This is a genomic window from Falsibacillus pallidus (assembly GCF_003350505.1).
Classification (GTDB): Bacteria; Bacillota; Bacilli; order Bacillales; family DSM-25281; genus Falsibacillus; species Falsibacillus pallidus.
Window position 1 is genome coordinate 55,203 of sequence record NZ_QQAY01000005.1, and the last position, 115,343, is coordinate 170,545.

The following is a 115,343-nucleotide window of genomic DNA, read 5'->3' on the forward strand; positions in this document are numbered from 1 at the left end:
GAATGATAGGAGCCCCCCGCTGCGATTATTCATGATATCTGTCAAATTCCCCTCAATCAATTTCATCGTCTCTCCCGGAGCGTAGTCACTTATGAAATTCAAAATGTCTTCCTGCGAAATTGGCAAGTAAGGAAGCAGAGTGAAAAGGAAAATGAGCAGCGGAAACAAAGATAAGAGGAAAAAGTACGATAGCTCAGCCGCCAATCCTGTTACGTCATCTTCTTTAATATTAGCGAACAGGGATTTGAAAAAAGACTTGTTGAACCGTTCTCTTTTTTTCATCCCGTTCACGATCCTGTATATTCGTTGTTGTTTTCCACATGGTCTTCAACCAGCACTTCTTTATATTTTTCTGCGGAATGTTCAAATGTATCCTTCGTTTCGGTCACCATTCTTTTGATTCTAGGCGTCAGTTTTTTTACTTCCTCTACGGTTTCATTAATATATTGAAGATCATCTTTCATTTGTTGAAGGGCTGCAGAAGACTTGGTGTAAATCTCCTTTGATTGTGCAAGCAGTTCCTGCGGGTTGCTCACTGAATCCCACACCTTTTGGCCTCCGTTTTTAAGCGAGGTAGATACGGACTCCCTCGTAGAGCGATCAAACAAAGTGACAAGACCTCCTGCCACTGCACCAACCAGCATTCCAGTAAAAAACTTATTTTTTCCCATAGGACAATCCTCCAATTAAAAAAGTTCTCTATACAAGTTATTTCTTTACTTTACCTTTTATCTTGATTTTAAAACCTTCTAAAGTAATTTCCACCATATCTCCTTCCGTCATTCACCTGTTTAAAATTGGGACAAGGAACCTGTCCCCACTGTCCCGCTGATTGACAATCTTCGGGAATCGTGGAAAGATAAAAGAATCAGTTAGAGAGCGAAAGGATGGAGTATATGGATCTTTCAGTGAAGTCTGCAGAGAATATTGAGTATATGGTTGATGTCATTAAGACAAAGCTGCGCATGGTCAATGTGGGTGCGATCAAACCCGGTCATGTTGATGAGGAAATGTATGAAGATCTTCACGACTTGTACACAATGGTTTCTAGAAAAGACAATTTCAGCCCAAGCGAAATGCAGGCCATTGCAGAAGAGCTTGGTAATCTCCGCAAAAAATAATAAGACATGAAGAGGAGCCGGTTATTATAAGGCTTCTTTTTTTTATTGAAATTTTTTCCTTTATTCGGTACTATTTAGATAATCACCTAATTAGATGATTGGCTAATTAGTTATCCAGGACAAAAGGAGAAAAATAATGGAACCTTTCACGCAGGCTGTAAAAATACAACAAAATCTTTTTCGGAATGCAAAGTTTTTGCTGATTTGGATCACGAGCATCTTTTCCGGTTTGTCCATTTCAATATATATTCTTTGTGAACAGTGGTACGTGGTGAAATCACTGAATGCCCCTGCCTCCCTTGGCTATATCCTCACCGCTACGACTGTTCCGAGGGTTCTGTTTATGGCATTAGGAGGTGTTCTTGCTGATTATGCCAACCGGGCGAAAGTCGTTTTCGTTTCACTTTTTGTTCGGGCGTTGATTCTTATTTTGATGGCATACCTCGTTTGGCAGCACTCCCTAACTTTTTGGGCACTGCTTGCCTGTGCTTTTACATTTGGCTCCATTGACGCATTCTTTTGGCCATCAAGGGATTCCATTCTCCCAAGCATCGTTCATCAACAACACCTTACACGTGCCAACTCCATTATACAAACGACCAATCAAATTTCTACATTATTGGGGCCGATGGCAGGTGCTTTGTTGTTGACAGCGTTCTCTTTCAAATGGGTATTCTTGATTCTGGCTGCCTCACTTGCAGTGGGAAGCATGATTATTCGGAAATTGAAAGACACAAGGTCTCATGAGGTAAAGTCGCAGAACAATGTACTCAGAAACCTAAAGGAAGGATTGGTTTACGTCAAAGCCTCTCCCTTGCTTTTGACATTCATGATAACGTTCATAATCGTAAATTTATTCTTTATCGGACCTCTCATGCTCAGCATTCCGATCTTGGTTGATGAGCGATTTGGCGGTAAAGCTGTCGAACTGAGCATCATTCAAAGTGGATTTGCAGCAGGGATGCTGGCTGGAGCGTTATTGATGGGGCTGCTTAATGTACGGCGGGCTAGAGGGAAATTAGTTATATGCCTAATCTTACTTGAAGGAGCAGGAATGCTATCCGTCAATGTTTCGAGCCGCCTTTGGGTTGCAGCTGTAGTGATGTTTCTGATCGGCATTTGCATTGCAGGCATCAACATTATGGTCGCCAGCATGATACAGGAGCAGACTGATCCTTCTAAAATGGGTCGGGTAATGAGCCTTACAAGCACCGTTTCAATGGGATTCATCCCCCTATCCTATGCAGGTGTTTCTGCCTTTCTTTCAGCAGGCATTCAGATCGAAAAACTGCTGGTTGTTGGCGGATTCGTGCTCGCTGCCTTTAGCTTGCTTCTTATATGGAAAGGAAGAGCTCTGCGGGAGTTTTGAAATTATGCGTTTTCCCGAGGGAACTTGCAAATAAGTGCAACTCGCTGAAAAACCAGGCACGCGTCATATATCATCACACCAAAAAAGCAGGCACATCCCATAGGGATCGTGCCTGCTCTTCTCATTGCGTATTATTCGCTAAGCAATTTAAGTGCTTCTCGGTTGAATGCAGGGATATCGTCTGGTGTACGGCTTGTCACGAGCTGGTTCTGGCAGACAACGACTTCTTTGTCTGCATATTTCGCTCCTGCATACTCCATGTCCACTTTGATGGAATTATAGCCTGTTGCGTCGCGGCCTTCCAGTGTTTTCGATGTGATTAGAAGCTGTGGTCCGTGGCAGATTGCGAATACCGGCTTCTTATCATCCATGAAGGATTTTGCGAATTTGACAAAGCGCTCGTCGTCGCGAAGCTGATCAGGTGAAAATCCTCCTGGAATCAATAATGCATCAAAATCTGAAGCTTTCGCGTCGTCAATGGAAAGGTCGATGGAAACCTCCGCATCTCCTTGCTTTCCTTTTACCGTCTTGCCTTTTTCCTTTTCAATATTTACGACTTCATGCCCCGCTTCTTTGAAGGCATCCGCCGGTCCAGTATATTCTGAGTCCTCAAACATATCCGTTACTACAACTGCAATTTTCTTACTCAATTCGTCCAACTCCTTTTTGAATTTGAAATGTAGTTAATGTAGCACATATGTTAGATGTTTCCCTCTAAGAAAAATTTAAAACTTACTTTTGCACATTCATGGAGAACTGAGAAAATACAGTATCCTGATGATTTTTGTAAATTTCTTTTCCGGCAATCGCATTAATGATGTTGATATTGCGCTCGACAGACAATCCAAGATGTGTGGCCGCAGACCCGTGGGAATGCTCCAAATTGGTCAAGGTAAAGAAGAGATTTTCCCGGTCTTCTTTAAAAACAAGCCGGTAGTCCCTTGTTACTTTAAACTTGGTTTTCTCTTCATCCTCCCAGACGATCTGCTTCTTAAAATGGTCATTGAACCAGGCTGGGATATTCGGTTTATAGCCCGTTGCCATCACGACTTTTTCGGAAGGGTATTTAAACTCATAACCATCGCGCTTCTGCTCACAGGTCAACGAATACGCACCGTCTGATTCTTCGATGCTTTTCACCTCTGTGGCAGGCTGGATGATGATATCATTCTTTTCTTCATCAGAAGAATAATGATAAAGCGTATCGTAGATTTCACCCAATGTTGCAGGCTCCACCCCATTTCGAAGATACTTTAACGTCGTGAGTGCTTCCATGCGCTGATCCAGGGGCAATTCATGAAAGAAATCGATGTAGTCAGGTGAAAACAACTCCTGTCCTAACTTCGATGATTCCAGCTGCAGCATCCCATCCGACCTTGTAAACCATGTTAAATGATAATCATGATCCTCTTGCTCTTTTAAAAGAGTGAGGAAGATTTCAGCTGCACTTTGGCCCGAGCCAATGACTGTAATGGATCCTGCTTTTTGCGTCTCGGCTTTCCGATAGAGGAATTGGCTCGAATGAAAAACGTCTTCTTCCGGCATCCCTGTCAATCCTTCCGGCACAAGCGGCGTACTTCCTGTACCAAGAACGATATGCTTCGCTTTCCATTTTTCCCTTTCACCGCTTTCACAATTCTCAATGATTACCTCATAATGCGGCATAGTGCTGTCTTTTCGATCCATGACGTCGATGACCCGCTTCCCGAAGTGGCAGAAATCCAACTGGCTGACCACCCATCTTGCATAGGCATTGTATTCCTTGCGGGGAATTTCCATTTGATTAAAAAAGAAAAATTTATATAACCTGTTTTTTGTATGAAGGTAATTTAAAAATGTGAACTTGCTTTGTGGATTGGCAAATGTGACTAGATCCGCTATGATCGGCACTTGTAAATCAGTGCCGTCAATCAACATTCCGGGATGCCATTTAAACTCCGGAGATTGATCAAAGAATTCTGCTTTTATTTCTGTATCTTCCAATAAAGCAGCAAGCCCCAGATTGAAAGGCCCAATCCCTATCCCGATAATATCTATTATTTCTTTTCTCTCCATCAAACTGAACGCTCCTTTTTAGTAAGAAAAATTGAATTCATTTCCCCAAATATACCCCAAAGCTTCTCTCCTTAAGCATGGACGAAAAGGAGAATATGAACGAACCTTGTCAAATAAACGTTCATCAAACGTTTGATTAAACACACCTTTTTCTATCATTTCCCGAGAAATGATAAGGATTTCCCGTTTAGGGCATAAAAAAAGAATGTCGAATATTTTTTCGACATTCCTGCTTAAACCAGGGGCAATTCCAGGATGACAGACGTTCCTTCTCCTTCAATGCTTTCAATAACAAAATTCCCTTTATGTTCCTTGATGATTTTATTTGAAATCATCAGTCCAAGTCCAGTTCCTTTTTCTTTTGTACTATAAAACGGCTCGCCTAGATGCTTTAATCGATGCTCTGGAATGCCGATGCCGGAGTCTTTCACTTGGATGATGGCCATCTGTTCATACCTTTTGAGATGAATGTTCAGTTCTCCACCTTTTGGCATCGCTTCAAGTGCATTTTTCATGATGTTGAGGAGCACCTGCTTCAACTGGTGAATGTCGCACATCACTTCCATAAATTCATGAACATGCACCTCGAGGGTGACATTATTTTTTAAACATTCGATGTTGATGAATTCCGCTACCTCAAATAATAGTTTATTTATGGAGCATTGTTTGAAGTGAATGGAATGGGGCTTGGCAAGAGAAAGAAATTCACCTGTAATCAATTCGATTCTCTGCAATTCATCCAGAATGACGTCAAAATATGCCCGCTGCGTCATTTCTTCACGTAGGAGCTGCATAAACCCTTTCAAAGTAGTCAAAGGATTTCTAATTTCATGCGCCACACCTGCGGCGAGCTGCCCAATCAGTGCCAGCTGTTCGGATTTTTTCAAGAGATCCTCTGTCTGCTTTTCAGATGTGATATCTTCAAGTCCCACCAGCATCCCGATCACTCTGCCTTTTTTGCCGAGCATAGGACTGAAAGACATAGAAATAATTTTTTTATTTCCCTGTTTATCATATACGTTTGTTTCAAATCCAGTAATATACTCCCGATCTCTCACACGGTACAGTTGGGAGTTAAAATCCAGGCAATCCCCGCATCTTTGAATATGACTTAAGGAATAGCCGATCAATTCGTTTTTTGTCCTGCCGACCATTTGTTCAAATGCCGTATTCGCTTTAAGGATATAGCCATTTTCATCAAGGATGCAGCTGCTCTTCTCCGCATTCTGAAAGTATGATTCCAGCAGGACTCTTACTTCTTTCAACTCATCCTCTATCAACAGGCGCTGCGTCTTATCCTGGCCGATGACATAAACCCCTGCATACTGATCGTTTTCAATACGCGGAATATAGCTCACTTCAAGAAGGTGAATCTCGTTTTCGCTGTCTCTCATCCTTAGAAGAACCGGCATACGATTCAAACTGAATGTTTGCTTCATCATTCGATTATGTATTTCATGATCCTCTTCAAGGATGAATTTGGTTAATGGGACGTTTACTTCCCGTTCTTTTCCAAAACTATGGGTAAATCTTTTAGCAGATAGATTCTGTCTGGTGATTTCACCTTCCAGATTCAGATAAAAAATAGCATCAGGATAGTGTTGGATGAACATTGAAAACTTACTTTCTCCAGCGCTGCGGCTAAGAGAATGCATGATGAATTTTCCAAAGAAACTATCTTCTGCTGCATTTTTTTCAATGATTAATGTAGTCCGGAGGCTGATTAAGGAGATGGAAAACTCGGATTTTGCAGATGATAACGATTCTTCGATGTATTTTTTCAAGTCCTTCGATGATATTGCTCCATGTCCAATCAATTCCTTAAAAATTTGATTGGAAGCGGTAATGGTCCCATCCTTCTTCATCAAAATCGCTGGATGCGGGATATGATTGAGCAATACATCAGTCATATCACTTCGCACAGTTTTCTGCATTTCCCTTCACCTCTTTTCTTTATTATCTAAATTCGACAGGAATACCATTAATCCTTTTCAATTTTCCGTAATATTTCGACAATCCAAATAAAAGAACCGAGCACTCTAAGAAAGGCTCGGTCCAATGATGTATTAAGAAATTTCATTTAATTGTACTGCGATTCCTGCCCCGACTTTCGCATTGTTTTTCACCAAGGCGATATTAGCCGTCAAGCTCTTGCCGTCTGTCAATTCTTTCACTTTCCCTAAAAGGAATGGGGTGACAGCTTTCCCGGCAATTCCTTGCTGCTTCGCTTCTGCCAATGCCGCTTCAATCACAGAAGTAATGAAGCTTTCTTCAAGTGCATCTTCTTCCGGAATCGGGTTTGCAATGACGACTCCCCCATCAAGCTGCAAGTCGCGCTTGGCAGCAATCATAGCCGCCATTTCCTCTGTGCTGTCCACTTTGAAATTCACGCTGAACGGACTTGTTCTTGTATAAAAAGCAGGAAGGGTATCCGTTTCAAATCCAACCACTGGTACACCATGCGTCTCCAGATACTCAAGCGTCAATCCGATATCAAGGATTGATTTCGCCCCCGCACAGACGACAGCGACATTTGTCTGCGCAAGCTCTTGAAGGTCTGCTGAGATATCCATTGTCGTTTCTGCTTCACGATGGACCCCGCCAATTCCTCCTGTGACAAACACATCGATGCCGGCAAGATTGGCACAAATCATTGTAGCAGCAACTGTTGTGGCCCCATGCTTCTTGGATGCAAGCAAATATGGAAGATCCCGGCGGCTCGCTTTTTCCACTTCATTGCTTTGTGCCAGAAATTCGATTTCATCTTCTGTCAGACCGATTTTGATTTTCCCGTTAATGATGGCAATGGTCGCTGGCACCGCACCTTGACTGCGGATGATCTCTTCTACCTCTTTCGTCGTCTCGACGTTCTGCGGATATGGCATCCCATGGGAGATAATCGTTGATTCAAGTGCTACAATCGCTTTTCCGCTTTCTTTTGCCTGCATTACTTCTTCTGAGTATTCGAGCCATTTTTCAAAATTCATGATGTTTCCTCTCCTCTAAAAATACTTTTTATATGTCTCTTGAAGTTTTTGTTTATTTAATGCCGGTGAAACGGTCTCTTCCGATTGAAGGGCGATGACGGATGCTGCCATCCCGATTTTGCATGCATCTTCTATTCTTAAGTGGTTGGTGCACCCATAAAGAATACCTGCAACAAGCGCATCCCCTGCACCCGTCACTTCCTCTACATCAATTTCAGGTGCAAGCAGAACGCCAGCCTCCCCTGACTTCGAGTAATATACAAGGCCTTCTTCGCCTCTTGTAATGACCGCTATTTCCGCACCTTTTCGGATAATTTTTTCCGCAGCTTTGAAGTAATCCCCATCAGTGGTGATTTTCATCCCTGTAAGTTCCTCTGCTTCATCACGGTTTGAAATATACCAGGCCACTCCCTCAAGTGATGCCGGGAGCTTCTTCACTTTTGGAGAAGAAACCGGAGCGATCGCAAGCTTGATTCCTTCCTGCTTGCATCTTCTGACAATATAGGCGATGACATCCTCTGTGAAATTAGTATCGACAAGCACCATGTCAGCTGCCGAAATCTGAGCCCATCTTTTTTCAATGAAGCCGGTGTCGACTCGATCATTGATATTCATATCGGCAAGCGCTACTGCCATCTCGCCTTTTTCGGTCAGAACAGCTGAATACGTACCCGTCGTTTCATTCGGAACCATCATCGCAGATGTCATCTCGACATAAGGCTTCGTCTGTTCCAAAAGCCACTGTCCTTCATGATCGTCCCCGATAATGGTCATGAGGGATGTCGGAACACCCATCCTGCCAAGGTTTTCTGCGATATTCCTCGCTACCCCTCCGCATGAGAAGCTCGTAGCAACAGGATTCGATGTGCCGAATACCAGATTCGATTCCACTTTCATTTTTCTGTCTACAATAGCTCCGCCGATGCAGACGACCCCTGATTTCTTTGGAAGTATGTAGGCTCTCCCCAATATTTTCCCCGATTTAACCAATGAAGATATATAGCCAGCAACAGCTGATCGGGATAACTGTGCTTTCTCTGCAAGCTCTGCCTGGCTGATGAACGGATTGTTCTCAATCATCTCCAGCAGAAGCTTTTCTTTTTCATTCATTTTTTCTCCCCATCCCCTTAACGCCAAATCAACACTTGTCTATATCATAAACATTTGTTTAAGCGCTTACAATACTTTCTTTTCTAAAATTTCATTTAAGTGAGAATTCAATGAGGTTAATAAACCGAAAAATAGTTGGACACGACGCAGTTTTTGGGATATAGTTACCTAGGTAACTAATTAACCAAAGGAGTCTTTTCATGACAGATCAGCATGCCTTTTTCCATCAACTACATCAGTTGACGCGTTATTTATCGAAAGCATTGAATGATAAATTGGCCGTTCATGGCATCTACAGCAGCCAATGGACGATTCTATACCGCTTGAAGCAAATCGACCGCTGCACCCAGGCGGAATTGGCCCACTATCTAGGAGTTGAGGCTCCAACCATCACCCGGACGCTTGCCCGTCTGGAATCGTTCGGGTGGATTGAGCGCAGTCCTGGCAAGGATAAAAGAGAAAAAGTCGTTTCTCTTACAGATAAAGCTTTGCAGGCGTTTCCTGAATGGGTTCAATCGGTCAGGGAATTTGAAGCCGAAATGCTGAAGGACGTATCAGAAGATCAGCAGAAATCCACACTTGAAACGGTACATATCATCATGAACCGCTTAAACAACTAGGAGGAATATTCGAATGAACACACAAAAACTCTGGACGAAGGAATTCCTCGGAATCTCTTTTTCTAGCTTCTTTTTATTTTTGACCTTTTATATCCTGCTTGTCACCCTGCCGATCTACACGTTGGACGAGCTTCACGGCAATGAACAGGAAATCGGGCTCATCGTCGCCATCTTCCTCGTTTCTGCCGTCCTTTGCCGACCATTTTCAGGCAGGTGGATCGAAAGCCTTGGCCGAAAGAAAATCCTGTTGATTTCCATGATTCTCTTTTTCGTCGCTACCCCTTTTTACTTTCTGGCAAAAAGCTTCGTTGTTTTATTGGCGCTGCGCTTTTTCCATGGAATCGGCTTTGGAATGGCAACGACCGTGACAGGGACGATTGCAGCAGATATCGTTCCAAATGAACGCCGCGGGGAAGGAATGGGATACTTCGCTACGTTTATGAACTTGGCCATGGTTATCGGTCCGTTCCTTGGTTTGACGGTCATTCACTACAGCAGCTTTCATGTCTTGTTTTTACTTTGTGCCATATTCGCTGCATTAGCTCTTGGATGCGCACTTCTAGTAAAATTACCGGCAGGCGCAAAAAAACACTCTTCTGTCCAGCGGCCGAAACTGAGCATCCATGACTTTTTCGAAAAAAGAGCCCTGCCGATTTCGTTATCGGCCGGCTCATTGTCATTTGCCTATTCTTCCATCCTTTCCTTCATTTCTGTTTATGCGAAAGGATTGGGACTTGTCGAAGCCGCGAGCTTCTTCTTCGTTGTGTACGCGGCGGCCATCATCTTATCCAGACCTTTCACGGGAAAATGGTTTGACCGCTACGGGGAAAATTTCATCATCTACCCGTCCATTTTGTTTTTTGCCATCGGAATGTTTGTCTTGAGCATCGTCCATTCCGCACCGCTGCTCTTGGTTGCAGGCGCGTTGATCGGACTTGGCTACGGCACACTGGTTCCAGGACTTCAAACTGTGGCTTTGAATTCAGCACCGCCCCATCGGAGAGGCATAGCCACTGCGACGTTCTTCACCGTCTTTGACTCCGGAATCGGATCAGGGTCCTTCCTTCTAGGACTCCTCGCAGCCGCGGCCGGATATAGCAAGCTATACCTTTACCTGTCCATTTACATCCTGATTATGGGAGTAGGCTACCACCTGCTTCATGGCAGGAAAAAGCGGGGGGCAGCTGTGGAAGAAGAGAAATTATCTGCTTAATAGGAAGAGCCCGCCACTGAGTACACAGTGGCGGGCTTTTTGTGGCGGATATGTTTATGCGTTTATTCAGGCAGACTGTGCCTTGGCAAAACAAGGACTTCTACCCTTCTATTCTTTGATCGGCCTTCTGGAGTTGCGTTTGAGGCAATCGGCTTGAATTCGCCAAAGCCTTTGGCGCTGAACCAGCGGGCATCAAGTTTGTCATTATGCAGCATGATTTTCATGAAGTTGACAGCGCGCATGACACTTAGTTCCCAGTTCGATTCGAACTTCGAAGTGTGGATTGGCACATTATCCGTATGGCCGCTGATAATCACGTTCCGAGGTGGATCCATGACCAGCAGGTCGGAGACTTCTTTGGCGACGTCAATATCGTTGCTCCTGATTTCTGCCTGTCCCGAGTTGAACAGGACGTTGTCGCGGATTGTCAGGAGAAGCCCTTCATCTGTCAGGGATGTATCGAATTTCTCCTTCAGCCCTTTTTGCTGGATATACTGATTGATCTTCACTTGGATCTGTTTGAGTTCTTCCTGATCGAGCTTGTGCAGCTGTTCTTTCTTTTGCAAATCCGTCTGTGTCTGCTGTTCAACAGGATCGGCCTGCTTCAGCCCATGTGTTTTTGCTGTATCATCTTCCGGGGATGGCTGCGGGTAATCCATGACCCCTTCTCCCCCGATGAAAATGTCATTAAACACGTTGGAGAGCAACTGAAATTTCTGGGCGTCGACTGAACTTGCCGCAAACAAAACAATAAATAAAGCAAGTACCAGTGTCAAAAGATCCGCATACGGGATAAGCCAGGATTCATCGATATGGGAGTCATCATGCTTCTTTTTCTTACGCCTGCTCATCCTGCTTTACACCGCTTTCGTCTAGGATTTTATTCCGCTCACCTGCTGGCAGGTAGGAAGCAAGCTTTTGTTCGATGACCCTTGGCGCCTCTCCTTCCAAAATGGAAAGGATGCCCTCTACCATCATCAGCTTAATGTTGACTTCTTCCTTCGACTTTCTGCGTAGCTTATTGGCAAATGGATGCCAAAGGACATATCCGGTGAAAATCCCGAGCATCGTGGCAACGAATGCTGCTGCAATGGCTTTTCCAAGCTCTGCCTGATCGTCCATGTGGCTCAATGCCGCAATCAGACCAAGTACAGCTCCGAGCACCCCCAGTGTCGGTGCGTAGGTGCCTGCCTGTGAAAATATTGCAGCTCCGGAATTATGGCGGTCTTCCATCGCTTCAATTTCTTCATTTAAAACATCACGGATATAATCCGCGCTTTGTCCATCTACGGCAAGGCTTAAACCGTTGCGCAAGAACGTATCTTCCACGTCGGCAGTTTTAGCTTCAAGTGCAAGAAGGCCTTCTTTTCGCGCCAGCTGTGCCCAATCCGAAAATAATAAAATGACGTCTTTTGGATTCAGCTGTTTTTTATCCTTAAATAAAATACCGAATAGTTTAGGAACTTTCTTGAGGTCTGTTGCCGGAAACGCGATGGTTACGGCGGCAATCGTTCCAAGAATGATGATGGAAATCGCTGCTGGATTGATGATGATCATCGGGCTCAGCCCTTTAAAAAACATACCCACTCCGATTGCAACAATCCCCAATATGATGCCAATGACTGATGTTTTATCCATATGTACTTCACCCTAAATCGTTATTTCCAGACTGCTTGGACTTATTGCTGCAGCCCTGGCTCTCTGAACTATGTCTATCCTTTATATCGGCCCAAATCGAAACTATTGAACACTTCTTTAAAAAAAGTGTTGAGTTTCCTAAAGGTGCCCAAAAGGTCACGCCCCGGTTTTTGTCGAATGCTGCTGGTTTTTCTGCACTTGATTTAGCATATGTAATGCTAAAATGGCCGCTGGCGCATAAGAAAGGGGATTTGGCGCATAGACTGTGTTGGCCGGCGCATAGCGGTCCGGTTCTCGCGCATTGGCAAGAATTTTTCGCGCATAGAGCTTGTGGGAAAGCAGTAACCCCATTGATTCCTGCTGTAAATCCAACAAAAAAGAGCCCACTCAGAGGCTCCCTACAGTATTTATAATAATTTCTTTTCAATTTTACTTTCGTAGTTCTTGAAAATCGATGAATTGGTGTCTTTCTTACGCTTGGACATGAATTGATTGAACTTCACGTATTTTTCGTTGAGTTCTTTTTTCAAGCCTTCTTTTTCTTCTTCGTCTTCACACATGGAAATCAGCTTTTCGATTGACATCATTTCTTTGCGAATTTCAGCTTCTTCCATGGAGTATCCCGCATTTTTCATTATACGGTAAGCCATGCGCATATCGGGTGGAACATGTTCAAATTCGTCTTTCGGCAAAGGTTTTCCGTAGCCGGGCAGATTATCAAATTCACCGTTTCGTTGTGCTTCTTTAATTCTCTGTTCGGAAATGATACTGAAAAAATCCATATTGCCAGCACCCTTCTATCATATATTTACTACTATTATTATATCTTAACAGCCGGTTAAGAAAACGCTTACATGCTCTTGAATCGTGTCAAAATTGCAACATTTTTACAATTTCATAAGTGAAGGCGTTCTGGAAAAGCTATAAGTATCCAATCAGGAAGGAGTGAACGAATTGGCAAGAGGCACAGGCTTCAACCACAAAGAAAAAGGAAATCCTGGCGATTTCCCTAAAAACAGCCAGGCGAAGAAGCATACGAAGGAACGAATCGAAGACGAAGAATTCATCACAACGCAAGAAGCATTCAAGAACCGCGTTGAAGAAAGCGAGTAAACAAAAAGGCGTGCTTCTTCAGCACGCCTTCATTCATTAGTTTTTGGCTTCTGTTTCTACTGGTTCTGTGTTGAGTGTCATTGCCGGTCCGAAGAATTCGTAGCGGATGCGGTCTTCCTGAATGCCGATTTCTTTGAGTTGGCGGATGATGGATTCCATGAATCTAGCTGGTCCGCAGACATAGCAGATAGAATCTGATGATGGAACAGCTTGTCTGAGGAAGCTCTTTTCAATATATCCTTGGAAGTGGCCCGCAGAGCTGTCTGCATCATATCCGAAATATGCAGTGGCATTATCTAGCTTGTCGCAAGCTTCGTTCACTTCATCCAAGAATGCATGCATTTGGTTGTTGCGAGCTGCCTGGATGAATGTAATGGTGTTTTCTGCTTTTTGATCTGCCAATGTTTTCAGCATGCTGATCATCGGAGTCACCCCGACTCCCCCTGCAATCAATGTGATTGGAGCATGTGGATTGCTTTCCAATACGAAGTCTCCAGCTGGTGCACTGACTTTGATCGTATCGCCGACATTTACGCCATCATGAAGGAAGTTTGATACTTTTCCTTTTGGATTGCATTCTGCTTCGCGCTTTACGGAAATGCGGTAGTAGTCTTTTCCCGGCGCATCAGAAAGGCTGTATTGGCGGTTCATGATATATTTTTCACCTGGGATGGATACTTGGATTGTGATATATTGTCCAGGAGTGAAGCTCGCTACTTTTCCACCATCTTTTGGTTTCAAATAGAATGATGTGATAACAGAGCTTTCTTCTTTTTTGTCAGCCACGACGAATTCCTTGAAATCGATCCAGCCGCCTTCTTGTTCTTGGGCTTCTGTGTACATCGCTCTTTCCACGCTGATGAAGACATTGGCGATTTCCCCGTAAGCTTCTGCCCAGGCATTGATGATTTCATCCGTTGCTGCCTCGCCCAGCACTTCTTTGATCGCTTCCAATAAATATTTTCCGACGATTGGATAGTGTTCCGGTTTGATCGCAAGACTTCTGTGTTTATGGGCGATCTGCTTTACCGCAGGAACTAAAACTTCCAGCTGATCGATGTATTTTGCTGCAGCATATACAGTGTTTGCCAAAGCTGTTTGCTGGCGTCCCTGTGATTGATTTGCATGGTTAAAGATATTTAACAATTCCGGATGGTTGGAGAATAATAATTTATAAAAAGCCGTTGTAATTTCTTGACCTTTAACTTCTAATACAGGTGCAGTGGATTTCACAATCTCGATAGTTTTTTGGGATAGCATGTAAACCGCTCCTCTTAAAGTAGTATTTTTAATACATCTTTAAGATACTCCTCGGCAATCCTTAAAGCAATATTTTAAATACATCTTTAAAATTTCTGTCACAAATTTAGACAATGATTTGTCACAATGAGTATAATAGGTGCAGGTGATGAACAATGAGACTGACAAATTATACAGATTACTCCTTGCGGGTGCTTATATATTTAGCTACGCTGAAAAACAATGAATTGGCCAACATCAAGCAGATTGCAGATGCCTATTCCATTTCAAAAAACCATTTAATGAAGGTCACATATGAGCTTGGGAAAATGGGCCTGGTTGAAACCATCCGAGGCCGAAACGGCGGAATCAGGCTGGCAAAAACACCTGAGGATATCAATATCGGAAAAATCGTAAGGAAGACAGAAGAAGATTTTCATATGGTCGAATGCTTTGACGGCAAAAACAATCAATGCGTGATCACGCCTGTCTGCGGCCTGAAGCATGCGCTTTGGAAAGCCCTTCAAGCCTACATGACCGTACTCGACGGATATACACTTGCCGACCTCGTCGGAGATCCGGATGCATATCGGAAATTTTTATTATAAGAAAAGCGGAATTGGACAAATAGAAAAAGCTGGCTTTTGACGAGTTCAAAAGTCAGCCTTTTTCGTTTTCGAGATATTCTTTCAGCACGATGGCATGGTTATGCTTCTCATCCTTTGCCCCGTAAAGAAGTGTCACTTTTCCATCCGCCGCTTTTTCATGGAGCCAATCGATGTCCTCTTTTTTCTCATCCATTTTCAATTCCTTCAAGTACTCTTCCCTGAACTGCTCGAATTTTTCCGGTTTATGATTGAACTCTTTCCGGAGATCAGGACTCGGCGCAACCTCCTTCATCCATTTGGAAAGCTTGGCTTTTTCCTTTGAAATCCCTCTTGGCCAAAGACGGTCAACCAGCACTCTTTCTCCATCCGCATCAGCAGGGTCCTCATAGATTCTTTTGATCTCGAACATCTTTTTCCCTCCTTGCGACTAAATCGTTTCCATTCTATCTTAACACTGATAAAATAGAATTGAACATTCTGAATAGAAGGAGAATGATACATGGCAACTTTCCAGGAAAACTTAGAGAAATACGCTGAACTAGCGGTTAAAGTCGGCGTCAATATTCAAAAGGACCAGACATTGGTCATCACAGCTGCTCTTGATGCTGCTGAATTTGTCCGCTTGGCTGTTAAAAAAGCATATGAAGCAGGCGCCAAAAATGTCGTAGTCAACTGGGGAGACGATACTGTCACCCGCTTGAAATATGATCTCGCTCCAAAAGAAGCCTTCATGGAATTCCCTGAATGGCGTGCAAAGGAAATGGAAGACTTGGCTGAGCAGGGAGCTGCCTTCATGTCTGTAATGTCTTCAAGCCCTGACCTTTTAAAAGGAGTCGAAGGCGAAAGAATTTCCAACTGGCAGAAAGCTGCTGGAAAAGCCACTCAAAAATACCGTCAATACATACAGTCCGATAAAGTGAGCTGGACAGTAGTTGCCGTCCCATCAGAGAACTGGGCCAGCATGGTCTTCCCTGACCGCGATGGTGAAGAAGCGGTTGAAAAGCTTTGGGACGCTATCTTCAAAGCAACACGCTCAGATGTGGATAACCCGGTGCAGGCATGGAAAGACCATGATGCTAACCTTCATGAAAAAGTGAAGTATCTGAACGATAAAAACTACCAAAAGCTCCACTACAAAGCACCTGGCACTGATTTGACCATCGAACTTCCTGAAGGCCACCTATGGGTCGGCGCTGGAAGCACGAATGCACAAGGACATGAGTTCATGGCTAACATGCCGACGGAAGAAGTCTTCACAGTCCCTCATAAAACAGGCGTGAACGGAACGGTATCCAGCACGAAGCCATTGAGCTACGGCGGAAACATCATTGATAACTTCACCATTACATTTAAAGAAGGAAGAATTGTCGATGTAAAAGCCGAGCAAGGCGAAGAAATCTTGAAGCAGCTTGTTGAAACAGATGAAGGATCCCATTACCTTGGAGAAATTGCACTCGTACCATTCAATTCTCCAATTTCACAATCAAACATCCTTTTCTACAACACGCTATATGATGAAAATGCATCCAACCACCTTGCCATCGGTAACGCTTATGCGTTCTGTTTGGAAGGCGGCAAGCAAATGTCCCAGGAAGACTTGGAGAAGCACGGTTTGAACTCTTCCATCACGCACGTTGACTTCATGATCGGTTCTGCCGAAATGGATATCGACGGCATCACAAAAGACGGAAACAGCGAGCCTGTCTTCCGCAGCGGCGACTGGGCATTCTAATAGAATCGACTTCGGGGCAGTGCAATTGCGCTGCCTCTTTTTCATGGAGAAAAATAATAAACAGACTATTCCGAAGTTTAGTAAACTTGGCTCTTTTATCTTGTCTTCCCCTAGATGTGCAATGTATGATATGGAAGATTACGGTTCAGAATAGGGGTGTTTTGTATGAGAATAAGAGATTGGGACCGCAATCTTCAGATCAGGCTGTTTGGGGAAGCCTTGATCAATATCACGTTTTGGATGTTCTTCCCGTTCTTGACGCTGTACTTTACAGATGAATTCGGGAAAGAGAAAGCAGGATTTCTACTCATTTTTTCACAAGTATTTTCCGTCGCGGCCAACTTGCTTGGCGGCTATTACGCAGACCGATACGGACGCAAGCGCATGATGGTCCTCGCATCCTTCGGCCAGGGTGCTGCCTTCTTCATTTTCGGATTGGCAGATTCACCATGGATCCACTCACCGATCCTCGGCTTCATCTGCTTTACGTTTGCCGGCATGTTCGGCTCCGTCTACTGGCCAGCAAGCCAGGCAATGGTCGCAGATGTCGTGGATGAAAAAGACCGAAGCAGCGTATTCGCCGTCTTCTATACATCTATTAATATCGCAGTCGTCATCGGACCGATTCTTGGAGGGATCTTCTATGTCAACTACCCATTCCAAGTCATGGTCATCGCCGGCTTCATCTGCATCCTCCTTTCCCTCTTGTTGATCAAATACACAAGGGAAACCGCACCGAATCTGGTCTCACAGGATGCTGCTTTGGAAGCCCCGCGGTTAAAATGGTACGAGGCACTGATGAATCAAGTCCGGGACTACAAAGTCATCGGCAGCGATCGAATCTTCCTGCTTTATATACTCGCAGGGATCATCGGCGCACAGATCTTCATGCAGCTCGATTTGCTTGTCCCTGTCTATATTAAAGACACAATCAAGAATGCTACACTATTAAACGTTGGAAATTGGGATTTCACCTTAAAAAGCGAGCAGCTCTTCGGATTTGTGTTATCCGAAAACGGCTTCCTCGTGGCGATCCTGACTGTTTATGTCACCAAAAAAATGAACACTTTCCGCGAACGCAATGTATTCATGGTCTCCGCTGTCACATACGCACTGTCTATGCTATTGATGGGTGTGTTCGGCACAGCATGGGGCATGATCATCGCCATGGCAATCTTTACATTCGCCGAACTCATGACAGCCGGTCTTCAGCAAAGCTTCATCTCCAAGCTTGCACCTGAGCACATGCGCGGCCAATACTTTGCAGCGGCCAGCCTACGCTACACAATCGGGCGAACCCTCGCTCCGCTGGCCATTCCGCTCACAACACTATTCGGCTTCCAATGGACATTCTACTCACTGACCGTCCTTTCCTTGATAAGCGCCGGCCTATACTGGGTCACATTCCAGCTGTTCGAGAAGCGCAAGGCGGAAGCAATTTGATAAAGCATCCCACTTTGGTGGGGTGTTTTTTGTGTAAATCTAGTGGAAAACTATATTAGGATTGGCCATCTGGTGTTAATAATGTGGATGATTTGTTGAAAACTTCAGTATCAAGCAGTTTTTATAAAATGCGAAGTTGTTCTTTATGGGGATAAGATGAGAATGTTTAATCAAAATCGACTTGTTTATCTAAATTTCTTGGTGATGAGGTGGATAAAAAAGAATTGTCCACATGTGGATAACTATTATTTAGTGGACTCTCCGCCAAAATACCCCCTAAGCACCTCGCTGAACACCTCTATCGTCTTTGAACCCCCGCTCTCCCATTGCTTGATGATCGAAAAGTCGCGCACCACCGGGGTATCTTCGCAATCAATGATTTTGAGTACTCCGGCATCGACTTCTTTTCGAATCGCCCATTTGGACAAGAGTGTGATGCCAAGCCCTGCTTCCACGGATTCCTTGATGATCTGAGTGCTGCCGAATTCCATCATGTCTACCGGCTTCAAGTTATGCTTCGACAAACATTGGTCCACCGCTTCCCTTGTACCGGATCCTTTTTCCCGGACAATCCATCTTTCATTTGCCAAATCCTCCATCTCGATCGGCGTCTTCTTCTTTGCAAGCGGATGATTCTTTCCGGCAATCAAGTACATTTCATCATTGGACAGTTTTTCCAGCGATAGTTCTTTATGCACTTTTTGCCCTTCTATCACACCAATGTCCAGCTTGTTTGCAAGTACTCGATCAGCGATTTCAGCCGTATTTCCAATTGTGATGCTCGGGTGGACATTAGGGTATTTGACGAGCAAATCGGAAATGGTGTGCGGCAGAATATACTCCCCAAATGTATAGCTAGCGCCGATTCGGAGCTCACCCCTAGGCTCATTCAAAACAGATTGAATGGCACGATTCATATTTTCATGGAGTTCCTTCATTTCCAGAACATAATCTTTCAGAATCTCACCCGCTTTTGTCAGCTTAATATTTTTCGTCTGCCGGATTAAGAGTGCAGCACCCAGTTCTTTTTCCAGACCCGAAATATACTGGCTCACCGCAGGCTGTGTCATGAACAAGGTTTCCGCGGCTTTTGAAAAACTTCTCTCCCTTGCAGCTGTTAAAAATACGAGGTACTTCTGCTCCATCGTCACCCCACCTTTCTATAAGCTATTACTTATACTTTTCATCAAAATGATTAATTTTCATTATACGAAAAACAGGACTATGATAAAAGGGATAGATTGGGGGATTCAAAATGAAAAATTTTACCGCGGGTATATTATTTACGGGGATCATCGCGCTGCTTGGGACACTCCTTTCAAAAGCTCCATTTTTCAGCAGCATTGGACCTCTCGCCTCTGCTATCCTGCTAGCGATAGTGTACCGGCAGCTTGCAGGGTATCCTGTGTCCATCAAGCCCGGCATCGATTTTTCTTCCAAAAAGCTGCTAAGATTGGCCATCATCCTTTTTGGATTAAGATTAAATATCATTCTGATTGTCAAGCAAGGCCCGGCCGTCATCCTGCTTGGGATCTTTTCGATCGTATTTTCCATTTTCCTGATGATTTGGCTTGGCAAAAAACTTAAAAGCGACGCATCGACCATTCTTCTGCTAGGGGCTGGGACCGGCATCTGCGGGGCCGCGGCCATTGCTGCCATTGCACCGATCATCAAGGCAAAAGAAGAGGATACCGCACTGAGCGTCGGCATCATTGCACTGATGGGGACCATTTTTTCCGTTACCTACACCTTGCTTTATTCCTGGTTTCCAATTCAGTCAGGGCACTATGCTTTATGGAGCGGCGTCAGCCTTCACGAGATCGCGCATGTCGCCTTGGCTGCTGAGCCTGCAGGAGGAGACGCATTAGCACTCGCCCTATTAGCTAAACTCGGACGTGTCCTTCTGTTGATTCCGGTGAGCTTCGCCTTTATGTATTGGATGAAAAAAAGAGATGCAAGCCAGGGACAGGCATCCATCTCCTTTCCATATTTCCTGATCGGATTTGTATTAATGAGCATAGCCGGCACCCTTTTAGATGAAAAAGGACTATTAAATCCTCAAATAATGGACACCGTTTCAAAAGTCACCACTTTTATTTTGACCATGGCCATGACCGGACTCGGGCTGAATATCCACTTTAAGCAGCTCAAAGACAAAGCCATGAGACCGCTGCTGACGATTTTCATTGTCTCCATCGTATTGTCCGTCGCCACGTTCTTTCTCACAATGCTTGCGATTTAAGGTTCGGGTGCCGCCGAGCCTTATTTTTTTATCCAACGAATAAGAAGTAAAAGCAGCCCCATCACAAAATGTGACAGGCACTAAGAAAAGAGGAAGCGCCTTGAAAGCCGCGACACGCATAAGACGGAACACGTAGGAAATCCTGATTTCCGTAGAGTTGCGGCTTATGACCTCGAGCGGCTAGGCGCTGGAGCTGGACACGCCCCGACTTTTGTCGAATTTTGCAGGGTCTCGTGCACGAGGGTTAAGGCTGAATTTGCCCTTATTCTGCTCACTCGCGCATAGGAGGAGGGTTTTGGCGCATAAGCGGTGTGGTTTCGCGCATAGCCTGGTATTTTTCGCGCATAGAGTTTGGAAAATGGCGCAAAGGGAAGCATTTTTCGCGCATAGAATCTCCGGAGAGGACCATCCACCATGATTTTCGAGTTGGTTTTTCAGGATTTGACCCTGTCCTACTAGATTTCTTTCCTAATTGTTCACCAAATCCTCGATTTCCTTTAGTGATTAAATGTTTTACGCACAAATGTTATACATTTTTCCAACCAATTAAAAAAGCTGGAACCCAAAATTGGATTCCAGCTATCCTTTTACTTTCTGCTTATAGATTTAACAATGAATCATGATTATCATCATACTCGGAATCGAGCATTAGATTCAAAGAAGCATCTAGAGCCAAGCTGCTCATGAAATTATCTTCGTCATCTGATGACATTGCACTTAATCCAGCCATAAGGTCAAGATTGGTGTTGAGTTGATCATCATTATTTTCAATCCAAAGTCTAGTGTTCAAATTGCTCATTAAGCTGCTGTTGCTGTGGTCGTTATCTGAAGAATACATTGAGTCAGCCATTACATTTGCCATTGCATTTAGACCGAGTTTGCTTGAATCCTCATCGTTCTCAGCCATAGCCCACACACCTGCATCTGCTTTTGCATCCAATGATGATAGATCTTCTTCATCACTTGTCATTGCGTTTACATCTGCCATTGTGTTGGCACCTAGCATTGCACTGTTCATGTCGCCATCTTCTGTGCTTTTCGCTTCTGCCCACACACCTGCATCTGCTTTTGCATCCAATGATGATTGATCTTCTTCATCGCTTGTCATTGCATTCACATCTGCCATTGTGTTGGCACCAAGTTTCGCACTGTTCATGTCTCCATCTTCTGTGCTTGTTGCTTCTGTCCAAACACCTGCATCTGCTTTCGCATCCAATGAAGTTTGATCTTCTTCATCACTTGTCATCGTGTTCACATCTGCCTTAGTGTCGGCACCTAGCTTCGCACTGTTCATGTCGCCATTTTCTGTGCTTTTCGCTTCCGCCATAACGCCTGCATCTGCTTTTGCGTTCAATGAAGATTGGTCCTCACTATCTTTCGTCATAGCGTTCACATCTGCCTTAGTGTCGACACCTAGCTTTGCACTGTTCATGTCGCCATTTTCTGTGCTTTTCGCTTCCGCCATAACGCCTGCATCTGCTTTTGCGTTCAATGAAGATTGGTCCTCACTATCTTTCGTCATAGCGTTCACATCAGCACCCGCATTGGCGGAGACAGATGAACGATTGTCATTTCCACGGTCGCTCTGCTCTGCTGATACACCGGCTTTTGCATTCTCTCCAGCTTTTAATGAACCTTCTTGATCATCGCTAGATTGGCTTTGAAAATTCACGACGTTTTCAGATGAAACATCTGCAGCTGCATTTGAAGAATCGTGGTCACCCATCAGGTGAAGTGATCCAGTCAGATTGTTGACAATGTTCAATGAAGAATCATGCTCTGCTGCAAAGCTAGCTTGTCCTCCGATTAGAATTCCTGCTGCAAGGCTTCCTGTAATAGTCAATGTTTTAATGAAATTTGTTTTTTTCAATGTACTCGCTCCTTCTTCTTTTTAGTAGTTTTTTTATATTCAAACATTTAAAAAGAAGAAAGATTTCGGAGGTTGAGAAGGTGGTGCATTCAGCCATTGATCATAATAAATTTTGGACTTTCCAGTCTTGGGCTGCAAATAACGGTATTCCAGATCAAAGCCGCTTCCTAATATTGCAGCGAACGCTGGGGACACGGCAGTTCCTGTTCCTCCGCTAGAGGCAGTGGTCTGCATACTAGATCCACCTGCAGGAACAATGGCTTCATAATGTCCTGTCCTATGTTTTTGATGATGAACCGGAGTCTTTCCTTCCGGATGGTTCTCCATCAAAGGCTGTACCTTAGGCATTTTCACCTTTTGCACATTGTCCGATGCGGAAACTGGTTCACCCTTTTCCTCTTTAGGCTTAATGGATGGTGCAATTGTCTGCTTTGGCTGGGCGGCATCCGCTTGTACTTCAACTGGATGTTCTTTAACAGAATGCTTGTCCTCTTGTTTAGAGTGGCCAACTTCCACTTTTACCGTAGGGTTTATAGTGGATACTTTCGTTTCGACCGGTCCTACATCCGCATTCACAGCCGAATTATCCGTTGAATCGTCAGCTTCCTTCCCAATCTTAACGGAAGGAGACTCATCCACTTCAATATCCGCGATGCCCGTGTTCACTTTGATTTTCGGCTTTTCACCTAGATCGACATCCACCAGTTTCACATCTGACTTTGTGCCAACAACGTTTTTCACTGTGTTTTTCACTGTATCTTCCACACTGTTAGTCACACTCTTCACTGGTTTTGCTATAGAATCCACTGTGCTTGCAACCTTGTCCAGGACTGTGTCGTCTGACTTTTCATTTTCCTTTCCATTCAGCACCGTATCAGCCGTATCCAACGTTTGATCAACCGTTTTGGTCGTCTGATCGACTACGCCTGAAAGCAGGCCCCCATGTGCAGATGCCATGGACGGAAATGCGAGAATACCAAGGAAAATGAGCGAATAGGCCAATTTGTTTCGCACGTTCTTCTTCACCTCCCTTCGTCCTTTTTCTACATAGCTAACGAAGAAGATAAAGAGTTGGATCACTTTTTTTAAAAAAATTTTTCAAAATCTAAAAATGACCCTGCTTGTTCAGAATTCTCTCTCTTTTTAACTGTGATAACTTTCCTACGAATTACTATTGAGAAAGTCCCAAGCCTCTGATAAAATACTAATCAACTTCATACGGTTTCCTTATATAAAGATGGTGATATGGACCATACGTTTCTACCCGGCTGCCGTAAATAGCTGGACTATAGGGAAAGTCAGATTGATTAAATCAATTATCCATCGTGGGTTCAGACTTTCTTTATAAAAGGTTGAATTCACGATTTTTTTATTTTCTTTTGAGAAGTCTGACATCTGATGACGTACCAATCATCTAAAGGAAATCGCAATCATCTAGGAGGTCATTATGGACATTTTATTAGGCATACTCAGTTTAATCGGTGTTTTATTCCTTGGCTGGCTGCTCAGCAGCAAGAAATCTATCATCCCTTGGCGCACCATCCTTATTGGAATGGTTCTGGAAGCATTATTTGTTTTATTCGTTCTGAAAGTCCCAGTCGGGAAGACTTTTTTAGAAAAAGCAGCCCTTGGGGTGCAAAAAGTCATTGATTTCAGCAATGAAGGTATCCAGTTTGTATTCGGAGGTTTCTTCGATAAAGGAACGCACATCACGTTTGTTTTTGCGATTAACGTGCTGGCGGTCATAATTTTCATCTCTGCCCTTATTTCTGCTCTTTATTATTTGCGCGTTCTTCCACTTATTGTCCGCGTCATCGGGGTCACACTTGGAAAATTGCTCGGTACAACAAAAGTGGAAACTTTCAATGCAGTCGGAAATTCATTTTTGGGAATCGTTGAAGCACCGCTTTTGATCAAGCCTTATCTTAAATTTTTGACCCGTTCTGAAACGTTCGCTGTCATGGTTGGAGGAACGGCTTCTGCGAGCGGCGCCATCCTTGTCGGCTACTCCCTGATGGGAATCGATATGAAATACCTCCTTCTTTCTGTATTCAGCGTGCCGCTCATTTCCTTGATCATGGCAAAACTGATGGAACCAGAAACAGAAGTATCCGAGACAAATGACAACATCAAAATGGCTAAGACAGATCATACGAATATCTTTGAAGCCATCGCAGACGGTGCGGTCAACGGCGTGCAGCTTGCCATCAATATCGGTGCCCTCTTGATTGCCTTCATCGGGATCCTTGCACTTGTCAACGGTGTGCTCGGACTATTCCACACAAGCCTGTCCATGATTTTGGGCTACGCATTCTACCCATTTGCATTGTTGGTCGGCGTACCGGTGGACGAAGCTTTCAAAGCCGCATCCATCATTGGAACAAAAATGTCCATCAATGAATTCGTTGCCTATGACAACCTGACTAAGATTTCCGATCAATTGTCCCCTAAAACAGTGGCGATCCTATCTGTTGCCCTTTGCAACTTCGCCAACCTGTCTTCAATCGGACAATTGATTGTCGGACTGGGTTCCCTTGAACCATCCAAACGTCCGCTTGTGGCGAAACTAAGCCTAAAAGCAATCGTCGGAGGAACACTTGCCAGCTTCATCACGGCGATCTTCGTAGGAATGTTTATGTAAGAATTTAAGACAGGAGACAACGGCGGAACATTTCGCTTTGTCTCCTGTTTTTTTGTGTGCTCCCTTATATGAGCCCGTAATTCTTCATTCATGACGTTCATCCGGTCCTGCGCCATATTACGGGCTGTATTCTATCTCTTTCATGACCTTCATTTTGCTTTTGACCTGATTACGGGCACTTTCCAACCTCTTTCGATACCTTCACACCTCCCTTCACCTTTCCAAGGGCACCATCTAACCACATTCCTGCCCTTCACCCTCCGCAGCCAAACACAAAGGGCACTATCCGCAATGTTGCACGTCCCTCCCCCCGAAACATTCTCCAAATAAGCACATTCCACACTATGCCCCACAAAAAAACCTCGCCAAATTGGCGAGGTTTTTATTTTCCACTCATCTTCTGCAGCTCATTGACGGTCACAAATGTATACCCTTCTTTAGAAAGGTCATCCAAAATCTCTTTTATAACCTTAAGTTCATCTCCAGTATGGTCATACATTGCGTGAATCAGGATGATCGATCCCGGCTGCACGTTTTCTTTTACATAATCCAGTTTGTCAGAGACCTTCGTAAAATAAGTATCCGGTTCGAGGCTCCACATAATCGTATCCCTATCATGCTTCCACAAGTAGTAGGGGAGTCCGACTATCTTCTTCCCATTCGGTGGGCGGACATCGATTTCTCCTTTGTAGCCGGCTTCCCGGATCAACTTATCCGTTTTCTCAATCTCGTCCCGAATATAGCCAGGTGATTTAAAAATCATCCGGTTATGCGAATACGTATGGTTCCCGATTTGATGCCCGGCCTGTGCAATCTTCTCTGCCTCCACGGGATTCTGCTTCATTTCACGGCCGATAAGGAAGAATGTTGCTTTGGCGTTATACTGATCCAATAGCGGCAGTATTTCATCCACATTTTCTGTCGGACCGTCGTCAAATGTCAGGGCGACGACTTTCTGCTTCGTATCCACATGATCGATCAAACCTCCGAACAGCTGAAATGTCCGGGCGTTCATCAATTTATAGAGGCCGAAAAGCAGCAAGAAAATAATCAGCACAGTGACAGCAAAAATCATTAATTTCTTTTTCATATGACTAGCCTTTCTTTTTTCATTTCCCTCATTTTATACTAATTCCTTTAAAGATGCCTGCTTTTTTCCCCCTTAAGCCTTCGCTTCCGCTCGAGTCAAACCATACGCCGCCCAGTCCAGCTCCTTCAGCCAAACAGCAGCCGCTTCGATGTCCTTGGAGAATATGCGGTCCTTTGTAATCGAAGGGACGATCTCGCGCGATTTGTCATAAAACACTCTCGTCCTGCTCGCCATTTTCTCTACTCCTTGGAATTCTGCTCCCTGGAGTGCACAGATCAGTTCAATGGCGAGGACCCTCCGCGCATTCTGGATAATTTGATGGGCATGCCTCGAACCGATCGTCCCCATACTGACATGGTCCTCCTGATTGGCAGATGACGGGATGGAATCGACGCTTGCCGGATGAGCCAGCGTTTTGTTTTCCGAAACAAGTGAAGCTGCCGCGTATTGCATGATCATGGCTCCTGATTGCAGACCGGGCTGTGGGCTCAAAAATGGCGGCAGATCATTCAGCTGCGGATTCACCAGCCGCTCGATTCTCCGCTCGGAAATATTGGCGAGTTCTGCGACCGCAATTTTCATGAAGTCCATGGCTAGAGCAATCGGCTGCCCGTGAAAGTTCCCCCCGGAAATAATTTTCGCGCCATCGTCAAATATCAACGGGTTGTCTGTCGCCGCATTGATTTCGATCTCCAGCTTTTCTTTCACATAATCAAGCGCCTGCCAGGAAGCTCCATGGACCTGCGGGATGCATCTTAAGGAATAGGCATCCTGCACCCTGATTTCCCCTTGCGACGTGGTCAATCCGCTGTCGGACAGATACTCCCTGATCCTCTTTGCCACTTCTGTCTGCTGCGAATAGCCCCGTGCCAAATGGACATCTTCATCAAATGCATCCATAATTCCGCGAAGTGCTTCCATTGTAATTGAAGCAATCATTTCACTCTCGAGCGCCACCTGCTCTGCCTCGAGGTAATTGACCACACCCATTGCCGTCATAGCTTGGGTTCCATTGATCAAAGCCAACCCTTCTTTTGCCTGAAGCACAATTGGGGCAATTCCTTCTTTGGACAGCGCCTGTATCCCAGGGATCCTTTCCCCTTTATAAAAAACTTCCCCTTCCCCCATCAGAACAAGAGCTAAGTGGGAAAGCGGTGCAAGATCCCCGCTTGCCCCCAAAGAACCCTGCTGCGGGATCACCGGATGAATCTCCGCATTGATCAGGTCAATCAACCGTTCAATGATGACAGGACGCACTCCGGAATACCCTTTGATCAAGGCATTGGCGCGCAAAAGGAGCATCGCTCTCGACACTTCTTCCGGAAACGGCTCCCCTACTCCGCATGCATGGGAGTGGATTAAATTCAGCTGCAATTCTTCCACATCCTCAGCATTGATGAGGACATCGCTGAATTTTCCAAAACCAGTATTGATGCCATAGACGACCTTCTGCTGCTCGACAATCCGGTCCACCGCTGCCCTGCTTTTCACCACCCGCTCCATGCTTGCCGGAGAAGCTGAAACCATTGCCTTGTCAAAAAGAACCGCCTTAATATCCTTTAATGTCAATGTGCTGCCGTTTAATTCCACCATTTTATAGCACCCCTCTAATGATTTACCAAAATAAAGAAAGAGGCATGATCGAAACCGGCTGGTTAATCGATCATGCCTCTATTTATCCGTTCTTCGGCCATCCGGCCATTTTTATACATTTTCATGGTAATCAACACCCTATAAACGAAATATTCTAAAAATACAGAGTCTTTTTCCCAGTGTATGCGTTTTCTTTCATTATGTCAATATATCCTTGAGCATATTAGTTTTTTCTCGCTTTACGAAGGGTATAATAAAAGGTAGTAATTCAATAGAAAAGGGTGATCTGATGAGAGAAAAAAAATTCATGAGGGACACATTGGCCATAAAGACGAGCCACGTTCTTCCCCCAGACACCAATCATCATGGAACACTATTTGGCGGTAAGCTGATGGCTTACATAGATGATATTGCTTCCATCAGTGCATATAGATTGGCGCGCAATCCGGTCGTTACAGCTTCGACTGACTCCGTCGACTTCCTTGAGCCCATCCGCGGCGGTGATGCCGTTACGCTTGAGGCCATGGTCACATGGACTGGCAGAAGCTCCATGGAAGTTTTCGTGAAAGTGACTTCGGAGAGATTGCTCACTGGCGAAAAAGCAGTCGCTGCCCTCTCCTTCCTGACATTCGTAGCACTCGACGAAAACGGAAAGCCTGCTCCTGTTCCTCAGATTGTTCCGGAAACTCAGGAAGAACTTTGGCTCAATGAAACTGCGCTCAGACGTGCAGAGCACCGCAAGACCCGCAAAAACGAAAGCGCAGAGCTTGCACGATTCTTTGCAAGAGAATAGACAAAAAAACCGGTACAGTTTTATGTGCCGGTTTTTTTGTGTCTTCAAAACCCCCTCCAAACCTTCCGCACTATTTCTTCTATTCCGACTATTAATTTCCCCCTAATAAAGTGTTTATTTTGACCGATATAAAAAAAGACAACATTGGAAACTTTTACATAATGGTTGGAAGGAGATACAAATGTATAAATTTTTATTACTTATATTAAGTGTGTTCACCCTTGTCTTATCCGGGTGTTCTGTAAAGTCAGATCAGGCAGCGGCTGATAAAAAGGAGTACCATATCGGCATATTGCTTTCCGACACGGGGCTTGGGGACGGGTCATTCAACGATTCCGCTTTTAAAGGACTCGAAAAAGCCAGGGATGAACTCGGATTTCTTTTTGACTATAGGGAAGCTCCTAACGGAAACGAAGAGAAAGCCCTTGAAGAGCTCGTCAAACAAGGTAATGACCTGATCATCGGCCTTGGCTTTTCAGCTCAGCCTGCACTCGAAGCTGTCGCCAAAAAGCATCCGGATCAGCGCTTCGTTCTTATCGACGGGATGTCTACTGTCAAAAACATCAAGTCCATCACATTTAAAGAACAAGAAGGAAGCTTCCTTGTCGGAATGGCCGCGGCGATGACTACGAAATCCCATACAATCGGATTTATCGGAGGAGCACAAGCCCCTGTCATCCAAAAATTCAAAAACGGCTACACGGCAGGTGCTCATTATATCGATCCGAACATAAACGTCCTAGTCGATTTTGCAGATACGTTCAGCGATGACAAGAAAGGAACGGAGCTTGCTGAGAAGCAAATGAAAAACAAGGCAGACTTCCTTTACCCAGCAGCTGGTTTCACAGGAGTTGGAGCACTAAAGGCAGCTGAGAAAAAAGGCATCTATTCAGCCGGAGTCGACAGCGATCAGCATTTTATTGCCGAAAAATCGATCGTCACTTCGATGATGAAAAACATCGATACCGTCGTTTACAACTTAGCGAAAGAATTCAACAAAAATGGCCGCATCGATATGAGTCCTGAAGAGCTTGGCCTTAAAGAAAACGGCGTGGGCCTTGCACCGTTCACACTCATCCAATTGACTCCAGGAGATTTAGAAAAGCTGGATGAGGCAAAAAACAAATTGATCCACGGAGAAATTCCAATACCTGAAAATGATTAAAGGAGACAGATTATGAACCTTCGCATTCGTTTGAATTTACTGGGACTCATTCCATTGGTGCTCGCGATTCTCATGATTTTTTTCATTACTTCCCAGGTCATGCTTATTCAAAATTCCTCTAAAAACGATGCTGGCATCCTTGTCGGCGTCGAAAAATTCAGAGGTGATTTGACCAGCACAAAGCAAGGGTTGTCCAATTATTCGTTCAACCCATCCGATGCCAATTTGGCAGAAGCCAAAACGAGCTTAGACAATAGCAATGCATCCCTTCAGTCCCTTACAAAACAATTGAAGGCGCCTGAACAAAAAGCACTGTTGAAGAAAATCAGCGAAAAATACACGGAGTTGTCAAACGAATCGTCCAAAGCACTGGAGAACCAAAATAAACCTGCTGTAAACCGTCAGGCCATGCGTGTTTCCGGTATTTTGAATGATGTTTTTCTCTTGAATAAGCAGGCAAATGAGCTGTACAAAGCCAATCTTGATAAAACAAAGGCCAAAATCGGCTTCATTATCCTGTTTTCCATCATTGGAAGCATCCTGTTAGTCGTTCTTTCCCTGATCTTATCGTGGGTTCTATCCAACCGCATTGTCAAACCGGTCAACACAATGGTTAAAAATGCGGAACGAGTGGCGCAAGGCGATCTTTCCATCCAGATGGAGTCCGGAAAGCCGCAATCCAAATATGAATTGGACAAGCTTGCAGCAGCTTTCTCCCAAATGGTCATGAACCTCCGCGATACGGTACAGTCCATCGAAAAAGTCGGAGAAGACGTCCAGGAATTTGCTGAAGGTGTAACAAAGCAAATGTTCAACCTGACGGAAATCAGCAATCAAGTCGCAGCTTCAACTGAAGAGCTCTCCAAAGGGAGCCAGTCCATGTCAGATGAAATCCAGTCAACTGCCATTCATACTTCAGTCATGCGTGAAGCATTTGAACAAAATGTACAAGAGAGCCTCGAATCCTTATCGAAAAGCAAGGAAGCCCTCGAGTCAGTGGAAATTGGGAAGCAATCTCTTACAAAACAGAAGTCCCTTTCAGATCAAATGGCTCAGTCTTCTTCCGAAATCAGCCAGGCTGTGGCAGAATTCAGAAATTATACGGGCCAGATAGAAGATGCAGCAGTTTCTGTCAATCAGATTGCAGAGCAGACGAACCTTCTTGCCCTCAACGCTGCGATTGAAGCTGCCCGTGCAGGGGAAGCTGGAAAAGGATTCGCCGTTGTGGCTGAAGAAGTCCGCAAGCTTGCAGAGGATTCCTCCAAAGCGACTAAATTGATCACAGATATGGTAAAGAACATTAAGGATGGGATTCAGCACGTCATCGGCGCCGCGCAAAACGGCCAGGAAATCTCCGTCGACCAGGTTCATTCCATGGAAGAAACGGGCCAATCGTTCGAATCGATTTCCACTTCGGTCAATTCGATATTCAGCCAATTGAATGAACTCGTTTCTAAACTCCAGGATTCAAGCCACAAAAGCAGCGACATCCTGGCAGCCATTGAAAACATCAGTGCCGTGACTGAAGAGGCGGCAGCCGGCACCGAAGAAATTTCTGCTTCTACAGATGAACAGCTTCGCTCATTCAATCACTTGAATGAACTGATCAGCACCCTCCACCAAATGACGGAGAATATGAAAAAAGAAATGGATAAATTCACCCTTTAACTTTCTGCCAACCTACGGGTACGATATTCAGTCGTGCCCGCTTTTCTATTTTTATCCAAAAATATGCACATAAAGCGCATTTTCGCAGGATGCCAATTATTACATTCCCTTTAAAATTCCGTAACACGAAACGCCTCCCCTTCACTGTCCTGAAGCTTTATCCTGTGCTGTCAATGGTTTAATCGCTTCTATGAAAAATATGGGTTTTGTAACAAACATCTTCTTCCATAAACTACTACCTTACGTACCGACAAAAATCTCCTATAATCGTAAGAAGGATTATGAGTGTCGAATTCAAAAAGGTAGGGTGAATACATATGTTCTCAAATTCTGAAATTGGTATTGATTTAGGAACTGCAAACATTTTAGTATATAGCAAAAACAAAGGAATCATTTTAAACGAACCGTCCGTTGTGGCGATTGATACAGAAACCAAAAATGTCCTGGCTGTCGGTGCCGAGGCAAAAAGCATGATTGGGAAAACTCCTGGAAAAATCGTCGCAGTGCGTCCTTTGAAAGATGGCGTCATCGCTGATTATGACATCACTACTGAAATGCTGAAGCAAATCATGAAGTACGCCGGCAAAAAGCTTGGCTTCTCCATCCGCAAGCCAAATGTCGTTGTATGTACTCCATCCGGAGCTACGTCTGTTGAGCGCCGCGCTATCCATGATGCGGTTAAAAACAGCGGTGCTAAAACAGTCCATCTTATCGAAGAACCTGTAGCGGCTGCCATCGGTGCAGATCTTCCGGTTGATGAGCCTGTTGCCAACGTGATTGTTGACATCGGCGGAGGTACAACGGAAGTAGCGATCATTTCTTACGGCGGTGTGGTCACTTGCAATACCATCCGTATCGGCGGAGACCAAATGGACGAAGATATCATTCAATACGTCCGTAAAAAATACAACCTCCTCATCGGGGAAAGAACGGCTGAAACAATCAAAATGGAAATCGGCTACGCATTGATCGAACATGATGAAATGACAATGGACATCCGCGGACGCGACCTTGTTACAGGTCTTCCAAAGACGATTGCCCTTGTATCATCTGAAATTCAAACTGCATTGAAAGAATCATTGCTTCATGTTCTTGAAACAATCCGTGCTACACTGGAAAACTGTCCTCCAGAATTAAGCGGCGACATCGTTGACCGCGGAGTTATCCTGACAGGCGGCGGTGCGCTCTTAAACGGCATGCAGGATTGGTTGAGCAAAGAAATCGTCGTTCCTGTACACCTTGCAGCAAGCCCATTGGAATCCGTTGCTATCGGAACAGGACGTTCATTAACAGTGATCCACAAACTTCAAAAAGCAGCACGATAATTTTAAAAGCGCAAGCGACCTGATCAGCCCCGACCAGCATAAGACGGAACTCGAAGGAAATCCTGATTTCCGTAGAGGTACGGCTTATGATCTCGAGGGGCTGGGCGCTGGAGCTGGATAGATTTATTACCCTGAGAATTTCTACTCTCTAAAAAAGCGGACACTTCCTCGGAAGTGCCCGCTTTTCTTATTTCACCGAAGCGCTATGGTCAATTGTCACTTGAGAATCATCGTCAAACTGCTTCCGTATCTTTTTCATGAAATAGATTCCCAGCAGTCCAAGAATGGCCACGTAGGTTTCCACTGCCCACAGGTTTTTGAAGTGGCCTGTCTGTACAAAAACCAACGGGAAGTCTACTGCCGCATGGATGATGATCGCATAAACCACATAAGAGAACTTCTTCTTTTTCACTCCAAGCAATACGAGGAGCGAGAAGGCAAGCTGCATGAAAACAGCTGCGAAGCGTTCAACGCAGGCTAATAGATAGAAAGATACACCGTTGTTCAGCAGTCCGTCCTTTAGCGTCTTCAAAGTTTCAGCCGGCAAGTCTTTTCCAATCGTTGAATCAAGCACACCTGCATTCAACATGAAGGCGAAGATGATGTTCGGCACCACAATCATCAGTGTAAGCAGGATAGCCTCGATTCCACCCCAGCCAATCCCGAATGAAATACCAGACTTGTAATCCCGGAATTTTTTGAGCAGCCAGACAAATAAAATGAAGCGTCCCATTTCTTCAAAGATCCCCGCTGCAAACCCGCCGTATAAGCCGAACCATACCGGATGGTCAGCATAATTAGGAAACATGTTAATGACAATAACATGCAGGACTTTTTCAAGCACCTGTGAAAATACGATAAATCCAACTGCCCCAAGGATGAGAGGCTTTACTTCTATCCCCATTTTCTTTTTAGCCGTGATGATCATGGTGATAAATAAAGCAAATGAGAACAAGATCGGAACAAACATAGAAATGATGGTTGCTGTACTGACCATTACGATACCCCCTTATAATGTGTGACAAGCCAATTCGTTAAGACCCTGAATCCGTCCTCATGAAACGGGCGGGATGAAATGTTTTTATAGAGCTTTTTCAGCTTAAGGATTTCCATCTCCTCCTGCTGGACCCGCATGCCATGCTCCATGCCGGGGATGATGTGAAATTCTGCATCCTCCTTCACCAGTTCCGGAAGTTCGTTCAAAATCGCAGGATCGACGTGGGCATCTTTATCCCCGTGAATGGCGAATACGGGGAAATCCGCTTTTTTCAGTCCCTCTCTCGGATCATATAAAAAATGCTCCCTGAACCACTTTGCAGGCTGCTTGATGAGACCACTCACTTTATAGACAGGCTTCTTGGACTGAAACATCTTATCCATCAGCTTGGCTGCCTTCTTTTCCTCTTTTTCTTCATTGATCAATTTCCTCATCAACATTCCCTTGAGGCCCTTCGAGTTCCTCAGCTCTCTGTAGGCAAGCTTCCTTTGATGCTTCAGATACTCGTCTAAATTGGCCACGCCGCCTGATACCAGCATCAGCCCATTGATCTTTTGGCGCTCTGAAAGGGCTGTACCAAGAATAGTCCCTTCACTATGGCCTATAACGATGATGCGGTCTTGATCCACCTGGGGATGTTCTTTTAAATACAGCAAGCACCTCTCCGCATCATCCACCAGGTCCCACATTCCCGCTGATAGCAGATCCTTCGTGCTTTTTCCCGTACCCCTCTTGTCATATCTGAGCACGATAAAGCCCAATTCAGCAATCCTTCCAGCCAGTTCTTTGTAAAGATTGAATTGGAACTTCCCCTTTGGCCCATTTCCATTGCGGTCGATTGCACCCGATCCGGCAATGATCAGAACCGCAGGATAAATTTCTTCCCCTTCTGGTATGGATATCGTTCCGAATATCGGATGTTCTCCCTGTATCTCTATCTCATTTTCCTTCACATTCATTTTCATCCCAATTTCCCCTTTGTTCTTCTTAGGCATCACTCATTTTTCTGGAATGATGATGTTGGCGATTTGTCTTGGTTTCCGTTCTTCTGAGGGCTCATTTTTCATGGCTTCCATTAATAGTGAAGCAAGCTTTCCTGTAAGGTCTGCGAATTCCTCATCGGACAGATTAATGCTCGCAACCCGATAGCTGACCCCGTCTCTCGGGAGGTCGATGTCTCCCCGGTCCAGGTAATTTTCAAACTGTCCCATAAGATAGGCTTGAAATGTCATGAATAAATTCAAATGCTCTTCTTTCGATAATGCCTTCAAGTCATCCGCTGTATGGATCGTCGGCGACTTGATGGCATACACCCTCTCAACCGTTCCTCGGATCTGATTTTCCTCGACGACTTGAATCATCTCCGCCTCTAACAGTGTATTGAGGTGTCTATATAAGGAGGCCTGCGATACCTTATCAAGTCGATTGGCGATTTGCTGAACAGTCATTCGATTTCCATTGGCAAGCTGTTGGATGATTTTGATACGGACTGGATGCATTAAAATTTTTGCCTTGGAAGTATTCATGGGATCTCCCTTCAATTTAAGATTATTATCACTTTTGATAATAATGAACCCAAAAAATATTTTTTGTTCTCATTTTTGATAATAATACATTTTTTGAGAATGTCAAGTTGGATCCGGAAATTTCCCATTTTCAAGGGGGTGAGGAGCGGCATCTGGGGGGATTTGCTCTGAACTTTTGGGGCTAACCGGCGCACTTTTGGGGTTAACCGCTCAACTTTTCTACGCAACCGCTCAACTTTCCGGCGTAACCCCTCAACTTTTCAGCTCTACCCCTCAACTATCCTTTTTTATTGAAATCCCATCCCCTCAAGGAGCTTCCACTTATCTTTCCCCGAAAAAAATAGGAACCCCGCTTCCGGAGTCCCTCCATTATTTCTTATGATTTTCGCAGCTTAGATGGTCGCCAGGTCAGCGAGCAATACTTCGAGGTCGCCTTTTTTGGCAATGTTTTGGCTTGCTTCCCTTGCCAGCTGCAGGTTCTCTTCTTTCAGCACATCGTTTCCTGCTATTTTATATCCTCGCGCCAATGCTTCGTAGGCAAACGCCAAGTCGAAATCACCCATGCCTTTCTCCAGGCAAATATCGAGGCAGCGCTGTGCGTGGTACAGAGCAGGCTCTGCCCTTCCTGCGACCGCGTATGCACGTGAAACCTGCCATTCTCCCCTTGCCAGATTAATTGGTGCTCCGACGATGCCCCAGTGATGCCTGGATGCATGCGCCATATGAATCATTTCATCCGTTTCCTCTATTGTTCTTTCCTTCTTCTCCATCAGATCCCATACGCTATTAAAATATTTGACCGCGAGCTCGCGGTGATATTCAGATGCTGTCTTTTCAATTTTCACTTCTGTTGCCACATAAATCCCCCCTGTTTTTCAATCCTATTTTTTTATTCGCCAAGAATAGGTCAATCCCTTTATTTCCATGAAAAAGTGATCCAAAACCGCTTTCCAATCGTTTACTGCATATAGAAAATTTGAGCAGTGTCCATGTTTTTTAGTATGATGGAGTTATTCATACTGCTAAAAAAAGGAGGACGCTATGTCCGACATTAAGGATATTGAACTTTATACGAGAATGCGCCAGAAAGACAAAAGCGCATTGGAAGCATTATACGATAAATACGAAAAGCTTCTGTACTCATTCGCGTATAAAATGACCGGCAGCCAGCAGCATGCCGAAGATGTCATTCAAGAAGTGTTCATTAAGCTCTGGCGGGAACATGCCCCCTATTCGAATGAAAAAGGGAAATTTTCCTCCTGGCTGATCACCATGACGAGGAACACTGCGCTTGATGTACTGCGGAAGCAAAAGAACAATCAGTCCTACGAATATATAGAAAATGATTCGCTTCAGGTGGATGAAACAACTCCTGAAGACCTGGCTGAATGGAAAGAGAAGCGGACGGTGATTCGACGCGCTGTCAAATCACTCAAAGAGGAGCAGCAAAAAATCATTGACCTTTTCTATTTTAAAGGGCGCACACATAAAGAAATTTCTGACTCGACTGGATTGCCTTTAGGAACTGTCAAAGGAAGGATCAGGCTCGCATTGAAACATTTGCGGACCATCATCGAAAAGGAAGGAGGGGGATCAAATGAATACTAACCTTTGTGAAAATCTAATCGATTATTTTAACCATAGCCTCACAGACGAAGAGACAAAAGCATTCGAAGAGCATCTCAAAGAATGTCCGGAATGCCGCGAAGAGCTGGAAGAACTGATCGAATTGACCGGCGACCTGGCTTTTCAAACAGAACCTATTACCCCTCCTGAAGGTATGAAAGAACGTGTCCTTACGCGAGTATTTGAAGATGATGAAGAGGCTTCGTCTACAATTACATCACCTTCCGTTTTTGAAAATCCGACCCCACTGGAAACAGCAAGGGAGAAAAAATCATCGAAACGGAAATGGCTCATCCCGGCAATGGCGGCTGCCCTATTCCTGTCACTCGGGGCAAACTTTTATCTAGGCTCACAGATGCAGAAAGAACCCGAGCAGCCTAAAACCGCTGCCATCGACCACATCGTCCGACAGCTGGCACTGAACCCTGTTGATGGAAATGCGGCAGGAACCGCATCATTTGTCAAACAGAACGGAAATGTCAGCATGGTCATTCAAGCATCCCAGCTGAAGTCACTGAAGTCAGATGAGGTTTATCAAGTATGGCTCATCAAGAACGACAAGCCATATCGTGCCGGAACATTCACCACCTCAGATGATGGAACTGGAACGGTCGTCTACACGATGACCGACAAAAAAGACCAAGACCTTTCCCAATGGGATACGGTAGCCATCACCCTTGAACCAAATGCTGACAGCCAGACGCCAAAAGGCGAAATGGTGCTCGCATCCAACCTCTAAAACCAGCAGAATCTGCTGGTTTTTTCTTTTTGCAAGGCTCTTTTCTCAAAGTTTGTGGCATTAGTCATTAAAGCAGGTTCACTTACGCAATCAAAATAGCGTATATAGCTCAAAAGAGCCTGGATACTAAATTGCAACGCACTAAACAGCTAATTTCGCGTTAAAATCGGCAGTAAGATTTTAACGACACTAGTTACGAAAACAGCATTTTGCAAAACTTTTTTATCACTTTTTTGAAAGTTTTTTATAAAAAAGTGATCCAACTGTGATCCTCCTTCGTTATCTATTTGAAAAACAAACAAAAAAGGAGAGATTCAATATGAAAATCCGCAAATCCATTCTAGCTATCCCACTAAGCATGTCATTAGTCCTTCCTGTTACGGCAACATCATTTGCAGCTGAGCAAGCGAAACCATCCGTTACAACACCAGCAGCTGAGTTAAGGACTTCCCTGGACCAGCTTTTGACTGAGCACGCATACTTAGCAGTTGAAGCAATGCGCAAAGGCGCTGAAGGAGCAAAAGACTTCCAAGCTTCCGCAAATGCATTGAACGCCAACGCCGATGATCTTGCCAAAGCCATTACATCTGTTTACGGAGCCGAGGCAGGAAAGCAATTTGATATGATCTGGAAAAACCATATTGGTTTCTTCGTTGACTATGTAAAAGCAACCGGCGCCAATGACCAGGCCAAAAAAGATGAAGCATTGAAGAAACTCGATGGCTACAGCGGCGAGTTCGCCAACTTCCTTGCCAACGCAACAGGCAAGCGGCTCGAAGCCAACTCATTAGCTGAAGGGCTTCAAATGCATATTAAACAATTGATCGGTGCATTCGACAGCTATGTGGCTGGAGACTACGCCAAAGCATACGATTATGAGCGCCAGGCGATTGCCCACATGGCAATGGTATCAAAAGGGCTATCCAACGCCATCACTATGCAATATCCCGATAAATTCGATAATACAATGGCTGTGACGCCAGCAGTCGAATTGCGTTCAACACTTAACCACTTATTGACAGAGCATGCCGGCCTTGCGGTTGATGCGATGCAAAACGGATTGGATGGTTCAAAAGACTTCCAAGCTTCTGCCGACGCATTGGCTGCCAATACAGATGATCTATCGAAAGCCATCGCTTCTGTTTACGGCGATGAAGCAGGGCAGCAATTTAAAGATATGTGGACAAAACATATCGGATTCTTCGTCGATTATGTAAAGGCATCTGCTGCCAATGACGATGCGAAAAAGCAGGAAGCGTTGAAAAATCTTGACGGCTACCGCACAGACTTCTCCAAATTCATTGAATCCGCAACAGAAGGAAGAGTCGAAGCAGGTGCACTTGCAGACGGCCTTCAGGAACATGTTAAACAATTGACTGGTGCATTCGACAGCTATGCGGCTGGAGACTATGATCAGGCGTATACTCAAGTCCGTGAAGCATATGCACATATGCTGATGCCTGCTAAAGGCCTTTCCTCTGCATTTGTCGACCAGTTCCCTGACAAATTCATGGGCGAAATGCCATCTCAAATGCCTAAAACAGGTATGGGCGGTACATCACAAGAAGACAGCCAAGTACCATTTGAATACCTTCTTGCAGGTCTATTTGCAGCAGCTGGGGCTACGACTCTTGCATTACGCAAAAAAGCTGCGAAACAATCTTAATTTAGTAGAGTAGAAGGAGGGGCCTCCCCCTCCTTTCATCACTCTATAGAAAGGAGCATCCACAATGAAACTAAAGCACTTATCCCTTCTTTTTTTCGCAATTGCCCTGTCCCTCGCTGCAGCTGGATTTGTCACATCAGGGAACCAATCTCCCGATAATGAAGAAAGCCACAGACGCGAAGTCCCTGTGCATAAAAACTCTCATGAAATCTCTACGACCACTGCCCCATCCGCCTATGCCGATAAAATCATCAAGGATGAACGGACCGGCATTGTCCCTGTAAGGATTGAAATCCCGGTGATCGGCGTGGACGCTAAAGTGGATAAAGTCGGCCTCCTTTCCAATGGAAAAATGGACGTGCCGGCAAGCTTTGAAGGTACAGGCTGGTATGAAGGCGGGTATAAACCGGGCGAACCCGGTAATGCCGTCATCGATGGCCACGTTGACAGTAAAAAAGGACCCGCCGTCTTCTATTACCTGAAAGAATTAAAAGCAGGCGATGAAATCATCGTAACTGGTGAAAACAACGAAAAGCGTGTATTTGAAGTGACCGGCGTCGAAACATACGTACGCGACGAATCACCCGTGAAAAACATATTCGGCTTCTCCTACAGCAGCAATCTCAATTTGATTACCTGTGCCGGAAAATACGATCCCGTCACAACCGAAAACTCCAAGCGGCTCGTCGTTTATTCTAAGCTGAAAGATAGTGAGTGATAGAAGTTAGAAGTGAGCACAAGCACGACCCGAATTTTGTCGAATGACGGCAGGTAATCCTGCTCTGGCGCATAAGATGGTCTTTTTCGCGCATAGACCTCGTTTTCCCGCGCATAACGCCAGAAATTGGCGCATAGCCTGGCACTTCCCGCGCATAAGCACCATTTTCTGGCGCATAGAGCCCCCCGCCTCCCCCAAAAAACAGTAAAAGCAGCCCCCTAGGACTCAGAAGGCTGCTTTTTTGCTTGTTTTAGTTGACTTGCCCGCCTGCACTCACATAGCGTGCATCAAATTCTTGTACAAATTGGTTGGCAATTGCTGTGTCATGGATGATCAGCATGTTTTCGTCGTTGTTCGTGTTGCCGTTTGTGCTCCAGTTCGTTGATCCCACCACAACGGTCGGATCGCTTGTTGTATCTGCATCGATGATCATTGTCTTCGCATGCATTTTTCTTGTTTCGTTATCCGGGAATACCGGCGCCGGGTTGTTCCAGCGAGTATTTGGATTGTCGGTTGAGGATTGGGATGCCGTAACCCCTCTCATTTCCACGCTCGCAGACCACCATTGGTTCCAGTAGCTGGAGTCATAGACACCCTTCACATCGAAGCCGGTCAATGTTCCGGTTTGATCAAGGTAGGAGCCTTCCCATTTATTTTTCAATTCATCGACAAGCGCTTGGTCGCTCCAGGCAAAAATCGTGAAATATGCACTGTAGTCTGCTTCATTTTTCACAAGGTTGGCCAGATGCCCCAATGCATCGTCCCCGCCGGAAAAATACAATTCTACTTTTTTTCCGCCGATGGTAAAGACGTGCGGAGTGTTGTCTACTTTACGTGTGTTGAAGTTGGCTGCAGCTGCATCCGGCTGTGTCGTGCTGCTTCCCCACATTTCATTGAATTCTGTCAGGTAGGCTGCTGCCATCTCAGGAGAGTGGATTTCAACAGAATGCTGCTGATTTCCATCTAAAATTCCCTGCTCCATGTTTGCATCGTCGCCGTACAGGCCTGTCACTGTGAAGTTCCAGCTTCCGGTGTAGATCCATTCGTTATCAATGTTCGCGAATTTGTTATGCATTTGGTGGCCAGGAGAATAATAGGCTCCAGCTGACTTCTCTTCGCCATTTACAAAGAGATGCCCTGTCGTGGATGTATTCCCTACCATAACCGTTTGAGTTGGGATATCCGATAGATCTGAAGGAAGCCCGTATTGAGACCTTTTCGCCGCATCCTCTACAGCAAACATCGGCGAATCAGAGAAGATATGGACATCATCGCTTGTTCCAAGGACGCCGTCTTCTCCCCGCTCCATCTTTTCCAGATCGAGGCGCATTGTTTCGTATCGTTCTATATAGTTCGGATCTGTTGCATCTTTTGCATCCGCTAAAATTCTGACTTGCACGCCTTGCGCTGCTTTTTGCATAAGTGTGTCGATAATACGTGGAAGATTAATTTCATATGTAGCTAGATCGATTGATTTTGTGGCACTGTTCAATCGTTTGATTAAGCGATTTTCTAAATTGACGTTGTAATTGGCTTCGTTTCCTGCTGACGCATACTGTGTGAGTGCACTCTTGTTGAAATACACATTGATGGCGCCAAGATCTTCGCTTACGTGATTGATGTGTTCAGTGGTTTTGGCAGATCCCGAATTAAGGGCCTTCGGTGTTCCATATCCGCCGTTATAAGAAGTTGTAGAACTTCTCCAATTTGAAGAGGAATTGCCGTCAGCTGCAGGGTCGATGCGCTCCATCGCTGCTTTTGTCGTGTTGTCTCCTGCATACCAGGCATTGACTGAATCAATGAGGCTGTTTTGAGAATCATAGAGTTCCAGAGCTTCGTCTGAGTTTCCAAGTGTTCCAGAGTAAATCATATCTGCTGCCAGATATGGCACCGTATCATCATCCGTGCGTTCTAAAAGGAAGTATCCTTTCGCAGGAATGGTACCTGTAAGATTGATGCTGACTGAACCATCCTGGGTCTTGAGCGACCATCCGGATAAATCAATATCTGATGAAGTCGGATTGTAGAGTTCCATCCATTCATCGTTATAAGAAGTTGTCGTTCCCATCCATGCCACTTCGTTCACGACGACGTCGCCGGCTGTTGCCGCTGACGCTTCCTTCACGTTGGCTGGAATCAAAAAAGTACCAGTGATAATTGCTAAAGACATAATACTAGATAATAATGCTTTCACTTCTCCACCTCTTTTGTTTGATTTAGGAAAACGTTCCAATATTAATTTAAACATGTCGAATTTTGTAGATAAATAGGCAGATAGTTCCGTCATTTATTGATTTTTTGTAAAGGCTTAAAGGTAAATGGATGTGTTTATCTTGAAATAAAATCCATCGGCTTTTGATATGTAGTTCCAAACGACTGTTTATTGCAGCAAAAAAGCCTGAGGTATGTACCTCAAGCTTTTTTATATGGTGGATATTGGTAAAAGTATTTAGGGTAATCTTTCATTGTATACCTTCTATAACCCCTTTTCGTCATTATTCACCTTTTTCTTCTTTTTCCTTAGAAGCCGACAACTGTTGATTGGACTGCTTCATTTCATAAGTTATTTCATCGAGGCTTTGACGCACGTTCCCTTTTCCGGAGAGGTTCTCCAATAGGTTCTTTACATCAATCCCGGAGGAAGCCTTGAGCGACTCCTGCAATGTGGACATAAGGTTCGTTGCATATCCCGTCACCTTATTGGCGCCGCTGTTCTTTCCGTCGCTGCCTGTATCCACCACCGTAATTTTATCGATATTGCTGAGCGGGCTCGCGATTTGCTTCGCATATTCCGGAAGCATTTTAAGCACCATGTCGAGTATGGCTGCTTGCCCGAACTGCTCGAACGCTTCGGCAATCTTCCGCTTCGCTTCAGCTTCCGCAACCCCTTTGAGGCGGATGATTTCTGCCTCAGATTCCCCTTGTGCACGCTGGGCATCGGCTTTGGCGATCCCGTCGATCCTGACTCTTTCACCTTCAGCTTTCGCCAATGATTCAATGCGGTATTGATTCGCATCGGCTTCTGCCATCTGCTTCATTTTTTCAGCTGATGCTGCCTGCTCAACAGCGTAGCGGTCGGCATCGGCTTTCTTTTTCACCTCTGAATCGTACTGGCGCTCTCTGCGAAGGATTTCTTTCTCCTCGAGTTCGATCTGCTTTTGGCGCTCGATGATGCGGATTTGCATTTCCTGCTCCGTTACTTCCTGCTTGGAGCGGGCTGTTTCCAGATCATATGCCTGATCGGCGCGAGCCTTGGCAATGTCCTGATCGCGGCGGTAATCCGCAATCTTCATTTGGTTCTCTTTTTCCGCTTCAGCGATTTCTGTGGCGCGCTCCAACTCAGCACGCTTAGCATCCTTGGCCGCTTCTGCACGCTTGATCCGCGTCTCTTTTTCTGCTTCAGCGGTTGCGATGTCTGCGTCCCTGCGGACCTGTGCGATCCTTGGCTTCCCTAAAGAATCAAGATAGCCGTTTTTATCGCGGACATCTTTGATGGTGAATGAGACGATGATCAGCCCCATTTTGGCAAGGTCCTGTGATGCGACCCTTTGGACTTCCTGTGAAAATTTATCTCGATTTTTATAGATTTCTTCAACAGTCATCGAACCGAGTATGGAACGCAGATGTCCCTCGAGCACCTCTTTCGCTTCATTTTCCCGGTCTTCTTTCGACTTTCCGAGAAACTGCTCTGCTGCTGTCGCAATTTCTCCGATGGAACCACCGATCTTGATGATGGCCGTACCATCCGCCATGACCGGCACACCCTGTTCTGTGTATACTTCAGGCGTTGTGACTTCCAGTTTGCTTGATAAGAGACTCAGCGGCTCTGCCTGTTGGAACACAGGCAGGACAAATGTTCCTCCGCCTCGAATGATTTTGATTTTATTGCCGGATTCATCCACATGGACGTTCTTTCCGCCAAGATAGCTTCCTGTGACGATCAGCGCCTCATCCGGTCCGACCGTCCGATATTTTGTAACGAATACCCCGATAAGAGCAAGAATTAAAAATGCTGCAATCCCAATTATGATCCATATCATACCCATATGTGCATCCTCCCTGTTCTGTCTTTTTTATAGTTCTTCCTGGGGAGAAACAAAAACCACTCCCTGTTTTACATCTATGATCAGCACTCTGGTGCCTTCTGTAATGCTTTCCTCATCAAAGCTTTTTGCCGATTTGGCAATGACGCCGCTCTTGCTTTCAATCAATACTTCCCCATATCCATCGACCGGGATGCTGAGAATGACTTTGCCTATCCTGCCTCTTAACGAATCCTCCGTGTAGCCGAGCGATTCCTCCGCCCTTGATAATGGGATAAACACAAAGATATTCAATATCGAATCCAGGACAAGGGCGATCAATATGGAAATTACCAGGATCGTCATGCTTCCAAGTCCTGTAGCGAACTCCAGGATATAGCCGCTTGCCGATACAAATGTGAAAAATGCGAGGACGACTGCCGGATTGATCCATCCTCCGGGATCCGCAATTCCATGAATGGCATGAAGAAGATCGCTGAAGAGAACATAGAGCACAATTAAACTTCCTGAAACTATTAGTATTGTTAAATAAATGCTCTCAATCGCCGTTCCAAAAAGCTCCATCTCTTCTCATCCCTTAGCTGGATTGTTTTTCTTCTTTTATCATACTTTTTAACTTATTCAGCTCTGCCTCTACTTCATTCTCCAATGTCCATTCTTTCAATTCTTCTTCGAGGGAGCGGTTCCCGCCATTCAACTCTTCCCACGCTTGGGCATTTGCTTCTTCCCTTGCCACTTTTTCTTCCATTCTGGCAAATCCGCTCTTGGCTCCTTCCGAGTTGGAAGTTGAAAGTGCTTGATTGATAGACGATTTTGCTTGAGCTGCCTGCGCCCTTGCCGCTAGTGTATTTCTCTTTAATTCCATCTCACGGTACTCACTTTTCATCACGCTGAGCTTTTCCTTCAAGTCCACAACGTGCTGCAGTGTCATCGTATGGAGCTCTTCCAGCTGCACCAGCTCTTTTTGCAGCCTCATCTTATCTTCAATCACTTTTTTGGCCAAGTCCTCTTTCTGCGTTTGCAGGGCTTCCACTGCCTGCGATTGCCTCATATCAAGCAGCTCTTTCTGATTGACTATCTTTTTTCCAAGGAGCCTTTCCTCCGCAATCATTTTGGCAGTCGCCCGTTCCGCCTCCGAAACCTCCTGGTTCATCTCCCGCAAATATTGGTCCATTAAATGCACCGGGTTTTCCGCTTTATCCACCATGGCATGCAATTCTGCTGCTACAACCGTTTTGACCCGTTTGAACAATTCGAACATAATAAAACCTCCTTCGTATTTGGCGAAGCGATTCGCTTTCATACCTTATCTACGAAGGAGGCTGTAAAAAGTTTCAATTTTTAGAAAAATAAATACAATTTACTAAATAACTTCTTCCCACTGTGAATATAAAGCCTCTTTTTCTGCTTCTTTTTCCTGCTGTCGTTCATAGAGCGTTTGAAGTAGATCCAAATCGGTTTCCGCTAGCATCTGGTTTTGGATTTTTGCCAGCTCGCCTTCTACTTCTTCCAGCTTCTTTTCAATTTCTGCCGGATCTATCTTAATTTCCTCTTTCTTTACTGGCTTCGATTCCAAAACGGGCTTTTGTTGTTTTACTTCTTTCACCTGGTCTTCGTTCTCGCTCATTTCCTGCAATTTTTTCTTGGCCCATTCATAGCCGCCATCAAAAAAGTGAAGCTTTCTATTTTTTAAGCAATAGGTCTTATCAAAAAGTTTATTTAAGAAATAGCGGTCATGGGATACTGCCAGAATCGTTCCTTCAAAGTCCTCGAGTGTGTCTTCGAGCACTTCCCTCGAATCGATGTCGAGATGGTTCGTCGGTTCATCCAGAATCAGTACATTCACATCCTGATGCATAAGCTGAGCGAGCCGGAGCCTCATTCTTTCTCCTCCGCTCAAGCTGCCCACCTTGCGAAAAACCGAGTGTCCATAAAACAGGAACTTAGCGAGGATATGCCTCGCATCCCCTTCCGTAACAGACACTTCATCCCGAAAGACGTCAATTAAAGAAGCGTTTGAATCATGGTACACATGATGCTGGGAGAGATAGCCAATCTTTACATTGCTCCCGATTTTCGCTTCGCCGCCATCCAACGGAAGGTCGCCAAGGAGTACTTTAATGATGGTCGATTTTCCCGTACCGTTCTCCCCTATGATGGCTGCCCGGTCCAAATATTGAACCTGCAGCTGAAGGTCCTCGAATAGCACTTTATCGGGGAATGCTTTCCGGCCATCCTTGATCATGAGAACCTCCTTCCCCGAACGATCTGCCGCATCGAGCTGAAGATTCATTTTCTTCCTTTCCAGCACTGGACGCTTTAATTTATCCATTCGCTCAAGCGCCCTCTCCATGTTTCGAGCCCTTTTATGAAGCCCCTCATTAGGCGGGTTTGCCCTGTTCGCCCACTCTTTCAGCCTTTTGATCGCTTCCTTCATCTTCTTGATTTTCTTCTGCTGTTCTTGATAGGCTTGAAATTCAACCAGCAGCCGCTCCTCTTTTTCCTTTACAAAACCTGAGTAGTTATGGTGATAAAGCGTGATTTCCCCATCTTCCAAATCAAGAATCCTTGTCACTACTTCATCAAGGAAGTAGCGGTCATGGGAAATGATGATAATGGTTCCGGCGTAGTCATTTAAGTACTGCTCAAGCCATTCGACCGCCCCGATATCCAAGTGGTTCGTCGGCTCATCCAACAGGAGCAGGTCTGGTTTTTGCAGCAGCAGATAGCCTAAACATACCTTTGTCTTTTCCCCGCCGCTCAGCTGAAGGAAATCCTGTTCAACCAAAGCATTGATCTGCAGCCCATTGACGATGGAGGCAATATTTGCTTCCATTTCATAGCCGCCAAGAAAGGCAAACCGTTCCTGCAGCAGCCCGTATTTTTCTAATATTCTTTCCATCTGGCCACCAGGCTTTTCTGATCCCATCTCTCGTTCAAGTTTCCTCAGCTCTTCCTCGATCACTTTCACATCCTTAAAGGCAAGATTCAACACATCCCTCGCCGTGAACCCTTGGGGGAACTCCGGGATCTGCGGCAGATACCCGATTTTTGTCCCTTTCTTAAAATGGATCTGTCCTTCATCCACTGCTTCATAGCCCGCCATCAATTTAAAGAGGGACGTCTTTCCCGTTCCGTTTCTTCCAACAAGGCCAACCCGGTCGCCTTCATTGATTTCAAAGCTCAAATTCTCAAAAATCTTATTCCCGCCGAACATTTTACTGATTTCATTTACACTGCATATCGTCATTTGAATTACTCCTTTTTACTTTTTTTGCAATAAAAAAGACCACGGGCAAGGTATACTTCTCCCGTGGTCTCATGCGGCATTCGAATGCCATTAATTTTGGATATAAAAAAAGAGAGCAAAGGCTCGCTCTCTTCATCCGTTTACATGAAAGGACTCCTTAATGGGTCAAGAGATATCTCACCGTTCTGTTTTCATATGAAATTTCTAAAAAAGGGCAGACTGGTCCCTTTATTGAAATTCGCATGAAAAATTGCACGGCAAATGTAGATAAACTCTAAAAATTGACCTTGCAATCCAACAGAACTTTTCATCTCTTGACACACCTCCTTTAATGTCTGAAATATAAAATTATTATAACTCTTTAACAATAAGATATGCAAGAAGAACAAAGAAAAAGCCTGCAAAATGGGCGTTTGCAGGCGAAATTTCTTATCGGTTATCGATTGTTTCAGGATAAAGATCATGATTCATCATGCGGTACTCGGCCATTTTTTCATACTTCGTACCAGGACGGCCATAGTTTGTGTATGGATCAATGGAGATGCCGCCGCGTGGAGTGAATTTTCCCCACACTTCGATGTAGCGCGGATCCATCAATTCGATCAAGTCATTCATAATGATGTTCATGCAGTCTTCATGGAAATCTCCATGGTTGCGGAAACTGAACAGGTATAACTTGAGTGACTTGCTTTCTACCATCTTCACTTCCGGGATGTAGCTGATATAGATGGTGGCAAAATCCGGCTGTCCTGTTTTCGGGCATAGGGATGTGAATTCAGGGCAGTTGAATTTTACAAAGTAGTCGCGGTTTTGGTGTTTGTTGTCAAATGTTTCAAGGATGTCCGGGGAGTATTCAAACAGGTAGTTGGTTCCCTGGTTTCCTAATAGGGTAACATCTTGAAGTTCTTCATCTTTTCTTCCTGACATGGTGATACCTCCAATGCGTTAAGCAAATTTATACAAATAAAAAAACCATACCAAAAATGGATATGGCCTGAATTTCTCAATTGGCTATCCATAGTTTTTTAACGAGGGTTTGGCTATGAACCTCATGTTTCATTTTAGGTGGAACTTTTTCTTCGTTATCATAGAATAGATGTCGATTTTTGTCAATGAGAATAGGGTCTAGGCCCTTCGGAGGAAAGTATTGGATATTTACACAATATCGTATCCATTACTATCTACTTCCATTATATAGTGTTATGATTGAGTTAAATCTACTATTTGGAGTGTTATGCGATGCAGAACCTCATTAACGATCTGACCAAAATCCTTCTCGAAGGCGATTGGTTCAAAGCCGAGGATTGGCTTGAGGAAACGAAGAGCCTTGGCTACTCGCCCATCGAGATTCAAGAAGATATTATAAAAGCATCCATGTACAATCTCGGACGGTTCTGGGAAAAAAATATGATCACTGTAGCGGATGAACATCTTGCTACCATTACTGCCGACTTCCTTCTGACAAGGCTGCAGCCTGCACAAGCTCCAGCTGCGCCAAAACCGCTCGCCATGCTTTTTTGCATAGAAGGCGAGGAGCATTATATCGGGTTGAAGATGTCAGCTTCGATTTTACGGGAAAATGGCTGGAATGTAAAAATGCTCGGATCGAATCTTCCCATCGACCATGCCGTTTATTTTGCACGCAAATGGAAACCGGATTTAGTCGGAATGTCCATCTCCATTTCCACTTTGCTTCCTAATCTATTAAAATGCGAAGAAAAAATCAGGGCGCTTCCTCATCAGCCAATGACATTGATTGGCGGGAGATTGGTTTCACTTTACAACCTTGAATCCCATATCGATGAAAAGACTATACTGGTATCCGATTTATATGATCTTGAGAGATGGGCTGCGGATTTTTCGAGTGCAGAAGAAGTCAAGCAAATTTAAAAAGGTGGAATTTATGTGTTTATTATCGAAAACATCCCCATCCCCTTCTTTATTTTAGATTTTAACTATAAGATTCTTGATTATTCAGATGCAGCTTACATTTTCTCCTTCCGCAACTCCTTCATGGATCTCGTGGATAAAGAGAGTCAGGCAAAAGTCAGCAAAACATTTGCAAGGAAAGAAATGCCTGGAGGGAGCTTTGAAGTTAATCTGATGCAAAAGGATCAGCCTGTCCCCTTGAATTATGAAATTTTCTTTTCTTTTATCGAAAACACATCAAACTACTATGTCTTATGCATCCCTAAAAAAGAAGATACCAAATTGATTCGTCATCAGATGAACCTTCTGCGGGAACAATTAATGAAAGATGATCTATCCAAGTTTGATCAATTCAAACGAAAAGAGTGGATTCAGTTTTTCCAGCCTGTATTGACAGACCGGCAAATTGCCAATATGCTGGGTGACCATGAAGGATTAAGAGAGTCAATTGCACGGCTCGAACGTGTTCAGGAACAATTCGGTAATTTAAAGCCCGATATAATCGAATCCGGAAAGATTGAAAGCCTGATGGAAATTGAAGAAGAACTGGAAGAGCTGAAATCAACGCTAGACTTCTACTCTACCATCCTTCCCATTTCCAAGCAGTCGTTTATAAAATAGTAAGAGAGTCCATTTTAATCATGGACTCTCTTTTTTGTGGCGGCATGATTTATTTGACCGCTCCTGGATCAGTAGCTAGAAGCCATTGGCTGATGGCCCCTTCCACAGGATTGGCAGACTCATTGCTGCGGGAAGTCAGAATGGACGGCACCACCCTCTTCGTTATTTTATCCAAGGGGATTTTAATGCTGTCCTGCTCCGCGATTGCCACTTGGGTGATCATGGATACGACTTCTGACTTGAACAGATGCTCCTGTTCTTTTCTTCGATCGGTAATATCCGTTCCGATGGTCATGACTTGTACAATCGTTCCGTTCTCATCCAATAATGGAGCGATAATCAAGTATTCGCATGTTTCTTCACCGGATGTATTTTCATAGGATAATTCGCCGTTCCACCTTGATCCTTCTTTAGCGATTTGCCAATGGTTAAGGAAGCCGGTGTTCTGGAAATGCCCTCCGCAGATTTCCCCTATGAAGGCTCCTGTCAGTTCATCCTCGGAACTCCCTGCAAAGTCACAGAAACTTTGATTCGCATGGGTGACAGCCCCTTCCATATCGGTGACGATAATTCTCGAACCCATTTGCTCCAAGGCATTGACACTCATTGCAAAGTTCTTGTCGATCACCTTAAGTTCTGTAATATCCTGAACGGTTATCACAATGCCTTCAATAAAGTTTTCACTGGTGCGGTATGGCATGATTTTTATGCTGTACCATTTACCTGTAGTGGATTGAACTTCGTTTTCCACAGTATAAGGATTCAGCAGCACATCCTCGAGGTCCCTCAAGAAATTCTCATATTTCAATACGTGTGAAATATGATGAATTGGACGGCCGATGTCCCTTTCCATCAAATAAAAAACATTGGTTGCTTCAGGTGTGAATTGTTTAATATGAAATTCCTTATCAAGGAAGATCGTTGCAATCTTCGTATTGATAAGAAGGTTGTCCATATCATTATTCAGCTGAATCAACTCTTCGATCTTCTTTTCATATTCATTATTCACCGTAATGAGCTCTTCATTGACCGACTGAAGCTCCTCATTTGTCGACTGCAATTCTTCGTTTGCTGCTATTAATTCCTCATTGGTGGACTGCAGTTCTTCATTCGATGTTTCCAGCTCTTCGATTGTACTCTGGAGATGCTGTTTCGTCAGGTAAAGCTCCTGTTCCATTTCATTGATCCGCTGATGAATTAAAAACTCTGGATCATATGGATAGGCTTTGTATTCTTTTTTCAAAAACTCCACTTTCTTTTCTTCAAAGAAAATTCCAATGTTCCTGAAGCCGCTGTCCGTTTTGAATACCGGCTTGACCACCAGATTCAAACAATATTCACGATGATCCTTATAGCGGACCTCGATATTTTCAAAAGAAGCCTCTTCATGAGTCTCCTTCACTTTTTTGATGGCAGCGCCAATTACGACAGATAGACTTGTCGGAACGATATGGTGAATGTTGAAATTGGATTTATTCTTTGGAAAAGACAAGTATTGCTGTGCCTTGGAAGAGGAGAAGATGACTTCACTCTCATCATCTAAAATTACACACGCTTCAAGCATTTCATCCAAAAGCATCGTCGGAAAGTCATTGGCATGATTATAAGCTTTATAGCTGGTGTATTTTTCAGCCAACCGTGCATCAGCGGACCCTGGTGCGCCTCCTCTTGCCTGCTTTGCCAGCCCATTCGAAATCTGTCCTCTATCCATGGACGTATTGGAAAAGATATTCCACTTGCTGTTCAGCGTTCCGAATAGGTTTGAAAGTCTTCCCAGCGTCTCACTTGGCCCTAAGAAAAGATATCCATTTTCTTTTAATGCAAAGTGGAATAAGGAAAGGACTCTTTGCTGAAGCTCCGGCTGAAAATAAATCAGTACATTGCGGCAGCTGACCATATCCAGATCTACGAATGGCGAATCCTTGGTAATATTATGAGGAGCAAAAACGATCATCTTGCGAATGTCTTTCTTGATGACATAGTCCTCTTTATCCCGTTCAAAGTATTTCGTCTGAAAAGACTGAGGGACCGTTGCGATGATCTGTTTATTAAACCTTCCAAGACTCGCGGTTTTGATGGCGTTTTTATCCACATCCGTCGCAAAAATCTGTACTTGTATATCCATCTGCTGCTTGATAAGCTCTTCATTCAGGAGCATCGCGATCGAATACGCTTCCTGCCCTGTTGAACAAGCCGCCACCCATACCCGGATCGATTTGCTGTGATTCTTTTTCTTCTCTTCTACCAGCTTCGGGAATACTTCTTTTTCCAAATACTCAAAGGCCGGCTTATCGCGGAAGAAATGCGTCACCCCGATTAAAAGGTCCTCTTTCAGCTTTTTAACTTCTCCGGGATTTTCAAGAAGGAACTGCTTATAATCCTCTGCACTGTAGAATTTCCGCTCACAAAGATTCATCCGGCGTTCGATTCTTCTTTTGACACTATTCAGCTTGTATTGAGAGAAATCTACATTCGTACTTTTATTCAACAAAAAGAATATTTCACTTAGAATATCATCCGAAAAAATATAGCTTTTATAGTTGAAATGGCTCAAAAGGTTCTGCGGTATTTCATCTGGGGAAAGCACAAAATCCACTACCCCTTCTTCCCTCGCACTCAAAGGCATATCCCTGTATTTAGCCGAGTCATCCTGTGCAATGCATAATCCTCCTGCTTCCCGGATGCTTTTCAGTCCCCGGGTGCCGTCAGATCCGTTTCCGGAAAATACTATTCCCACTGCTTTTTCCTTGAGCTGATGCGCCATCGATTCAAATAGTTCATCAATGGGAAAATGAGGGCTCCTTGAAGAAGGGTATGGAGCAAGCTTGATTTTCCGATTTGAATCAACGGTTATATAAAAGCTCGGCGGACATAAGTAAATGGTTTTTTCACTTATGGTCATTCCGTCTTCAGCGGTGATAATGTCCATGTCTGTTGCCTTTTTCAATAGTTCAGGCATGTAGCTTCGATAGTTTGGAGATAAATGCTGAACCACGACAAACGAGAAAAATTGTCCATCCTCCATTGAATGGAAAAACTGCTCGATTGCCTCCAAACCACCTGCAGAAGCACCGATGCCAATTATGGCAGTAGATGCTTTCGTATCGATAGTCATAATAGACCTCCTAGTAATCTATTATTACCATTCTATCAGAATATTAGAGGAATAGCACCTTTCCTAAACTGCTTTAAAGCATAAAAGGGTGACTGTCACGCCCCGGTTTTTGTCGAATTCAGCCACAGTGGTTCCTCTTCTTATTAGAGAAATGGAAATGCTCATACTAGATTGGAGCAAAAATAGCTGGCGGCGCATACGATGGTGATTTTCGCCTAATCTCTCAGCCATCTGCTTTTTCCAAATAAATAATTGACCATTCATATAAAGAAAGCCACACTCCCAACTAGGACTGTGGCTTTAACATATTATTATATCTTCTCCAGCTCGCTGCCGAGATATTTCGCCAGTTCGAGCATGCCGAATTTTCCTGCTTTCTCTTCCGCATCTGAATTGTAGTTGGTATTCGTATTGACGTCATACGTATAGACATTGCCTTCATGGTCTTGAATCATTTCAATGCCTGCTACGTCAATTCCGCTTCCTTTCAAAAATGCCTCGTATTTCTCAATGATCGGATGGCTGAATCCATCTAAGATCTCGAACTTCGGCTTTGTTTCTTTTTCTTCTCCTACCGGGCAGAACATATCCTCGATGCTGCAGGCGTCCGCCGGACATAACTCAAACCCTTCAGAAGTATCCACCCGGACCGCATACATAAACTTGCCGCCAATGAATTCACATCGAATGATGTATGGCTCGGGAGCCTGGATGTATTCCTGGATCAACGTGATGCCATCGATCGGCTCTTCAAAATCAGGGCCATTCACATAGGATTTCAAACCTTCAATTGTATGGAAAAGCTGGACGCCGAGCCCCTTCCCTGCACGATTGTGCTTTGTGATGAATGGAACCGCACCGATTTTCTCCGCAGCCTGCACTATTGCTTCCGTACCTGATGCAGCAATCGTCTTCGGTGTTTGGATGCCGAACTCATTCAACTTCATATATTGGTTGACCTTGCTGACCTCTAACCGGATGGCCCTGCTGCCATTCACCACCCGGCGATTGTTTTTCTCCAGCCAGACAAGCGCCGCTTCAGTGAGCTCTGGAGCAAACCGGTGATTCCTCGTATGGGAAGACGCGCTGATGCGGTTGTAAAACACACCTTCTGGCGGCAGTTCATCAAGATTGACCATTCCTTGGTCTAAAAACCATTCTTCATAAGGAAGTTCTAATTTAATCAAACGTTTGATTAAATGATCAGTCCACTCGCTATTTTCATGGATGACATATATTTTCTTCATGCTGCACCTCCTGTATTCGTTTCTAATTAATATGATAAATCAGAAAATCATATTAAACAATTCCTATCACTTTCCTATGATTAGATAAAATTACAAGAATATTTTATAATAAGGATATGCTAATTTAGATGAGGTGATTTTGATGACATTATTACAGGATATCTTAAGCTACAATGAAAAGTTTGTATCAGAAAAGCTCTATGAGGACTACATCACGACCAAGTCTCCAAATAAGAAGCTTGTCATTCTCGGATGCATGGATACGCGATTGGTAGAATTGCTTCCGAAAGCATTGAATATCAAAAATGGCGACGTCAAATTCGTTAAAAACGCCGGCGCAACAGTGATGCATCCATTTGGAAGTATCATGCGCAGCCTTCTAGTAGCAGTCTATGAACTCAATGCCGACGAAGTAATGGTTATCGGGCACCATGACTGTGGGATGAGCTCCATCAAGAGCGATGAAACCCTCAAAAAAATGCTGGACCGCGGTGTTTCAGAAGAAACGATGGAAACCCTCAATTACTCCGGCATCAACCTTGAAGAATGGCTTCGAGGCTTTGACAGCGTCCAAGAAAACGTACAAAACAGTGTCAGCATGATTAAAAACCATCCGCTTATGGACAAAAAAGTTCCAGTCCACGGCTTGGTCATCGACCCTGGAACAGGGAAGCTGGACTTGCTGATCAACGGATACGAAGACGACCAAAAATAAGACAAAAATGTGCCGCACCCTCGCTGAATGAGGCTGCGGCATTTTTATGTTTATTTCACTTCACGTTATTCCAAAATCTTATCAAAGCAGTAATAGCATTGATGTCCTTCAGGCTTCGATTGGAAGTGGACTTCCCCTCTTTTTATGTACCCCATGGATTCGTACAGTTTCAACGCATGTTCATTTCCCGAAAAGGCATCGAGCCGAATGCTGCTGTACCCTTTCTCTGTCGCGATATTTTCACTATGTTGAACGAGTTCTTTCCCTATCCCTTTCCCCTGCCGATAAGGGTGGACGCAAAGGGCATGTATGATTAGGTCATTGCCATCTTCATTTCCCCAATGTACGGAACCCCATTCATCACTTTCATATTCGTTAAGGACTACGGCGCCAATGATTTCTTCTTCCTCAACTGCAACATAAAGTTCCTTATCCTCTATCCAGTCTTTGACGAATTCCTCGTTTGGGTAGTTGTCATCCCATTGATAAATATCTTTTTTCAACAGTTCTTTCTTGCACAATGAATAGAGTTCCGCTGCTTCCTTGCTTTCATTCTCCGTGGCCAGCATCATTTTCATTTGGATCCCTCATGTCTCTTGTCATTTTGGTACGAATGTTAATTCTTCAAATCCCCTCCTTTTTCCTCTCTTGAAGAAAGAAAAGTTGTCCGCAGGCATATATATGTGAAAAGGGGGATTGATTATGGCAAATTGGTGGATTACGACAATTATGCTTGCTTTCATACTATTTTGCGCAGGTAGTTTTTTTATTCATTTTTTAAAAAGAACACTCCATACCGAAGATTCAACAAGAATCGATCCAGATCCGGAATGGCCTGATCCGGAAGAGTATAAGGAAGAATAAAAAAACCAGGAAGCTTGTCCAACTCTTCTTTAGAGAGGCAAGCATTCCTGGTTCTTTTTTAACTCATTATGCAGACTGTTCTGCTTTTCCGTCTTCTTCGGCTTTCTTGTTCTTGGAATAGCCAAGGACAAGAACGATGACTGTGATACAGCCGGCAATGATATATCTCAATCCATGGGAAAGGCTCAATAGATCATTGACGTGGTCATCTTTCAGAAGCATTTCGCCAGCCGTCCAAGCAAGAATTCCTGCTCCGGCATAGGCAATCCATTTGTAGCGGTCCATCAATTTTACGATCATTTTGGAACCGAAAATCATGATCGGGATGCTGATCAGTACGCCGATCGCAATCATGCCAAGATGTCCGTTGGCAGCACCGGCAACGGCTACTACGTTGTCCAGACTCATGACTGCATCCGCCACAACGATTGTTCCGATCGCTTTCATCACACCGCTTTGTCCCTTGATATTAGCTTCGCCTTCTTCTTCTACAAGCACTTTATACGCAATCCATAGAAGAAGCAATCCACCAACGATGTTGACGAAAGGCAATTTAAGCAAGTATACAATAACTGCGGCAAACAGGATGCGCAAGATGACAGCACCTGCAGTACCCCAGAAGATCGCTTTATTTTGCTGCTCTGCCGGAAGGTTCCTTGTTGCCATGGCAATGACAACTGCATTGTCCCCTGAAAGGATGATATCAAGCGCAACAATCTTCAAAAGTACAACGACAGCTGCACCAGACAGAGCCAAACCTAGCACATACGAGAAATCCATTTAAACTCCACCTCTAAAATTATTTATACGTTTCTAGTAATATCAATTACTATCATACCGTATTAGCAATATGAGAGCAAACTCCCAGTAATATGGATAAAATAATTATACTATATAAATTCAGGAATGAAAAATCCATTCCTTTCCTTCATTGCTAGAAGGAAAAACGTGTTTAATCCAGCGAGCGTTTCAAGCTTTGTATAGAGGCAGAAACGAGGCTGGAATCCTTCTTATCCATCCCGTAGACGGCCAATACAGCGGCAGTATAGACAGCTTTAAATCGCGCCAGTTGGAGAAGATCATCATCCACTTCCCCGTATTCTTCAAAAAAGAAGCATCGGCTATCCTTAGGCAGAAAGCTGTAAACAATGGATAGGTCAACGGCGGGATTTCCAATATGGACGTCCCCCCAATCGATAATGCCACTGATAGTATGCTTCTCATCCACGAGAATATTCCGGATATGCAAATCGCCATGGCACAAAGCCTTAGGACTTTCGTAGTCAATGTGGGTTAGTGAATCGGTAAATGTTCGCCACTTTTCTTCCCATTTCCAATGACCGGATTCCATCAGCACTTCCATATTTTCCTTCATTTTATCTTTTCTTTTTTCAATATCCACTCTGTAAAGCCTGTCATATGGGACGCCAAGCTCCACAGCTTTTTCAATGGGAAAATGGTGAATTTTCTTCAGCATCTTACCGAGGAGCCTGGCAGATTCCTCCCCGTTTATTTTACTCAAATCAGTTGGTACGCTTCCCTTCACATATTTATATCCTAAGAACGGCCATGGATAACTATGGTCCGGTTTACCGTAAAACAAGGGATCAGGAATATCGAGAGGAGCATCGCTGCTTAATCGGGGAAGGATTATCCCTTCTGTCTCAATCAGCGGCACGGCAATCTCCCTCCTCGGAAACCGGAAAAGATAGTCGCCGTTCACCTGGTAGATGGTATTATCGAAGCCCTCTCCAATTTTCGCAACTTCCACCGGAGCAATCTCCGGGAACTGCGACTCAATTAATTGTACAGCTAATTCAGCATCGACAATGAATTCTGCTTCCCATGGCTTGGTCATTCTTCATGCTCCCTTCTATTTAGAATTCTTCCCCGAACAAAAGAAAAACCGGCAGCTTTTGCTATTCACCGGTTTTTGCTGTGCTGGATGCTTATGTATTTATAATAAGTGAATAGTCATGCTACTCCGCCAGTGAATGTTTAAACGCGTAGATGACGGCCTGTGTACGGTCCTGGACATTCAGCTTTGCCAGAATGTTGCTGACGTGGGTCTTGGCTGTTTTTAACGCAATGAACAGTTCATCAGCGATTTCCTGATTCGTTTTTCCTTTTGCCATTAAAAGAAGGATTTCCATCTCTCGGTTGGTCAGTTCTTCATGCGGTTCCTTCGCCCCGCGATTCCGCATTTTGGCCATCATCTTTCCGGTTACTTCCGGTTCGAGAATGGACTGGCCTTTGTATGTAGCCCTTACAGCTTCCGCAATTTCGCTGGCTTTGGAGGTCTTGAGCATATAGCTTGCCGCTCCTGCTTCAAGGGCAGGATAGACTTTTTCATCATCAAGGAAGCTTGTGACGATGATGATTTTCGCTTCCGGCCATTTTGCCATTATGGCGCTTGTTGCTTCAATTCCATCCATTTCAGGCATCACGAGATCCATTAAGATTATATCTGGCTTGAGGTCTAAAGCAAGCTCGACTGCCCCGGCTCCGTTCTCTGCCTCTCCTACAACCTCTATATCCGGCTGTGCGGACAAATAGGATGCAACACCGATCCGCACCATTTCGTGGTCATCCGCAAAGAGAACTCTAATCATGATTATCACCTTCTATCGTAATCTTCGGGACTCTCACTTCCAGGCGCGTCCCTTTATTTTGCAAACTGACAATCTTCAGTGTACCGCCGATTTCCAATGCCCGTTCATGCATATTTTGAAGACCGTAGGACCCAGCTTTTTCTTTTTCAACATTAAAGCCGACTCCGTTGTCCGAGATGCGAAGAATGATCAGCTGATCCCTTTCGATAAGCAGGACGTCAAGACTCGAGGCTTTGGAATGACGGAGCGTATTAGAGACCGATTCCTGGAGGATCCTGAAGAGGTGGTCTTCAATCCCCTTATCCAATTCAAGTGGTTCGACTTTCCATTGAATATCCATGGGGACTTTTTGAACTAATTCTTCAAGCAGCTCCCTGATTCCTTCCTCCAGCGATTTTCCTTTTAATGCGGCCGGACGGAGGTGCAGGAGAAGTGCCCTCATTTCCAGCTGAGACTGCTGGATCATCTGCTCTACCATTTTCAACTGCTTCGTTTCAGGTGAATCTGCTGGACGGGGATATTCGGTGATGGCTGACATCATCATGGATGCGGCGAACAATTGCTGACTGACGGAATCATGAAGTTCCCTTGCCAGGCGATTGCGTTCTTGGGAGACGATTTCCTGGATGCGCTTCTCCTGATCCTCTGCCTTCTCGGTTGCAAGCTTTTGGGAAAGCTTTGTCTGTTCAATGATATGATTTTTCACTCTATCCACTTGCTGTTCTATTGAGGCCAGTTCAGTGATTTTGATAGGTTCTTTCTTTTTGGCTATATGGCCGCTTAGCACTTGGGTTAATTCTTCTTTAACGGATTTGAATTGTCTGCTCCACGAGATTCCAGAGAACAATCCGGCACCGATGCCGATTAATAAACTTAAAGTAGGAACGACCATGACAAATGGCAGATCCATAATTTTCCTGGTCCAAATCAATGACCAATCTTCTAATGGAAAAGCAAGAAAAAACACGATTGATAAGCCGATAAAAAGGAGGACAGAGATCATCAATCCGAATAGAATCTGACGTTGAATCACACTCATGATCTCTTCACCTCTAGATTCCCGACGAGCATAGAGGTCAATATCTTCACGCGCTGCCCTGCCATTTCAAAGCCTTCAGAACGGTATTGGACGCAGTAGTTAAAAACGGACGGCTCCTCGTTCTCGAAAATGGATACAGAACCTGCAATGACGGAATGGTGGATGCTGACCTCCGTTTCGTATGGCACGAGCACCTTTACATTCCCTACGATATTCTTAATCAATATGATTGATTCTCCAGCCGGCAGAACGGTGTTGCTCAGGTCGATGATGGTATCTCCGATGCCCGTCTGTATGTTGATATCTTCCCATTCATAGGAATGATCCGGCGTCGACTGGGATCCGAACCACTGATTTCGGATGTACGGGTTCTTAATAAAGCCTTTTTCTTGATGAATCGGCGTCTTCTCCAAGTTGATTTTCGGAGCGATTACCTCTGGCCTCTTTTTGGACATCCAAAATTGAATAAGTACATATCCGATGATGGCAATGATCAGCAGTCTGAAGGTGATCAGATTGAAAATGGTCACAATCAGAATGATGATTCCGATCCAAAAAAGAAAGTTCCTTTTTTTGCCGTCTCTCCGTTTTTTCCTTCCGAGGTAAATAAGGACACCTGAAACAAACAAAGAAAAAATGGCGTCCCCATTATGGAAGGAAAGTTCAAAAACGAGGAGCAATATTCCGATAAGGATGATCCAGCTCAGCTCATCCCCTTTAATCTTATCCATCATATGGGTCCGCCCCCCTTTGCCTTGAAATATATGTTCATTTTATTATTATCAGCGAAAAGGCACAGTTGTCCTGCGCCTTTTTAGAATACCATGTTTTACCTACGAAATAGTATGAGTTTCTTTATTTTTTGCTTCTTTTTCTAGCAGAGCGATTTTCGCCTCAATCGTTTCACGGTAATAAGCACTGTTCACTTTCTGCTCCAGGCTGTCCAAGTAATTTTCCATTTCGTTGAAGTGAGCATTGGACCCCGCAGATGCTGCTGATTGATCCAGCACTTTGTTCATTTGATGGTGGGCTCTCACGATATTTTCCCTGCCCATCAACTCAAGTCGCTTTAAGTTCATGTCTTTCAATTTATGTTTCATGCTTTCATATTTTCTTTCAAGCTCATTCAGCTGGGCAGAGGCTTTCTGTAAGGATGCTGAGAGCGCATTTGCCCGTTCTTCATACTGAAGCTGCTCTTTCTGTGCAAAGTCATGAAGCTCCTGCTCTCCTGCCTTTTCGGCCACTTCTGCCTGATACTTTCTCTTTTCCGCCATTTCCACCGCTATATGATGCTCTTTTACAAACTCTTCTTTCAATAAATATTGTCGTTCAACCAGCTTTCTTGTCTTTTCGACTTCTGCTTCACATTGGCGAAGGTATTGGTTTAACACAGCAATGGGATTTTTCTGCTCTTTTTGATCAAGCAGATCATGCAAATCTGCCTCAATTGAATTTTTGATTCTGAAAAATAAGCTGCCCATGGATCAATCTCTCCTTTTTTGTATGTTTTAGTGGTGATGCTTTTCAGGGATTACTTTTTCAGTTGAGCCCATTCGCGTTCGAAATTTGCAAATGGATCGTGTTTATCTGTACGATTTTCTTTTTGCCCGTTCCAGTTTTTATAGACCAGAAATAGCACCCATGCAGCTGCAATTCCTAAAATCGCCGGTACATTGGAAGCAGAAGCTAAAAGGGCAATGACCCCGATGCTGGCCCAGAGGATTTTTTTAAACGTGGAATCCGCTCTCATGAACCTCTTGAATGCGTAGTACAGGATCACCAGGCTCACTGCCAGCCCGACAAGCGGACCGACGTGTGTCAAAAGCACAATCCCCGCGATACCTCCGACTAATAGAAGACCAATTTTTTTCATGTTCCCTTCCTCCTTTCTTATACCTCTATCCTACCTGGATTCCTTGGTTCTCATAACGAGCCTCCGCTTTATTTTCAACTAAGGCTTGAGGCTTAGAAGGGAGTACGGCTACAAATAAAACAGGGCGTAACAGTCACCAAAGCAATGGTGACTGGCACGCCCCGACATTTGTCGAATGATCTTATCTTCTTGAATAGTCATTGAACAGCCGGCCGAAGAACATGGGCATTTCGATTTTTTTGCAGATGGTTGCGTAATGCAGCAGACACAGGAGAAGCGCCCCTGAATTCATCGCCAGAATGATCCCGTTCATTTGCAGGGACGGCATTGCCCCCATTATATAGATCATGGTAAATGTGACGACCGTCGCAATGACGGAATGGAAGAAGGCATCCTTCACCAAACCAAGTCCGATTAGGAAAGCCTGCATCGGCGTGATGAAATAATGGAATAAGAAAAATGGCCAAAGCAGCTGCAGGTAATATTCAGCATCGGACGAATGGAAAAACAGCTGCGTCAGCCGCTCCCCCTCAAAGGAAAACAAGAGGATGGCCGGGACGCCGTATAAAAAAGTAAAGATCAGCACTTTTTGCAGCAGGCTTTGAAGCGCCTCCCTGTTTCGTTTCGAATAATGTTCTGAAACGGTTGGGATCAAAATGATTAGGAGTGAATGGGCGATGAATGCTGGAAAGAAGCCTATGGTGAACGCCACCCCTGTGAGGATTCCAAATTGTTCAGTGGACATGGTTTCGGTCAATCCTGCATGCATCAGGGCGGTTTTGATCAAGAAAGGCTGCACAGCCGCTGTCAGCGCATGAAAAATCCGAAGAGCCGTCGTTGGTACTGACACTGCAAGCAGATCCTTCCTGACGACCTTCCCTTCTGTATGGTGATGGACTTTTCGCTTTTTGATATCTTGGTATTGAATGAAATAAGCAATCATCAAATAGATGAGAATGACCAGCTCAGACCCGATCAACGTGCATATCGCTACCAGAAGCGCTTTTTCCATTGTGAAATCAAACCATTTATACAAATAGACTAAGAATACCAGCTGGAGGAATTTCCGCAAAAAGTTTGCCGCTGCAATCTTCCCCATCTGCTGGATGCCCATGAAGTAGCCCCTTGCAACAGAAGAGATCGATATGACAGGAATCAACGCCAGAAGAAGCCACCTTAAAATCGGATGATAGTGGTTGAAGACAGGAATGGCGGGAAATACCGCAAGCGCAGCCAAGCTGAATGCAATGGTGGAATACAGCGCAAATTTAAAAGCATGTCCGAGCATGCTTTTATGGTACTTCTCTTCTTTCTCGGCAATCATTTTGGAAATGGAGATGGGCAGTTCGAGGGAAGCAATGACGACCACCAAAAAAATAAAAGGCATTATGGACATATATAAACCCATCCCATGCGCCCCGATTTCCTTTGCCAGAACCATATTAATGAAAAATTCAAGGCATTCGCCCGCAAATGCCACAGCGATCAATAGGATGGAACCCCTTAAGAATGTATTCATCTTTTCTCTCCTCGTCTTACGGTCATACCTTAAAGATATGAGACAAGTCCTAAAAATATTTTTCAAAAAATAAAGAGAAAAATCGGGAGCATATCCGCCCGTTTTGCCGCCGGGGAAAGAGGATATGTAAGTAGAATAGAATGGAATCGTGGCTGCTTTGCATAAAATAAAGACAATAAAGAATAAAGGAGGGATTTCCGTTGGTCCGTTTTTTGTTGAACCTTGCCGCATTTCTATTGATGGTAGCCGTCAACGCCTTGGCAAATATCATCCCTTTCAATGGACAGACAACAGGTGAAATATCGAACCGCCTCCATGTCCTGTTCACTCCGGCCGGCTATGTTTTTTCTATCTGGGGATTGATCTACCTTTTGACCGGGATCTGGGTCCTGAGAGAACTTCCGAAAAAGAGAAGGGATCTTCCTCTTTATACCACAACGAGCGGTCTATTCATTTGGAGCAGCCTCCTGAATACGGCTTGGATTTTCCTCTGGCATTTTGAATTTTTCTTTTTCACCGTCGTCGTCATGGTGCTGCTTCTATTGACCCTCATCAAGCTGTATACCCGCATCCAGGCAGTTGACCACTCCTTTTGGGATATTCTGCCCTTCTCGGTGTACCTGGGGTGGATCAGTGTTGCCACGATTGCGAACATCAGCTACGTCCTCACGTTTTATGGATGGAATGGATTCGGACTCTCAGATGTCACCTGGACCGTCATCCTGCTTTTGTCAGGGACATTCCTGGCCCTTTTCTTCAGATGGAAAAATCACGATTGGGTCTATCCGCTTGTATTCATTTGGGCTTTTGTCGGAATTGGCGTCAAAAATCAAGCAAGCACCCCGACAGTCGCTTACATCGCTTATGGACTGGCAGCGGTCATTCTGATCGGTATATTTCTCTTTCGCAACCCAAAAATTGAAACATAAAAAATAGGGATGAAAACGGGGATTCTGCTTGCCCCATTTTTTTGTTGGTGATTTGTTTGGAAAAAAACGCTTCCCCTTCGCATAAAATAGCGTTAGCACCTTTATGGGAGGTTTCGATATGGGGATTGTGACAGGAGCTGAATTCATCAGACGCATCGATCAGCTGAATAACGAGGTATGGATCAATGGAGAAAAAGTTCAAGGGAAGATTTCCGAACACCAAGCTTTTAAAGGAATATTAAAGAGCAAAGCTTCTCTTTACGATATGCAGCATATGCCAAGCCATCGGGAATTCCTGACATACAGGGAGCCAAAAAAAGGATCACTCGCCAACTTCTCCTTTAAATGTCCTGTCTCAAAACAGGATCTGATTGAAAGACGGAAGGCAACGGAATTATGGGCATCGGCAAATGCAGGATTGATGGGACGATCTCCTGACTATATTAATTCTGCCATCATGTCTCTCGGAGCTGCCTCCAAATTGTTGGGGACGAACAACCCTGAATTCGGCAAGAACATCGAAAAGCTTTTGGAAAATGCCATACAAAACGATTTATCCTTCACACATACCTTCATCAACCCGCAGACAAATCGTTCAGTTTCCTACTTTGAAGGGGAGGATGATGTCATCGCTGCACGTGTTGTGGACGAAACACCAGAGGGCATCGTCATCAAAGGGGCTCGCCTTCTCGCCACACAGGGGGGGATCACAGATGAACTGCTTGTCCTTCCGGCTGGCGGCAATTTCATTGATGAATCCTACATATACGGGTTCATCATCCCTTCAAATACACCCGGCTTAAAATTTTTGTGCCGCGAGTCTTTTGTCTATTCGGATTCTTCTTTTGATCATCCGCTCTCCACACGGTTTGAGGAGATTGATTCCATCGTTGTTTTCGATAACGTGCTCGTCCCTTGGGATAAGGTCTTTTTATATAAGGATTTGAATGTTGCATTTGCCATGAGCCAGGAAGTGGATATGTTCACCCTCCTTTCCTACCAGGCTGTCACCCGCCAGGTGGTGAAAACGGAGTTCCTGCTCGGACTTGCAGAGAAGATGATTCAGACAATCAATATCAGTGAGCATCAGCATGTAAAAGAAAAATGCAGCGAAATCATCGTAAATTTAGAAATTATGAAAGCTTTGCTTCTGGCCTCGGAGACGAATTGTTCGTTCAATGAATGGGGAATGATGACGCCTGATGCAAATCCCCTCAATGCTGCGATCATTTACTATCCAAAAATTTATCCGCGGATGGTGGAAATCCTTCATTTGCTTGGAGCGAGCGGACTGATTTCCATTCCAGGGGAAAAGGATTTCAATTCGGAGATTATCCGGCCGGAGCTTGATAAATATTTGCAGGGTGCTGCCTCTACGGCCGAGGAGCGTGTGAAGATATACCGGCTGGCTTGGGACTTGACGATGAGCGCATTCGGCTCAAGACAGACGTTGTATGAAAGGTTCTTCTTCGGGGATCCGATAAAATTATCGACCTCCCTCTATAATGGCTACGATAAAAACCGCTTCGTGGATATGGTAAAGGAATTTTTGAAGTGAGCGCATAAACACCTCCAAAAGGAACCATGTTACTTGTTAAGGAGGTGTTTCTCCATGAACAAAGAAAACAGCCCAAAATACACTTCTGCCGGTACGGACATTGATGAAGTCAAAAGACAGGATGCCAATTCCGGCCTGACCTACAACCAGGTAAAAAAACTGATTGCAGACACCGTTAGCGGCCACGAAGTCCAAAACTTCAATGCCCAGCGGACCGAGCAGGAATAAAAAAGAGCAATGCCCACGCTGCGGGCATTGCTCTTATGTTTTCTATTACAGGTCGAATTCTCGAGTTCGACGTTTCTTTTTCTTTCTGAATTTGCCAATGGTCTCGTATACGATCGGTACAATGAGTAGTGTAAGCAAGGTTGAACTTGTCAATCCTCCGATTACAGTCACACCGAGGCCTTTCGAGATGAAGCCGCTGCCTTCCAATCCGAGTGCCAACGGAAGCAATGCACCGATTGTGGCAATCGCCGTCATCAGGATTGGGCGCAAACGAGTCATTCCAGCCTCCAGCAGTGCCTCTCTGGTGGATAAGCCTTCCTGCTCTTTATGAATAACCCTGTCAATCAAGACAATGGCGTTCGTGACTACAATTCCAATCAGCATCAATGCGCCGATCATTGCGGAAATGCTCAACGTTTCTCCTGATATCAGCAAGCCAAGAACGCCGCCGATGACCGTAAATGGCAGGGAGAATAGGATGGCAAACGGCGCCAATCCTCCACCGAATGTGATAACGAGAATCAGGTACACGATCGCAATCGCTGCGAGCATGGCCAGACCAAGCTGTGTAAAGGATTCTTTAATATCTTCTGTCACCCCGCCCATGGAAATCTCCATGTTGGAAGGGACATCGATCTTATCGACTTCTTTCTGCAGGCTGGCTGAAGCTTTCGACACATCCTTCGTGGTCGGCTCTCCGCTCACTTCTACAAATATCCGGCCGTCCCTGCGTGAAATGGTATTGGAAGTCTTTCCTTCCTTCACCTCTGCAATATCTTTTACAGAGATTTGCATTCCAAGAGGCGACTGGATTTTCTTGCTTGTCAAATCATCTATATTTTTGTAATTGCTCTTTTCAACCCCAAGATAGACGTTGACCTCTTCCCCATCTTTGATGACAGTGGTCAAGACAGGGCGCTGGCGCTGCGGGCTCAATGCCATTCCTACCTGAGCGGGAGTCAGGCCATACTGGCTCAGCTTTTCCTGGTCGACAGAAAGCGTGTATTCATCATACGTTTCAGACATGCTGGAGTCGACGTTCTTAAAGTCCTTCAGCCCTTTCATGGCTTTCTCGCCTTTGTTCACAACAGGTTCGATTTCCTTCATATTCTCTCCGTAAACGTATAGGGAGATCTTATTGGAAGCGCCCCCGCCTCCAAAGCTTTGGGATTCCCAGGTCCCTATGTCCGTCGTTTTCTGCAGGTCTTTGATAACTTTTTCTTTCTCTTTTTCAAAGTCTGGCGTGTCGTCTTTATAAGACACGTAGAATAATGCATTATTCGAGCTGCCCGGATTCATCGGGTTCTCCCCTCCGACCGAGTACTGGATCGTTGTTGCATACTTTTGTTTCTCAAAGTAGCTCTGAGCTTTTTCCGCCGCTTTTTCCACTTCTTCAAGCGTCTGACCCGGATCAGGCTTGAATGTCGCGATGACCATCTTATCTTCTTCAGAAGACAAGAAGCTGACGCCGACGACTGGCAGAAGCGCTAAACTTCCTGCGAGCATCAAAACAGCAATGATAGAAGTAATGATTTTATGATTGAGGGACCACGTCAGTGCCCGTTTGTATCCTCTTGTCAATTTGCTTGGCTTATCTTCCCTGTGAGGCTTTTTCTTCACGCCTTTTTTAAACAGCGCATGCGCCATCATCGGAACAATCGTCACGGCAACAAGAAGGGATGCCAAAAGTGAAAAGACGATGGTCAAAGCAAACGGCAGGAACAGTTCCCCTATCATGCCTTTCACTAAGCCGAGCGGCAGGAATACCGCGATAGTCACGATTGTAGAAGAAGCAATCGGCTTAAACATTTCCTTTGTTGCTTCTCTGATTAGGACGCCGCCTTTTAGCGTTTCATCCTTCAATGACATCCGCCTGTAAATATTCTCAATGACAACGATCGAGTCATCGATGACCCGTCCAATTGCTACGGTCATTGCACCAAGCGTCATGATATTCAATGTGATATCCATCTGCTTCAACAGAAGGACAGCAATCAATAATGACAGCGGGATCGAGATGATCGAGATGATCGTCGTTTTAAAATCCCTTAAGAACAGCATGATGATAATGACAGCAAACAATGCGCCAAAGATCGCTTTGTTCAGCATTGTGCTTACTGATTTTTCAATCGGCTTACCTTGATCGAACGTCGTTACAATATCGAGGCCGTCATGTGTTTTTTCGAGTTCTTTAATTTGCTTCTTAACTTCGTTTGCCACATCCACCGTGTTCGCATCAGAAGCCTTCACAATTTGAATCCCGATGGACTCTTTTCCATTGGTACGTGAAATGGATTCTGCTTTCCCGGTGAATTTAATATCAGCAATATCTTTTAAAGGTACAGTCGGCAATTTAATAGCAGCCGCTGACCCTTGAGCTGCATTTGGCATTCCCGCTTTTTGGCCAACCGTGCCTTGAGGCTGCTGCGCAGACCCATTTTGCCCGCCGGCACCTTTCATTGCAGAGCCTGCTGAAGCTTGTCCACCTTGTCCTGCAGAGCCCGCTGAAGGAATGACAGGGATTTTAATATTTTTCAAATCATCCAAAGAGGCAACTTTTCCATCGACCACAACGGATTTTTCCGTATCTGAAAACGTGAAAAGGCCAAGCGGGAAGGACACGTTGGATCCCTTTATGAAATTTTTGACGGTTTCCTCGTCCATTCCCAATGCTTTCAACTTATCCTGTTTAAATACGATTTCTGCTTCTTCCAGCTGCTGGCCGGAAATCTGCACGGAGGAAACACCATCGATGCCTTCTAGCACAGGCAGGATGTCCCTCTCAGTTTCTTTTGTCAATTTGGCCAGTGATTGGCTATCATTCGAAGCACTTAAAGCCATGATTGGAAATGCATTGAAGCTTAGTCTGGAAACATCGGGATCCTTTACACCATCTGGAAGACTGATGTCCCCAAGAGCTTCCTTCACCTCATTTTCAGCATCATCCATATTCTTTTCAAAATTATATTCAATCTGAATGGCAGACGCATTTTGATAAGAGGTTGAGCTGACCATCTTCACTCCATTTAAGCCTTTGATTCTCTGTTCAAGAGGCTTAGAGATTTTATCTGCAACTTCAGATGGCGTAGCTCCTGGATACACCGTAGTCACTGTAATAATCGGCGTTGTGATATTCGGAATCGTTTCGAGCTTCATATTAAAGCCAGAATAAAGACCGGCCGCCGCAATAATCATTGTAATAAGCCATATGGCGAATTTATTCTTTAGCGAAAAATTGATAATGCTGTTCATCTCGCCCCTCCACTCTATTTTATGTATTTTAGGATTGACCAATCAGTCATAACAACTCATAATATAACTGACCAGTCGGTTATGAGTCAACTTTAAATGTTACATTTTAACAAAATAGACACTTTGAAATAACGTGACCAATCGGTCATAATATAAGCAACACTATCTCTTGATGCAGGGAGCGTTCATGATGAAGGAAAAGGAAAAATTAATCATAGAAACAGGAATCAAGCTGTTTGCCACAAAAGGCTTTACCGCTACTTCCATACAAGAAATCGCGACAGAATGCAGTATTTCAAAAGGCGCCTTCTATTTATATTTCAAATCAAAAGAAGCACTGCTATTAGCCATTTTCGAATATTACTATTCCCGCATCCAAGAGCGCGTGAAAGAAATTGATAATCAGCCGCTCCAACCACGGGAACGCTTCGTCAAACAAATCCATTGCCACTATGATGAAATCAGCAAGCATAAAGAATTTATCATCATGCAGGTAAGGGAGCATGCAATCCCCTTCAATGAAGCAATCGAAACATTCATCCGTAATATGCGGGTAAGTTCCAATCTTTACTACCAAAGGATTCTGATGGAGATCTACGGCGATGCCATCACGCCATACATATGGGACATGACTGTCATGCTGCAGGGAATCTTCCATTCTTTCCTTGAACTGATCATCTTCGAAGTCACAGAACTTAATCTTGATCATCTTTCCCATTACCTCTTAAAGAGGGCAGATGATTTGGTCAAAGGATTGACAGGGAGTGATCCTGAAAAAGAAAAACCAATCCTGTCGACAGATGCCATGAACAAGCTGCTGGCTGAAAAAGTGCTTCATCCGCAAAAAACTAAGAGAGACTTATTAGCTGCCATTGATGATGCAAAAGAGAGATTTTATGACCACCCTAAAAAAGAAGATATCACTATTACTCTTGAGGTTCTGGAAGAGGAAATCAAGCGGGAAGAGTCCAGAGCTCCAGTAATCCAGGGAATGCTGGCTAATTTCAGCTCTTTCCCTGAGCTCACTGATTTGAAAAGTCTTATTGAAGAATTCTTTTTTGCAGAAAAAAAATAAAAAAGCTCAACAAAAAGCAGGAGGCATTCGGCCTCCTGCTTTTTGTTTTATTTATTGTTCATTTTTTGGTTCACGGTTTGTGTAATCATATTTGCTTCGGTCAACCGGCGTGAAGCCAGGTGGTGTATAGAAACGAAGCAAGTCGCCGTAGACGATGCTGTCGGAAAGTTCAAGTTCTTTCTTCGCAACGTCATCAAGCTGTTTACACTGCTGTGCATCTACTTTTTCGCCGTCTGGATTGCTGTAGCACGTTCCATTGATTTGGTATGCCTTAGAGGATACAAAGTCGCCGTTGCGGAACGGAACAAGATCACGGTGCTGGTCAGATAATAAATCGGAACCAAACGTCATGAAGTCTTTTGTATCAACACCTAGCAAGTGCATCAATGTTGGGCGAACGTCAACTTCTCCGCCATACTTGTGGATCTGGCCGCCTTTCACGCCAGGTACACTGATAAACAACGGTACACGTTGAAGCTGAGCATTTTCAAATGGAGTAATATCCTTGCCCATTACTTTTGACATTGCAGCGTTATGGTTTTCAGAGATGCCGTAGTGGTCCCCGTACATAACGACTACAGTATTGTCGGCTAGTCCAGATTCTTTTAGATCAGTAAAGAACTGCTGTAATGCTTCATCCATATAATGAGCCGTTTGGAAGTAGTGGTTCACTACACCATCACCGAAGTCCCCTGCAGGGAAGTCTGTGTCTCCCTCATCCATTGGGAATGGGAAGTGGTTGGAAAGTGAAATGAACTTAGTATAGAACGGCTGCTTCAATTCTTTAAGCATTGGCATGGACTCTTTGAAGAATGGCTTATCCTTCAAACCATAGTTCAATGTATCTTGATCATTCATATCGTAGTAAGTTGCATCAAAGAATTTGTCATATCCCATTGACTTGTACATTTCATCGCGGTTCCAGAATGTTTTATAGTTTCCGTGGAACACTGCTGACGTGTAGCCATGATCTTTCAGGATGGCTGGTGCAGACTGATATGTGTTCTGGGCTTTATTCGTAAATACAGAACCTTGAGGAAGCGGGAACAATGAGTTTTCCATCATGAATTCGGCATCGGAAGTTTTCCCTTGGCCAGTTTGATGGAAGAAATTATCGAAATAGAATGTTTTATTATCATGAGCCAAGGAATTCAAGAATGGTGTTACTTCCTGGCCGTTGATTTTATAGTCAATCACGAAGTTCTGGAAAGATTCCAGTGAAATGTAAATGACGTTCATGCCTTTGGCTTTTCCGAAATACTTGGGATTAGCCGGCGTATGGTTCGCTTTGATATAGTTTTCTGCTTCCACTACGTCATTGCTGTCTGCAAGGGCGCGCTGAGCAGAAGATCTTGCATTTTGAACTAAATCGTAAACCGTATAGTTATACGCACCTAGATATTTCACTAAATAGTTGCGGTCAAATGTCCTTGTTAAAAGTTCAGGACGATCGGCTTCAGCCAATCCAAGATTCACTGAGAAAATCAATAGTGCAGAAGCAAATACAAGGATGCGTGAACGCACTGCCAATTTCGCTTTCGGCTTAACAACCTTGAATAATACTAGAAGCAGAAGGATGATTGTATCCGTAAAATAAAGGACATCCCATGGCTTCATAAGGGCTAGTGCACTGTCGCCTACACCTGCATTATTCTTTGCCTGAGTCAAAACAGGAAGTGTAATGAAGTCATTAAAGAACCTGTAATAAGTGATATTGGCGAACAGCAAGAACGATAATAGGAAGTTAATCACGATAATGGCGGCATTTTGGAGCTTCCCTTTAAAGAATAATGCAAAGCCTAGAAAGAATACGGCAGAGCTTAATGGGTTAAAGAAAAGCAGGAATTTTTGGATCCCATTTTCGATTCCTAAGTTAAATTCAATACGATAAGCTGCATAAGTCTTAATCCAGAACATTACTACAGCTAAAAAGAAAAATGAGAGTCTATGGTTCATCAGCTCTCGTGATTTGTCTTTTAGAGTATTCATTTCAATTTTCACCTCTTCAAACATGAAAAAGATTTTTTGTACCTTAAATCATACGTAAATATTTTATAAATTCTTGGCTGCGAAAATGTTAATTTTCTTTTAGAAATTATGACAAAAAAAGTAATTTACAACACTCAAACTCTTCTTTTACAAAAACACTCGAATCTTCATTATATCTGTTTTCCAGCTTCTATGCAATTTATATGATTGCATATCGCCGCACCTATTATCTACCCAATAGGCCGAACATTAAACATTTGTAAATGAATTTTTTTGTTTTTGTAAATCACATACACAATATAATAATACTTTTTTCCAAACAATCAACTGTAAATTTAACCATTTTAACAAATTTACGTAAAATGCCCACCATCAAAAACATCCCATAAAATTCTTAAGATTTTCTTAATGTTTTATTAAAATCTGCTCTGCCGATTTACGACTATATAGACGAGGCTTCATGCTCCTTGGTTTCATTTATTTTCATTTTTTTATGCCCCAAAGGTGAAAACAGAACTTTTGAACCAGTCGAAATCCACCTAAACCGGCAAATTCAAGACCAACCTCCTAAATATGAACATTTTGTGGCAGCAGGATTATTGTCCGGCATAACACCCGCAGTGGTATCTCTTTTCGACAAAAACCGGGTCGTGACTGGCACGACCCGGTTTTTGTCGAAACTATTATTATTTTACGGTAATGGATCGATTCACTCTGCTTTCGTTATGGAGCCTGTCCACTGCCGTGATGACATATGTGTATGTCTTGCCTTTTTCCGCCGCTGCATCCGTATAGGTTTGTTTATCTCCTGTTTTTCTTACCGTATCGAGTAGGTTTGCTGCATCCTCGATATCTCCCCTATGATTTCCATCAAAGCGGTAGACCGCGTAATAAGCCGTATCCTTATTGTTATGGTGGTCTTCAATGGACAACTCTACGCCTTCATCCGTTCTTACAGCATTACGCAGCTTCGGTTTTTGAGGTGCTTTATCATCAAGCCATGGCATCGCAGGTATCAGCGCAGGGTGCCTATAGACATCATTTGTCAGCCTGTCCTTGATTCCAAGAGGGTTTCGGTTTAAATCCTTCAGACTGAAATGCATGCTTCCTTTGACCGTATCATATTGATGGTTCAAATTGATCTGTCTGACATACTCTTCTGGATCATGCCATTCAGGGACAAAGTTATTGTCGATTTTATAAGCAGCCTGTCCAATATATAAATGAACCGGCTTTCCGATTGTTTCCTTCACCCACCAGTCGACCAGTGTATCGTAGGCAGCTGGCTGGAATCCGATATTCCAATAAATCTGTGGAGTGATGTAATCCAGATACCCGTTTTGGATCCATGTGCGTGTATCTGCATAAAGATCATCATAGTTAGTCTGGCCAGCTGTCGTTTCAGAACCTGTTGGATCATTGGCAATGTTGCGCCAAACACCGAATGGGCTGATTCCGAATTTCACGTAGGACTTTTCTGATTTGATCGCCGTGTTGATGTCCTTTACAAGGGTATTGACGTTATCCCTTCTCCAGTCCTCAATATTGGAGAACTTCTCTTGTCCGTATTTTTCATACGTGGCTTTGTCAGGGAATTCCTGTCCGGCAATCTTATATGGATAAAAGTAGTCATCCATATGGACAGCATCGATGTCATAATTCTTCACGACCTCCATTATGCCGTCTTCAATGAACTTCCTTGCTTCAGGGATACCGGGATTATAGTAGAGCTGCTTTCCATAGGCAAGAACCCAATCCGGATGCTGCCTGGCAGGATGGTCTGCAGAAAGGGTATTGATGTCAGTGCTGTTCATCGTGATTCGGTATGGATTGAACCAAGCGTGGAATTCCAAATTTCTCTTATGGGCCTCTTCTACCATGAAGGCAAGTGGATCATAGCCAGGGTCTTTCCCCTGGACGCCTGTTAAATATTCAGACCATGGACCGTACTTGGAAGGATAGAATGCATCTGCCGTTGGTTTGACCTGAACGACGACAGCGTTCATTCCCATTCCTTTTACGTCATCAAGGAGTTTAATGAACTCCTCCTTTTGCTTATCAGCCGAAAGCCCCTTTTTGGATGGCCAGTCGATATTGGCGACAGTCGCGATCCAAACAGCCCGCAGCTCCCTTTTTTGGTAATTTGTCTTTTCTTCAGCTTGTCCCACTTTTGGCGATTGAAGAGTGAATGATAGGACCATCACTGCCATAATCGCCAAAAACACGAGTTTTTTAAGCGCTTTCATTTTATCCATCCCCCTTTGAAATAAGTTCCAATTCAACTATATCATTGGGGTAAATGAACAAATATGGTACTATTGTTATAATTTTCTGAAATAAAGACCTATTTTATTTCAACTATTTCTGAAATTTTTTTCAGTATCCTTTAAAACATTCAAATCCTGCGCAAGGGATTCCCTTACGTTTTTAAAACTCATTTCGACCGACTTTCTTCTATATTATAATGTTTCGACAATTAATGTCTTTTCCAATGGCTGTTTTCGCAACCATTGTTGTTAAAATCTTAAAGCCGATTTCAACGTGAAAATACGAATTTTGCGCGTTGGGATGGAGTATCCAGGCTCTTTTCTAGCTAAATTTTTCTGACATGGTTGCATAGTTATCCTATTTAAATGCATAAAAGCAACAAACTTTGAGAAAAGAGCCTTTCCAATAGAAAGGAAGCATGGAATCTCTCCACACTTCCTTTGAAATTATCGAAGTTTTAAGGTTGTTTCTTTTCCTCCGCAGGCATTATTTTGACAGGTCTGCAAATGATGCATTCACCGCTCCGATGAGGTCGTCAGGCTTCAATTCAATCTGCAGGCCAATTTTCCCGGCACTGACGACGATTTTTTCCAAATCGGCGGCCGTTCCGTCGACAAATGTAGGGAAAAGCTTCTTCATGCCGACAGGTGAGCAGCCGCCCCGAATATAGCCGGTTGTCTTTTGAATGTCTTTACTTGGCAGCATTTCAACCTTCTTTTCTCCTGCTGCAGCTGCGGCTTTCTTTAAATCCAGCTCCTCTTCCACCGGCACGATGAATACATAATTCTGCTTGCTGTTTCCTACAGTGACCAATGTTTTAAAAACGGTTTTAGGGTCCCGATTGATTTTCCCCGCAACAGAAACCCCATCAATTTTTCCGTCATCATGGCTATAGGAAAGGACTTCATACGCTATCTTTTTGGAATCAAGCATTCTCACAGCATTTGTTTTCATCCAATCACCCCGTTAATTATGGACTTTGGTCCCTTTCCCTAAAAGCTGCTCCAATATTTCCTGAACACGGAGGCCATCTTCAAAAGTAACGATTTTACTATCCTGTCCTTTAATCGCTTTGACTGTTTCAGAAATAAGATCAACCGAAGGAGCATCCGTTAACGGTTGTATCTCCTCCGATGGAGATGCAGCGGTCCCTTGTTCAAGGGTCCCCCAATTGACAAGGGAAAGCGTTCCTTTTTCCCCATAAAGCTTGAACAGAACATGGTCCTCCTGTCCGATTCCGCTCAATCCATCGACCAATACCGGAGTGCCATCAGCCAGTTCCATACTTGCGATCACGCCCGTTTCACATAATGCTTCATCTTCAGGGTATTGAACATTAGCTTCGACATTCTTCAATTCACCTAATACATCATGCATCAATTGTATGTAGTGAGGAGATATTTCCCTGATGAACCCTCCCTGCTCCCTGCCTCCGATCCAGGCGTTTTCTTGCCATGGGCGCGGCCATTTGGCATGGTGGATTTTCAATTCGACTCTTTTCAGCTCGCCGATTTCTCCATTCGCTGCTTTTTCCTTCAATGTATAGACCGCTTTGCTGTACATCAGCGGGAAGTTAATCGCGTTCACGACACCGGCTTTCTTTGCTGCAGCTGCCATCTCTTCCGCTTCTTCCAAAGAGTTGGCCAATGGCTTTTCACAAATCACATGGATCCCTTTTTCCATTGCATAAAGAGCGATATCATGATGAAATTTCGGCGGTACTCCAATATAGACCAAATCGAACGGTTCATTCAGCATTTCTTTATAGTCCGTATAAAATGACACCTCAGGCAGCCTGCTCCTAAATGCAGCCACTTTCTCTTCATTTTGTTCACAGATGGCAGCCAATTGAATATCTTCGTGGCTGCGGAACTTGTCCAATAGTCTTTCCCCGATGGCTCCAAGACCGATCATCGCTGTTTTAATCATTTGATCTCCCCCTCGTAAAGAATCGTTGTACTATTCAAATAATATAGTTTATTGTTTAAGTAAAGCAACTAAAAGAAAAGGGGTTTTAGTAAAAATGGAAACAGAAAATCTTTTTTCCTATGAATATGCACAGGAATTAGACGCATTAGATCCACTGAAAAAATTCAAAGAAGAGTTTTATACGAAAGAAGATACCTATTATATGGACGGCAATTCCCTCGGCCTTATGTCAAAAAGAGCAGAGAAGACTCTCCTAGCCTCCCTTAATGATTGGAAGGAGCATGGAATCGACGGATGGATGTCAGGCAGCCAGCCATGGTTTTACATTTCAGAGAAACTAGGCGAAAAAACAGCCCCTCTTATCGGAGCAAAAAAAGAGGAAGTCATCGTCACCGGTTCCATCACCGTCAACATTCACCAGCTGATTGCGACCTTTTTCAAACCCGGCGGAAAACGCACGAAGATCCTGGCAGATGAACTCACATTCCCGTCTGACATCTATGCGCTGAAAAGCCAGCTGGAACTCAAAGGCCTTTCTCCTGAGGAACATCTTGTCCAAGTGAAAAGCGAAGACGGAATGACCCTCAGCGAAGAGAAAATCGTAGACGCTATGACGGATGATATTGCACTGGTGCTTCTTCCTTCTGTCATGTATCGAAGCGGCCAGCTTTTGGACATCCCCTATTTGACGGAAGAAGCGCATAAAAGGGGAATTATCATCGGCTTCGACCTTGCCCATTCCATCGGGGCGCTTCCGCATTCACTCCATGAAGCAGGCGTCGATTTTGCGATGTGGTGCAACTATAAATATTTAAATAGCGGACCAGGAAGCGTCGGCGGATTGTTCGTCCATGAAAGACATCTCGGAAAAGCACCGGGGCTTGCCGGCTGGTTCAGTTCCCAAAAGGATAAGCAGTTCGATATGGATCATACCCTCTCTCCTGCAGCAACCGCCGGGGCTTTTCAAATCGGTACGCCTCATGTATTAAGCTGTGCCCCGCTTTTAGGATCGCTTGAATTATTTGAAGAAGCGGGAATCCATTCCTTGAGGCAAAAATCATTGAAACTCACCAGGTATATGATGGACTTGATTCAGCATGAACTTTCAGACGAAGGCTTTACGATTTCAAATCCGACTGAGAATTCAAAACGAGGCGGCCATGTCTGTCTTCAGCATCACGAAGCAGCAAGAATCTGCAAAGCCTTGAAACAGAAGAATGTCATACCGGACTTCAGGGCCCCGAATATCATCCGGCTGGCACCGATAGCCTTTTACACGTCCTATGAAGATGTTTGGAAAACCGTTCAAATCCTGAAAGAAATCATGAAGGAACAAACTTACCTGCAATTTGAAAACAAACGCGAAGTCGTCGCATAAAAGTTTTTATGGCTAAAAGCAACAAACGTTGAGAAAAGAGCTTAATAGAAAGGATAAATGTCACATGAAAATCATCGATATCTCACAGCGCCTGCATAATCAAATCCCCGTCTGGCCGGGTGATGCGCCTTTTACATTCGGATTAAGCTGGACGAAGGAGGATTCCGGATCCGTCAATGTCGGAAAGATCGAAATGAGCGCTCACACAGGAACTCACATCGATGCCCCCTACCATTTTGATGACGAAGGAGCACGCGTAGCGGACCTGCCATTAGAACGGTTCATCGGAAAAGCACTCGTCGTTGACCTGACAGGAGCTGCCGTCATTTCCAAAGAAGAGCTCTCAAAATTTGATTTCTCCGGCGTTTCAAAGGTTTTGATCAAAACCGGGTCATGGACCGACAGGAGCAAATTCCCGGAAACCATCACGAGTGTTCATGAAAATACAGCACCTTTCTTAAAAGAAAAAGGGATTGATCTTATCGGGGTGGATGTGCCTTCTGTCGATGAATTGGATAGTAAAGGACTACCGTCGCACCATTCCCTGCAAAGATATGATATTCAGATTCTTGAAGGAATCGTTTTGGACGGCGTTGAACCGGGTGTCTATAATCTGATCGCACTGCCCCTTCCATTGGCAGAGGCAGATGGCTGTCCAGTGAGGGCCGTGTTGATTCAAGAATGAGTGAAGATTCGCCCGCACCTCCTTTGAAATATTTGTTCCTTTTCACTGATGTGCAAGTCAGATATAATCGAATAGGAAGAAAAACACAAAAAAACTGCAGCATTCATGCAGAAACAATAGAACAGATTATAGAAAAGGTGCAGATGACTAATGAGTATTTTAACCGTTAAAGACTTAAGCCACGGTTTCGGAGACAGAGCCATTTTCAACGATGTTTCTTTCCGTCTTCTCAAGGGCGAGCATATCGGCTTGATCGGGGCAAATGGAGAAGGAAAATCCACTTTTATGAATATCATTACAGGAAAGCTTCAGCCGGATGAGGGGAAAGTGGAATGGTCGAAGAATGTACGCGTCGGCTATCTCGATCAGCATACCGTACTCGAAAGAGGATTGACCATAAGGGATATCCTTAAAAGTGCGTTCCAATATCTATTCGACTTGGAAACCCAATTAAACGATACTTTTGCCAAAATGGGCGAAGCCGACCCAGATCAGCTGGAAGCATTGATGGAAGAGTCCGGAACGCTTCAGGATATCCTGACAAACAACGACTTCTATGTTATCGATGCAAAAGTTGAGGAAGTCGCACGCGGACTTGGACTTGACGATGTCGGACTTGATAAAGATGTGCAGGACTTGAGCGGCGGTCAGCGTACAAAAGTTTTATTGGCAAAACTCCTTTTGGAAAAGCCGGAAATCCTATTACTGGATGAGCCGACCAACTACCTGGATGAGCAGCATATCGAATGGCTTAAACGCTATCTTCAAGAATATGAGAATGCGTTTATCCTTATCTCGCATGACATCCCGTTCCTTAACAGCGTCATCAACCTGATCTATCATATGGAAAATCAGGAACTGAACCGCTATGTAGGAGACTATGACAACTTCATGAAAGTCTATGAAGTCAAAAAGCAGCAGCTTGAATCTGCCTATAAAAAACAGCAGCAGGAAATCGCTGGCCTCAAAGATTTCGTTGCACGCAATAAAGCAAGGGTTTCTACCCGAAACATGGCAATGTCCCGCCAAAAGAAGCTGGATAAAATGGATGTCATCGAATTGGCTGCTGAAAAGCCGAAGCCGGAATTCCAATTTAAAGAAGCAAGGACTTCCAGCAAATTGATCTTCGAAACGAAGGATCTTGTCATCGGATACGATGAGCCGCTGTCCCGTCCATTGAATCTTCGCATGGAGCGCGGTCAGAAGCTTGCGCTTGTAGGGGCAAACGGAATCGGGAAAACGACTCTTTTGAAAAGCATTCTTGGAGAAATCAAACCAATTTCAGGATCTGTAGAACGCGGCGAGAACCAGTTCACAGGTTATTTCGAGCAGGAAGTCAAAGGCAGCAACTATAACACATGCATCGAGGAAGTGTGGCAGGAGTTCCCTTCTTTCACACAATACGAAGTGCGTGCAGCCCTAGCGAAATGCGGCTTGACGACTAAGCATATCGAAAGCAAGGTCGAAGTGTTGAGCGGAGGGGAAAAAGCCAAAGTCCGCCTCTGCAAACTGATCAATAGAGAAACAAACCTCCTTGTACTGGACGAGCCTACCAACCACTTGGACGTCGATGCCAAGGAAGAACTGAAGCGCGCATTAAAAGCCTACAAAGGAAGCATCCTGCTGATCAGCCATGAACCTGAATTCTATCAAGAAGTGGCGACAGAAGTATGGAATTGTGAAAACTGGACGACAAAATTATTTTAATTTGAAATTAACCCCCTCCTTGATTAAGGAGGGGGTTAATGTTTATTATCATTCTTTTAATGGCTGCGCATTGTAGCTGGAACCGGTAAAATCCGTCAATTCCGAAATGGCTTTCCACAGCTTTGGATAGAATTCAAATTTCACTCCTCGCTCCAACGCTTTAGCCGGGATGCCTTTTAAGCTTTGCGTATCAAATCCGATCATCCTACGCACGAGCTGGATATGGTGATGCCTGAACGATTGGAAGTTCTCATCGAATTGAATCAATTCCTGCATCAAATCATACAGCTGATGTTCCTTTTGAGGTTGTTTATAAACTTCTAGCGGGGTCAACATCCTATTGTTCAGCAGTGCCTCAAACGGCTCCCATAAAGTCGGCCCCAGCTGGAGGATACGATTGAACCCAGGAGAGTCCTGGCCGCTTCCCCTCCCTAAATACAAACGGATCGTATGGTAGTCGGCAGGCGTGATGACCTTGACTAAATTAAAAACTTCCGGGAGCTGCTTCATGTGCATATTGACCCTTCTCAGCTGGGTGACAGCTACGAAAAGATCATCATCCCTCATGAAACGATCTGCCCGATGAATATATTGAATGACTAATTTAAAATGAAGCTCAGCAATTTGATGAATCATCTGGAACGTCAATTCATCCTCGCAGCAAAGCTCTTCTTCCTCTTTCTGCAGGCTTAATAGCTCTTCGGTGCGTATATATTTTTCATAGTCAGTTAGCTCTGATTTTTTCTCTTCTTTCACCGTGACTCGCCTTCCTTTCCCCTCGAATATGTAAGCGCTTTACATCAAGCTTACAAAGAAAGAAATTAGAAGTCAATATTTTCAGAATATATGCTGGCTACATTCCATTAACTCAATCGTTTCTCCATTGCAGCCTGTATAAAAGACCGTTCGCCCATCCAGATCTTTCAACCAGATGGGACCCTCTGAAGGAAACAAATTCTTCTCCGCCAACTCCTTGATCCACTTCTCAAGATCATCGACTTCCCATGCCATATGGACACCGCTCTCCCTGCAGTCATCCTCCTTTCCCTCTGTTCCCTCAATCAATTCAATCAATATGCCTTCCCTTTGCATGAAGATAATTTTTTCTCCGGTGAGATTCAGTGATCCGACTGTTTCAAATCCAAAGAAACCCTCATAGAAACGGATTGCTTCTATGAGGCTCTTAACTTGGATTCCTCCATGGTGCCATTTCATGCTTTTCCTCCCAGCGGAAGTATCAAGTTCATATCGCCAAATTCATGCCATAAGTAGCCATGTTCCAAGGCTTCCTGATACGCTGCCATCAATATATCCTCTGGAAGGAATGCCGTGAGCATATCCAAATGGCTTGCTTCCGGTTCATGGAATCCGGTAAGAAGGCCGTCCACCGCTTTTAAGTTTGTTCCCTTTTTAATATAAAGATTGGTGATGCCCTTCCCAGCTTCGATGTTTCCATTTTCATCTGCTGCTGTTTCAAGCGTCCTCACAACGGTGGTTCCGACAGCGATCACCTTTCCACCTCGTTCCTTTGCTTCGTTTACAAGGCGTGCCGTTTCTTCAGGGATTTCATAGGCTTCCGGATGCCCGTCCGGATTTGGCCAAAGATCATTGCCATAATAGCTTAGTCCTGCATGCAGCTGGATGAACGCAAGCTCAATCCCCTCTTCCCTTAACTGATTCAGGATCTTCCATGAAAAAGCCCTCCCTGCAGACGGCATCTCCACAGAACCCGGCACTGATCCGTATACCGTTTGAAACGCCTGCAGCGGCCATGGATTTTCAATATATTCGTAGCGGATCGGCTTGCCATATCGATAGAAGAAATCGAACAGCTCGGATCCTCCAACGGAAAAAGACATGGTCACAAGCGGGAACTCACTGCCGCTTCCAACAACACTCCCTTCGATACCATCCTCAAAATAGATTGGCTTAGAAAGGTCTGCATCCTGTTGGACAACAAGAACATCCCATTCATGATCCGAAATGGACCGCGATAGGCGCACCTCCACTTCCATTCCATCCTGTCTCCCCTTTAATACAGATGGAATGGTCCTGCTATTATTCAAAACCAATACATCACCCGGCTCCAGATATGAACCGATCTCATGGAAGCTGTTATGATGCGTATTCCCGCTATTGGAGTCAATGACCATCAGATTCACCCCGTCTCTTGTCAATCCACGGTATTCAGCAGGAACGGAAGCGTTCAAATATTCCGGCACCTGAAAATTTTTATGGGATAAAACAGTCATCATTCCACACTTCCTTCCAATGAAAAATTTTGAGCTTCGAAACGTTCACCCGAAATACCTTTTGATGCATCAGACCCCAAATATAAAAATACATCCACTACGTCATTCGGATCTGCTAATTCGTAATCGCATCCTGGTACGGCAATATCATGCATGACCGTATTCATCTCACCCGGGTCCACCATGTTCATCCTTACATTCGTTCCTTCTAGTTCATCTGCCCAGGTTTGTGTAAGCCCTTCTACTGCAAATTTCGAAATTCCATATGCCCCCCATTCACCGAAGCCCGTTTTCCCAGCTTCCGATGTGACGTTGATGATGGAGCCTTCGTTTTTCACCAGCATTCCCGGGAGCACCCGTTTCGTCACGATGAATGGATTGAAGACATTAATTTTCAAAACATCCAGAAAGTCTTGTTCAGGATAGTCGTTCAGCAAGGTCGGCCCAGGTCCAAAAATCGAAGCATTGTTGATCAGAACATCTATCTGTCCGAACTTCGCTTCCGCCAATGAAACAAATCTCTCGACATCTTCTACTTTGGAAACATCCGCCGTCACTGCCAGCACCTCAGTCCCAAGTGCGCTTAGTTCCTCCTGCACCTTTCTGAGGCCGCTTTCCCCTTTTGCACAGATAGCAAGGTTCGCTCCTTCCTTGGCAAATGCCAAAGCCAACGCTCTTCCCAGTCCCCTGGATGCCCCAGTGATCATAACGGTTTTTTTATCATTCAATTTCATGTTTCTTTCCCCTTTCACTCTCGTTTTCTTACTCTTATTGTAAGAAGATTATGGATTGAAGAAATCCAAAAAAAGAGTGAAAAACACCTACAATATTCGGATGAACTTTCTCTGCGACTTTTGGATGAGGCACTGGTGGTGGCCGGCGGCGCATAGAGAGCCTGTTCTGGCGCATAAGCCACATTTTCTCGCGCATAGCCGCCGGTTTCCAGCCCATAAGAGAAGCAAGGCGGCGCATAGACCGCCAGTTTTGGTGCATAGGGCCGACTCATGGCCCGACTCCCCCTCGATTTCCCTGTGATTTGGCGTCTCCCCCACCCCGGATCGGGTATTCTGCAGCACTTTTTCCTATTTTCATGCTTCAAAATGAAGAATGGGATAGTCCAAATGAGGTTTTTCATCAAATTGTCTCTTTTTCTCGTTTGTAACAGGGGGTCTTACTATTGAAACTTGGACTTTTTTCATGGGATATGGCGGGTGGCGCATAGAGAGCCTGTTCTGGCGCATAAGCCACATTTTCTCGCGCATAGCCGCCGGATTCCGGCTCATAAGAGAAGCAAGACGGAGCATAGACCGCCTGTTCTCGCGCATAGCACACGATTTCTGGTGCCATATCAGTCATTTATCCATCCTCAACCCTGGAAAGAGACAAATTTAATCGCTTTATTTGCACAAGTACATGCAAAATTCTAAAAACCGTTCTGTTTACCCAATAAAAAAGCAGCCAATCCTTAGAATCGGCTGCTCTTTATCTTTACTTATTTTTGAGCTGCGGCTTTCATGGACACAGCTTCTTCTTTATTCTCTTTCTTTTTTATGGATCCACGAAGAGGAATCTCTTTTAGGAACATCGCCAGGATGATGGCTGCAATCATCACAAATGCTGCAATTGTAAAGACGCCGGAAAGGGCAAATGTCATCGAATCCTGCAGCAGCCCAATCATTTTCGCAAACATTGTCTGCATTTCTGGCGGCAGCGATTGCTGTGCCTGGTGAAGCTTTTCGTGATCCAGAAGCAGTTGAGGATTCAACAGCTCCTTCAGCTTGCCTGCTCCATCTGCAGGAACAGCACTAGCTGAACCTTTCAGCTCTTCTGCTAAGTGATCGCTCATTCTTGTGTTCAAGATTGTACCCATGATCGCTACGCCGACCGTACCGCCCAATGAACGGAATAGCTGTGAAGAGGCTGTGGCAACACCAAGCATTTTTTGTTCAACGGCATTTTGTACCGTCAACGTAAAGACTGTCATGCCGATGCCCAAACCGAATCCGATGATCAATAGGAACGATACGAGGGACCATTGGCTAGTTGTTCTGTCCATGGTTGTCAAAAGGAACATGCCCACGGCAGTAATCAAAAGACCAGTAATGGCCTGGATTTTATATTTGCCGGTCCGTGAGATGATCTGTCCTCCGATGGCACTCGCGAATACGAGGCCAAGGGTCATTGTCATCGTGATGAAGCTGGAGTGTGTCGGCGAGAAGCCAAGAACCCCTTGAATGAAATATGGTACATACATTGTACCGCCAAACATCGCCACACTGATGGCGAAACCAACGACATTGGAAATCGTGAAAATGCTGTTCTTAAATAGATATAACGGAATGATCGGCGTCTTCACTTTTCTTTCGATCACAATGAAAATAATCAGTGATAGGATAGTTGCCGCGAAAAGCGAAATGATCTGCGCAGATCCCCATTCATATTTTGTTCCTGCCCATGAAAACCCAAGAAGCATCGGGACGATCGTTGTTGTTAAAAAGACAGAACCGATATAATCGACTTTTTCCCCCTGTTTCTTTTCTACTGTCGGGAACAGCTTCCAAATCAAGAAGAATGCCACAAGACCAAGCGGAAGGAATACCCAGAAGACCCACTTCCAAGCGAAATGGTCAACGATGTATCCGCCAAGAGTCGGCCCGAAAACACTGGAAAGACCGAATACCCCGCTCATGAGCCCTTGCCATTTACCGCGCTCCCTTGGAGAGAACAAATCCCCGACAGCCGTAATGGCCGTTGACATGATCATACCGCCTCCGAAACCTTGGAGACCCCTGTAGATGATAAGTTGAATAATATCCTGTGAAGTCCCTGACATGAAGGCACCGATGATAAAGACGACAATCCCTGTTAACAGGAATGGTTTACGGCCGTAAATATCAGAGAGCTTTCCGACCAGGATGGTCGTGATGGCTGACGTCAGCATGTAACTCGTGAATACCCAGCTATAGTAGTCCAGTCCGCCAAGATCGGCAATGATGCGCGGCAATGCGTTTCCGACAATCGTCTGGTTGACGGCTGCAAAGAACATCGCACTCATAATCGCAATCATGATAGTAATTTTTTGTTTTTGATTTAAATGTTCCATTTCTCCACCTCTATTTAATGTAGTTCATTAATTATTAACCTTGTTAACTATTAGCCCAAAAGAGAAACCGGATTTATTTCCGGCCTGCTGCATCTTTTCTTTTTTCGCGGAACTGCTTCACTTGGTTCATTTTCAAAAACAGCTTTCTTCTGGAAATGACTTTTTGCAAAACAATTCCTTTACTTTGCAGGTTCTTCAGATGTTCATCCATCGTCATTCTCATTCATTCCCTACTGTCAATTGTCTCAATTCTTCGTGATGTTAACCTTTTTAAGAAGCTCTAAAAATTGAATCAGCTCCTCATTTTTAAAATCAGCAAATACTTGCCCCCACAAATCATTGCGTCTATTGTTGAACTCTTCCATCAGATTCTTTCCTGAGTCGGTGATGTCGATCCAAACGACTCGGCGATCTTCCTCATCTCTAATCCTGCTGAGCAATCCGCTTTCCACCAGACGATTCGCTGCGATCGTTGTTGCTCCGGATGTCAATCCAAGCTTGCTTCCCAATGATGAAACAGTGGATTTGCCGCAAGTGAAAATGTTGAACAAGATAAAGAATTGAGGAGGCGTCAGTGATTGATCTTGTGATAGATGGCGATTGATGTATCTTCCTATTTCGTAAAATGATTGAGCGATGCTGCCGACCAGCTCATCTTTTTTATTCAAAAATGAATCCCCCCATAAAACCTTTGAAACAAAATATCTTTGTCATAAAGATATTATAGTTGTTAAGTTTATGGAATTCAATACCCAATTTTTGAAAACTTTATGTACAAAATAAAACGGGCCGTACCTTTTACGCCCCGTTTTAAAATTCAACTAGTGAAATGCTAACCATAGCTCTCCTTGTTTGTTGATGAGTGGCTCCAGGTCTTTGTAGGGGATTTTGAATTCGGGGAATCCTGCTGCGAATGGGGCGATTTCGTATGGGGTGAAATAGATGATTAATGAATCGTCGTTTAGATAGAAAGACTGGTCGCTTTTAATCCCTTGAAAGCTATCTGGAAATACATATTCATATTGTGGATCGTTCTTGATTTTTTCTGAAATGATTTCGTTTAGGTGTTTGACATAATTGGATTTTCCCTTAAAAAGATCGGCCAGCGAAAAGACTTTACCATTTTTCAAGTTGGCATGGACGAATACTTTTGAGGGCATCCCATGTGCCGCTCCAAAATAATATTGGTAGCCGTCAAACTCCACGGACAACAGGTCTTTTTTAAAGAAGGCAACAGAAAAATCCCCTTCATACCGGTAGTCGAGCTTCTCCGCGATGGGAATGGATTTAATATTCGCTGCCTTTTTGTACTCAGCATTCAGCGCTTTTTGCTGCTCAAATGAATTCATTCCCTGCACTTCAGGGTAATAGACCAAATAATTTTTATTTGGTTTTGCTTTTTGCTCCATGAGGCGCCATTGGCTGTTCAAATGTATGTCAGAAGGCTGTTTCCAGACAATTGCTCCATGAAAATCATAATAGGCCGTCCGCCGATCGATCTCTGCTTTGATAAGTGTTTTATCCACTGTCAAAATCCCCTGCCCTTCAAGGACTGGAAGGCTTGTGGCCATCTCGCCATTCATGTTGATGAAGTAGGTTCTCTTGTCATCAAATACCGAAGACAGCCCATACTCAAACGGCAGCATTCCATCAAACTTAAAATCCGTCAGCTGCTTTCCTTTCAAATCAAACAACGCACTGGGAAAGCCCATGAAAGGAATCGTTTTATCGACCGCTTTGCCGACAGCTGCCCTTCCTTCCCCCAGCATCTGCACATCATCATAAATAGGTTTGATGATGAAATTCCCGGAATGATCGATCAGTCCGTACTTCCCGTTTTCCCCAACGACCGCCTTCCCTCCTTGGAAGGGTTGGGCAGATGTGAATCTTGGGGTGATGGCAATTTCCCCATTTTTATGAATATAGCCTAGTTTAGACTCCATTTCTTCCCTGAACGCAAGCATGCCATCCCGGCATTCTCCGACAAAATAATGATGATACTGCATGAGTGAAGTACCCGAATTGTCGATTAATGAATAACGATTTTCGCCCTCCTTTACTACTGCCCCGTCATGCGAAAAGTCCCCTGCTTCCATGTATTGCAGCGGGATGGCCAGTTGACCGCTGTGATCCAAATACCCATAAACATATTGCCCCTGTTTTTGCTTTCCGCATAGGGCCCTTCCTTCATGGAATGTGCCGATGTAGTCAAAATAATCTGTTGTCAGCACCTTTCCGTTCTGGTCTATCACACTGAATCCTTTGCTGCTGCCAGCACCCCACCGGTCGGAAGCGAGTGCATTGATTATGGAATAAACTGGCGGAACCAATTCATTTCCTAATGGATCAATGATTCCATAAAGGTTCGATTTGCTTATGATTGCTGTGTTGCTTTCCTGAAAATTCGAAGCGCTGTCGTAAATGGGCTTTAAGGAAAAAATCCCCCGTTTATTGATGTACCCCCATTTGTCCCCGTAAACAGTTTTGACGGGTGCGGGAAACAACTGAACAGACTTTTGATCAATGACAGCTTCAATTTGATCCCGGATCACCTTAAGCTCCTTCTCTGATGGGTAGGGATTTTCCAGCATTATAGCCGTCTGCAGCGTTGAAAAGGATTTTAGCACATCCCCTGCATTCCACTGGACTTCAGCCAGGTAATATCGATAAAACGAAGATTCCACGTCTGAATGGCTTTTACTTGAAAAATATTCTTCCGCTTTTCGGAAGTAATATGGATAAAGATCATACGCGGCTATAAGCCTTCCCTTACTCAGCCGGTAAACACCGATTCGATAGGCTTCTCCGCTTTCATGCCTCCAGATGGCTATTTCATCTATTCCATCCATTCCTTTTCTACCCGGCATATCTTCAATCTCAATTTTATCGAAAGCCGCTTCTTCCCTTAATACTGGGGAGATCTTCCCGTGGCCAAAAGAATAAATCCCAAGCTTTGGCCCATGTGTTCGATCATCCCAGCCGACAGCGATTGTTGAGACGCCAATTTGAAAAGGCTGAATAAACCGAATCTCACTCCCCTTTCGAGACATTTGATCCGCAATGGACCATGTATCACCATTATTCTTCAACAAAACCAGGCAATCGCCGCCGTCCGCTGCACAGCCTGCAGCAATTTCTGCCTCGCCATCCCCATTAAAATCCATGAAAAGGATGGATTCACTTTTCACTCTCCACCCTTTATCCAATCCTTCAATCATCTTCTTGATCTCATTGAAATTCAACATTGTCCAAACCTCTTCCACTATGTTCCTTACCTATATGTATGTGCCTATGCGGGTGAAGGTTCAGAAAAATAAAGTTGCGGGCTTATCTAGGGAAAAAGGAGGAAAATTTTCGCTTAGAAAAAATTTATGTTTATGATTTGATTTTTCGGGGGATATTAACGTAAACAGCAACACATCAAAAAGGAGGCAAACACAATGCTTTGGAGTATTATTATCATTCTTATCATCCTTTGGCTATTAGGATTTACGCTTCACGTTGGCGGAGGATTGATCCATTTACTATTGGTCATCGCACTAATTGTTTTCATCTTCAACTTAGTGACTGGAAGACGACGACCCTAGATAATTTTTAAAAGACGAAACATCCCTGCACACCCATTCTTTGGGACATGCACGGGATGTTTTTTTCTGCATGTTTGCGGGTAAAATGGCAACCTTAAAAGCAACAATACATTTTTAGGAGGAACGAAAATGTCTGATTCATTAAGGGAAAATACCCCTCCAGAACCGATTTGGCGCAAAGATGTCCTTCTGCCCTCTTTCCCCGCTCTTGCGGAAAATCTTTCATGTGATGTTGTCGTAGCTGGGGGAGGAATCACCGGGATTACCACTGCCTGCCTTCTGGCAAAAGAAGGATTGTCTGTCATCCTGGTTGAAGCCGATCAGCTCCTGAACGGTACAACCGGACATACAACAGCCAAAGTAACCATTCAGCATGATCTGATTTATGATGAACTTATTCAGCACTTTGGACTTGAAAAAACGAAACAATATTATGCTGCCAATCAGTCTGCCCTTGATTTCATTAAAAATACGATTGCCGCTGCCAACCTGGATTGCGGATATGTTGAGCAGGACGCCTACTTATATGCCACAACGAAAAGTTCTGCTGATAAATTAAAAAAGGAATACGAAGCCTATCAGAAAATCGGTATTCCGGGTGAAATTTTAGATAATATCCCTTTGGAATTGAATGTGGAAGCAGCCCTCAAAGTTCCGAAACAAGTTCAATTTCATCCAATTAAATACCTGCAGCATTTAGTTGATTCGTTCCTTGAAGCAGGCGGCAAAATCTTTGAACAGACAACAGCAAAGGAAATACAAAAGGATACGAAAATAAAAGTCGTGATGAGAAGCGGACATTCCATCGAATGCTCACATCTCGCTGCCTGCACTCACTTTCCATTCATTGATGAGAAAGGATTCTATTTCACCAGGATGCACGCTGACCGTTCCTACGTCATTACAGCCGCTTGCAAAAAAGAGTTCCCGGGCGGCATGTACTTGAGTGTGGATGAACCGAAGAGATCAATCCGTTCAGTCGAGTGCGACGGCCAACACCTCCTGATGATCGGGGGAGAAAGCCATAAAGCCGGCCAAAGCAAGGAAAATGAAGAAAAGCATTATCAGGCATTAGCTGAATTTGCAGAAGACGTCTTTGACGCTGCTGGCATCCACTCTAAATGGTCTGCTCAGGATCTAATCACGTTAGATAAAGTCCCCTATATCGGCCCAATCACTTCAAGCAAACCTTCCATTCTCATCGCCACGGGCTATCGAAAATGGGGAATGACAAACGGGACATACGCGGCCCACTTGCTGAAGGATTATGTATTAGGGAAAAGCAATCCTTATTCAGAAGTGTTCAATCCGTCAAGGTTCAAAGCTGATCCAAGTGTTAAACATTTCATCAAAGAGAATGCGAATGTGGCAGCCGAATTGATCAAAGGGAAGCTCTCGTTCCCAGGAAACTCCCTTGATGATCTTCAAAAGGATGAAGGCGCCATCGTGATGTATAATGACGATCGTACAGGTGCCTACCGCGATTTGGAAGGAAATCTGCACCTTGTGGATGTGACCTGCACTCACCTGGGCTGTGAATGTGAATGGAACAGCGGCGACAAGACATGGGACTGCCCATGCCACGGCTCCAGATTTACCTATGACGGCGACGTTGTGGAAGGCCCTGCAAAGAAACCTTTAAAAATTATAGAACCCTATTAATGAAAAAGGAGCGTTTCCGGCTAAGCGGAACGCTCCTTTTTCGATCTCTAATCAATAACAGGCAATGTGACGGTCACTTTTGTCCCGCTTTCTTTCTCGCTCTCAATATCGATGGTTCCACCATGCTTCTCAATCAGTTTGAATGAAACCGTCAATCCGAGGCCTGTTCCTTTTTCCTTTGTAGAATAAAAGGGCTCCCCAAGCCTTGAAAGTCTCTCTTCATCAATCCCGACACCATTGTCCTCCACTTCAATTCGAACCCTTCCGTCCTCTCTGGACAGAGTTAATACCACGATTCCATCTGAAGAAATGGCCTCTAAACTATTTTTCACAATATTGATGAATACCTGTTTCAACTGATTAGGATCAGCCTTGATAAAGACTGGGTTATCCAGTTTATTATTGAATTTCAGCTTTGCACTGTGGAAATGAGCCTCCGCTTTCATCAAGAGCACCACCTGATTCAGGATTTCTGCGATATCCGTCCTGACGAAATCCACATCCTGCTTTTTCCCCAATATGAGCATTTCGCTGGAAATCAAATTGATTCTTTCAATTTCAGACATCATGATCTCCATATATTTCTCATCATAGGTTTTCGTTTGATCCATCAGTTGGACAAATCCTTTAAGGGAGGTCAGTGGATTCCTGATTTCATGGGCAACCGAAGCAGCCAGCTGCCCGATGATGGACATTTTCTCAGAAGAAATCAACAACTCTTCATTCTTTCTGCTCTCAGTGATATCTTTCAGAATGCTGAAGACCCCTGTAATCTCTTCATTGATGTAGATGGGGATGAACGAACATCGGGTGATTCTCTCTACCCTTTTGGCATTAAAAAGAGTGATCTCATAGATTTGAGGCTCCCCTTGAAGGGCTGCAAAAAAATACTTTTGAATACGCTCCTTCTCGTTCTCTGGAACAAGAGAAGACAAATCCATGTGCTTCAGATCATCTTCCTTAAAACCCAGAATCGCTTCGCCCTCGGGATTGACCGAAACAACTTTTCCATCTCTCGTTATTTCAAAAACACCATCTGTATTGTATTGGAATAATGATTGATAATGCTGCGTCTTTTCTTGAAGCTTCACATCTTTCATGACAAGCTCCCGTTGGGAAAGGAGCAGCCGATAGGTCCGCTGATGGACCAAAATATAGATGATGATCCCAGTGACCAGGATAAAGAGCCAGCCCTTATATCGTTGAAAAAAGAAATAGAGCTGCAGCTTCTGCTGGGAAAGCGCCATGGATACATTGTCGGACAAGACAATCCAAATCGCGCCTGAAATGATGTAAAATACAGCTATCCTGAAGGCTATCCTTTTTGCTTCTGTCATAGAGTCCTCACCATCTGCCGCTTTGATATTACGATTAGGTTGCCTCTTTTCCATCCATTTCAGTCTTTTTTCCCCTGTATTTATCTTTCTCAGCATACCCTTATTTCAGTTTCAACTTTGCAAGGGCATCCGCCAAAGCTGTATTGATCGGTTCATCATCTTGCTTATTCTGCTTTTTCATATATTGGGCTACATCTCTTTTTGAAACATTCTTTCCACTCTGCTTGCTTTTTCGTTTATTGAATGCCGACAGCTTTTCGCGATGGCCGCATGAGCAGACAAACAACTGGCCTTCGCCTTCTCCCCTCAGCTGCATCTTTTTATGGCAGTTGGGACATCTTACATTTGTTGTTTTATAGACATTCTTGCGGTGGCCGCATTCCCTGTCCTGGCAAACAAGCATCTTTCCTTTTTTCCCATTTACTTCGAGCATGAGTTTCCCGCAGTCAGGACATTTGCTTCCAGTTACATTATCGTGTTTGAATTTTTGGCTGCTTCCTTTGATTTCATTCACAATTTCTTTCGCATATGTCTTCATCTCATTGATAAACACTTTCTTGGATAGCTTCCCTTGTGAAATCGCGCTTAGCTTCTGTTCCCATTCTGCAGTGAGAGATGGAGACTTCAAATCTTCGGGCACTAAATCCAACAGCTGGCTTCCCTTTGAAGTGATAAAAATGTCTTTTCCCTTTTTTTCAATCAGGAAAGTATTAAAGAGCTTTTCAATGATGTCTGCCCTTGTGGCTACCGTACCTAGTCCGCCTGTTTCCTCCAGGGTTTTCTTGAGGTCTTTGCTTCCCTCACCCATGAATTTAGCCGGATTTTCCATTGCCCCAAGCAATGTTCCTTCATTGAATCGTTCCGGCGGCTTCGTTTCTCCTGAAGTCATCCGGACATTGACGATGGCTAAGTCCTCGCCCTTTTGCAAATCCGGGAGCATCTGGTCTGCCATTTCATCTGAAGCGTCTTCGTCATGATGGGTATAAAGCTCTCTCCAGCCGTGTTTGACCACTTTTTTCCCTTTAGCCGCAAACGACTCTGAACCAATCTGGACATTCAATGTCACTTGCTCATATTCATATGGCGGTAAAAGGACAGCCAGGAACCGCTTTACAACCAAATCATAGATTTTCTCTTCTTTTGCACTCAATTTATTCGGCAATGCTGCCTGCTCCGTCGGGATGATGGCATGGTGGTCAGTCACCTTGCTGTCATCCACAAACGACTTATTTGCTTTGATCGGTGCATTCAATATCTTCATGGTGAACTTTGCATACGGCTTTGAGCTGCAAGCTTTGACTCTCTCTTTTAATGTATCGGTCATATCCGTTGATAGATAGTTGGAATCTGTCCTTGGATACGTCAGGACTTTATGCTGTTCATAAAGCTTCTGCATGATCCCCAATGTTTCTTTGGCCGAGAATCCGAAGAGGCGGTGAGCGTCCTTCTGAAGTTCGGTCAAGTCGTACAGCTTCGGAGCAAATTTCTTTTTCATCGACTTATCGATGTTGGTGATCTTCCCTTTGTGGCCTTTTGTTTTCTTCAGCAGCTCTTCTGCTCTTTCTTTGTCAAACGTCCTGGCAGAACCGCTTTTGGCATCCTTCCATGTGAGGTTCACATGATTGCCAGCTTCTGCAGTCAGTCCATAAAAAGGTACAGGCTTGAAGTTTTTGATGTCTTCTTCCCTTTTCGCGATGATATTCAATGTAGGCGTCTGGACGCGTCCGCATGAAAGCTGGGCATTGTGCTTCGTCGTCAACGCCCGTGTCGCATTGATGCCGACAAACCAATCCGCTTCAGACCGCGCCACAGCCGAATGGTAGAGATTTTCATAATCCTTGCCGGGACGGAGCTTTGCAAATCCTTCTTTAATCGCTTTATCGGTAACGGAAGAAATCCACAGCCTTTTAACCGGCTTGTTGACCCGTGCTTTCTCCAAAATCCATCTTGCCACTAATTCCCCTTCGCGCCCTGCATCGGTTGCGATGACGATTTCTTTGACATCCCCGCGATTCATCAATGATTTGACTGCATTGAATTGCTTTCCGGTTTGTTTGATGACAACGAGCTTCAATTCAGGCGGGATGATCGGCAGGTCCTCCAGCTTCCATGTCTTATATTCATTTCCATAGCTTTCCGGATCCGCAAGCGTCACTAAGTGGCCCAATGCCCACGTGACGATATATTGGCCGCCCTCTAAATACCCGTTAGCTGATTTTGTACAATTCAACACCCTGGCAATATCTCTGCCGACAGATGGTTTTTCTGCTAATACCAATGTTTTACTCATGTTAACATCCTTTCCTGATGCGCATTTCTATTGAAAGACTATTGCCTTATATACGGTAGACACTTCTTCTAGTTTAGCAGAACGACTGCTTTGGGTGAAACCGGTTTGCAGGGGAAATAGTTGATATTTGAAATTTCAGATTCCATTATGGTAGTGTGAATCATGATTCAATTTCATTAAAGGAGGGCTAACCATGCCAGCTCGTATGAATAGACAAATCCATTTGGTGAAGCGGCCAGAAACCATTCCAACTGAAGAACATTTCAAATTTGTAGAGGTTCCAGTCCCATCACTCGGGGAAAATGAAGTATTGATCCACAATCTGTATCTGTCCGTGGACCCGTATATGCGCGGCCGGATGAGCGACCAGAAATCTTACGTTGCCCCATTCAATCTGAATGAGAAGCTTGTGGGAGGCGTCGTAGGGGAAGTCGTTGAATCTTCTTCTTCCCGATTTTCCAAAGGAGATATCGTAACCGGGATGCTCGGCTGGGAAGAATATTCGAAAGCCACTGAAAAAGAAATACGGAAAATAGATCCTAACATGGCTCCAGTCACAACGGCTTTGGGGATACTGGGGTTGACGGGATTGACAGCCTACTTCGGCATCGAGGACATCTGCCGTCCGAAAGAAGGCGAAACCGTTGTCGTCTCTGGGGCTGCAGGAGCAGTCGGTTCCACTGCCGGCCAAATCGCAAAAATCTTCGGAGCAAGAGTCGTCGGGATTGCAGGGTCTGATGATAAAGTCAACTATATCCAAAAAGAACTCGGTTTTGATGCAGCGATCAATTACAAAACAACCGATGATATCCAGGCTGCATTGGAAGAAGCCTGCCCAAATGGAGTGGACGCCTACTTCGACAATGTCGGAGGAGAAATTTCCGATGCAGTGCTGAATCTATTGAACAAACATGCAAGAATCGCCCAATGCGGCGCCATCTCTTCCTATAATAAACCCGATGACCAGGGACCGCGGATTCAGACTAAGCTGATTAAGTCCAGTGCCCTGATTAAAGGATTCGTTGTTAGCGACTACTCGGACCGCTTTAAAGAAGGTGCTTCAAACTTAGGGAAATGGCTTTCTGAAGGAAAATTAACCTATGAAGAAACAATCGTTGAGGGATTTGAAAACATCCCGGAAGCTTTCCTGGGATTGTTCAAAGGAACCAACCGAGGCAAGCAGCTCGTCAAAATCGGAGAACCTGAGTATGGGGAAATTTAATCTCAAACACCAAAAGGCATCATCCCAATTCAAGGATGATGCCTTTTTCTGGTTCTATTAGGATCTGGCGTCCACGACCCCGCCTTTATAAAACTCTTTCTTCTCTACTTCGATCCCCAGTTCCTTCGCGAATTGCTTCAGTTCTCTTTCTTCGCGGTCCGTTACGATGGAAATGACCGTGCCATCTGCTCCGAAACGGCCTGTCCTTCCTGAGCGATGGACATACTGCGTCAATTCTTTTGGAAAATCAAAATGAACGACATGGGTAACGCCTTTAATATCGAGGCCGCGCGCTGCCACATCAGTCGCAAGAAGCATATTGATCTTTCCATTTCGGAAGTCTTTTAAGTATGTCTTCCTGTCATCTTTTTTCAGTTCACTGTGAAGCATGCCCACTGGAAGTTCTTTAAATTTCAGTTTGCTGTTCAAGACGGAGATTTCTCCGATATCCTTCACGAAAGCGAGTGCCTTCACATCTTCCAGGCGTGCAATTTTTTCAAGGATCTTCTGTTTATCCCTTGGTTCACACACGAAGTAGATATGGTCGACATCAGATTCGATCGTTTCATCTTTCTCCACTTTAATCAATTCCGGCGATTCCATAAGTTCTTTTCCAATCTGCTCAGAACGCTCTGTCAAAGTCGCAGAGAAAAGAAGAACCTGGCGCTGATCCTTTAAGGTAGATTTAAGGATGGTCTGGATCGTTTCAAGATGCTCCGGTACAAGCAGCTGATCCCCTTCGTCCAGAACGAGGGTTTTCATTTCATGCATTTTTAATTTCTTTTGCTTGATCAGTTCAAGTACTCTTCCCGGGGTACCTACAATGATCTGTGGATGTTTTTTCAATTTTTCCTGCTGGCGCTTTACATTAGCCCCGCCAATGATGGAAGCTGCCTTCAGACCGCTGCCTTCCGTCCACTTTTGCACCTCTTGAAAAATCTGCATCACAAGCTCTTGCGAGGAAGCCAGTATCAATGCTTGTGGAGCTTGTTTATCGGCATCCACTTTTGAAATCACTGGCAGCAAATATGCGAGGGTCTTCCCTGTTCCAGTCGGGGACTGGGCGATTAGATCCTTTCCGCTGAGGATTTCAGGTATTGCTTTCATCTGTATGGATGTCGGGAGGGAGAATCCTTCTTTTTCCCACACCGCTAGTATTGATGGTTTTAAGTTCTCTAATAATACTGCGTTCGTCATGTTAATCTCCTTTATGATCAAAATATCCATTGAATTCAACAAATAGTTAAATCCATTATAACGTGAATTTGCCCAAAAATGAAAAGCACAAAAAAAAGAAAGGATGCTACTCCCTTCTTTTCATTTATCAAGGCTCTTTTCTCAAGGTTTGTTGCTTTAGCCATTAAAACTGGGTAGCTTATTCAATCTATGCAGAAAATTTAGCTGGAAAAGAGCCTTGATACTCCATTTCAACGCGCAAAACAGCTATTTTTACGTTAAAATCGGCATTAAGATTTTAACAACAATGTTTACGAAAACAGCCTTTATTCAACCTCTAACTATTTACTCCTGCATAGCTTACAACTTTGTTCTTCCCTGTTCTCTTCGCATCATAAAGCGCCTGATCGGCATGGTCAATCACTTCATTGGATCCAGTGTCTTTACTTGGGAAAATGGTGCTGACTCCGAGACTCGCCGTTACCACACCTGTTGAAGAATATTGATGAGGGATGGACAAACCCTCTATTTCTTTTCTGATTTCTTCTGCCATCAACAAAGCGAATTCAATGGTTCTCTCAGGGAGCACGATGCACATTTCTTCTCCTCCATACCGTGCAGCTAGTCCATGGAACTCAGCGGCATCGGCAAGGACCCTGCCTACCTTCATCAAGCATTGATCTCCTTCCAAATGTCCATAGCTATCATTGAATCCTTTAAAGTTGTCCAAGTCTAGAAGGATAAAAGAAATCGGCTGCTCATTTTTAAAGCATTCCTGCCATTTCTCTTCTAGATATTGATCGAGGTAGCGTCTATTGGCAAGACCAGTCATTGCATCGATCAAGGACATTTCCTTCAACACCAAGTTCGCTTCGTTCAATTTTTGTTCAGATTCTTTTTGCAGAGTGATGTCTTTTAAGATTCCAAATGCCCCTGTCACTTCTCCTTCAATGATGATGGGAATGGTCGTAATCTGAACATTAATCCGCGAGCCATCTTTATGGAGGACGACAGATTCATAGTTCTGCGGCTTCCCGGTCAGGGCCTGTTCAAAATGGTAAGCACTTGCTTCTTTATACTCCGGCGCAATAAAGTTCCCGCCGTTTTGATGAATATATTCTTGCTTTGTGTAGCCGAGCAGCTCACTGCAGGCATTATTGACACTCACCAGCTGCCGCTCTTTATTCATGGAATAAACAGCATCGGAATTATGCATGAATAGGGATTGATAGCGCTGCTGCTGCTCCGCAAGCAAAGCATAAAGCCGATTCATCTCATATAAAAAGATGCTCAATATGACGCTTGCGGAAAGAAAGCTGTTGATTCTGGCAAAATACCAGCCCAGCGAATAGCGGCTTCCTGCAATCAGCGTCACCGTTACATCAATAAAAAAGACAAATACAGCAAGCGTGAGCCACACATCCAGGATCGTCCTCATTTTTCCCAGTTTCAATAGTCCGATGACTGCCAAAAGCAGCATGATCCATATCACCGGGCCAATTCCCGAGGTTATTATCGAATTATATCCATTATCATGGATGATTTCAGGAAGTGCATCATTGAACTGTGTAAACAAAACGGTCAGCACGACTACAAGGGAAACAACAGCAGCAATTGTGAGAAAGCCCGTTAACTTTCTGTTTCTCACTGAAATAGCGATATTTTTATATTTTAAGGCCATTAAGAAAAATAAGATTCCAATCGGGAAGCCCCCGTGCCATGACACCCAAAACCAGACGGCTGTCTGTTTGCCTGCTCCAAGAAGTCCTGTCTCAGAAAACACATGCGGAAATGTCAAGATGTGGGGAATCGTGATCAGGCCGCTGTAAAAGAATGTCCCTGCCAAAACAAGCAGCGGCAGCGATCCTGAAACCCTGTACTGTCGATAAAAAAGGTAGCCTGTCACACAATCAATAAACGCTACAAGTGCGATGAATGACGGCAAAAACGGTTTGACTTCTATAAGCTGTCTGCTTAAGAACGGGAGCGCAGCAAGGGTCAGCAGTAGCATAAATGCTCCAAACCCATATGCCGTCTTCCTTTGAGCAGCGCTGGCTTTTATGGTGAAAAAATTAGGCAATCTCGGCTTATCCATGAAAGAACCTCATCTCTAACATCTTATTGATAATATGAAAGTGTTACAAAATTATAAATCTAGTAAAGCTGGTATGAAGGTATTCTAAAGGTTTATAAAGAAACCGTAACATCTATGTGCAGCCATTCTCCTCTCTCGTATACTGATAACGAAATAGATTACAAAATTAGGAGGAGAAAATGGATGAAGAGAAAAATCAGCAAAATGATAATTGGCGGTTTGGCACTCCTTATGGCATCCGGTATCAGTACGGGTTATGCATCAGCCAAAGAAGGGCACGATAAATTCCTCATCATCGGCCACCGCGGGGTAAGCGGATTGGCTCCCGAGCATACCTTCCCTTCCTATGACTTGGTCAAAAAGCAAAAAGGAGACTATATCGAAATCGATATCCAAATGACAAAAGACGGCAAGCTGGTTGCCATGCATGATACTTCCGTTGACCGAACGACAAACGGCACAGGCGAAGTACGCGATAAGACGCTTGAAGAAATCAAGCAGCTTGATGCAGGAAGCTGGTTCAACAAAAAATATCCTGAATATGCAAAACCGGAATACAACGGTTTGAAGGTTCCTACTTTGGAAGAAATATTCCAACGCTATGGTCGTGACGCTCACTATTATATCGAAACAAAATCCCCGGATGTCTACCCTGGAATGGAAGAGAAACTATTAAATTTGCTAAAAAAATATAAACTTACAGGGCAGAATGAAGAATCCAGCCATGTCATCATTCAATCGTTCAGCAAGGACAGCCTGGTGAAGGTACATAAGCTGGATCCTTCCATACCTTTGGTGCAGCTTCTCTGGTATGAAAAGAATGCGAACGGCCAGTATGCAGAGGATACAGGACTTACATCCACTCCTTCTGACCTGAAAGATTCCGAGCTTGAAGAAATCAGCCAATATGCAGAAGGAATCGGAATGAATTATTCAGATGACGGACAAGTATTCCTTGATAAATCATTCGTCCAAAAAGCGCGTAATCATGGCTTATGGGTTCACCCTTATACAGTCAATTCCGAACAAGATATGAAGATGCTCCTTGATTGGGGAGCAACTGGAATGTTCACAAATTTCTCCGGAAAACTCTATAGCATTTACAAGCAATATCAACACCAATGACAAGCTTCGGCCTCATTAACATGGGGCCGATATTTTTATTTTCAATCCTCAGGAAGCAATTTCAACAAAATCGCATTCAATTGCTTCAATTCCTCTTCGCTGACGGAGAGCTCCTTCAGCAGCATATTCGGGACGCATTCCGCTTTTTTCTGCATCACTTTTGCCTTTTCGGTTAAAGATATAATGACGCTTCTCTCGTCTTCAGGGGACCTTTTACGCTCTATCAGACCATTCTGCTCCATTCTTTTCAGCATGGGAGTGAGTGTTCCTGAATCCAGATAAAGCCTGCTTCCCAAGCTTTTCACAGAAACAGCGTTCGTTTCCCACAACACAAGCAAAACCAAATACTGCGGATAGGTGATATCCAGTTCTTTCAATATAGGCCTGTATATTTTATTGACTTCCCTCTCTGCTGCATAAAGCTTAAAGCAGATCTGGTTTTCAAGTTTTAATTGTTGGCTATTCATGTTTGTCCTACTTTCCAAGTGGTATGAGTTAGTATGGATATTTTAATAATAGTAAATTCTGCACATACAAGTCAATTGTGCAAAATTAAATTTTTGACAAGTGAAATAGGCTGAGGTATTATTATTTTGTAAAATTAAATTGTGCACAATTAATTAAAAGGAGAGATCGACGATGGAAAAAGCATTATATACAGCTAAAGCAACAGCAGAAGGCGGCCGCAGCGGGAAAGTATCATCCAGCGACGGCACCCTAAACCTGAATCTTTCCATGCCAAAATCACTTGGAGGGAATGAAGAAGCCGGGGCCACAAATCCGGAACAGCTATTTGCAGCAGGCTACTCTGCATGCTTTGACAGCGCCCTCCATCTTGTTGCTCAAAAAGAAAAAAAGAAAATTGAATCCAAAGTGACAGCTGAAGTCAGCATCGGAAAAGATGGCGAAAGCTTCGGACTTGCCGTCAAATTAAATGTCGGCATCAACGGAGTTACCCAGGAAGAAGCTGACGACCTTGTAGAGAAAGCCCACCAAGTGTGCCCATATTCAAACGCAACACGCGGCAATATCGACGTTCAACTATCAGCTGAATTAATGTAAAACTTTAAACTATTTTCAGTGCCGGCCGCTTCTTCTTGGCCGGCATTTTCCTTGATTTTATCTATTCAAACCCTCGCACATCCCTGTAAATAATTCCTATTGAACATTTTCTATTGATTTATGAATCTAGTTTGTATTATAGTATTCATTGTCAGAGGTCAGACATCATACGTATGTATATTTTTACCACATTTGAAAGCGTATACAAATAACGCTTTCAATAAATACTAAAATCTTAGCAACAGTAAAGAGGTGGCATAATGAATTATTTAATTTCTGTCATAGGATTAATCATTGTCCTTGCACTTGCATTTCTAGTGAGCAGTGACCGGAAGCATATCAAAATTAAGCCGATCATTCTCATGATTGTCATTCAAGTTGCATTGGCTGCACTCCTATTGAACACTAAATTCGGCCTTGTATTGATCAAAGGCTTTGCAGCTGGATTCACAAAATTACTGGATTATGCAAACGACGGGATTTCCTTCGTATTCGGAGGAATTGCCAATGACGGGCAAGCTCCTTTCTTCTTGAGCGTTCTTCTTCCAATCGTTTTCATTTCCGTTTTGATTGGTATCTTCCAACACTTTAAAATCCTCCCTCTTATCATGAGAGGCATCGGGATTCTATTAAGCAAAGTCAACGGAATGGGTAAACTTGAGTCTTACAACGCTGTAGCTTCTGCCATTGTCGGACAATCAGAAGTATTCATCACAGTGAAAAAGCAGCTTGGACAGCTTCCAAAACAGCGTCTATACACTCTTTGTGCTTCAGCTATGTCAACTGTTTCCATGTCAATTGTCGGTGCATATATGACAATGATTGAACCGAAATATGTTGTGACAGCACTTGTCATCAACTTGTTTGGCGGATTCATCATTTCTTCCATTATCAACCCTTATACTGTTGATCCGGATCAGGATATATTGGTTATCCAAGAAGAAGAAAAGCAATCATTCTTCGAAATGCTTGGCGAATACATCATGGACGGTTTCAAAGTAGCCATCATCGTCGGCGCCATGCTGATTGGTTTCGTAGCCTTGATTGCAGGGATCAACGACGTATTCGACATGATCTTCGGAATCACATTCCAGCAGATCCTTGGCTACATCTTTGCACCGGTTGCCTTCATCATGAGCATCCCTGCTTCAGAAGCTGTATCTGCAGGTGGAATCATGGCGACTAAACTTGTAACGAATGAATTCGTTGCAATGATGGACCTCTCCAAGGTTGCAGACAAATTCAGCCCGCGTACACTTGGAATCATTTCCGTCTTCCTTGTATCTTTCGCTAACTTCTCTTCTATCGGCATCATCGCCGGAGCTGTTAAAGGTTTGAATGAAAGACAAGGAAATGTTGTTGCCCGCTTCGGACTGAAGCTATTATACGGTGCTACACTTGTCAGCATTTTGTCCGCTATCATCGTAAGTTTTGTTCTTTAATATATAGTTCTTCCCTCTCCATGCCGCTGGTGTGGGGAGGTCTTTATTTTTTTTGAGGAGGATTCTTTTTATGGCAATTGTCGGTTTGCTTTTATCAGGAGCTGTCCTGTTTTTAAATAGTTTATTGCTTTTAGGGAAAGCAGAAGGAAAAAGCGTTGCCGTCCTTAACTTGATCGTCGGTGCGCTTCAAGTGGCTTCCCCTTTCTACCTTGTCATCACTTCCGATCAATCCAATTGGGCTTTATACAGCAATGGCGCCATTTTCTTATTCGGATTGACCTATTTATATTTTGGCTTTACTGTCTACAAAAATTTGAACGGCACAGGTCTTGGCTGGTTTTCGATATGGGTTTCCATCGTTGCCCTGGTCTATGCCATCGTCTACTTCGCCCACTTCCATGATGCCATCAATACTGTTACATGGTTTATGTGGTCTTATCTATGGTTCTTGTTCTTCTTATTGAACACAACAGACAAGAAGCTTGATGTCTATATCGGAAAAGTGGCATTCGTCCAATCCTGGGTGACTTTGACCATCCCTGCCCTGCTTTCCTTAACAGGGGTAGCAGCAAATCCTGCTGTCAAAGCGATTTGGCTCTGGATGTGCATCGCGTCGCTTCTTTACTTCGCATTTATCACGGCAGCGCTTGTTCTTTCCAATAAAAAAGAAAGAACCAAGACCAATCCAATTATGGATTAAATACCTGGACGAAAGAAAACAGCTTGAGGAAAATTCCTCAAGCTGTTTTTTATTCGACAAAAGTCAGGTACGCTGTCACCCCAGCGAACGTGCCTTTCGCGTCTGCCTCGTAAATAGCCATTTCAAAACTGGAGGCACTATGAAGAGTATGAAGAAAATCCTGAATATCTGATACCCGGTAATGATGGAGAGATTGGCATGCAGTTCTTTTGCAATCAATCCCATTTGATCCATCCCCCCTGGTGCTACGCTCAAAAAGCTCGTTATCGCTGACAGATGATGAGCGTACTCCATCACAAAACTCAATCCCCAGCAAAAGGATGTAAGGATCACACCGTTTAATAACGCAAATCCGACCATCTTGTACTTATTGGGAAACTGATTTGTTTTCATCATCAAGCCGAAATAGCCACCGATCAATATTTGAGAAATATTAATCAGCAGGTTTGGGAGCTGCGGTCCTTTTAAGCCCGAAATGCTGATGATGGCAGTCGCAAGGATCGGTCCAAGTAAGAATGGCGTCGGGAGTTTAATCCTTTTGCCAAGCAATGCAAGCAGAGATGCTGCGGCCAAGAATACCAGGATATTCGGAAATAAGCCTGACCAGTCCACCGTTTGGACTGCCGCTTTGATGCCTGTAGACCCTCCTGCTTCCCCTGTGGAATAAAGAGGACTGAATAGCATGAACGGGACAAGGAAGATAATGCAGATCAGCCGTGACACCTGAATGAGGGTCACAACCGTCAAATCAATTCCCTTGATTTCCTCCCCAAGCGTCACCATCTGCGAGAGGCCGCCCGGGATGCTTCCCGTCAACGTGGTCTTATAATCGACCCCGGACCATTTAGAGAAAAACCACGCCATTAGAGCACTGAATAATATAATGATCAAAGTCGTCATAAGCATCGACGGCAATTGATGACTGATTTCGATTAATGTATTTTTGGTGATTGAAAGCCCAAGTAAATATCCTACAATGATTAATCCGACATTACGGAGCTGTACCGGCCAATACAGTCTGATCATTTTAAATCGTGAGGCAATAAGACCTGACGCCATTGGCCCCAGCAGCCACGGGATCGGCGCATGGAAGGAGAAAAAGACCGCTCCTCCAATAAGGGATAACAGCAGCGTCCATCCAAACCTCACCCACAAACTTTCTTTCCAATCTGTTATGTGATTCATACTAACCCTTCTTTTTTATAGGCTCTCTTCTCAAAGTTTGCTGCTTTACGCATTAAAACAGCAGAATTTTTGCAATCTATGCAGAAATTTTAGCTGGAAAAGAGCCTGGATACTCCATTTCAACGCGCAAAACAGGTGTTTTTACGTTAAAATCGGCTTTAAGATTTTAACAACAATGCTTACGAAAACAGCCTTTTTATAATGCTATTTTCATAATAAAAGCTTTTTATATAATCATCCTTCTCTATACTAGTTAATTTACATCGATACTACAAGGAATTTATTTCGCTTCCCTAAGTAAATAATTATGTAAGCGCAGTAAATTCATGTCTGTCCCAATCCAAAAGAAAAAGCAGAGGCCAGGTGACTATGTCACGCCCCGGTTTTTGTCGAATAATGCGGTGCTGGTCCGTTTATTTTGATGAGAATTGGCTGCTGGCGCATAGGTAAGGGATTTTGGCGCATAAACGACATAGTCCGGCGGCATAGCCGAATTGTTTTGGCGCATAGAAAATGAGACGCGGCGCATAAGCAGGTATTTCTCGCGCATAAAACTTGAAGTGAGGAGAAATCCGCAATGTTTTTCTTCATTTTTCATTTAATAATCTATAGATTTTCAGCAAGTAATAGTGAAAATAGCTGTAAATAAGAAAAAGCAGCCGAAATCGGGCTGCTTTTCACTTTATTTTTGATCAGCATCGAATACAATGCCGCTTTTTTTCCTGGCCGTCTCTGTGATTTTAAGAACGAGCCTGCTCAGGTCTTTCAATTCGGCATATTTTACTTGATTGTTGTTTTCGATGATGCCGGTGATTTCTTCGATTTCATACACCATATCATTTTCATTTTGATCAACTGTCAAATTTTCTTTGTTCATGAAGTGATGCTCGATAAATTCAATCGATGTGATAGGCGCAGCGTAATCAAGGATGAACGTCCCGTTTTCTCCATGGATTTCGTTTGGTGCGTACGACTGGGCAATTTTTGAGCAAAGAATTGTGCAGACGAACCCTTCGTAGACGAGTACCAATGTCCCGCTGCCGTCGATGCCGTTTGATAATAAGACTGGATAATAGAAAATTTCCTTCGGTTCACCGAACAGCCCTGCAGCAAGGAAAATCGGATAGACGCCAAGGTCCACCAATGCTCCTCCAGAGAATGAGGGGTTGAAAATATTCGGCACTTCCCCTTCAAGGAATAAATCGTAGCGGGAAGAATACTTCACATAGTGCAAATTGGCGCTTCTGACAGCCCCGGCTTTTGAAATATTCTCCTTCAGCTTTTTAAAATTCGGCGAGTGGATATTTCGAATGGCTTCCAAGATAAAAACGCCATTTTCCTCTGCCACTTGAAAAATTTCTTCCAGCTCCGCACTATTTGAAAAAATAGGCTTTTCGCAGATGACATGTTTTTTATTTTTCAAGAAAAGCTTTGCCTGCTCGTAATGCATAGAGTTGGGCGATGCAATATAAATCGCATCGATGAGGCTGCTTTTTGCCATTTCCTCTAAATCTGTAAATATGTATTCTGCACCGAACTTATCTGCAAACTCCTTCGCTTTTCCTTCATCCCGCGAATATACGCTTGTTAGTTTTAAATTATTGCCTTTTTTTGATGCATCAATGAATTTTGTTGTAATAGAGCTTGTACCGATTGTACCGAAGTTTAGCATTGTGCATTCCTTCTTTCATGGTGTGATTTTTTATTTATAGACCCTCTCTTGGGTCGTACGGGCAGCTGCCGGTTGATGTTTTTGTTCTGATGGAACGGAAGCAGGCTGCATTAAAGCTTTTTTCTTTTCTATAAAATCGGATAACGGCATAGGCGCAGGGAGATTATCCAAAATGCCCTTAGGCAATTCTTTTCCCGGAGTAAAGATTGATAGAAATGCATTCGCCATGGCCAAATATCCTTTTGGAGTTGGGTGGACATCTTCCGGATTTGGCACCAGCTCTTTCGCGTCGAGTCCAAACCCCTGAGAAACAGGAACAAAGAAAGCTCCGTGTTTTTCCGCTGCCTCCTGCAGGATGTCATTGAGAATATCCAGTTCCTCTCCGATTCCTTTTTTATGGCTGTTCAATATATGTGGGTAGGGAAAATAATACCCCATCACTGCGATTTGAGCCCTCGGATTCAGTTGGCGGATGAGTGTTAAAATCTTTTCCTCATTAAGGCGAACCTGATTCAGGGCAAAATTGGCTTGCAGCTGTTCATAGCTGACCGTTAAATGACCGGGATCACTCCTTACGACTTGCAGCAGGTCATTAGCGCCCGCAGAAAGGGTGATTATATCTGCACGTGAAACCGCTAGCTGCACTTCTTTTTGCTGCAGCAAATCAAGGACTTGCCCTGACGTATATCCAGGAATGGCAAAGTCTTTGGAAAATCCCGCAATCCGGTCGTCACTTTTCAATGCAAGGGCAATCATATCTGCATAGCCAGGGCCAATCCCATTATAAGGCGTCATCCCCGCTGCCAAGGAGTCGCCTAATGCCAAATAGGTTTCCTGAGCCCCATATGCCTTCTTTGCATGGGTATCATCAAAGAGAGTGAAAAGATTGAATAAAATGATGAAGATAATCGCGACAGCCGTTCTTTGTATGTATTTATTCAAGCGTCCATTCATCTCCTTGACTGATAATAAAAATTCTCATTCAAATTATACATTCCCTTTTTCCTGAATTCCAATTTTAACATAAGGCTCTTTCTCAAAGCTTATTGCTTTAGCCTTAAAACAGGATAACTTATGCAATCTATTCAGGGAATTTAGCTAGAGCCTGGATACTCCATTTCAAAGGCAAAACAGGTATTTGTACGTTAAAATCGGCATTAAGATTTTAACAACAATATTTTCGGATACAGCCTAACATAAAAACAGCAGCACCCTTTTACGGATGCCGCTGTTCCTGGTGCTGCGTTATGAGACTTTTTCATCTTCCACTTTGTATTCTGTTTCCCAATACTCAGCGTTTTTAATTCCGAGCTTCTTAGAATTGAAGACCGGATCGAGCCCCTGCTTCTTCTGCTGCTCGTAGTCCTTCAAAGCCTTCATCGCCGGCTTGTAAAGAATGACAATGGCGATCATATTCAGCCAGACCATGACGCCTAGTCCGATGTCCCCCAATGCCCACGCGAGTTTGGCTGTCTTGACTGCCCCATAGAAAGTAGCAGCAAGAAGGACAATTTTCAGCACCAGAGTAGCCCATTTATTATTCTTGCCCCCAAATAGGTAAGCAACATTTGTTTCTGCAATATAGTAATAAGCCATAATGGTCGTGAATGCAAAGAAGAATAATGCAACGGCGACCATTCCAGCGCCAAATCCAGGAATCACGCTTTCAATCGCTGCCTGTGTATATCCAGGTCCAGCTTCCACACCCGGAAGGTTTTGAACGATAAACGATTTATCCGCTGCCTGCGTGTTGTACATGCCTGTAAAAAGAATCATGAAGGCTGTAGCTGAACAAACCAACAAGGTATCAATATAGACGGAGAACGCCTGAACAAGTCCTTGTTTGGCTGGATGGGATACCTCTGCAGCCGCTGCCGCATGTGGACCGGTTCCCTGTCCCGCTTCATTTGAATAGATCCCACGTTTTACTCCCCAAGAAATCGCCATCCCTATGATTCCACCAAATGCTTGGTCTGCCCCAAATGCGCTTTTGAAAATAAGGGCAATGACTCCCGGAAGCTGTGAAATATTCATAGCAACAATGATCAATGATACTAATACGTAGCCTACCGCCATGAAAGGAACGACATATTGTGCTACATTGGCAATCCGTTTGATACCACCAAAAATAATAACCGCCAATAAGATGACTAGTCCAATACCTGTGATTGTTGGACTGATACCAAACGCATTATCAAGGCCGATGGCAATCGAATTCGATTGAACTCCCGGCATCAGCATACTCATCGCAATAACTGCTGCGATTGAAAAAAGCACCGCATACCACTTGATCCCTATCCCTTTTTCAATGTAATAGGCTGGCCCGCCGCGGTATTGCCCATCCAGTTTCACTTTATAAATTTGGGCAAGCGTGGATTCCACGAATGCACTCCCTGCTCCGATGAAGGCAATGGCCCACATCCAAAACACAGCACCCGGCCCCCCAAAAGCGATCGCAGTCGCAGTACCGGCAATATTCCCCGTCCCTACTCGTCCAGAAAGCGCAACAGCCAATGCCTGGAAGGATGAGACGCCGGCTTCAGAGCTTTTACCCTGGAACATCAGCATGACCATATCTTTAATGTGCCTTACTTGCAAAAAGCGCGTCATCAATGAAAAAACAAGTCCAATTCCCAGGCACAGATAAATCATTGGCGAGCTCCAGAGCCACCCGCTTAAATTGTTAATAAATGTTTCCAAATGATTTCCCCCTTTTAATAACTGAAAATTTGTTATATTTTAAATTATACATAAAATGTTCACATTTTGTAGAACAAATTCCTTCCAAACGCAAAATGGTTCTATTTTCCTTCAGAATTCGGTCAATAAAAAAGGCCCCGGCTGACCAGATAAATCTTGGTCCGCACCAGCCCATTTTGTTTTTTCTATCCTTGCATATATCCCATTTGGCTTCCGTACCACGGATTTTGTCCTCCGTGCCATTGGGTCTGCCCTGGAGCACTCCCCCATTGTCCGCCAGGCTGCGCCCATTGTCCTTGGTGTCCCCACTGGCTTTGCTGTCCCCATCCCCATGGCGAATTCCCTTGATGCTGCTGCCAGGGCTGCTGTTGATGCCATTGATGATGTTGAGTAGAATGGTGGCTGCCCCAATTATCGTTTGATTCCTGCCATGGCCCATGGTGACACCACTGTCCTCCATGCTGGCCCCAATGATCATGCATTTTCCACGAACTTGGCGCTAATGGAGCATACTGATGGCTTTGGCCACCCCAGCTTCCACCCTGCCCCGCAGGCATTCTTCCATCAAATAAATACGGTTGATCCCAACCGAAGAATGAGTTCATATCGATTTCCTCCCCATCGTTTTTATAAGGCTTTAACAACATATGAAAATTGCTTAGGCGGGGTGCAAGTGCATAAGAATGTTGAATTGAACAAAAAAAGAGACCACCCTCTCAATCTTGAGAAAATGGTCTCTCTTAAAATAAGAAACTCGCTTACATAAGAGGCCGTCCTATCACATCGCCCCATTCTGAAGCTGATTTTGGAATAGTTCGGCGTAGAAGCCGTTTTGATTCAGCAATTCCTGGTGAGAACCTCTTTCGATGATGCTGCCATCGGAAAGAACGAAAATCTGGTCCGCTTTCTGGATGGTATTCAAGCGGTGGGCAATGACTACGCTCGTCCTGCCTTTCATCAGACGCTGAAGGGCTTCCTGGATTTTTACCTCTGTAATGGTATCGATGCTGCTTGTCGCCTCATCCAATATTAGGAGAGTCGGATCAGCAAGCAATGCCCTGGCAATGGAGAGCAGCTGCTTCTGCCCCTGGCTGATTCCGCTGCCGTCCTGCTTCAATACCGTATTGTATTTTTGCGGAAGCTTCATGATGAAGGTATGGGCATTCGCCAATTTTGCCGACTCGATTACTTCTTCATCGGATGCATCAAGTTTGCCATATCGTATGTTCTCCATGATCGTCCCTTCAAATAGGAACGAATCCTGCAGGACAAATCCCATGTTTTCACGCAGGGAAGCACGCGTCATGGTGTGGATTTCATGCCCATCGATCAATATCTGTCCGCTGTCCGCTTGATAAAAACGGGATAATAGATTGATGATCGTCGTTTTCCCCGCTCCGGTAGGCCCTACAAATGCAACCGTTTCTCCGGGGGAAACATGGAATGTGATGTTTTCGACTGTTTTATTTCCTTTTTCATAAGAGAATGTGACATCCTTGAAGGCAATTTCCCCTTTTTTGATCGGGAGATACGACGCCTCTCCTTCATCCGATTCCTCTTCTTCTTCATCAAGAATCTCAAACACACGCTCAGCCCCGGCTACTGCAGATAACAAGGTATTGAACTGATTCGCTAGATCATTGAGGGGTCTGGTAAACTGCCTTGCGTATTCCGCGAACACCACAATGGCACCGATTGAGATGCTTCCCTTCAAGGCAAAGATCCCCCCGATTCCGGCAATGATGGCAAAGCTGAGGTTGTTCAGCATGTTCATCAGTTTCGGAATAAAGCCGGAGTAAGTCTGTGCCCAGTAGCCTGACTTCTTAAGCTTCTCATTTTTCACCATGAAGTCGGCAATCATTTTCTTTTCCTGTGAAAACGTCTTGACGATCCGCTGGCCGGAAATGGTCTCTTCAATGAACCCATTCAATTCACCAAGGTTTCGCTGCTGTTCTTTGAAAAGCTTCCCGGTCCTGTTTGTGATCCACTTCATCCCAAGCACCATCAATGGGACGATGATCAATGTGCAAAGCGTCAACAGCGGGCTTATCCAAAGCATGACGATGATGGTTCCCGCCAACGTCAGCACACTCGAAAATACTTGGATAACGGAGCTGTTCAAGGTTTGGCTGACATTCTCGATGTCATTTGTGACGCGGCTCATGAGCTCCCCGTGCTGCCTTTTATCAAAGAATGGGATCGGAAGTTCATGCAAATGCCTGAAAAGCTGCTTTCTCATGGTATTGACCGTTTTTTGTGCAATGCCGATCATCCAGTAGTTTTGGTACCAAACAGCGATGGAATAAAAAACATACACTAGAAATAGCCCGGAAAGGAGCAAGGTCAAGCCTTCCGTTTTCTTCGGGACGATATTGTGGTCGATGATTTTTCCGATTAAATAGGGGCCAAGCAAGCCAAGGATAGAACTCGCGACAACCATTAGCAGGACCAAAGCAAGGAGGCCCTTATTGTCTGCCAGATAGCTCCAGATCCTGAATACGGTGCTTTTCCAATCCTTTAGCTTTACCTTATTTTTAGGGAATCCGTGGGGATGCCCTCGTCTTACTGCGCCGCCCATGGGCTGATTAGGAGGTCTGGACATTCTTCAAGCTCTCCTCTCCAAACTGTGATGCAAAAATTTGCTGATACAAGCGGGATGTTTCTATTAATTCCTCATGCGTCCCTTTACCAATCACTTTGCCGTCTTCCAAAAGGAGGATGATATCGGATTGAAGGGCCGTACTGATTTTTTGTGTAATGATCAGAGTGGTGCAGGAATATTTTTTCAGCGCCTTAAGCAGGTTTGCTTCCGTTTTCAAATCAAGTGCGCTCGTACTGTCATCAAGCATCAGAATCTTCGGCTTTCTGACAAGTGCTCGGGCGATGGATAAGCGCTGCTTCTGGCCGCCTGACAAATTCACCCCGCGCTGCCCCAATACCGTGTCATATTGGTTCGGGAGCTTCATGATCGTGTCATGGATCTGAGCATCCTTTGCTGCGCTGCAGATTTCCTCTTCCCCGGCGTTTTCTTTCCCCCAGGCAATGTTATCAGCCACTGTACCAGAAAAAAGCAGTGCTTCCTGCGGTACGAATCCGATTTGCTTCCGCAGCTCTTCAATCTTCATTTTTTCAACGCATCTGCCATCAATCAGGACAGTCCCGCCAGTTGTATCATACAACCGCGGAACAAGTTGAAAGAGCGATGATTTCCCTGATCCGGTCGAGCCAAGGATGGCCATCCTCTGCCCAGGTTCGACAGTGAAAGTGACATCCTCCAATACGTCCTCGTCTGTACCGGGATATTTGAAGAAGACATGGTCAAACTCAATTTTGCCAGATGTAATGGCCGATGACTCATGCAATTCTTCTGATTCAGTCAAATCGATTTCTGTTTCCATGACTTCCTTGATCCTGTGTGTTGAAGCCTGGGCACGGGAGAAGTTCATGATGATGAAAGTGAACATGGAGATCGCAGCTGAAACCCTTGTCGCATAATTGACTACAGCCACAACATCCCCTGCGGATGCACTGCCGGATTCGATCCCTCTTCCGCCCAGCCACAATATAAGGATGATGCTGACATTCATGACCAGCACAAGTACAGGAAGGGTTACTTCGATCAATCGATAGGCATAAATCGTTTTATCCCTTAATTCTTCATTCGCTCCTGTAAAGCGATTGACCTCGTGCTTCTTTTTCAAAAAAGCCCGGATCAAGCGAATGCCGATAAGATTTTCCCTCATCACTAGGTTTACATGGTCAAGCCTTTGCTGAACACCTCTGAATAAGGAGCCTGCTTTTCGCATCATCCAAATAAGAAAAAGTGTCAGGGCCGGTATAACAATCACAAGGATCAATGCGAGATTCACATTGACCGTCAAAGCCATTATGGCTCCTCCAAGTACGAGAAGCGGCGCTCTCATCATGATCCTTAAACTTGCAAACACGGTTTGCTGCAGCTGTGTCACATCATTGGTCATCCTCGTTATCAGCGAAGATGTTGGAAACCGATTAAAGTTTGCAAAGGAAAACGCTTGGATCTTTGAAAATACACTTTGGCGGATATCATAGCCAAAACTCTGGCTGACATGGCTTGAGAAAAAGGAATTCATGATCCCGGAAAGAAAGCCGATAAGCGAGAGTCCAACCATGACTCCCCCCCATTTCAAGATAATCGGAAAATCCTTTTGGAGAATTCCCTCATCGATGATTTTCGCCATGAATATCGGATGCCAAAGTTCAGCCACCAGTTCCAGAAGCATGAATAATAGTGCAAAGCCGGCAGAAATCCGATAAGGTTTTATATATGTCCTGATTTTAAACATGTCATTTCCTCCACGCATATGTATGAACCTCCTCTCCTTTATGAAAGGAACTGAAGTCACTAAATATCTCGAATTAAAGCTTTCAGTTAAACTAACCAACATCTTTCTTCATCATATACTTTTTTGATTACTTTGAGAATTCATTTACATGAAATTTCGCATAAAAAAGAAGCCTGCCGACTAACGGCAAAGCTTCATCTTTTGACGCCCAATTTCGATTTACGGATGATCTGGTTGATCACTTCCGAGAAGACCAAGCCCATCGCGATGGAACCCGAGATCATGAATGCCCTGGCTGCCAGGTTGATGGCTGAATTGTAGTCGTTCTCGACGAAGTTCCTCATCGCATCGTAGGCCATTCCGCCAGGGACAAGGGGAATGATGCCGCCGACGGTGAAAATGATTATCGGAGTTTTATACAGCTTGGCAAAGAATTGGCTGATGACCGCGACAATAAACGATGCCAGGACAGTCGCCAGTACCATTTCCATGCCGGCATCCGTCAATAGGATATAGCTGATCCATCCGATCATCCCGACGATCCCGCACTTCAGGATCGACTCTTTTGGGACATTAAATAAGATACCGAATCCAGCAGAAGAGATAAAACTTGTTATCAGCTGTTCAACGAGCATAGTTTGTTCACTCCCTATAAAAAAGTCAATACGACTGCAATTCCTGAACCGATGGCAAAAGCCGTCAGAAATGCTTCCGCCCCTTTTGAGAGTCCCGACAACAGGTGTCCTGCCATCAGATCCCGGACCGCATTCGTAATCAAAAGACCCGGTACCAAGGGCATGACCGAACCGATGATGATTTTATCCAACTCATATCCGGCCCCTGTATCCACAAAGAAATAGGATATTAAGCCAATAATGATCGATGCTAAAAATTCAGCAAAGAACTTAATGGGGACAAGCTTGTGGAAGTACACCAAGGCAAAAAACCCGATTCCCCCTGCAAGCATAGCAGCCAGGAAATCATGCCAAACTCCTTGAAACATGATCAGGAAACAGCCGCTTGAAATAGAGGCAGCCAAAATTTGTGTAAAAAATGAAAAGGATAGATTGGACTTTTCAACATCTTTCAAAAGCTCATAGGCCTCATCCAAGCTGACATCCCCGCCGCTTATTTTCCGTGAAATCCGATTCACCATTGTGACTTTCTTTAAGTCCGTTGTTCGATCGGAAATCCGGATAAGCTTTGTCTTTGTCGGTTCAGATGTTTCAATGGAAAAAATGATCCCAGTTGGCGTGACAAAGCTGTGTGATTGAGATATGCCATAGGATGCAGCAATCCTCATCATTGTATCCTCTACGCGATACGTTTCTGCGCCGCTCTCGAGCAGGATCTTTCCGGCCAGGAGACAGACTTCCATAATGTCATATTTTATCTGTTGTTCCATTCACATCTCTCCATCATGTCGTTCATTATCTTAACAGTTTAAAACATTAAAAACGAGAGGGCAATTTTCTTTTGAAAAAAGGGGTGGCGTACGCTAGGGGGCGGCAGTTTATGTGGTGCATTATCACGCCCCAGTTTTTGTCGGACTATGTCGGTTGAGAGGAGTTTCTATACCGAGGTTTTGCCACTTGAACTCAGGAGGTTTTGCCACTTGAACTCAGGAGGTTTTGCCACTCGCGCATAAGAAGTCTGTTTTGGCGCATAGCCTTTCCTGACCGGCGCATAGGAGCCGACGTTTCGCGCATAGGCAATGAAATTCAGCGCAAAGGCCAGCATTTCTCGCGCAAAGACCCTCAGAATGACTGTAATCCACCATGATTTTCGTGCTATTCCCCTCATTTTGACTTACCAAGGGAGATTCTTTCCCACTTCCAACCTTATTTTGGCCCTCTCGCCCCCCTTTGGAGAGCAATTTTTCCCCATTGCAGCCCCATTCTGTCCATCCAGCACCCTCGCAGATTCTTATCGCCATCACAGTAACTTCAATGGGCCCCTCCTGCACTACCTAAAGGGCATTTCTCCACTGCCGCCATCTCATTTTGCCCCCATCACCACCATTAAGCAAGCCACATAAAAGGGGTACAGACAAAGTCCATACCCCTTTACATATTATGCTGTGAGCTGTTCGGCTGAGCTGCTTTTCTTTTTCTTGTTTGCAATTAGGATCATCACTAATGCAATCACAAGGAACGATGCAATGTATAGGACTAGTATTCCGATATCATTCCAATAGCGCGTCCAGTCGCCTGTTGAGATGACACTGCGGAATGCCTGGACTGCATAGGTCATCGGCAGGAATTTCCCCATTTCCCTGATCGCGTCAGGTGCGAGCTGGATAGGGAAGGTTCCGCCTGAAGATGCCAGTTGGGTGACAAGCAGCGTAATAGCTGCAAACTTCCCAAGAGGCCCGATCAGCGACACAAACATCAAAATGAGCGTTGCAAAGATAAACGATGTCAACAGACTCAACAAAATAAAGCGAGGAAGGTCGAGGACGTGAATATCAAATCCGTACAATATGACAGCATCTACGATGATGGTCTGCAGGATGCTGATGGACAGATACAGTGACACTTTATTGACGAAGTGCGTCCAGCCGGAATGGCCAAACTTGGATCTCCGGTCGAACGGGATGACATTGGCTGCCAAGAGTCCTCCGACAAACAATCCCAGCGTCAAGAAATACGGTACCATGGCTGTTCCGTAGTTCGG

107 protein-coding genes and 1 riboswitch (2 of these 108 cut by a window edge) are annotated in these 115,343 nt (G+C 44.3%); of the genes, 36 read left to right on the forward strand and 71 right to left on the reverse strand.

Going from position 1 to position 115,343, the window contains the following annotated elements:
* Together DFR59_RS10660 and DFR59_RS10665 are read right to left on the reverse strand one after the other, a co-directional pair.
* On the reverse strand, positions 1-282 hold the 5' end (the start) of the coding sequence (locus DFR59_RS10660) for a YihY/virulence factor BrkB family protein (RefSeq protein WP_114745625.1). It extends 558 nt beyond the left edge of the window; the window shows 282 of its 840 coding nt (coding positions 1-282); the start codon lies at positions 280-282; its stop codon lies beyond the left edge, outside the window.
* Between the two features lie 5 nt (positions 283-287).
* Positions 288-671 carry a YtxH domain-containing protein gene (locus DFR59_RS10665; protein ID WP_114745626.1) on the reverse strand — a complete coding sequence of 128 codons (384 nt, stop codon included), beginning with the start codon at positions 669-671 and terminating at the stop codon, positions 288-290.
* A gap of 225 nt (positions 672-896) precedes the next feature.
* Between DFR59_RS10665 and DFR59_RS10670 the strand changes: the two genes are divergently transcribed.
* Entirely contained in the window at positions 897-1,121 is a 225-nt protein-coding gene (locus DFR59_RS10670; RefSeq protein ID WP_114745627.1) for a DUF1128 domain-containing protein, read from the forward strand.
* Between the two features lie 136 nt (positions 1,122-1,257).
* Positions 1,258-2,490, forward strand: coding sequence for an MFS transporter (locus DFR59_RS10675; protein ID WP_114745628.1), 1,233 nt, complete (start codon positions 1,258-1,260; stop codon positions 2,488-2,490).
* Positions 2,491-2,621: 131 nt separating this feature from the next.
* On the opposite strand, the gene DFR59_RS10680 is transcribed toward DFR59_RS10675, so the two are convergent.
* The 5 genes from DFR59_RS10680 to DFR59_RS10700 form a co-directional block, all read right to left on the reverse strand.
* The gene (locus tag DFR59_RS10680; RefSeq protein WP_114745629.1) at positions 2,622-3,140 is read right to left on the reverse strand and encodes a type 1 glutamine amidotransferase domain-containing protein; all 519 of its coding nucleotides are present in this window, start codon (positions 3,138-3,140) and stop codon (positions 2,622-2,624) included.
* Between the two features lie 82 nt (positions 3,141-3,222).
* Positions 3,223-4,545: a lysine N(6)-hydroxylase/L-ornithine N(5)-oxygenase family protein gene (locus tag DFR59_RS10685; RefSeq protein WP_114745630.1), complete on the reverse strand. Its 1,323-nt coding sequence runs from the start codon at positions 4,543-4,545 to the stop codon at positions 3,223-3,225.
* 233 nt (positions 4,546-4,778) lie between these two features.
* Positions 4,779-6,479, reverse strand: a complete 1,701-nt coding sequence (locus tag DFR59_RS10690; RefSeq protein WP_114745631.1) for a PAS domain-containing sensor histidine kinase — start codon at positions 6,477-6,479, stop codon at positions 4,779-4,781.
* A 132-nt stretch (positions 6,480-6,611) separates the two neighbouring features.
* Complete coding sequence (locus tag DFR59_RS10695; protein ID WP_114745632.1) at positions 6,612-7,532, reverse strand: pseudouridine-5'-phosphate glycosidase; 921 nt, start codon at positions 7,530-7,532, stop codon at positions 6,612-6,614.
* Between the two features lie 15 nt (positions 7,533-7,547).
* Complete coding sequence (locus DFR59_RS10700; RefSeq protein WP_114745633.1) at positions 7,548-8,642, reverse strand: PfkB family carbohydrate kinase; 1,095 nt, start codon at positions 8,640-8,642, stop codon at positions 7,548-7,550.
* 200 nt (positions 8,643-8,842) lie between these two features.
* On the opposite strand from DFR59_RS10700, the gene DFR59_RS10705 reads away from it, so the two are divergent.
* Together DFR59_RS10705 and DFR59_RS10710 are read left to right on the forward strand one after the other, a co-directional pair.
* Positions 8,843-9,262 (forward strand): MarR family winged helix-turn-helix transcriptional regulator, encoded by a 420-nt coding sequence (locus tag DFR59_RS10705; RefSeq protein ID WP_114745634.1) that lies wholly within the window; start codon positions 8,843-8,845, stop codon positions 9,260-9,262.
* Between the two features lie 13 nt (positions 9,263-9,275).
* Positions 9,276-10,475, forward strand: a complete 1,200-nt coding sequence (locus DFR59_RS10710; protein WP_114745635.1) for an MFS transporter — start codon at positions 9,276-9,278, stop codon at positions 10,473-10,475.
* A 62-nt stretch (positions 10,476-10,537) separates the two neighbouring features.
* Here the strand turns inward: DFR59_RS10710 and motB are convergent, their stop codons facing one another.
* From motB to DFR59_RS10730, 4 genes are all read right to left on the reverse strand, one after another.
* Entirely contained in the window at positions 10,538-11,326 is a 789-nt protein-coding gene (gene motB, locus DFR59_RS10715; protein ID WP_114745636.1) for a flagellar motor protein MotB, read from the reverse strand.
* The gene (motA, locus tag DFR59_RS10720; protein ID WP_114745637.1) at positions 11,313-12,113 is read right to left on the reverse strand and encodes a flagellar motor stator protein MotA; all 801 of its coding nucleotides are present in this window, start codon (positions 12,111-12,113) and stop codon (positions 11,313-11,315) included. Before motA ends, motB begins: the two co-directional genes overlap by 14 nt.
* A gap of 156 nt (positions 12,114-12,269) precedes the next feature.
* Entirely contained in the window at positions 12,270-12,500 is a 231-nt protein-coding gene (locus tag DFR59_RS10725) for a hypothetical protein (protein ID WP_114745638.1), read from the reverse strand.
* Between the two features lie 20 nt (positions 12,501-12,520).
* Positions 12,521-12,895, reverse strand: a complete 375-nt coding sequence (locus DFR59_RS10730; RefSeq protein WP_114745639.1) for a DnaJ family domain-containing protein — start codon at positions 12,893-12,895, stop codon at positions 12,521-12,523.
* Positions 12,896-13,067: 172 nt separating this feature from the next.
* On the opposite strand from DFR59_RS10730, the gene DFR59_RS20255 reads away from it, so the two are divergent.
* A complete protein-coding gene (locus DFR59_RS20255) occupies positions 13,068-13,226 on the forward strand; it encodes a hypothetical protein (protein WP_170137274.1) in 159 nt (52 codons plus the stop codon).
* A gap of 36 nt (positions 13,227-13,262) precedes the next feature.
* On the opposite strand, the gene hmpA is transcribed toward DFR59_RS20255, so the two are convergent.
* Positions 13,263-14,486 carry an NO-inducible flavohemoprotein gene (gene hmpA, locus DFR59_RS10735; RefSeq protein WP_114745640.1) on the reverse strand — a complete coding sequence of 408 codons (1,224 nt, stop codon included), beginning with the start codon at positions 14,484-14,486 and terminating at the stop codon, positions 13,263-13,265.
* 155 nt (positions 14,487-14,641) lie between these two features.
* Between hmpA and DFR59_RS10740 the strand changes: the two genes are divergently transcribed.
* Positions 14,642-15,073: an RrF2 family transcriptional regulator gene (locus DFR59_RS10740; protein ID WP_114745641.1), complete on the forward strand. Its 432-nt coding sequence runs from the start codon at positions 14,642-14,644 to the stop codon at positions 15,071-15,073.
* A gap of 52 nt (positions 15,074-15,125) precedes the next feature.
* Here the strand turns inward: DFR59_RS10740 and DFR59_RS10745 are convergent, their stop codons facing one another.
* A complete protein-coding gene (locus DFR59_RS10745; protein WP_114745642.1) occupies positions 15,126-15,482 on the reverse strand; it encodes a DUF488 domain-containing protein in 357 nt (118 codons plus the stop codon).
* Positions 15,483-15,572: 90 nt separating this feature from the next.
* On the opposite strand from DFR59_RS10745, the gene DFR59_RS10750 reads away from it, so the two are divergent.
* Positions 15,573-16,805: an aminopeptidase gene (locus DFR59_RS10750; RefSeq protein ID WP_114745643.1), complete on the forward strand. Its 1,233-nt coding sequence runs from the start codon at positions 15,573-15,575 to the stop codon at positions 16,803-16,805.
* Positions 16,806-16,970: 165 nt separating this feature from the next.
* Positions 16,971-18,248 (forward strand): MDR family MFS transporter, encoded by a 1,278-nt coding sequence (locus DFR59_RS10755; RefSeq protein ID WP_114745644.1) that lies wholly within the window; start codon positions 16,971-16,973, stop codon positions 18,246-18,248.
* A 245-nt stretch (positions 18,249-18,493) separates the two neighbouring features.
* Here the strand turns inward: DFR59_RS10755 and DFR59_RS10760 are convergent, their stop codons facing one another.
* On the reverse strand, positions 18,494-19,393 hold the full coding sequence (locus DFR59_RS10760; RefSeq protein WP_114745645.1) for a LysR family transcriptional regulator: 900 nt from the start codon (positions 19,391-19,393) through the stop codon (positions 18,494-18,496).
* A gap of 110 nt (positions 19,394-19,503) precedes the next feature.
* Between DFR59_RS10760 and DFR59_RS10765 the strand changes: the two genes are divergently transcribed.
* Positions 19,504-20,490 (forward strand): YeiH family protein, encoded by a 987-nt coding sequence (locus DFR59_RS10765; protein WP_245948453.1) that lies wholly within the window; start codon positions 19,504-19,506, stop codon positions 20,488-20,490.
* A 598-nt stretch (positions 20,491-21,088) separates the two neighbouring features.
* Here the strand turns inward: DFR59_RS10765 and DFR59_RS10770 are convergent.
* Together DFR59_RS10770 and DFR59_RS10775 are read right to left on the reverse strand one after the other, a co-directional pair.
* Positions 21,089-22,360: a hypothetical protein gene (locus DFR59_RS10770; protein WP_114745646.1), complete on the reverse strand. Its 1,272-nt coding sequence runs from the start codon at positions 22,358-22,360 to the stop codon at positions 21,089-21,091.
* 39 nt (positions 22,361-22,399) lie between these two features.
* On the reverse strand, positions 22,400-23,374 hold the full coding sequence (locus DFR59_RS10775) for a hypothetical protein (RefSeq protein WP_114745647.1): 975 nt from the start codon (positions 23,372-23,374) through the stop codon (positions 22,400-22,402).
* Between the two features lie 193 nt (positions 23,375-23,567).
* Positions 23,568-23,669: riboswitch (purine riboswitch) on the forward strand.
* Between the two features lie 138 nt (positions 23,670-23,807).
* Between DFR59_RS10775 and DFR59_RS10780 the strand changes: the two genes are divergently transcribed.
* The gene (locus tag DFR59_RS10780) at positions 23,808-25,001 is read left to right on the forward strand and encodes a NupC/NupG family nucleoside CNT transporter (protein ID WP_114745648.1); all 1,194 of its coding nucleotides are present in this window, start codon (positions 23,808-23,810) and stop codon (positions 24,999-25,001) included.
* Between the two features lie 382 nt (positions 25,002-25,383).
* Here the strand turns inward: DFR59_RS10780 and DFR59_RS10785 are convergent, their stop codons facing one another.
* Positions 25,384-26,091: a polysaccharide deacetylase family protein gene (locus DFR59_RS10785; protein WP_114745649.1), complete on the reverse strand. Its 708-nt coding sequence runs from the start codon at positions 26,089-26,091 to the stop codon at positions 25,384-25,386.
* A 72-nt stretch (positions 26,092-26,163) separates the two neighbouring features.
* Positions 26,164-27,684: a histidine ammonia-lyase gene (hutH, locus tag DFR59_RS10790; protein WP_114745650.1), complete on the reverse strand. Its 1,521-nt coding sequence runs from the start codon at positions 27,682-27,684 to the stop codon at positions 26,164-26,166.
* A gap of 289 nt (positions 27,685-27,973) precedes the next feature.
* Between hutH and DFR59_RS10795 the strand changes: the two genes are divergently transcribed.
* The 4 genes from DFR59_RS10795 to mreBH all read left to right on the forward strand — a co-directional run bounded on the left by DFR59_RS10795 (position 27,974) and on the right by mreBH (position 32,635).
* Positions 27,974-28,477: an acyl-CoA thioesterase gene (locus tag DFR59_RS10795; protein ID WP_114745651.1), complete on the forward strand. Its 504-nt coding sequence runs from the start codon at positions 27,974-27,976 to the stop codon at positions 28,475-28,477.
* 181 nt (positions 28,478-28,658) lie between these two features.
* Positions 28,659-29,642, forward strand: a complete 984-nt coding sequence (locus DFR59_RS10800) for a BMP family lipoprotein (protein ID WP_114745652.1) — start codon at positions 28,659-28,661, stop codon at positions 29,640-29,642.
* A gap of 12 nt (positions 29,643-29,654) precedes the next feature.
* Entirely contained in the window at positions 29,655-31,310 is a 1,656-nt protein-coding gene (locus tag DFR59_RS10805; RefSeq protein ID WP_114745653.1) for a methyl-accepting chemotaxis protein, read from the forward strand.
* Between the two features lie 317 nt (positions 31,311-31,627).
* Positions 31,628-32,635: a rod-share determining protein MreBH gene (gene mreBH, locus DFR59_RS10810; RefSeq protein WP_114745654.1), complete on the forward strand. Its 1,008-nt coding sequence runs from the start codon at positions 31,628-31,630 to the stop codon at positions 32,633-32,635.
* 187 nt (positions 32,636-32,822) lie between these two features.
* Here the strand turns inward: mreBH and DFR59_RS10815 are convergent, their stop codons facing one another.
* The 4 genes from DFR59_RS10815 to DFR59_RS10830 all read right to left on the reverse strand — a co-directional run bounded on the left by DFR59_RS10815 (position 32,823) and on the right by DFR59_RS10830 (position 36,015).
* A complete protein-coding gene (locus DFR59_RS10815) occupies positions 32,823-33,632 on the reverse strand; it encodes a YhfC family intramembrane metalloprotease (RefSeq protein WP_114745655.1) in 810 nt (269 codons plus the stop codon).
* Positions 33,632-34,597, reverse strand: coding sequence for an alpha/beta hydrolase family protein (locus DFR59_RS10820; protein ID WP_245948454.1), 966 nt, complete (start codon positions 34,595-34,597; stop codon positions 33,632-33,634). The genes DFR59_RS10815 and DFR59_RS10820 overlap by 1 nt, the downstream gene beginning before the upstream one ends.
* Before the next feature lie 33 nt (positions 34,598-34,630).
* Entirely contained in the window at positions 34,631-35,158 is a 528-nt protein-coding gene (locus tag DFR59_RS10825) for a helix-turn-helix domain-containing protein (protein WP_114745656.1), read from the reverse strand.
* Between the two features lie 392 nt (positions 35,159-35,550).
* Positions 35,551-36,015 carry a hypothetical protein gene (locus DFR59_RS10830; protein WP_245948455.1) on the reverse strand — a complete coding sequence of 155 codons (465 nt, stop codon included), beginning with the start codon at positions 36,013-36,015 and terminating at the stop codon, positions 35,551-35,553.
* 184 nt (positions 36,016-36,199) lie between these two features.
* Here DFR59_RS10830 and DFR59_RS10835 point away from each other — a divergent pair, with 184 nt between their 5' ends.
* The 4 genes from DFR59_RS10835 (at position 36,200) to DFR59_RS10850 (ending at position 39,907) form a co-directional block, all read left to right on the forward strand.
* The gene (locus DFR59_RS10835; RefSeq protein WP_114745657.1) at positions 36,200-36,766 is read left to right on the forward strand and encodes an RNA polymerase sigma factor; all 567 of its coding nucleotides are present in this window, start codon (positions 36,200-36,202) and stop codon (positions 36,764-36,766) included.
* Entirely contained in the window at positions 36,756-37,523 is a 768-nt protein-coding gene (locus DFR59_RS10840; RefSeq protein ID WP_114745730.1) for an anti-sigma factor, read from the forward strand. The genes DFR59_RS10835 and DFR59_RS10840 overlap by 11 nt, the downstream gene beginning before the upstream one ends.
* Before the next feature lie 319 nt (positions 37,524-37,842).
* Positions 37,843-39,189, forward strand: coding sequence for a copper amine oxidase (locus tag DFR59_RS10845; RefSeq protein WP_114745658.1), 1,347 nt, complete (start codon positions 37,843-37,845; stop codon positions 39,187-39,189).
* A 64-nt stretch (positions 39,190-39,253) separates the two neighbouring features.
* Positions 39,254-39,907 carry a class F sortase gene (locus DFR59_RS10850; protein ID WP_114745659.1) on the forward strand — a complete coding sequence of 218 codons (654 nt, stop codon included), beginning with the start codon at positions 39,254-39,256 and terminating at the stop codon, positions 39,905-39,907.
* 250 nt (positions 39,908-40,157) lie between these two features.
* On the opposite strand, the gene DFR59_RS10855 is transcribed toward DFR59_RS10850, so the two are convergent.
* The 7 genes from DFR59_RS10855 to queF all read right to left on the reverse strand — a co-directional run bounded on the left by DFR59_RS10855 (position 40,158) and on the right by queF (position 48,127).
* Entirely contained in the window at positions 40,158-42,101 is a 1,944-nt protein-coding gene (locus tag DFR59_RS10855; RefSeq protein ID WP_245948456.1) for a phospholipase D-like domain-containing protein, read from the reverse strand.
* Between the two features lie 301 nt (positions 42,102-42,402).
* A complete protein-coding gene (locus tag DFR59_RS10860; RefSeq protein WP_114745661.1) occupies positions 42,403-43,953 on the reverse strand; it encodes a flotillin lipid rafts scaffold protein FloT in 1,551 nt (516 codons plus the stop codon).
* 27 nt (positions 43,954-43,980) lie between these two features.
* The gene (locus tag DFR59_RS10865) at positions 43,981-44,514 is read right to left on the reverse strand and encodes an NfeD family membrane protein (RefSeq protein ID WP_114745662.1); all 534 of its coding nucleotides are present in this window, start codon (positions 44,512-44,514) and stop codon (positions 43,981-43,983) included.
* A 13-nt stretch (positions 44,515-44,527) separates the two neighbouring features.
* Positions 44,528-45,211 carry a PspA/IM30 family protein gene (locus DFR59_RS10870; RefSeq protein WP_158538364.1) on the reverse strand — a complete coding sequence of 228 codons (684 nt, stop codon included), beginning with the start codon at positions 45,209-45,211 and terminating at the stop codon, positions 44,528-44,530.
* 102 nt (positions 45,212-45,313) lie between these two features.
* Positions 45,314-47,200 carry a ribosomal protection-like ABC-F family protein gene (abc-f, locus tag DFR59_RS10875; RefSeq protein ID WP_114745664.1) on the reverse strand — a complete coding sequence of 629 codons (1,887 nt, stop codon included), beginning with the start codon at positions 47,198-47,200 and terminating at the stop codon, positions 45,314-45,316.
* A gap of 191 nt (positions 47,201-47,391) precedes the next feature.
* Complete coding sequence (locus DFR59_RS20555; RefSeq protein WP_342768315.1) at positions 47,392-47,664, reverse strand: RAxF-45 family protein; 273 nt, start codon at positions 47,662-47,664, stop codon at positions 47,392-47,394.
* Positions 47,630-48,127: a preQ(1) synthase gene (queF, locus tag DFR59_RS10885; RefSeq protein WP_114745665.1), complete on the reverse strand. Its 498-nt coding sequence runs from the start codon at positions 48,125-48,127 to the stop codon at positions 47,630-47,632. Before queF ends, DFR59_RS20555 begins: the two co-directional genes overlap by 35 nt.
* A 312-nt stretch (positions 48,128-48,439) precedes the next feature.
* Here queF and DFR59_RS10890 point away from each other — a divergent pair, with 312 nt between their 5' ends.
* Positions 48,440-49,090, forward strand: coding sequence for a cobalamin B12-binding domain-containing protein (locus DFR59_RS10890; protein WP_114745666.1), 651 nt, complete (start codon positions 48,440-48,442; stop codon positions 49,088-49,090).
* A gap of 15 nt (positions 49,091-49,105) precedes the next feature.
* Positions 49,106-49,750, forward strand: coding sequence for a hypothetical protein (locus DFR59_RS10895; RefSeq protein ID WP_114745667.1), 645 nt, complete (start codon positions 49,106-49,108; stop codon positions 49,748-49,750).
* Between the two features lie 49 nt (positions 49,751-49,799).
* Here DFR59_RS10895 and DFR59_RS10900 read toward each other — a convergent pair whose 3' ends face one another.
* Both DFR59_RS10900 and DFR59_RS10905 read right to left on the reverse strand, forming a co-directional pair.
* Positions 49,800-52,865, reverse strand: a complete 3,066-nt coding sequence (locus DFR59_RS10900) for a CheR family methyltransferase (protein WP_114745668.1) — start codon at positions 52,863-52,865, stop codon at positions 49,800-49,802.
* A gap of 311 nt (positions 52,866-53,176) precedes the next feature.
* Positions 53,177-54,112, reverse strand: coding sequence for an ATP-grasp domain-containing protein (locus tag DFR59_RS10905; RefSeq protein WP_114745669.1), 936 nt, complete (start codon positions 54,110-54,112; stop codon positions 53,177-53,179).
* Between the two features lie 142 nt (positions 54,113-54,254).
* On the opposite strand from DFR59_RS10905, the gene DFR59_RS10910 reads away from it, so the two are divergent.
* Positions 54,255-54,827, forward strand: a complete 573-nt coding sequence (locus DFR59_RS10910; protein ID WP_114745670.1) for a beta-class carbonic anhydrase — start codon at positions 54,255-54,257, stop codon at positions 54,825-54,827.
* A gap of 65 nt (positions 54,828-54,892) precedes the next feature.
* Here DFR59_RS10910 and DFR59_RS10915 read toward each other — a convergent pair whose 3' ends face one another.
* Positions 54,893-55,405 (reverse strand): GNAT family N-acetyltransferase, encoded by a 513-nt coding sequence (locus DFR59_RS10915; protein ID WP_114745671.1) that lies wholly within the window; start codon positions 55,403-55,405, stop codon positions 54,893-54,895.
* 124 nt (positions 55,406-55,529) lie between these two features.
* On the opposite strand from DFR59_RS10915, the gene DFR59_RS20260 reads away from it, so the two are divergent.
* Positions 55,530-55,691, forward strand: a complete 162-nt coding sequence (locus DFR59_RS20260; protein ID WP_170137275.1) for a hypothetical protein — start codon at positions 55,530-55,532, stop codon at positions 55,689-55,691.
* A gap of 66 nt (positions 55,692-55,757) precedes the next feature.
* On the opposite strand, the gene DFR59_RS10920 is transcribed toward DFR59_RS20260, so the two are convergent.
* The 8 genes from DFR59_RS10920 to DFR59_RS10955 form a co-directional block, all read right to left on the reverse strand.
* A complete protein-coding gene (locus DFR59_RS10920) occupies positions 55,758-56,471 on the reverse strand; it encodes a TerC family protein (RefSeq protein ID WP_114745672.1) in 714 nt (237 codons plus the stop codon).
* Between the two features lie 172 nt (positions 56,472-56,643).
* Positions 56,644-57,549 carry a phosphotransferase gene (locus DFR59_RS10925; RefSeq protein WP_114745673.1) on the reverse strand — a complete coding sequence of 302 codons (906 nt, stop codon included), beginning with the start codon at positions 57,547-57,549 and terminating at the stop codon, positions 56,644-56,646.
* Positions 57,550-57,670: 121 nt separating this feature from the next.
* Entirely contained in the window at positions 57,671-58,303 is a 633-nt protein-coding gene (locus DFR59_RS10930; RefSeq protein ID WP_114745674.1) for a response regulator transcription factor, read from the reverse strand.
* Entirely contained in the window at positions 58,296-59,342 is a 1,047-nt protein-coding gene (locus DFR59_RS10935) for a sensor histidine kinase (protein WP_114745675.1), read from the reverse strand. The genes DFR59_RS10930 and DFR59_RS10935 overlap by 8 nt, the downstream gene beginning before the upstream one ends.
* A complete protein-coding gene (gene liaF / locus DFR59_RS10940) occupies positions 59,339-60,076 on the reverse strand; it encodes a cell wall-active antibiotics response protein LiaF (RefSeq protein ID WP_114745676.1) in 738 nt (245 codons plus the stop codon). Before liaF ends, DFR59_RS10935 begins: the two co-directional genes overlap by 4 nt.
* 99 nt (positions 60,077-60,175) lie before the next feature.
* The gene (locus tag DFR59_RS10945; protein WP_114745677.1) at positions 60,176-60,823 is read right to left on the reverse strand and encodes a PspA/IM30 family protein; all 648 of its coding nucleotides are present in this window, start codon (positions 60,821-60,823) and stop codon (positions 60,176-60,178) included.
* A gap of 50 nt (positions 60,824-60,873) precedes the next feature.
* Complete coding sequence (locus DFR59_RS10950; protein ID WP_114745678.1) at positions 60,874-61,215, reverse strand: lmo0954 family membrane protein; 342 nt, start codon at positions 61,213-61,215, stop codon at positions 60,874-60,876.
* A 181-nt stretch (positions 61,216-61,396) separates the two neighbouring features.
* Positions 61,397-62,734 (reverse strand): polysaccharide biosynthesis protein, encoded by a 1,338-nt coding sequence (locus DFR59_RS10955; RefSeq protein ID WP_114745679.1) that lies wholly within the window; start codon positions 62,732-62,734, stop codon positions 61,397-61,399.
* Positions 62,735-62,934: 200 nt separating this feature from the next.
* Here DFR59_RS10955 and DFR59_RS10960 point away from each other — a divergent pair, with 200 nt between their 5' ends.
* The 3 genes from DFR59_RS10960 (at position 62,935) to DFR59_RS20265 (ending at position 65,449) form a co-directional block, all read left to right on the forward strand.
* Complete coding sequence (locus DFR59_RS10960) at positions 62,935-63,663, forward strand: tryptophan-rich sensory protein (protein WP_114745680.1); 729 nt, start codon at positions 62,935-62,937, stop codon at positions 63,661-63,663.
* A gap of 118 nt (positions 63,664-63,781) precedes the next feature.
* Positions 63,782-65,221, forward strand: coding sequence for a 4-hydroxyphenylacetate 3-monooxygenase, oxygenase component (hpaB, locus tag DFR59_RS10965; protein ID WP_114745681.1), 1,440 nt, complete (start codon positions 63,782-63,784; stop codon positions 65,219-65,221).
* Positions 65,222-65,275: 54 nt separating this feature from the next.
* On the forward strand, positions 65,276-65,449 hold the full coding sequence (locus DFR59_RS20265; RefSeq protein WP_170137276.1) for a hypothetical protein: 174 nt from the start codon (positions 65,276-65,278) through the stop codon (positions 65,447-65,449).
* Positions 65,450-65,494: 45 nt separating this feature from the next.
* Here DFR59_RS20265 and DFR59_RS10970 read toward each other — a convergent pair whose 3' ends face one another.
* A complete protein-coding gene (locus tag DFR59_RS10970; protein WP_114745682.1) occupies positions 65,495-68,701 on the reverse strand; it encodes an efflux RND transporter permease subunit in 3,207 nt (1,068 codons plus the stop codon).
* 190 nt (positions 68,702-68,891) lie between these two features.
* On the opposite strand from DFR59_RS10970, the gene DFR59_RS10975 reads away from it, so the two are divergent.
* A complete protein-coding gene (locus DFR59_RS10975; RefSeq protein WP_114745683.1) occupies positions 68,892-69,776 on the forward strand; it encodes a TetR/AcrR family transcriptional regulator in 885 nt (294 codons plus the stop codon).
* Between the two features lie 51 nt (positions 69,777-69,827).
* Here DFR59_RS10975 and ltaS read toward each other — a convergent pair whose 3' ends face one another.
* The 4 genes from ltaS to DFR59_RS10995 form a co-directional block, all read right to left on the reverse strand.
* On the reverse strand, positions 69,828-71,765 hold the full coding sequence (ltaS, locus tag DFR59_RS10980; protein ID WP_114745684.1) for a lipoteichoic acid synthase: 1,938 nt from the start codon (positions 71,763-71,765) through the stop codon (positions 69,828-69,830).
* Positions 71,766-72,451: 686 nt separating this feature from the next.
* Positions 72,452-74,011, reverse strand: a complete 1,560-nt coding sequence (locus DFR59_RS10985) for a glycoside hydrolase family 10-like protein (protein ID WP_114745685.1) — start codon at positions 74,009-74,011, stop codon at positions 72,452-72,454.
* 508 nt (positions 74,012-74,519) lie between these two features.
* Positions 74,520-74,987 carry a Cys-tRNA(Pro) deacylase gene (gene ybaK / locus DFR59_RS10990; protein ID WP_114745686.1) on the reverse strand — a complete coding sequence of 156 codons (468 nt, stop codon included), beginning with the start codon at positions 74,985-74,987 and terminating at the stop codon, positions 74,520-74,522.
* Positions 74,988-74,999: 12 nt separating this feature from the next.
* Positions 75,000-75,962: a Gfo/Idh/MocA family protein gene (locus DFR59_RS10995; protein ID WP_114745687.1), complete on the reverse strand. Its 963-nt coding sequence runs from the start codon at positions 75,960-75,962 to the stop codon at positions 75,000-75,002.
* Between the two features lie 94 nt (positions 75,963-76,056).
* On the opposite strand from DFR59_RS10995, the gene kynU reads away from it, so the two are divergent.
* The 3 genes from kynU (at position 76,057) to DFR59_RS11010 (ending at position 79,732) form a co-directional block, all read left to right on the forward strand.
* On the forward strand, positions 76,057-77,340 hold the full coding sequence (kynU, locus tag DFR59_RS11000) for a kynureninase (protein ID WP_114745688.1): 1,284 nt from the start codon (positions 76,057-76,059) through the stop codon (positions 77,338-77,340).
* Between the two features lie 64 nt (positions 77,341-77,404).
* Positions 77,405-78,025 (forward strand): arylformamidase, encoded by a 621-nt coding sequence (gene kynB, locus DFR59_RS11005; RefSeq protein ID WP_114745689.1) that lies wholly within the window; start codon positions 77,405-77,407, stop codon positions 78,023-78,025.
* Positions 78,026-78,175: 150 nt separating this feature from the next.
* Positions 78,176-79,732, forward strand: coding sequence for an ABC-F family ATP-binding cassette domain-containing protein (locus DFR59_RS11010; protein ID WP_114745690.1), 1,557 nt, complete (start codon positions 78,176-78,178; stop codon positions 79,730-79,732).
* A 48-nt stretch (positions 79,733-79,780) separates the two neighbouring features.
* On the opposite strand, the gene DFR59_RS11015 is transcribed toward DFR59_RS11010, so the two are convergent.
* The 10 genes from DFR59_RS11015 to DFR59_RS11055 form a co-directional block, all read right to left on the reverse strand.
* On the reverse strand, positions 79,781-80,488 hold the full coding sequence (locus tag DFR59_RS11015) for a tryptophan 2,3-dioxygenase family protein (RefSeq protein ID WP_114745691.1): 708 nt from the start codon (positions 80,486-80,488) through the stop codon (positions 79,781-79,783).
* Between the two features lie 81 nt (positions 80,489-80,569).
* Positions 80,570-80,947 carry a VOC family protein gene (locus DFR59_RS11020; protein WP_114745692.1) on the reverse strand — a complete coding sequence of 126 codons (378 nt, stop codon included), beginning with the start codon at positions 80,945-80,947 and terminating at the stop codon, positions 80,570-80,572.
* Positions 80,944-81,987 (reverse strand): S-adenosylmethionine:tRNA ribosyltransferase-isomerase, encoded by a 1,044-nt coding sequence (locus DFR59_RS11025; protein WP_245948457.1) that lies wholly within the window; start codon positions 81,985-81,987, stop codon positions 80,944-80,946. The genes DFR59_RS11020 and DFR59_RS11025 overlap by 4 nt, the downstream gene beginning before the upstream one ends.
* Positions 81,984-82,718 carry an SDR family NAD(P)-dependent oxidoreductase gene (locus DFR59_RS11030; RefSeq protein ID WP_114745693.1) on the reverse strand — a complete coding sequence of 245 codons (735 nt, stop codon included), beginning with the start codon at positions 82,716-82,718 and terminating at the stop codon, positions 81,984-81,986. Before DFR59_RS11030 ends, DFR59_RS11025 begins: the two co-directional genes overlap by 4 nt.
* A gap of 14 nt (positions 82,719-82,732) precedes the next feature.
* Positions 82,733-82,990 (reverse strand): hypothetical protein, encoded by a 258-nt coding sequence (locus tag DFR59_RS11035; protein ID WP_147278265.1) that lies wholly within the window; start codon positions 82,988-82,990, stop codon positions 82,733-82,735.
* Positions 82,991-83,118: 128 nt separating this feature from the next.
* Positions 83,119-83,340, reverse strand: coding sequence for a hypothetical protein (locus DFR59_RS11040; RefSeq protein WP_114745695.1), 222 nt, complete (start codon positions 83,338-83,340; stop codon positions 83,119-83,121).
* 136 nt (positions 83,341-83,476) lie between these two features.
* Positions 83,477-85,087, reverse strand: a complete 1,611-nt coding sequence (locus DFR59_RS11045; protein WP_114745696.1) for an MDR family MFS transporter — start codon at positions 85,085-85,087, stop codon at positions 83,477-83,479.
* Between the two features lie 73 nt (positions 85,088-85,160).
* A complete protein-coding gene (locus tag DFR59_RS20075) occupies positions 85,161-85,310 on the reverse strand; it encodes a hypothetical protein (RefSeq protein ID WP_158538365.1) in 150 nt (49 codons plus the stop codon).
* A 22-nt stretch (positions 85,311-85,332) separates the two neighbouring features.
* Entirely contained in the window at positions 85,333-85,755 is a 423-nt protein-coding gene (locus tag DFR59_RS11050) for a MarR family winged helix-turn-helix transcriptional regulator (RefSeq protein ID WP_114745697.1), read from the reverse strand.
* A 153-nt stretch (positions 85,756-85,908) separates the two neighbouring features.
* Positions 85,909-88,332 (reverse strand): WG repeat-containing protein, encoded by a 2,424-nt coding sequence (locus DFR59_RS11055; RefSeq protein ID WP_114745698.1) that lies wholly within the window; start codon positions 88,330-88,332, stop codon positions 85,909-85,911.
* Between the two features lie 195 nt (positions 88,333-88,527).
* Here DFR59_RS11055 and DFR59_RS11060 point away from each other — a divergent pair, with 195 nt between their 5' ends.
* Positions 88,528-88,674: a lmo0937 family membrane protein gene (locus tag DFR59_RS11060; RefSeq protein WP_114745699.1), complete on the forward strand. Its 147-nt coding sequence runs from the start codon at positions 88,528-88,530 to the stop codon at positions 88,672-88,674.
* A gap of 129 nt (positions 88,675-88,803) precedes the next feature.
* On the forward strand, positions 88,804-90,336 hold the full coding sequence (locus tag DFR59_RS11065) for an FAD-dependent oxidoreductase (protein WP_114745700.1): 1,533 nt from the start codon (positions 88,804-88,806) through the stop codon (positions 90,334-90,336).
* 47 nt (positions 90,337-90,383) lie between these two features.
* Here the strand turns inward: DFR59_RS11065 and DFR59_RS11070 are convergent, their stop codons facing one another.
* Together DFR59_RS11070 and DFR59_RS11075 are read right to left on the reverse strand one after the other, a co-directional pair.
* A complete protein-coding gene (locus tag DFR59_RS11070; protein ID WP_114745733.1) occupies positions 90,384-91,673 on the reverse strand; it encodes an ATP-binding protein in 1,290 nt (429 codons plus the stop codon).
* A gap of 100 nt (positions 91,674-91,773) precedes the next feature.
* Positions 91,774-93,963, reverse strand: a complete 2,190-nt coding sequence (locus tag DFR59_RS11075) for a DNA topoisomerase III (RefSeq protein ID WP_114745701.1) — start codon at positions 93,961-93,963, stop codon at positions 91,774-91,776.
* A gap of 193 nt (positions 93,964-94,156) precedes the next feature.
* Between DFR59_RS11075 and DFR59_RS11080 the strand changes: the two genes are divergently transcribed.
* Complete coding sequence (locus DFR59_RS11080; protein WP_245948458.1) at positions 94,157-95,185, forward strand: NADP-dependent oxidoreductase; 1,029 nt, start codon at positions 94,157-94,159, stop codon at positions 95,183-95,185.
* A 57-nt stretch (positions 95,186-95,242) separates the two neighbouring features.
* Here DFR59_RS11080 and DFR59_RS11085 read toward each other — a convergent pair whose 3' ends face one another.
* Both DFR59_RS11085 and DFR59_RS11090 read right to left on the reverse strand, forming a co-directional pair.
* Positions 95,243-96,382, reverse strand: coding sequence for a DEAD/DEAH box helicase (locus tag DFR59_RS11085; protein ID WP_114745702.1), 1,140 nt, complete (start codon positions 96,380-96,382; stop codon positions 95,243-95,245).
* A 316-nt stretch (positions 96,383-96,698) separates the two neighbouring features.
* Positions 96,699-98,456, reverse strand: coding sequence for an MASE4 domain-containing protein (locus tag DFR59_RS11090; protein ID WP_114745703.1), 1,758 nt, complete (start codon positions 98,454-98,456; stop codon positions 96,699-96,701).
* A gap of 183 nt (positions 98,457-98,639) precedes the next feature.
* Between DFR59_RS11090 and DFR59_RS11095 the strand changes: the two genes are divergently transcribed.
* On the forward strand, positions 98,640-99,581 hold the full coding sequence (locus tag DFR59_RS11095; protein WP_114745704.1) for a glycerophosphodiester phosphodiesterase: 942 nt from the start codon (positions 98,640-98,642) through the stop codon (positions 99,579-99,581).
* Between the two features lie 41 nt (positions 99,582-99,622).
* Here the strand turns inward: DFR59_RS11095 and DFR59_RS11100 are convergent, their stop codons facing one another.
* A complete protein-coding gene (locus tag DFR59_RS11100; protein WP_114745705.1) occupies positions 99,623-100,048 on the reverse strand; it encodes a MarR family winged helix-turn-helix transcriptional regulator in 426 nt (141 codons plus the stop codon).
* 172 nt (positions 100,049-100,220) lie between these two features.
* On the opposite strand from DFR59_RS11100, the gene DFR59_RS11105 reads away from it, so the two are divergent.
* The 3 genes from DFR59_RS11105 to DFR59_RS11115 all read left to right on the forward strand — a co-directional run bounded on the left by DFR59_RS11105 (position 100,221) and on the right by DFR59_RS11115 (position 102,785).
* Positions 100,221-100,643, forward strand: a complete 423-nt coding sequence (locus DFR59_RS11105; RefSeq protein ID WP_114745706.1) for an organic hydroperoxide resistance protein — start codon at positions 100,221-100,223, stop codon at positions 100,641-100,643.
* Positions 100,644-100,903: 260 nt separating this feature from the next.
* Complete coding sequence (locus tag DFR59_RS11110; RefSeq protein WP_114745707.1) at positions 100,904-102,085, forward strand: NupC/NupG family nucleoside CNT transporter; 1,182 nt, start codon at positions 100,904-100,906, stop codon at positions 102,083-102,085.
* A 70-nt stretch (positions 102,086-102,155) separates the two neighbouring features.
* Positions 102,156-102,785: an AmiS/UreI family transporter gene (locus tag DFR59_RS11115; RefSeq protein WP_114745708.1), complete on the forward strand. Its 630-nt coding sequence runs from the start codon at positions 102,156-102,158 to the stop codon at positions 102,783-102,785.
* 75 nt (positions 102,786-102,860) lie between these two features.
* On the opposite strand, the gene DFR59_RS11120 is transcribed toward DFR59_RS11115, so the two are convergent.
* From DFR59_RS11120 to DFR59_RS11175, 11 genes are all read right to left on the reverse strand, one after another.
* Positions 102,861-103,970 (reverse strand): AbrB family transcriptional regulator, encoded by a 1,110-nt coding sequence (locus DFR59_RS11120; protein WP_114745709.1) that lies wholly within the window; start codon positions 103,968-103,970, stop codon positions 102,861-102,863.
* 367 nt (positions 103,971-104,337) lie between these two features.
* A complete protein-coding gene (locus DFR59_RS19960) occupies positions 104,338-104,568 on the reverse strand; it encodes a hypothetical protein (RefSeq protein WP_147278266.1) in 231 nt (76 codons plus the stop codon).
* A gap of 84 nt (positions 104,569-104,652) precedes the next feature.
* Positions 104,653-105,642 (reverse strand): Gfo/Idh/MocA family protein, encoded by a 990-nt coding sequence (locus DFR59_RS11125; protein WP_114745710.1) that lies wholly within the window; start codon positions 105,640-105,642, stop codon positions 104,653-104,655.
* Positions 105,643-105,672: 30 nt separating this feature from the next.
* The gene (locus DFR59_RS11130; RefSeq protein WP_158538366.1) at positions 105,673-106,584 is read right to left on the reverse strand and encodes an SGNH/GDSL hydrolase family protein; all 912 of its coding nucleotides are present in this window, start codon (positions 106,582-106,584) and stop codon (positions 105,673-105,675) included.
* Positions 106,585-106,887: 303 nt separating this feature from the next.
* On the reverse strand, positions 106,888-108,294 hold the full coding sequence (locus DFR59_RS11135) for an alanine/glycine:cation symporter family protein (protein WP_425454706.1): 1,407 nt from the start codon (positions 108,292-108,294) through the stop codon (positions 106,888-106,890).
* A 233-nt stretch (positions 108,295-108,527) separates the two neighbouring features.
* A complete protein-coding gene (locus DFR59_RS19965; protein WP_147278267.1) occupies positions 108,528-108,947 on the reverse strand; it encodes a hypothetical protein in 420 nt (139 codons plus the stop codon).
* Positions 108,948-109,120: 173 nt separating this feature from the next.
* Positions 109,121-110,920 carry an ABC transporter ATP-binding protein gene (locus DFR59_RS11150; RefSeq protein WP_245948462.1) on the reverse strand — a complete coding sequence of 600 codons (1,800 nt, stop codon included), beginning with the start codon at positions 110,918-110,920 and terminating at the stop codon, positions 109,121-109,123.
* A 7-nt stretch (positions 110,921-110,927) separates the two neighbouring features.
* The gene (locus tag DFR59_RS11155) at positions 110,928-112,667 is read right to left on the reverse strand and encodes an ABC transporter ATP-binding protein (RefSeq protein WP_114745735.1); all 1,740 of its coding nucleotides are present in this window, start codon (positions 112,665-112,667) and stop codon (positions 110,928-110,930) included.
* Positions 112,668-112,861: 194 nt separating this feature from the next.
* Positions 112,862-113,302 carry a threonine/serine exporter family protein gene (locus DFR59_RS11160; RefSeq protein ID WP_114745716.1) on the reverse strand — a complete coding sequence of 147 codons (441 nt, stop codon included), beginning with the start codon at positions 113,300-113,302 and terminating at the stop codon, positions 112,862-112,864.
* A 14-nt stretch (positions 113,303-113,316) separates the two neighbouring features.
* A complete protein-coding gene (locus DFR59_RS11165; protein WP_114745717.1) occupies positions 113,317-114,072 on the reverse strand; it encodes a threonine/serine exporter family protein in 756 nt (251 codons plus the stop codon).
* A 668-nt stretch (positions 114,073-114,740) separates the two neighbouring features.
* Positions 114,741-115,343, reverse strand: the 3' portion of a protein-coding gene (locus DFR59_RS11175) for a YhgE/Pip domain-containing protein (RefSeq protein WP_114745719.1). The gene runs 1,410 nt beyond the window's last position; the window shows 603 of its 2,013 coding nt (coding positions 1,411-2,013); its start codon lies off the right edge, out of view; it ends in the stop codon at positions 114,741-114,743.

Bases quoted from the DNA above. Each gene is read 5' to 3' on its own strand.
- DFR59_RS11135 (WP_425454706.1), bottom strand. From the start codon at position 108,294: ATGATTTATCTGTGCCTGGGAATTGGACTTGTTTTTTCATTGATGACG.
- DFR59_RS11075 (WP_114745701.1), bottom strand. From the start codon at position 93,963: ATGAGTAAAACATTGGTATTAGCAGAAAAACCATCTGTCGGCAGAGAT.
- DFR59_RS10685 (WP_114745630.1), bottom strand. From the start codon at position 4,545: ATGGAGAGAAAAGAAATAATAGATATTATCGGGATAGGGATTGGGCCT.
- hutH (WP_114745650.1), bottom strand. From the start codon at position 27,684: ATGGTGGAATTAAACGGCAGCACATTGACATTAAAGGATATTAAGGCG.
- DFR59_RS10670 (WP_114745627.1), top strand. From the start codon at position 897: ATGGATCTTTCAGTGAAGTCTGCAGAGAATATTGAGTATATGGTTGAT.
- DFR59_RS10950 (WP_114745678.1), bottom strand. From the start codon at position 61,215: ATGAAAAAAATTGGTCTTCTATTAGTCGGAGGTATCGCGGGGATTGTG.
- DFR59_RS10845 (WP_114745658.1), top strand. From the start codon at position 37,843: ATGAAAATCCGCAAATCCATTCTAGCTATCCCACTAAGCATGTCATTA.
- DFR59_RS10890 (WP_114745666.1), top strand. From the start codon at position 48,440: ATGCAGAACCTCATTAACGATCTGACCAAAATCCTTCTCGAAGGCGAT.
- DFR59_RS10945 (WP_114745677.1), bottom strand. From the start codon at position 60,823: ATGGGCAGCTTATTTTTCAGAATCAAAAATTCAATTGAGGCAGATTTG.
- DFR59_RS10925 (WP_114745673.1), bottom strand. From the start codon at position 57,549: ATGACCAAGCCATGGGAAGCAGAATTCATTGTCGATGCTGAATTAGCT.
- DFR59_RS10825 (WP_114745656.1), bottom strand. From the start codon at position 35,158: ATGAATACTTCCAAGGCAAAAATTTTAATGCATCCAGTCCGTATCAAA.
- DFR59_RS10975 (WP_114745683.1), top strand. From the start codon at position 68,892: ATGAAGGAAAAGGAAAAATTAATCATAGAAACAGGAATCAAGCTGTTT.
- DFR59_RS11030 (WP_114745693.1), bottom strand. From the start codon at position 82,718: ATGAAATTGAATGATAAAAAAACCGTTATGATCACTGGGGCATCCAGG.
- DFR59_RS11105 (WP_114745706.1), top strand. From the start codon at position 100,221: ATGGAAAAAGCATTATATACAGCTAAAGCAACAGCAGAAGGCGGCCGC.
- DFR59_RS11160 (WP_114745716.1), bottom strand. From the start codon at position 113,302: ATGCTCGTTGAACAGCTGATAACAAGTTTTATCTCTTCTGCTGGATTC.
- DFR59_RS10765 (WP_245948453.1), top strand. From the start codon at position 19,504: ATGAAAAATTTTACCGCGGGTATATTATTTACGGGGATCATCGCGCTG.
- DFR59_RS19960 (WP_147278266.1), bottom strand. From the start codon at position 104,568: ATGAAAAATGAAGAAAAACATTGCGGATTTCTCCTCACTTCAAGTTTT.
- queF (WP_114745665.1), bottom strand. From the start codon at position 48,127: ATGTCAGGAAGAAAAGATGAAGAACTTCAAGATGTTACCCTATTAGGA.
- DFR59_RS11150 (WP_245948462.1), bottom strand. From the start codon at position 110,920: ATGGGCGGCGCAGTAAGACGAGGGCATCCCCACGGATTCCCTAAAAAT.
- DFR59_RS10755 (WP_114745644.1), top strand. From the start codon at position 16,971: ATGAGAATAAGAGATTGGGACCGCAATCTTCAGATCAGGCTGTTTGGG.
- DFR59_RS10800 (WP_114745652.1), top strand. From the start codon at position 28,659: ATGTATAAATTTTTATTACTTATATTAAGTGTGTTCACCCTTGTCTTA.
- DFR59_RS10850 (WP_114745659.1), top strand. From the start codon at position 39,254: ATGAAACTAAAGCACTTATCCCTTCTTTTTTTCGCAATTGCCCTGTCC.
- hpaB (WP_114745681.1), top strand. From the start codon at position 63,782: ATGGGGATTGTGACAGGAGCTGAATTCATCAGACGCATCGATCAGCTG.
- DFR59_RS10915 (WP_114745671.1), bottom strand. From the start codon at position 55,405: ATGAAAATGATGCTGGCCACGGAGAATGAAAGCAAGGAAGCAGCGGAA.
- DFR59_RS11080 (WP_245948458.1), top strand. From the start codon at position 94,157: ATGCCAGCTCGTATGAATAGACAAATCCATTTGGTGAAGCGGCCAGAA.
- DFR59_RS11020 (WP_114745692.1), bottom strand. From the start codon at position 80,947: ATGAAATGGCACCATGGAGGAATCCAAGTTAAGAGCCTCATAGAAGCA.
- DFR59_RS11120 (WP_114745709.1), bottom strand. From the start codon at position 103,970: ATGAATCACATAACAGATTGGAAAGAAAGTTTGTGGGTGAGGTTTGGA.
- DFR59_RS10805 (WP_114745653.1), top strand. From the start codon at position 29,655: ATGAACCTTCGCATTCGTTTGAATTTACTGGGACTCATTCCATTGGTG.
- DFR59_RS11100 (WP_114745705.1), bottom strand. From the start codon at position 100,048: ATGAATAGCCAACAATTAAAACTTGAAAACCAGATCTGCTTTAAGCTT.
- DFR59_RS10785 (WP_114745649.1), bottom strand. From the start codon at position 26,091: ATGAAAAAGAAATTAATGATTTTTGCTGTCACTGTGCTGATTATTTTC.
- motA (WP_114745637.1), bottom strand. From the start codon at position 12,113: ATGGATAAAACATCAGTCATTGGCATCATATTGGGGATTGTTGCAATC.
- DFR59_RS11090 (WP_114745703.1), bottom strand. From the start codon at position 98,456: ATGGATAAGCCGAGATTGCCTAATTTTTTCACCATAAAAGCCAGCGCT.
- DFR59_RS11165 (WP_114745717.1), bottom strand. From the start codon at position 114,072: ATGGAACAACAGATAAAATATGACATTATGGAAGTCTGTCTCCTGGCC.
- DFR59_RS10865 (WP_114745662.1), bottom strand. From the start codon at position 44,514: ATGGAGCTTTTTGGAACGGCGATTGAGAGCATTTATTTAACAATACTA.
- DFR59_RS10665 (WP_114745626.1), bottom strand. From the start codon at position 671: ATGGGAAAAAATAAGTTTTTTACTGGAATGCTGGTTGGTGCAGTGGCA.
- DFR59_RS11010 (WP_114745690.1), top strand. From the start codon at position 78,176: ATGAGTATTTTAACCGTTAAAGACTTAAGCCACGGTTTCGGAGACAGA.
- ltaS (WP_114745684.1), bottom strand. From the start codon at position 71,765: ATGAATACTCTAAAAGACAAATCACGAGAGCTGATGAACCATAGACTC.
- DFR59_RS19965 (WP_147278267.1), bottom strand. From the start codon at position 108,947: ATGAACTCATTCTTCGGTTGGGATCAACCGTATTTATTTGATGGAAGA.
- DFR59_RS10780 (WP_114745648.1), top strand. From the start codon at position 23,808: ATGGACATTTTATTAGGCATACTCAGTTTAATCGGTGTTTTATTCCTT.
- DFR59_RS10750 (WP_114745643.1), top strand. From the start codon at position 15,573: ATGGCAACTTTCCAGGAAAACTTAGAGAAATACGCTGAACTAGCGGTT.
- DFR59_RS11095 (WP_114745704.1), top strand. From the start codon at position 98,640: ATGAAGAGAAAAATCAGCAAAATGATAATTGGCGGTTTGGCACTCCTT.
- DFR59_RS20555 (WP_342768315.1), bottom strand. From the start codon at position 47,664: ATGATCTTTATCCTGAAACAATCGATAACCGATAAGAAATTTCGCCTG.
- DFR59_RS10860 (WP_114745661.1), bottom strand. From the start codon at position 43,953: ATGGGTATGATATGGATCATAATTGGGATTGCAGCATTTTTAATTCTT.
- DFR59_RS11040 (WP_114745695.1), bottom strand. From the start codon at position 83,340: ATGACTGATATGGCACCAGAAATCGTGTGCTATGCGCGAGAACAGGCG.
- DFR59_RS10930 (WP_114745674.1), bottom strand. From the start codon at position 58,303: ATGATTAGAGTTCTCTTTGCGGATGACCACGAAATGGTGCGGATCGGT.
- DFR59_RS10705 (WP_114745634.1), top strand. From the start codon at position 8,843: ATGACAGATCAGCATGCCTTTTTCCATCAACTACATCAGTTGACGCGT.
- DFR59_RS10935 (WP_114745675.1), bottom strand. From the start codon at position 59,342: ATGAGTGTGATTCAACGTCAGATTCTATTCGGATTGATGATCTCTGTC.
- liaF (WP_114745676.1), bottom strand. From the start codon at position 60,076: ATGATGGATAAGATTAAAGGGGATGAGCTGAGCTGGATCATCCTTATC.
- DFR59_RS10760 (WP_114745645.1), bottom strand. From the start codon at position 19,393: ATGGAGCAGAAGTACCTCGTATTTTTAACAGCTGCAAGGGAGAGAAGT.
- DFR59_RS10795 (WP_114745651.1), top strand. From the start codon at position 27,974: ATGAGAGAAAAAAAATTCATGAGGGACACATTGGCCATAAAGACGAGC.
- DFR59_RS10970 (WP_114745682.1), bottom strand. From the start codon at position 68,701: ATGAACAGCATTATCAATTTTTCGCTAAAGAATAAATTCGCCATATGG.
- DFR59_RS10690 (WP_114745631.1), bottom strand. From the start codon at position 6,479: ATGCAGAAAACTGTGCGAAGTGATATGACTGATGTATTGCTCAATCAT.
- ybaK (WP_114745686.1), bottom strand. From the start codon at position 74,987: ATGAAAACAAATGCTGTGAGAATGCTTGATTCCAAAAAGATAGCGTAT.
- DFR59_RS11045 (WP_114745696.1), bottom strand. From the start codon at position 85,087: ATGGAACATTTAAATCAAAAACAAAAAATTACTATCATGATTGCGATT.
- DFR59_RS10700 (WP_114745633.1), bottom strand. From the start codon at position 8,642: ATGAATGAAAAAGAAAAGCTTCTGCTGGAGATGATTGAGAACAATCCG.
- DFR59_RS10840 (WP_114745730.1), top strand. From the start codon at position 36,756: ATGAATACTAACCTTTGTGAAAATCTAATCGATTATTTTAACCATAGC.
- DFR59_RS10910 (WP_114745670.1), top strand. From the start codon at position 54,255: ATGACATTATTACAGGATATCTTAAGCTACAATGAAAAGTTTGTATCA.
- DFR59_RS10995 (WP_114745687.1), bottom strand. From the start codon at position 75,962: ATGATTAAAACAGCGATGATCGGTCTTGGAGCCATCGGGGAAAGACTA.
- DFR59_RS11070 (WP_114745733.1), bottom strand. From the start codon at position 91,673: ATGACAGAAGCAAAAAGGATAGCCTTCAGGATAGCTGTATTTTACATC.
- DFR59_RS10675 (WP_114745628.1), top strand. From the start codon at position 1,258: ATGGAACCTTTCACGCAGGCTGTAAAAATACAACAAAATCTTTTTCGG.
- DFR59_RS20260 (WP_170137275.1), top strand. From the start codon at position 55,530: ATGGCAAATTGGTGGATTACGACAATTATGCTTGCTTTCATACTATTT.
- DFR59_RS10905 (WP_114745669.1), bottom strand. From the start codon at position 54,112: ATGAAGAAAATATATGTCATCCATGAAAATAGCGAGTGGACTGATCAT.
- DFR59_RS10820 (WP_245948454.1), bottom strand. From the start codon at position 34,597: ATGAAAATGAATGTGAAGGAAAATGAGATAGAGATACAGGGAGAACAT.
- DFR59_RS10730 (WP_114745639.1), bottom strand. From the start codon at position 12,895: ATGGATTTTTTCAGTATCATTTCCGAACAGAGAATTAAAGAAGCACAA.
- DFR59_RS10900 (WP_114745668.1), bottom strand. From the start codon at position 52,865: ATGACTATCGATACGAAAGCATCTACTGCCATAATTGGCATCGGTGCT.
- abc-f (WP_114745664.1), bottom strand. From the start codon at position 47,200: ATGACGATATGCAGTGTAAATGAAATCAGTAAAATGTTCGGCGGGAAT.
- DFR59_RS11060 (WP_114745699.1), top strand. From the start codon at position 88,528: ATGCTTTGGAGTATTATTATCATTCTTATCATCCTTTGGCTATTAGGA.
- DFR59_RS11125 (WP_114745710.1), bottom strand. From the start codon at position 105,642: ATGCTAAACTTCGGTACAATCGGTACAAGCTCTATTACAACAAAATTC.
- hmpA (WP_114745640.1), bottom strand. From the start codon at position 14,486: ATGCTATCCCAAAAAACTATCGAGATTGTGAAATCCACTGCACCTGTA.
- kynB (WP_114745689.1), top strand. From the start codon at position 77,405: ATGAAAATCATCGATATCTCACAGCGCCTGCATAATCAAATCCCCGTC.
- DFR59_RS10835 (WP_114745657.1), top strand. From the start codon at position 36,200: ATGTCCGACATTAAGGATATTGAACTTTATACGAGAATGCGCCAGAAA.
- DFR59_RS11155 (WP_114745735.1), bottom strand. From the start codon at position 112,667: ATGTTTAAAATCAGGACATATATAAAACCTTATCGGATTTCTGCCGGC.
- DFR59_RS10870 (WP_158538364.1), bottom strand. From the start codon at position 45,211: ATGTTCGAATTGTTCAAACGGGTCAAAACGGTTGTAGCAGCAGAATTG.
- DFR59_RS11055 (WP_114745698.1), bottom strand. From the start codon at position 88,332: ATGTTGAATTTCAATGAGATCAAGAAGATGATTGAAGGATTGGATAAA.
- mreBH (WP_114745654.1), top strand. From the start codon at position 31,628: ATGTTCTCAAATTCTGAAATTGGTATTGATTTAGGAACTGCAAACATT.
- DFR59_RS10920 (WP_114745672.1), bottom strand. From the start codon at position 56,471: ATGGATTTCTCGTATGTGCTAGGTTTGGCTCTGTCTGGTGCAGCTGTC.
- DFR59_RS10815 (WP_114745655.1), bottom strand. From the start codon at position 33,632: ATGGTCAGTACAGCAACCATCATTTCTATGTTTGTTCCGATCTTGTTC.
- DFR59_RS10955 (WP_114745679.1), bottom strand. From the start codon at position 62,734: ATGAATACATTCTTAAGGGGTTCCATCCTATTGATCGCTGTGGCATTT.
- DFR59_RS10695 (WP_114745632.1), bottom strand. From the start codon at position 7,532: ATGAATTTTGAAAAATGGCTCGAATACTCAGAAGAAGTAATGCAGGCA.
- DFR59_RS20075 (WP_158538365.1), bottom strand. From the start codon at position 85,310: ATGAGAATGACGATGGATGAACATCTGAAGAACCTGCAAAGTAAAGGA.
- DFR59_RS10710 (WP_114745635.1), top strand. From the start codon at position 9,276: ATGAACACACAAAAACTCTGGACGAAGGAATTCCTCGGAATCTCTTTT.
- kynU (WP_114745688.1), top strand. From the start codon at position 76,057: ATGGAAACAGAAAATCTTTTTTCCTATGAATATGCACAGGAATTAGAC.
- DFR59_RS10745 (WP_114745642.1), bottom strand. From the start codon at position 15,482: ATGTTCGAGATCAAAAGAATCTATGAGGACCCTGCTGATGCGGATGGA.
- DFR59_RS11110 (WP_114745707.1), top strand. From the start codon at position 100,904: ATGAATTATTTAATTTCTGTCATAGGATTAATCATTGTCCTTGCACTT.
- DFR59_RS11085 (WP_114745702.1), bottom strand. From the start codon at position 96,382: ATGACGAACGCAGTATTATTAGAGAACTTAAAACCATCAATACTAGCG.
- DFR59_RS11025 (WP_245948457.1), bottom strand. From the start codon at position 81,987: ATGATGACTGTTTTATCCCATAAAAATTTTCAGGTGCCGGAATATTTG.
- motB (WP_114745636.1), bottom strand. From the start codon at position 11,326: ATGAGCAGGCGTAAGAAAAAGAAGCATGATGACTCCCATATCGATGAA.
- DFR59_RS11035 (WP_147278265.1), bottom strand. From the start codon at position 82,990: ATGAGTCGGCCCTATGCACCAAAACTGGCGGTCTATGCGCCGCCTTGC.
- DFR59_RS11115 (WP_114745708.1), top strand. From the start codon at position 102,156: ATGGCAATTGTCGGTTTGCTTTTATCAGGAGCTGTCCTGTTTTTAAAT.
- DFR59_RS11065 (WP_114745700.1), top strand. From the start codon at position 88,804: ATGTCTGATTCATTAAGGGAAAATACCCCTCCAGAACCGATTTGGCGC.
- DFR59_RS10985 (WP_114745685.1), bottom strand. From the start codon at position 74,011: ATGAAAGCGCTTAAAAAACTCGTGTTTTTGGCGATTATGGCAGTGATG.
- DFR59_RS20265 (WP_170137276.1), top strand. From the start codon at position 65,276: ATGAACAAAGAAAACAGCCCAAAATACACTTCTGCCGGTACGGACATT.
- DFR59_RS10740 (WP_114745641.1), top strand. From the start codon at position 14,642: ATGAGACTGACAAATTATACAGATTACTCCTTGCGGGTGCTTATATAT.